Source organism: Brevundimonas sp. NPDC055812, from assembly GCF_053616535.1.
This window is the reverse complement of the sequence record NZ_JBSHDX010000002.1, coordinates 1-106416: the sequence shown is the minus strand read 5'-3', so window position 1 is coordinate 106416 and position 106416 is coordinate 1. Positions and strand designations below refer to the sequence as shown.

Sequence of the window (106416 nt, the reverse complement as noted above, 5' to 3'; positions counted from 1 at the left end):
CGATCAGCCACGGCGCGTTCAAGGGGACGGCTTTCTATCTGGACCCCAATGAGTCGCCGGACAACGACAGCGGCAATCGACTGGCGGGCGTGGATCTCCGCTACGACTCGAACCCCAACGCCCTGATCGGCCTGACAGCGGGCAAGGTGATCGAGTCGGGCTCCCCCTACCCCAAGGCGCCGCCCGGCGGGATCGGCGTCCCCTCCATCATTCCGGGCGCCCGCGACGGGCTGGAATTCATCAACCTCTACGGGAGGGCGCCGCTGGCCGGCCTGCCCAACGCCTTCATGGCGGCCGATCTGGCGTTCGAGCGCAATGACCGGATCAACATGCGCGCCTGGGCCGGACGCGCCCAGGTCGGCTATACCTTCGCCGAGCACCGCTGGAAGCCGACCTTCACGATCGGCTATCAGACCTTCTCCGGAGACGATCCCGACACCGACCGGCTGGAGCGCTTCGACCCGCTCTACTACGAGGGCAACCCCTCCGCCTGGTCGACGGGGACCAAGTCGTCGATGATCTTCATCAATTCCAATGTGAACGCGTGGCAAGTCGCGGCCAGCATCACGCCGACTCCCGTCGACACCTTCACGGTTCGCATCCACCGCATCGACGCCGACCAGTTGCACAGCCCGATACAGTTCGGCCAGGCGACCCGTGTGGAGGGCGACGACGTGGACAACCCCATCACCGTGTCACGCGCCATCATCTGTCGGATGACCTCTATTTCGAATATTTCCGCGTGGTGTCGCCGAACCTGTTCCTGACCACGGGTTTCTCGGTTTCCAATCCTCGGGCAGGCATGAAGTCCATTGTCGCCGACCCGCCCATCTGGACCGGCGCCTATATCAATCTGATCGCCAACTACTGAGCTGAACGAGGCGTCCATGACTCTGCTCATCCCCCCGACCAGCCGCCGCACCCTTCTGGCCGGAGCCGGCGCCCTGGCCGGCGCCTCCCTCATCGGAGGCCGCAGCATGGCCCAGACCGCGCGTGACGCATCGGCCGCCGTCTTCACCGGCGGCCCCATCCTGACCATCGACGACGCCATGCCGACCGCCGAAGCGGTGGCCGTGCGCAACGGCGTCATCGTCGCCGTCGGCTCGCTGGACGCCGCCCGCGCAGCAGCGGGTCGAGGCGCGCGCACAGTGAACCTGGACGGCCGCACCCTGCTGCCGGGCTTCTTTGATCCGCACGGCCACGTCGCCATGGTCGGGCTACAGGCGCGCTACGCCAACCTGCTGCCCGCGCCGGACGGTCAGGGCGACGACATCCCCGCCCTGCAGCGCATCACCCGCGACTGGATGAACGCGCACGAAGCCCTGGTCCGCGACACCCAACTGGTCATCGGCTTCGGCTACGACGACTCCCAGCTGAAGGAACATCGCCACCCCACCGGCGAGGAGCTGGACGCCATATCCGACGCCGTGCCGATCCTGTTCCTGCATCAGTCCGGACATCTGGGCGCAGCCAACGACGCAGCCCTCGCCGCAGCGGGCGTGACCGCCTCGACGCCCGATCCCGACGGCGGCGCCTTCCGCCGCAAGGACGGTTCACAGCAACCCAACGGGGTCATGGAGGAAACCGCCCTGTTCGCCGTCATGGGCGCCCTGTTCGCTCGCCTGGACCTTCAGGCCAACCTGGAGATGATCCGCGAGGGCGCGCGCTTCTATTCCAGCTTCGGCTATACGACCGCCCAGGATGGGCGCTCCTCGACCGACACCTGCCGCATGATCGCCATGCTGGCCGAGCGGGGCGAACTGCCCATCGACATCCTGTCCTTTCCCGACATCCTGACCTCCACCGACGTCATGGCCACGCCGCTGTATCGCAGGAACTATGTCGGCAAGTATCGCATCGGCGGGGTCAAGCTGACGCTGGACGGCTCTCCCCAGGGCAAGACCGCCTGGCTGTCACAACCCTACTATGTTCCGCCCGAAGGCAAGCCCGCCTCCTATCGCGGCTATCCCGCCGTGACCGAGCAACAGGCGCTGGACGCCGTCGAACTGGCCTTCAGAAACGACTGGCAGATCGAGGTCCACGCCAACGGCGACGCCGCCATCGACCTGCTGATCGGGGCGGTCCGCGAGGCGACGGTCAAGCACGGCGCCAAGGACCGCCGCCCGGTCCTGATCCACGGCCAGACCACGCGCATGGATCAACTGGACGACCTGAAGACGCTGGGCGTCGTGCCGTCGCTCTTCCCCATGCACACCTTCTACTGGGGCGACTATCACCGGGATTCAGTTCTGGGGCCGCGCCGGGCCGAGATCATCTCGCCCTGCCATTCCGTGCTGCGTCGCGGCATGCGCTTCACCACTCACCACGACGCGCCCGTGGCCAACCCCGATTCCATGCGCGTCCTGTCCGCCACCGTCACGCGCCGCACCCGCTCGGGCGACATCCTGGGCGCGGACGAATGCGTGCCGGTCGACATCGCCCTGAAGGCCATGACCTTGTGGGCCGCCTGGCAGCACTATGAGGACGACAGGAAGGGATCGTTGACCGTCGGCAAACTGGCCGACCTGGCCCTGCTGGACGCCAACCCCCTGACCATCGATCCCGACAGGCTGGCGGGGATCAAGGTCCAGGCTGCCTACAAGGAAGGAGAAGAGGTATGGCGTCGATAGCGGGACGCCAGGACCAGATCAGGGCCGGCATCGGAACTGAAGCCCGGTGAACCCGCCGCCACACCAGCCTCATCAGATCAAGCTGAAGCTGATGCTCTGCACTAATGGATCAGTTTTTCATACACTACGGCGTGATCCAGCACCTTGCCCGCCTCATCCATGACCCGCATGGCGTCGGCGGAGATTTCGTCGATGACCACGACCTCACCGTCGACCAGACCGATTTCGATCTTCATGTCGATCAGGGTGAGGCCCTTTTCACGTAGATCGGCTTCGACGATGCGGCACACATGGCGGGTCATCTGCTTGGCCTGCTCAAGGTGGGCCGGGCTCAAGAGGTCGAGGGCGATAATGGCGTCATCGTTGATGAGCGGGTCGCCGCGTTCATCGTCCTTGATCGTGATCTCGACGAGATAGTCGAGCGGTCGCCCCGTGTCCCGAATGTATTGCTGGTAACGGCGGATGAAGCTGCCCCAGGGCCGGGTTCGACAGACAAACTCAAAGCCGCCCGCCCCGCTGACATCCTTGCCCAGCGGCTCGGCCCGACGAACTTCCATGGCGCTCTTCTCGAGATCGACATGGACGAGGTGGGTGGCGACACCGGCGGCGTGAAGGCGCTTGAAGAAGTAATCCGTCATGGCGAGAGACTTCCGTCCCTTGCCCTCAACCTGACCGATAACGGTATTGGCGCCTGGGTCGATCACGCCATCCGAACCAGTGACATCATCCTTGAAGGCAAGAAGTATATTGCCGTTCGACAGGGCATACAGATCTTTTGTCTTGCCCGAATAGATCTTTTCACTGGTGGTCATCATTTTACTCGCCGGACATTTCCCAGAGGCAGAGACAGGGCGACGACTGGAGTTCGCCGCCCTTCCCACTCACTCCCACTCGATCGTGCCGGGCGGCTTCGACGTCACGTCATAGACGACGCGGTTGACGCCGCGGACTTCGTTGATGATGCGCGTGGCGGTCTTGGCCAGGACGTCCCAGGGGAACTGGTAGAAGTCGGCCGTCATGCCGTCGGTCGAGGTGACGGCGCGCAGGGCCAGCACCTTCTCATAGGTGCGGGCGTCGCCCTGGACGCCGACCGTCTTGACCGGCAGCAGCACGGCGAAGGCCTGCCAGATGTCGTCGTACAGGCCTGCCTTGCGGATCTCGTCCAGATAGATGGCGTCCGCGTCCTGAAGCGTGGCGACGGCGTCGGGCGTGATCTCGCCGGGGATGCGGATGGCCAGGCCCGGTCCGGGGAAGGGGTGGCGGCCGACGAAGGCGTCGGTCAGGCCCAGTTCGCGACCCAGGGCGCGGACTTCATCCTTGAACAGTTCACGCAGGGGCTCGACCAGCTTCAGCTTCATGAAGTCCGGCAGGCCGCCGACGTTGTGGTGGCTCTTGATGACGTGCGAGGGGCCGCCGGTCGGGGACACGCTCTCGATCACGTCGGGATAGAGGGTGCCCTGAGCCAGGAAGGCGGCGCCTTCGATCTTGTTCGCCTCGCGGTCGAACACCTCAATGAAGACGCGGCCGATGGTCTTGCGCTTGGTCTCCGGATCGGAAATCCCGGCCAGCTCGCCGAGAAATTCCTTAGACGCATCAACGCGCACCAGCGGGATGTTGTAGTGCTCGCGGAACAGGGTCGTGACCTGATCGGCCTCGCCCTTGCGCATCAGGCCGGTGTCGACGAAGACGCAGGTCAGCTGGTCGCCGATGGCTTCGTGGATCAGAACGGCGGCGACCGATGAATCGACCCCGCCCGACAGGCCGCAGATGACCTTGGCGTCGCCGACCTGTTCGCGGATCTTGGCGATCTGCTCGTCGCGATAGGCGGCCATAGTCCAGTCGCCGGTCAGGCCCGCCACGCCGTGGGTGAAGTTCTTCAGCAGCTGGGCGCCGCGCGGCGTGTGCACCACCTCGGGGTGGAACTGCACGCCGTAGATCTTGCGCGTCTCATCGGCGATGGCGGCGAAGGGCGCGCCTTCCGAGGTGGCGATGACGTGGAAGCCTTCCGGCAGGGCCGTCACGCGGTCGCCGTGGCTCATCCACACCGGCTCGCGATGGTCGATGGCGCCGATGCCCGCGAACAGAGGGCTGTCCCTGGTGATGACGATCTCGGCGCGGCCGAACTCGGCGTGGTGGCCGCTCTCGACCTTGCCGCCCAGCTCGGCGCAGATCAGTTGCTCGCCGTAGCAGATGCCTAGGATCGGCGCGCCATAGTCGAAGACGGCGCGGTCGACGCGCGGGCTGTCCGCCTCGGTCGTCGAGTTGGGGCCGCCCGACAGGATGATGGCCTGCGGCTGCATCGCCTTCAGGGCTTCACCCGCCTTGTTGAACGGGTGGATTTCGCAATAGACGCCGGCTTCCCGCAGGCGGCGCGCGATCAGCTGCGTCACCTGACTGCCGAAATCGACGATGAGCACCTTCTGGTGTTGGGTCGGCTGGGTCATGAGGTCGAATCCGGGGCGAGCGATTGGGCGAGGGTTTGGCCCTGAAGGGCCGGAATTTCAAGGGCGGAGAGGCCGTGATCCGTCAGCACCGCGATCAAGCCGTCGACGGCGCGAGCCAGGTTCTCGTCCACCAGATGCAGGGTCGAGGTCCAGTCGTGCAGGCCCGTCAGTTCGGCCTTGCCGTCCGACACGCCGCGCAGTGCGACCAGCGGCAAGCCGAAGGTCTGGGCCGCGCGCACCAGGGCCCAGGTCTCCATGTCCACCATCTCGGCGTCGATGGCGTCATAGGCGGCGCCCGACACGACGTTTCCGCCGGTCGACAGGCGCGCGCACGACACGCCGGGGATGGGGCACGGCAGCGGCAGAACGGCGGGCATGTCCAGCAGCGGCGTCACCCCCTTCTCGAACCCCAGGGCGCTGGCGTCCATGTCGCGATAGGCCACGGACGACGCCTGATAGACCGCCGCATGATCCAGCACGCGCGACCCGCACGAGCCCAGCGACAGGATCAGATCCGGCGCCTCTCCCCTCGCCTCCAGCCGCGCCAGAGCCGCCGTCAGCGCCACCGCTCCCTCGACCGGCCCGATGCCGGTCATCAACGGGTCGATGCGAGCGCGCAGGCATTCGCCATACTCGGCCGGCGCCGCCATCACCGGCAGGACCGTGACGGCGCCGTAGCGCTCCAGCCTCATGAGACGCGCTCATAAAGGGCGATGAAGAATCCGTCCGTGCCGGTCGCAGCGGGCGACAGGCGCAGGCGGTTTCCTTGCGCCAGCGCGGTCAGGCGTTCGCGCCCCGCCTCGGTCAGATCCGCGCTGTGCGCCGCATCGGCGACCGCGACAGGCTTGAAGTCCGGGTGCGCGGCCTCGAAGGCGGCGGCGGAGGCTTCGTTCTCGGCGCCCAGCACCGAGCAGGTGACATAGGCCAGACGCCCGCCCGGCCGCACCAGCTTGGTCGCCTGCCCCAGAATGCGCAGTTGCAGCGCGTGCAGGCGCGCGACTTCCTCGGCCGTCAGGCGCCAGATGTCCTCCGGCCGACGCCGCCAGGCGCCCGAGCCCGAGCACGGCGCATCGACCAGCACCACATCGGCCTGGCCGTTCAAATCCTCGACGCCGCCGCCGTTCGTGCCCAGCAGGCGAAGGTCAGCTTCCACGCCCGCGCGCGCCAGTCGCGGCTTCACATTATCCAGACGCTTGGCCGAGACGTCGCAGGCGATCAGCGCCCCCTGCCCCTGCATGGCCTGCACCAGACCCAGCGTCTTGCCGCCGCCGCCCGCGCAGTAGTCCACCACCGTCGCGCCGGGGAAGGCGCCCGACAGCCAGCCGACGACCTGACTGGCCTCGTCCTGAATCTCGAAATGACCGTTCTGGAAGCCGTCCATCGGCTGCACGTTCGGCGCAGGCTCGGCGTCCAGACGCAGGCCCCAGGCGGACAGCGCGGTGCGCTGGGGCGACAGGCCGGCGTCGCGCAGTTCGGCCTCGACCTCTTCCATCGTGGTCCGCAAGCCATTGACCCGCAGGTCGACCAGCGCGCGACCGCTCAGTGCCTCGACCTCTTCGCGCCAACGGTCACCGTGAACCGTCTTCAGGTCCGCCGTCACGAAGTCCGGCAGGGCGACCTCGGCCAGATCAGCCGCGTCCTCGTTCGCCGCGATGCGCCCGCGCTCGTGCTTGGACAGGGGGCGCGGGCCATAGCCTTCGCCATTATAGAGGCCTTCGATCTCCTCCAGCGTCGCGCGGTCCAGCAGCGACAGGGCGCCGATCACCAGGGCGCGCCCGTCCTGACGTCCTCCCATGAAGGCCGACAGACGGCCGCGCGCGCGCAGCACCTGATAGACGCGCTCGGCGATGGCGCGGCGGTCGCGCGAACCGGCGTAGCGGTTCTGCTGGCTCCAGGCCTTGAGCACGGCGTCGGCGGGCTGGCGGCCTTGGGCGATGCTGTCGAGGATGGCGGCGGCGGCGGCCAGGCGGGCGGCTGGGGTCAAATCAGACTCGGATGAAAAGGGCCAGAAGGCACAGCGCCAGTCCCGCGAGCGAGACCAGCCAAACCAGCGACCGGATATAGGGAACGCCCAAGGCGTAGAGCGGGATATAGGCGACGCGCGCCCAGAAGTAGAGGCCTGCGCCCCACGCCGTCAGCGCGCTGGTCCGATCGGCGACCTGGGCGATCAGCACGGCGCCGATGAACAGCGGCAACGTCTCGTACAGATTGGCCTGCGCCCGCTCCAGACGGCCGACGACAGGGCTGTGCGCCTCGGGCGTCGTGTCCCGCGCCCCGGCGTTCCACGACAGGCCGAACTCGCGCGTTCGGGCGAAGGCGGGCAGGAAGACCTGCACCAGAGCCAGCACCAGCGTCGCCGCCAGATAGGTCAGTTCAGTCGTCACGCCCGTCTCCTGTTCCATTCGCCCAAAACAAAACCGCTCCCGGCCGGGGCCGGGAGCGGATCAGGTCAGCCCTGACGATAGTTGGGCGCCTCGCGCGTGATCATCACGTCGTGGACGTGGCTTTCACGAAGGCCCGCATTGGTGATGCGGACGAAGCGCGCGCGCTGCTGGAAGTCGGTGATATTGGCGCCGCCGACATAGCCCATGGAGGCGCGCAGGCCCCCGACCAGCTGATGCACCACCGGGGCGATCGGCCCCTTATAGGCGGTCTGACCCTCGATGCCTTCGGGGACCAGCTTCTCGGACGAGACCTCCTTCTGGAAGTAGCGGTCGGCCGAGCCGCGCGCCATAGCGCCCACCGAGCCCATGCCGCGATACGACTTGTAGGACCGGCCTTGATACAGGAAGACCTCGCCGGGGCTTTCGTCCGTGCCCGCGAACATCGAGCCCATCATGGCGACGTTGGCGCCCGCCGCGATGGCCTTGGCCAGATCGCCCGAGAACTTGATGCCGCCGTCGGCGATGACCGAGGCGCCCGTGCCTTCCGCCGCGCGGGCGGCGTCGACGATGGCCGTCAGTTGCGGCACGCCCACGCCCGCGACGATGCGGGTGGTGCAGATGGAGCCCGGTCCGATGCCGACCTTCACCGCATCGGCGCCCGCATCGATCAGGGCGCGGGTGGCGTCATAGGTGGCGACGTTGCCGGCGATGATCTGGACGCGGTTGTTCTCGCGCTTGATGCGCTCGACCACCTGGGCGACCGAGGCCGAGTGGCCGTGGGCGGTGTCGATCACCACCACGTCCGCCCCCGCATCGGCCAGCGCCATCGCCCGCTCGAACCCGGCGTCGCCGACGGTCGAGGCGGCGCCGACGCGCAGGCGGCCCTGCTCGTCCTTGCAGGCGTTGGGGAAGGCCTGGGCCTTCTGGATGTCCTTCATGGTGATCAGGCCGACAGCGCGATAGGCGTCATCCACCACGATGACCCGTTCGATCTTGCGGGTGCGCAGCAGCTCGCGCGCCGCCTCGCGCCCGGCCGAACCTTCGCGAAGGGTGATCAGCTCGCCGGTCGTCATCAGATCGGCGGCCTTGAGGTTCAGGTCCGTCTCGAAGCGCATGTCGCGGTTGGTCAACATGCCGACCAGCTTGCCGCTCTTGGGATCGACCACGGGGAAGCCGGTGATCTTCTTGCGCTCGACGATCTGAAGGACTTCGCCCAGCGTCGTGTCGGGGGCGACCGTGACCGGGTTAACCACCATGCCGCTTTCATAGCGTTTGACGGCGCGGACCTCTTCGGCCTGCTCGTCGATGGTCATGTTCCGGTGCAGCACGCCCATGCCGCCCGCCTGCGCCATGGCGATGGCCAGGCGACTTTCCGTCACCGTATCCATGGCGGACGACAGCAGCGGGATGTTCAGTTTGATTTCGCGTGTCAGCTGGGTCGAGACATCAACATCAGCCGGCATGACCTCGGACGGACCGGGTTCGAGCAAAACGTCATCGAAGGTTAGGCCTTCGCGTATCTCCATTTGGAGCCTCCATTTTGCGGGCCGCGTATAGCCCCCGTTGGCGGGGAACCGCAACCCCAAGCCCGCGCTATCGTGCATATAAGAGAAATTGCCTTGAAACGGACGGCGAGAGGCCGCATTTCCCGATAATGGTTCGCATCTTGATCAACACGGCGAGACGGCTGGCGCTCAAGATCGCGAGCTACGGCGCCATGCACCTGATCGTGGCGATCCTGGTGGCCTTCGCCCTGACCCGCGACTGGCGGCTGGCCCTGGCGGTCGGGGTGGTCGAGCCGATCTTCCAGACCATCGCCTATTCCGTCCACGATCGCGTCTGGCACCGGGTCGAGCGCCGCAAGATGCTGTCCGGCGTCGAGGAGACGGCCGAGGCCTTCACCGCCCGTCTGGAGGTCATGGACGCGCATGAGCAGAACCGCGCCCACAACCACCATGGCCACAGCCACGCCCTGCCCCGCAACCTGAAGCAGATCGCGCTGAAGACCGTCACCTACGGCGTCATGCATTTCACCGTGGCGGTTCTGGTGGCCTTCGCCCTGACGCGCGACATCCGCATCGCCCTGGCCATCGGCACCATCGAGCCCTTGGTGCAGACGATCTTCTTCACCCTGCACGACCGCATCTGGACGCGGATCGAGGCCAGGAAAGCCGCCCGCCGCCGCGCGGCCGCCGAGGCGGCGTCCGCCTAACGCTTGTTCAGCGCCACCAGGAAGACCTCGGCGCTGCCCTTGCGGCTCGATTCGGGCTTCACGTACTTCACCGTCTCGAACTCCTCGCGCAGGCGTTTCAGCACGCCGCCGGCGTCGCCGCCCTGGAAGTTCTTCGACACGAAATTCCCCCCTGGCCTCAGCGTGCGGATGGCGAAGTCGGCCGCGATCTCGATCAGGGCGATGATCTTCAGGTGGTCGGTCTGGCGATGACCGATGGTGTTGTGCGCCATGTCCGACAGCACTAGGTCCGGCGGCCCGCCGATCGCGTCCAGCATCTGCTGATCCACGCCCGGATCGGTGAAGTCCGCCTGAATCAGCGTCGCGCCCGGAATCGGCTCGATCATCAGCAGGTCCACGCCCGCCACCGCCGCCGCGCCGCGATCCAGCGCCACCTGCACCCAACCGCCCGGCGCCGCGCCCAGGTCGATGACCCGCGAGCCGCGCTTGATCAGGCGGAACTTATCGTCGATCTCCATCAGCTTGAAGGCCGCGCGGCTGCGCCAGCCCTCGGCGCGCGCTCGGTCGGACCATTCGTCCGATAGCTGACGCTTGATCCAGGCCTGGCTGGACAGGGTCTTCTTGTCGGCCGTCTTGATCTTCTGGCCGACCTTGCGCCCGGCCGCCGTGCCGCCCGAGGGCAGACGCACCATGCGGCGGCGTTCCTGAGGCTTGTCGGCGGGCTTTTCGTCTTCACTCATGCTTCCCACATAGCCCTGACGGCGTTGAGCCGCTATGACCCGCGCACAATTCCGGCTCGCATAACCTCAAGGAGCGCACGATGGCCGACCAAACCCTGACCTTCACCCTGGACACCGGCGACGGCGCCGAACGCAACGTCGTGATCAAGCTGCGCGACGACCTGGCGCCCAACCACGTCAAGCAGATCACCGACCTGGCCAAGGAAGGCTTCTACGACGGCGTGGTCTTCCACCGCGTGATTCCGGGCTTCATGGCCCAGGGCGGAGACCCGACGGGCACCGGCACCTCGGGTTCGTCCAAGCCGAACCTGAAGCAGGAATTCTCGAAGGAACCGCACGTCCGCGGCGTCTGCTCCATGGCCCGCACCGCCAACCCGGACAGCGCCAACTCGCAGTTCTTCATCTGCTTCGACGACGCCCGTTTCCTGGACGGTCAGTACACCGTCTGGGGCGAAGTGATCGAAGGCATGGATCACGTCGACGCCCTGCCCAAGGGCGAGCCGCCCCGCGCTCCGGGCAAGATCGTCAAGGCGACCGTCGCCTAAAGACGAAGGTTCAGCGGCGGGGGATCAGTCCCCCGCCCACCACCGCATCGACACCCCGTCGAAGGTCCGGCCCCCGACCTTCAGCCTCCCTTTCAGGACCACGCCCTGATCTCCCAGATTGCGCCGCGCCTTCGCCAGCGCATCCTGGTCGAGCCTTCCCTCGAACGACACCGCCCCCAGCTCCCGCGACGTCGCCTGGAAGCGCACACGCGTCTCGGTGACGTCATAGGCCGTCGGAATCAGCCGCGTGCGCCGCGTCTTATCGCCCGCCTCGAACTCCATCATGATCGGCGCAAAGCCCGCCGTCCGCTGCCCGTCGCGCCAGGCCATGAAGTCGGGCACCTGGCCCATGAACAGGTGATGCAGCCGCCAATCGCCGACCTGTAGCGCCGTCGTGGGGATGTAGTAGCCGGACACGTCCTCGGGCAGGTCGTGCTTGAAGACGGCGGCCTGCGCGGCCCTGTCGGGCGCCGCGCCGCGTTCGCAGGCGGCGACGGTCAGGACCAGCGCCGTCGCCAGCAGAAGCGGCAAGGTCCTCAAGGCAGGCGCACCAGTGCCGACAGCCAGCCCAGATCCTGCAACCGCTCGACCGACTCGAACAGCGGCACGGCCAGCAGGAAGACCAGGCCGTCGCGCAGCGTCGTCAGGAAGAACTGCGGACGCACCTCCAGACTGTCGGCGTCGCGCCATTTGGAGAAGTCCGGCCCGAAACGCGGCGTCCGCGCGCAATAGTCCGCATAGGTCTGGCCGAAGGCGCCCGCCAGCCAGGCCTCCTCGCGCTTCACCGTGGCGTAGAAGACCGCCACCGTCAGCAGCAGGAAGACGGTCGCCAGCGTCACGCTGCCCGTCTGCGCCCCCACGCCGAACGCCCCCATGAAGCTGAAGACATACAGCGGGTTGCGGCTGATCGAATAGGGTCCGCGATCCACGATCTCGGCCTTCTTGCGCCCGCCGATATAGAGGGAGCACCAGGCCCGCCCGACGATGCAGACGACGATCAGGCCCAGGCCGAACGCCTCCAGTCCTTCGTGCAGCACCGTTTCGCCGCCGATCGATCGGCTGACGAAGGCCAGCCCGACCACGCCGATCAATCCGACCAGCAGCGCCGCCTTGCGCAGCTTCTGCACCCGCTGAAGATCAAACCGTTCCGTCGCCGACATCTCTGTATTTCCTCGACTGATGAGGGGTGCGACAGAACGCCGCTCTGACGGCGGTTTCAAGGCCTATCTTTGCAAGCGTTTTGCGACAGCCGTCACTGATCCAGCCACCGGTCCAGCGCCCGGAAGCCGCCGATCGCCAGCTCGGTCGAGTCCTGGAACACCGCCGGATTGACCTTCTCGAAGTCGTCGCTGGGGCGGTGATAGTCCGGGTGATAGTTCACCCCGAAGTAGAGGAACGGCAGGCCTGCGCGGTGGAAGGCGGCGTGGTCCGACGCCTCGACCCAGTTGTCGGCGCCCTTGTCCTCGGGCGTGTCCTTGCCGAAGGCGAAGGCGACGTTCCGGCGCGCCGGAACCTGATCCAGCACCGGGCGGAAATAGGGATGCTGATACGTCCCCGTCACCCACAGCTTGCCGTCGCTATCGGCCCGCGCCGTCATGTCGAAGTTCAGGTTCATCGCGATGGCGTGCAGCGGCACCGGCGGCGCCTCGACGAAATGCTTGGCGCCCAGCAGGCCGCGCTCCTCGCCGTCCAGCGCCACGATCAGCACGCTGTGCTCGGGCGGGTTGGCCTTCAGCCGTCTGGCCAGCTCCAGCATGGTCGCCACGCCCGAGGCGTTGTCGTCTGCGCCGTTGAAAATCTGGCCGTCGTTGACGCCGACGTGGTCATAGTGGGCCGTCACCACGATGTATTTGTCGGCCACCCGCGTGCCGGGGATGACGCCGATAATGTTGGTCCCGTTATAGGTCTTGGTCCCCTCGCGCGTGCGGCCCAGCGCCTCCCACGGCTGCAGACGCCCCATCGGCGAAGGCTGCACGCCCAGCGCCTCCAGCCGCCCGACGATGTAGTCGCGCGCCTTGGCTCCGCCCTCCGAGCCGGTGTCGCGCCCCTGCATGTCGTCCGCCGACAGGATGCGCAGGTCGTCCATCAACTGGGCGTAATCGCCCGAGGACGCCGCCTCGACAGGAGGCGCCTCGACCACAGGCGCGGTCGTCGTCTCACAGGCGGCCAGCGTCAGGGCGGCGGCGATCACGGACAGGCTGACGAGGACAGGACGCATGGAGGGCTCCGGCAGGAATCTTTGAGGCGCGACGCTAGCGGCCCCCGGCCGCCGCGTCAGATTACGTTTCTGTCATGGCGCGTCTGCCATCAAGGTCGGGGGATGATAAGGAACCGTTCCGCCTTTGCCGACTTCCTGCGATTCTCATGTCCGATCTCTTCACGCCTGTCGAAACCCTGACCGAAGCCCAGGCGCGCGAAGAGCTGGAGCGCCTGTCGGCCGAACTGACGCGTCACGACGCCCTCTACTACGCCGACGCCGCGCCCGAGATTTCCGACGCCGACTACGACGAGCTGAAACGCCGCGCCCTGGCCATCGAAGCCGCCTTTCCGGCGCTCTCCAGCCCCGTCTCCCCGTCCCAGCGCGTCGGCGCCCCTGTCTCGACCCAGTTCGCCGAGGTCCGCCACGGCGTGCCGATGCTGTCGCTGGACAACGCCTTCGACGACGGCGAGGTGCGCGACTTCGTCGCCCGCATCGCCCGCTTCCTGAAGCTGCCGGGCGATGAGCCGATCGCCTTCGTCGCCGAGCCCAAGATCGACGGCCTCTCGGCCAGCCTGCGCTACGAGAAGGGCGTCCTGGTTCAGGGCGCCACGCGCGGCGACGGCAAGACGGGCGAGGACGTGACCGCCAACCTGCGCACCCTGGACAGCATCCCCCAGACGCTGGCGGGCTCCGGCTGGCCCGACGTCATCGAGATCAGGGGCGAGGTCTACGCCCCCAACGCCGCCTTCGACGCCTTCAACGCGGCGGCCGAGGCCGAAGGCAGGCGCACCTACGCCAACCCGCGCAACTTCGCCGCCGGTTCGCTGCGCCAGAAAGACCCGAAGATCACGGCCCTGCGCCCCCTGACCTTCTTCGCCTACGCCTGGGGCGAAACCTCCGCCCCCTTCGCCGAGACGCAGGCAGGCGCGCTCGAAGCCTTCCGCAGCTGGGGCTTTCAGGTCAACGACCGCTCGGCCCGCGTCGAGGGCGCCGACGGCCTGATCGGCGTCTATCAGACGCTGGAGGCCGATCGCAGCCGCCTCGGCTACGACATCGACGGCGTGGTCTATAAGGTCGACCGCCTGGACTGGCAGCAGCGCCTCGGCTTCATCGCCAGAAGCCCCAGATGGGCCATCGCCCACAAATTCCCGGCGCAACAGGCGACGACCGTTCTGGAAGGCATCGACATTCAGGTCGGCCGCACCGGCTCCCTGACCCCCGTCGCGCGCCTTTGCCCCGTCACCGTCGGCGGTGTCGTGGTCCGCAACGCCACCCTGCACAACGAGGACGAGATCGCCCGCAAGGACGTCCGCATCGGCGACACCGTCGTCCTGCAACGCGCCGGCGACGTCATCCCCCAGATCGTCGGCGTGGTCGAAACCCTGCGCCCGGCGGAGGCCCAGCCCTACATCTTCCCCACCGTCTGCCCCGTCTGCGGCTCCGAAGCCGTGCGCGAGGGGGACGAGGTCAAGCGCCGCTGCACCGGCGGCCTGATCTGCGACGCCCAGATCGTCGAACGCCTCAAGCACTTCGTCAGCCGCCGCGCCTTCGACATTGAAGGGCTTGGCGAGAAGCAGTTGATCGCCTTCCACACGCGCGGCTGGATCAAGGAGCCCGCCGACATCTTTCGCCTGGCCCGTGACGAGGAGAAGCTGGCCCTGCTGCGCGCCGAGGACGGCTATGGCGAGACCAGCGTCCGCAACCTGATCGCCGGGATCGACGCGCGGCGCGTCATCTCCCTCGACCGCCTGATCTTCGGCCTCGGCGTGCGCGAGATCGGCGAGCAGACCTCGCTGGTCCTGTCGCGCGCCTTCGGCAGTTGGACCGCCTTCCGTGAAACCTGCATGGCCGCCGCAAACGGCCTCGCCAGCGACGACTGGAAGCTGCTGGCCGCGACCCACGCCATCTCCACCCGCGTTCTGGGCCTGATGGCCGAGGCGCAGCCGCCCGCCGACGATCCGTGGCCCGAGGCGCCCATGGATCAGAAGATCGCCCTCGCCTTCCCCGGCATGGCCGCCCCCGCCCGCCGCTCGCTGGCGGAGATCTCGGACGGCTGGACCGACCTGACCCGCTGGGCCGCCGTCGCGCGCAACGAAGGCCCCTCCGACATGCTGAACCAGATCGCGGGCGTCTCCGGCGTCGGCCCGGTCGCCGCCGAGGCTCTGGCCCACTTCTTCCACGAACCGCACAACCTTCAGGTCGTCGACGCCCTGCTGGCCGAGCTCGAGCGCGTCGAGGACGTCGCCGCCCCCACGACCGACAGCCCGGTGGCGGGCAAGACCGTCGTCTTCACCGGCTCGCTGGAACGCTTCACCCGCGACGAAGCCAAGGCCCGCGCCGAAAGTCTCGGCGCCAAGGTCTCGGGTTCCGTGTCGAAAAAGACCGACTACGTCGTCGCCGGTCCCGGCGCCGGGTCCAAGCTGAAGGACGCCGAAAAGCACGGCGTCGCCGTCCTGACCGAGGACGAATGGCTGGCGCTCATTTCCTGATGCACGCCGTCGCCATCGACTTCGAAACCGCCAATGAACAGCGGGCCAGCCCCTGCTCCATCGGCCTGGCCTGGATCAACGACGGCGTCATCGAATCCGTCGAGCACCACTACATCCGCCCGCCGGGGATGCGGTTCGCCAGCTTCAACATCGCCTTCCACGGCATCGGCCCCGAACAGGTCGAGGACGCCGAGGAATTCCCCGCCGTCCTGGCCGCCATCGCCCCGCGTCTCGAAGGCCGCACCGTGCTGGCCCACAACGCCGCCTTCGACGTCAGCGTCATCCGCAACACCTGCGACCACTACGGCCTGACCTATCCCGAGTTCGACTACCTCTGTACGGTCAAGCTGGCCCAGATCAGCTGGCCGGACTTCGCCTCGCACAAGCTGAACAACGTCTGCGCCGAACTGGGCGTCGCCTTCCGCCACCACGATGCGGCCGAGGACGCCTTCGCCTGCGCCTCCGTGGCCCTGGCGGCGGCTCAGATGCATCAGGCCGCCGACTGCCGCGCCCTGGCCGACGCCAGCCGCCTGACCATGGGCCGCGTCTGGCGCGACGGCTATTCGGCCTGCTCCAACGCCGCAACCCGTCCACGCCGCCCGCGCGGCGGCTGACCGGCCCTCGGCAAAAGCCGCCCGAATCCATCGCCTTAGGCGTTCGCAGCGCGCTCAACTTGACCTAAGGTCATGTAATCATTGAGTGAAGTTCACAATTTCGGCCTTGTTTCAGACCGAAACCCGGCCCACCCTTCGACCAAGGGATCGCCTCGACGATCCGTCAGAAGGAAAACGCCGATGAAGACCTCCGTCCTGACGGCGCTCGCCGTCGCAGCCGCCGCCCTCGCTTCTCCGGCCCTCGCCAGCGACCCGACCGGCCTGTGGCAGACGCCGACCAACGGCGGCCAGGTCCGCATCGAACGCTGCGGCCAGGCCCTGTGCGGCGTCCTCGTCACCTCCAGCCACATCCGCGCCAACCCCGATGTCAAGGATCAGCGCAACAAGGACGAGTCCCTGCGCGACCGCCCCCTGCGCGGCCTGCGGATGCTGTCGGGCTTCACCGGCGGCCCGACCGAATGGCGCGGCGGCTCGGTCTACAACCCCGAGGACGGCGGCACCTATCGCGGCACCATCACCCTGACCAACGACAACACCCTGCGCCTGCGCGGCTGCATCGTCGCCCCCCTGTGCAAGACCCAGACCTGGACCCGCGTCCAGTAATCGAGGCGCACAGCCCGAACGAAAAACGCCTCCCCCGCGATCGCGAGGGAGACGTTTTCATATCAACGGTTCAGCGAGCTCATGCCGCCGGGCGCATAGCGCTCGCCCGCCGCCGCCCCGCGCGGGAAGACGGCCTCGATCCGCGCCAGATCATCCGGCGTCAGCACGATGTCCGCCGCCGCTGCGTTCTGCTCCAGCGTCGAGATCCGGCGCGTGCCGGGGATGGGGACCAGATCCTCTCCCTGCGCCAGCACCCAGGCCAGGGCCAGTTGCGCCGCCGTCACGCCCTTGTCCGCCGCGATGGCGCCGACCGCGTCGACCAGATCGAGGTTCTTCTGGAAGTTGTCGCCCGCAAAGCGCGGGTTCGTCCGGCGGAAGTCGTCGGGCGCCAGGTCGTCGATCGACTTGATCTCCCCGGACAGGAAGCCCCGGCCGAGCGGGCTGTAGGGCACGAAGCCGATGCCCAGTTCGCGCACCACGCCCAGAAGCTCGTCCTCCGGGTCGCGGCTCCACAGCGAATATTCGGTCTGAAGCGCCGTGATCGGATGCTCGGCGTGGGCGCGGCGCAGGGTGGCCGGCGCCGCCTCCGACAGACCCAGGAAGCGGACCTTCCCCTCCTTCACCAGCTCGGCCATGGCCCCGACCGTCTCCTCGATCGGCGTATTGGGGTCGATACGGTGCTGGTAATAGAGGTCGATGTGATCGACGCCCAGACGGCTGAGGCTGCCCTCGACCGCGCGGCGCACGTTTGCGGGCGAGCCGTCGGTAATGGCCGAACCGTCCGGCTGGCGATTGATGCCGAACTTGGTGGCGATGAAGGCTTCGTCCCGGCGGTCCTTCAGCGCCTTGCCCAGCAGGACTTCATTGGTGTGGGGGCCGTACATCTCGGCCGTGTCGAACAGGGTGACGCCCAGGTCGAGCGCGCGGTGGATCACCGCGATGGATTGGGCCTCGTCGGCGCCGCCGTAAAAGGCGCTCATGCCCATGCAGCCCAGACCGACGGCCGAGACCTCAGGACCGCTACGGCCCAGCTTGCGCATCTTCATCCGCGCATTCCTTCTGATGTGAGGGGGTCGGCGGCGCATCCGCCGACCCTCTTCAGATGGGCGCCGTATGGCCTTATTTCAAGGGGGTGGTCTGCGCCTTCAGCCAGTCCAGCGCCGCCTCGTCCTTCTGAACGCCGTCGGCCAGCAGAGGCCCGACCTTGGCCAGAACCTCGGCGTGATAGGCGTCCACGTAGGCCCGCTCGTCCGCCGTCAACAGCGCCGTGTCGATCAGGCGGCGGTCCAGCGGCGCCAGCGTCAGTTGCTCAAATCCATGCATCGGCCGCTCGCCGCCCGGCACCTGAGCCGGGGCCGTGACGACCTGCAGCGTCTCGATGCGGATGCCCCACTCGCCTTCGCGGTAATAGCCCGGCTCGTTCGACAGGATCATGCCGGTCAGCAGCGGCTGGTCCGTGCCCCAGCCGGCGATGCGTTGCGGCCCCTCGTGCACGCCCAGATAGGACCCCACGCCGTGACCCGTGCCGTGGTCGAAGTCGAAGCCTGCGTTCCACAGCGGCTGGCGCGCAATGGCGTCCAACTGGCGCCCGCTGGTCCCGGCCGGGAAGCGGATCACCGCCATGGCGATATGACCCTTCAGGACCAGGGTGAACATCCGGCGCTGATCGGCCGTGCCCTCGCCGATGGCCATGGTGCGGGTCACGTCCGTGGTTCCGTCCAGATACTGACCGCCGCCGTCCACCAGCAGCAGCGAACCCGCCTCCATCGGCCGGATCCTGGCCCCGACCGGCTTGTAGTGCGGCAGGGCGCCGTTCGGCCCGACTCCGGCGATCGTGTCGAAGGACAGGTCCTTCAACATGCCGGTCGCCTCGCGGAAACCCTCCAGCGCCTCGACCACCGCCCGCTCGTCCGGCAGTTCCTTCTGCGCGACCGTATCGACCCAGTGCAGGAAGCGTGTCAGGGCCGCGCCATCGCGGATATGGGCCTGACGGCTGCCCTCGATCTCGACGTCGTTCTTCTGCGCGCGCGGCAGGGCGCAGGGGTCCATGCCGCGCACGATGGTCGCGCCCGCCGCTTCCAGCCGGTCGAAATACCAGGCCGACGACACGGCCGGATCGATCATCACCTTCTGGCCCGACAGGGCGTCCAGCGCGGCGGGCAGCGCGGCGGGCGCCTCCAGCGTCACGGCGTCGCCCAGCCAGCCGGGCAGTTCGTTCGTCACCTTGGCCGGGTCAAGGAAGACCTTGGCCGTCCCGTCCGCCTTCACCACCGCCTGTCCCAGCGGCAGGGGCGTGCGGATCACGTCGCCGCCGCGAATGTTGAACAGCCAGGCCAGCGACGACGGCGCCGTCAGCACCGCGGCCTCGGCCCCGACCTCAGCGACGGCGTTGCCGATGCGAGCGCGCTTGGACGCAGCGCCTTCGCCGGAATAGCGGTCCTCGTGCGGGACCACCGACGCCTGCGGCTGAGCCGGGCGAGCGTCGCCCCAGGCCAGGTCGATCGGATTGGCCTCGACCGCCTTCAGCGTCGCCCCGGCCTTCTCGACCGCCGCGCGCAGGGTCGCCAGCGCATCCGGGCTGTGCAGGCGCGGATCATAGCCGATCACCGAGCCCGACGGCACGGCCGCCAGCCAGTCGGCCAGGGCGTTCAGCGGCTGGCGCTCGAACAGGGTCTCGTCCGTCTGGGCCTTGGCCTGCACCGTATAGCGGCCGTCGACGAAGACCGCCGCCCTGTCCTTCAGCACCACGCCCGCCCCGGCCGAGCCGGTGAAGCCGCTGATCCAGGCCAGCCGCTCATTGGCGTCGGGCAGGTATTCGTTCTGATGCTCGTCCTCGTGCGGGACCAGCAGTCCGTCGAGGCCCTGCTTGGCCATCTCGGCGCGGAGCAGAGGCAGGTGCTTGGCCCCGAAGGACGGATCGGTGGTTTCGTCAAATGTCTGGCGCATGAGGGGTCCTTACACCCTTCTCCCCTTGTGGGAGAAGGTGGCTCGCGAAGCGAGACGGATGAGGGGTTTCTCGCCGTTTGCCCAGCCCACTCATCCGCAGTCGCGAGACCCCTCATCCGGCCCTGACGGACCATCTTCTCCCACAAGGGGAGAAGGAAATTAGCGCCCTATTTCTTGCGCAGCTGCAGCGCGCTCCACGCATCATGATGGATCGTCTGCTCCACCACGAAGCCCAGCGGCAGGTAAGCCTCCAGCACCCGCTCCTCCTGCGTCCGCAGCAGGCCCGACAGGATGGCGACCCCGCCCGTCTTCAACGCCGCGCCGATCTCGGGCGCCAGGAACACCAGCGGCGCCGCCAGGATGTTGGCGAACACCAGATCATAGGGCGCGTGCTGCGCGATACGCGCATCGCTCAGGCCATCGGCGAAATAGAAGTCGCACTTCGCGTCATTGATCACCGCATTCTCATTGGCGATGCGGGCCGACGGCTCGTCGATGTCGGTGCCGACGGCGATGGGCGAACCCGTCTTCGCCGCCGCAATGGCCAGAACGCCCGTGCCGCAGCCGACGTCCAGAACCTTCTCGAACGTCTCGGTCTTCAGCAGATTGTCGAACGCCTCCAGGCAGCCGACCGTCGTGCCGTGGTGGCCGGTGCCGAAGGCGGCGCCCGCGTCGATCTTCAGATTGACCCGGCCTTCGGGGATCTTGCCCTGATCGTGCGCGCCATAGACGAAGAAGCGCCCGGCATCGACCGGCGGCAGGCCCGACAGGCTCATGGCCAGCCAGTCGGCGTCGGCCAGCTTCTCGACGATCACCTCCAGCCCCGGCGTGGCGCGCAGGATTTCGGCGATCCCCTCGGCCTCTTCATCGGTCGTGGGGAAGGCGTCGATACGCCAGATATTGCGGTCCTCGTCCTCTTCCAGAATGGAGTAGGTGGCGCCTTCCAGCAGGGGATTGGCGTCGATGGCGGCGGCGGCGGCCTCGGCGGGGGCGCGATCGCCGCGCGCGATCACCTGAACTGCGGATTCGGACATTTCTTAAACACCGTTATAATAACGAATCGCCAGTGCGGGCTTGGTTCTCACGCCCGTGTCCAACGAGGGGTCGGGGAGTTTATGGCCAAAGCACCGTCTGAAACGAAACCTGCCGCGAAAGCGGCCTCCGCCGCTTCCAAGCCGAAACCGGCGGCAAAGTCGAGCGCGACAGCGACAAAAGCTGACGCCAAGCCCAAGACCGTAAAGGCCGCCGCTGCGGCGAAGGCTCCCGCCAAGGCGGCTGCGCCCAAGGCCGCCAAGCCCGCTACGGCCAAGGCGACGACCGCCAAGACCGCCGCGACGAAGGCTCCGGCGAAGGCGACCGCCGCCAAGAAGCCTGCAGCCGCAAAGGCTCCTGCCGCCGCAAAGGCCGCCCCGGCCAAGAAGCCGGCCGCCGCCAAGACGACGACAGCCAAGGCGGCCACGGCCAAGGCCGCTGCGCCCAAGAAGGCTGCGGCGCCCAAGAAACCCGCCGCTTCCAAGGCGGCCGCTCCGGCCCCGGTCGAGACGCCGGTCGCCGCCTCCCTGGCTCCGGCGCCCGTCGCGCCCGCCGAGACCAAGCCCGCGCCGAAGCCCGAGCCGGTCGAGCCGCCCGTTCAGGCCACGGCGCCCGCCGCCGCCGCTGCGGCGGTCGAGCCGGTGAAGCCCGTCGACACGCCCGCCCCCGAAAAGAAGAAGGGCTTCTTCGCCCGTCTGTTCGGCTGGTGATCGAAGACTGATCGCAAATGCAAGGAAGGCCGGAGAGGACGCCCTCTCCGGCCTTCTTCATTTCTCGACTGTCGTAGGGCCTATTCCGGCAGGTCTTCCGCCAGGATGGCCATTTCGAACATGAAGGAGCCGGCTTCGTCCTCGTCTTCGAACACCACGCCGATGAACTCGTCATCGACATAGACTTCGGCGGAGTCGGCGACCTTGCGGGCCTTCACCTTGACGCCGCCGTGGTTGAAGGTGCGCTTCAGGTGCGTCTCGACGCGCTTCAGATCGGATTCTTTCACGGGGGTAGCCTCGCTTTGGCGCCGGGGGCGCATGTCGTTGGCCGCGGACCCTAGAGAAGCCGCCTCGCCTTGGGAAGCCCGCGCGTCAGGCGTCCACAGACGCGCCCTCTCAGATCACGAAGTCATAGACGATGTCGGACAGCGTATGGTCCATGGTCCGCGCGGGCGTGGCGTCGGTCGGACAGTTGACCAGCCTTGCAGGCACCCCCGCCACGGTGCAGCCCGCCGGCACCGGCTTCAGCACCACCGAGCCGGACGCCACCTTGGCGTAGTCGCCGACCGTGATGTTGCCCAGCACCTTGGCCCCGGCGCCCAGCAGGACGCCGCGCCCGATCTTCGGGTGACGGTCGCCGCGCTCGGCCCCGGTCCCGCCCAGAGTCACGGCGTGCAGCATGGACACCTCGTCGCCCACCACAGCCGTCTCGCCGATGACGATGCCCGTGCCGTGATCCAGAAAGACGCCCGAGCCGATCCGCGCCGCCGGGTGGATGTCCAGCTGGAACAACTCCGAAATCCGGCTCTGAAAATGGAACGCCAGGGTGTCGCGGTCCTGCTCCCACAGCCAGTGCGCCACGCGCCAGGCCTGCAGCGCCTGGAACCCCTTGAAATACATGAAGGGCTGCAACAGCGACCGGATCGCCGGATCACGCTCCTGCACCGCCTTCAGGTCCGCCTCGGCGGCGGCGACGATGCCCGGATCGGCGGCGAAGGCCGACAGGGCCACCTCGCGCACCGTCATGGCGCCCAGCTCCGCATCGCCCAGCTTGCGCGCGATCTGGAAGCTCAACGCCCCGGCGAAGTCGTCGTGCGCCAGCACCACGGCGTTCAATTGCGACGCCAGACGCGGCTCCTCGCGCGCAGCGTCCTCGGCGGCGGCGCGCAACTGCGTCCACAGATCCGGCTGCTTCGGCACGACTTCCAGCTTGGCCATCAGGCTTCCTTCGACTTCAGGCGGCGATCCTACGCGCCCAGCATGGCGCGCGCCAGCGCGGCCGGCAGTTCGCCCTCCCGCGCCATATGGTAGGCGCGATAGGCCGTCGCCACCGTCAGCCCGTCGCGCACCGCGCCGCGCGCGATCTCGGCCATCAGCTCGCCAAAGGGGACGCGTGCGGACAGAAAGACCTCCGTCTCGTCCGGCGCCGTCCCGGTCGCCTCCAGCCCCCAGGCCACCCAGGTCATCGCCCGCTCGTCGGTGATGGAGTTGGACAGGTCCAGGTCCAGCGCCGCGCGCCAGTGCTGCGCCGTCAGCCCCGCCTCCTCGGCCAGTTCGCGCTTCACGGCCTCGAACGGGTCTTCCCCCTCCGGCGCCCCGCCCTCGGGCATCTCCCAGGAATAGCGCATCAGGGCGAAGCGGTGCTGCCCGACCAGGCTGACCGTCCCGTCGTCATGCAGCGGCAGCACGCCCGTGCCCACGTTCCGGGGCCGCACGACCACATAGTCGGCCTCAGCCCCCGTCGGCGCGACGGCCGGATGGCGCGTCACCCGCATCCAGAGCGTGTCGACCAGAACGCTGTCGCCCAGGCTGCGCCACGGCGGCGTGTCGGGCAGGCCCTCGGCCCAGCGAGGCTTGATGTCGCGGATCTGACTCATGCCCCTGCTATGGCGCAGCCCGTCCCGAAAGCCTAGCTATCCGCCATGAGCCAGACAGACCTCGCTTCCCCCCTGCCCCTGCCCGTCCGTTCGGAAGAACTGCTGTCGCGCCTGGCCGTGCGCCGCTCGGCTCCGGCCCAGTCGCTGACCCTGCCCGGCCCCTCGGACGCCGAGATCGAGCAGATGCTGCTGCTGGGCGCCCGCACGCCGGACCACGGCAAGCTGTTTCCCTGGCGCTTCGTCGTGCTGGGCCCGCAAAGCCGCGCCGACCTGTCCGAGGCCCTCGCCGCCCTGGGCGAAACCCAGAACCGCACCGGCAAGGAGATCGCCTCCCTGGCCAAGCTGGCCAACCCGCCGCTGACCATCCTGGTCGTCTCGACCCCCATTCAAGGCCACAAGGTTCCGGTGTGGGAGCAGCAGTTGTCCGCCGGCGCCGTCTGCATGAACCTGGAGCACGCGGCGAACGCCCTGGGCTATTCGGCCAGCTGGATCACCGACTGGTACGCCTACGACCCCGCCGCCGTCGCCCTGTTCGGCGTCGAGGACGGCGAGAGCATCGCCGGCTTCATCCACGTCGGCTCCCTGTCCGAGCCCCCGCTGGAACGCCCCCGCCCGAACCTGGAGCACAAGGTGACGGCCCGGCCGTAAAGCCTTTCCCTTCTCCCCCTGTGGGAGAAGGTGGCCGAGCGCAGCGAGGTCGGATGAGGGGTCTCTCCGCCGTTGCAAAACCCCTCATCCGTCAGCCCCCGGGGCAAGCCCGAGGACTGCCACCTTCTCCCACAAGGGGAGAAGGCCGCCCTACCCCTCTTCCTCCTCCGGCCGGTGCACGATCGACACCAGCACCACCGAGATGATCATCAGCAGGAACCACGCCCCCAGCTTGTTCAGGCTGACCATCTCCCATCCGCCCTCCTGCCCCGGATAGACCCAGGCCCGCGCGAACGTCCCCAGGTTCTCCGCGAACCAGATGAACAGCGCCACCAGCCCATAGCCCAGCAGCAGCGGCATCGACCGCCGCGTCCGGTCGGCGGTGAAGTAGAACCATCCCCGCATAAACAGCAGCCCCGTCGCCGCGAACAGCGCCAGCCGCACGTCCGGCAGCCAGTGATGGGCGAAGAAGTTGACGTAGATCGCCGCCGCCAGCACCCACGTCGTCCAAAGCGGCGGATAGTTCCGCACCCGGATATGGAAGATGCGCTGCACCCGCGCGATGTAGCTGCCCACCGCCGCATACATGAAGCCCGAGAACAGCGGCACGGCGCCGATCCTCAGCACCGACTCTTCCGGATAGATCCACGACCCGTGATAGGTCTTGAACAGTTCCATGACCGTCCCGGCGACATGGAACAGGAAGATGACCCGCGCCTCCTCCCAGCTCTCCAGCTTCAGGGCCAGCATCAGCGCCTGTATCCCCAGCGCCCCCAGCACCAGAAAGTCATAGCGCGCCAGCGGAGCCTGATCCGGCCAGAACAGAAACGTCCCCAGAATCAGCGCCAGCATCGCCCCGCCGAACAGACACGCCCACCCCTGCTTCAGCCCGAACCACAGGAACTCATAGGTGTAACGGCGCAGGCGCGAGCGGTCCGCCCACCCCTCCGCGCGGGTCATCAGGCGGCGGCCCCAGGCTTCGAGCGGCAGGCGGGAGGATGGGATCATGAAAATTTATAGAAGTGCAAGTTACCACTTTGATACTTGAGAAATAATTTCCTCAACGTCTAGACCTTGCGCTTTTGCAATTGTGAGACCCTGCATCTTCACCGCAAAGCTTACAGATTCCGAAGCCAACCGAGCTAAATCCGCGTTGAGATCATCGAAATCAGCTGCCTCCCAAAGCTCATACTCGGACCGAATATCTCCGATCAGTTCCGTAGCACTTCCGGTCGTCATTGCAGCCATAAGGCCTAACGAAATGCGATTTGGGGCGTCGGGCGGAAGCCACAACAAGCCTGCTGGCTCAGCGTCCGAAATCCCCCACAAGCCATGAATGACCTTGTTGCGCCTCGGAGCTAACCTATCGAATGATTTTAAGAGCACTTCCAATTCGGGTTGAAGGCGCGCATCCAATGCTGCCTTACCTACCGCGCGGATCATCTGTGATTTTGCTGTCGCCGTTTGGACCTTAGTCAGAATAGCCAATGCTACTCGGTGGTCCGCTCCTATCATCGCACCCAATGCGTAGGCCATATGTCCTTCGATTGAGGTCCAAGTATTGGCAACAACTGCAATTTTGATAGCAAGTTCAGGTCGCTCTGCGACACTGTCCCCACCTGCGCCCCAACTTCCGTCTCGCGGCTTCCTAGGCATTATTTCTCCATAAAATAACGGCTAGGTTCCTCACCCCCGCCCGCGATATCCCGCCACGCCCTGATCCGGCAGCCACACGCCCTCCAGCGGCGCGCCCGTCTGCCAGAAGACATCGATGGGGATGCCGCCGCGCGGGTACCAGTAGCCGCCGATGCGCAGCCATTTCGGTTGCAGCAGTTCGGCCAGGCGCTTGCCGATGGCGACGGTGCAGTCCTCGTGGAAGGCGCCGTGGTTGCGGAAGCTGGTCAGGTACAGCTTCAGGCTCTTGCTCTCGACCAGCCAGTCGCCGGGCACATAGTCGATGACGATGTGGGCGAAGTCGGGCTGGCCCGTCACCGGGCACAGGCTGGTGAACTCCGGCGCGGTGAAGCGCGCCACATAGAGCGTGTCGGCGTGCGGATTGGGCACGCGCTCCAGCACCGCCTCTTCCGGGTTCGTCGGGGCGGCGGTCTGGACGCCGAGCTGGCTGAGGCTGTCGGTATAGTGGGTCATGCCCGCCATTTAGGCGTTCGCCCCGCCAAAGAAAACGCCGCCCCCTCCGCAATCGGCCACCCCCCTGCTTCACCCGTGCTAGACTGCGCGCCGGCCGAGGGGAGAACGGCCGTGCGGCGTCGGGGATTTCAGACGATTCAGACGAATTGGACTCTGTTTTTTCCGAGCGTTCTTCAGTCGCCTGTTTCAGGAGCATCCATGATCCTATCTGCCAGGTTTAGCTTTGCCCTGAGCGCCCTCATGATCGTTTCAGGGGGTGTCGCCCTGCCCTCAGCGACTCTAGCCCAAGACGCCGATCAAGCCCTCCCGCCCCCGCGCTGGAGCGTGCCGCCGCAGGCCTCTGTCGATGACTTCCCTGAAGCGGCCCTGCAGGCGGACGCCAGCGGAGCCGCCGTGATCGCCTGCGACGCCACGCCGGACGGCAGCCCCGTCAACTGCGAAGTCCGTTCTGAAACGCCTCCGGGCATGGGTTTCGGTCAGGCCGCCCTCGGCATCGTGCAACGCGGACGCGTGATCGCCAGCGATGACGGCGCTGACGCGGCCCCTCGCCGCTTCGCCGTTCGCGTGCCGTTCAATCTCAGCCCCGAGCCGCCTCCGACGGAAACGGCGGCGACGTTCGCCAATGTGGAAGCCCGGTGGCTGACGCCGCCTCGCCCCACAGCGTCTGATTATCCGCAAAGGGCGGTCGATCGCGGCCTCTCGGGCGGCGCCGCCGTTCGTTGTGAAGTGGCGCTGTCAGGCAAGCCGACCAACTGCGCCGTTGTCGCCGAAGTTCCTCCCGGCAGCGGGTTCGGAGAAGCGGCCGTCAAAATCGTCCGTCGAGGGCGGCTGAACCCCGCGACGATCCGGCCGGAAGAAGTCGGGTCCGCCTTCGTCGTCACCGTGCCCTTCAGCATCCACTGATGCGATTTCAGACGATTCAGACGAATTGGACTCTGTTTTTTCCTTCTCCCCCTGTGGGAGAAGGTGGGCGCCGGTGGCGCTCGGATGAGGGGTGTCGGCGCAAGTTTCGCTGTTCTGCGCCTCAACCGTGCGATCATCGGATGCGGAGGCGCTCACACCCCTCATCCGTCAGGCTTCGCCTGCCACCTTCTCCCACAAGGGGAGAAGGGAGCCGAATGCATTGCCTTCCCTGACGACAGCCGGTTAGCGTAGCCAAAAGCAACTCAGGAGAGACGACCCGTGGCCATTCCCGCTTCCCTGCAGTCCGGCCTCAAGCTGCCGGTGATCGCCTCGCCCATGTTCCTGGTGTCCGGGCCGGATCTGGTGGTCGAGGCCTGCAATGCGGGCGTGATCGGGACCTTCCCCTCGCTGAACCAGCGCACGACCGAGGGCTATCGGGAGTGGGTTCAGGAGATCAAGTCGCGGCTGGCGCCCGACGCCGCCCCCTTCGGCGTCAACCACATCGTCCACCCGACCAACCCTCGCCTGATGGCCGACATGATGGTCTCGGTCGAGGAGAAGGTGCCGCTGATCATCACCTCCCTAGGCGCCGTGCGCGACGTGGTGGACGCGGTGCACGGCTATGGCGGCGTGGTCTTCCACGACATCGCCAATGTGCGTCATGCCCGTAAGGCGGCCGAGGCGGGCGTCGACGGCCTGATCTTGGTCGCCAACGGCGCGGGCGGGCACGCGGGCGTGGTGAACCCCTTCGCCCTGATCAACGAGGTGCGCGGCTTCTATGACGGGACCATCATCCTGGCGGGCGCCCTGTCCACCGGCCAGGACGTGGCGGCGGCGCTGATGATGGGGGCCGACTTCGCCTATATGGGCACCCGCTTCATCGCCACGACCGAGAGCGCGGCCCAGCCGCACTACAAGGAGCTGATCGTCCAGTCGGGGTCGGCGGACATCACCTACACCCCGGCGGTGTCTGGCATTCCGGCCAACTTCCTGACGCCGTCGCTGGTCGAGAACAGGATCGATCCCAAGTCCCTGCCCGAGCACAAGCTGGACATGGGCGAGGAGGCCAAGGCGTGGAAGACCGTCTGGTCGGCGGGCCAGGGTTCAGGCGCCATCCACGACGTGCCGACGACGGCCCAGCTTGTCGCTCGGCTGACGGACGAGTTTTCGCAAGCCTGTGATAAATTCGACAAGAAGCGTCTCTAGGAAGCGGCCTCGACACTCCCCTATCGAGGCCGATTCATGCGCATCCTGACGACCGCCCTTCTGGCGACCGCCCCGCTCCTGATCCTGGCCTCGACGGCCCAGGCGCAGGACATGCCCGGCCGCTGGAGCTTCAGCGCCGGCGCCGGCAGCGACAACCGCTCCAAGGACGCCTCCAAGTCGGACGGCGATCCCTTCGTCTGGGGCGCGGCGGAATGGGAAAGCGAAAGCGGCCTCTTCTACGTCAGCCCCGCCGCCGAAACGATCAAGAGCGGCGGTTCGGACCTGGAGCTGGAGCTGACCGGCGGCGTGCGTCCGCAGTGGGGCGGCTTCGATTTCGACCTGAACGTCGCGCACAAGTGGCGGGTGGACGCCGACCCCGGCTATGACGCCAACGCCTGGGAGTTCACGGCCGACATGAAGCGCTCGATCGGCCCGGCCAGCGCCCGCCTGCGGCTGCAGCACTCGCCCGACGGCGCCGGTTCGGTGGAATCTTGGACCTGGGTCGCCCTGCGCGGCGGCTGGGACTTCACCGACAAGCTGAACGTCTCGGCCGAGGTCGGCCGCCGCGAGCAGGACAATAGCGTCGACTACACCGGCTACAACATCGGGGCGACCTACGCCCTCACCTCCAACCTGGAGGCCGAACTGCGCTGGCACGGCACCAACGCCAAGGTTCCGGGCGAGCAGTACGCCGACGCCCTGGTCGCCGGGATCAGCGTCTACTTCTGATCGAGGCGGACAGAGGCTTTGGCCTTTTCCGACCAATGGGCCTAAGCTTGGCGCATGACATTCCGCCCGACGACCCTCGAACGTGCGTACCAGCTGGCTGAAAGCGGCGCCTGCCGCACGGTGGGAGAGGTCAAGCAGGCCCTGAAGAGCGAGGGCTACGACCGCATTCAGGACGCCCTGTACGGCTCCACCATCACCAACGCCCTGCGCAAACTGTGCCAGGAAAACTGGTCCGCGCCGACGCAGGCCGTTGAAAGCTGACGATCTTTTCGTACGCCTTGCTTTAGCCGCCGGGACCGTTCACCCTGTGACGGTCGATCTCTCTGCGTAACGCTCTGCCTTCTGCCCCGCGCACCGAGGTCTAAGCCGATCCATACAGACCCGACAGGTCTTCAGGGACGTTCTCTGAGGCCAACTTCTAGCGGAGGTCCTGAAAATGGCTACCGGCACTGTGAAATGGTTCAACTCCACCAAGGGCTACGGCTTCATCCAGCCGGATGACGGCGGCAAGGACGTCTTCGTCCACATCTCGGCCGTGGAAGCGGCTGGCCTGCGCGGCCTGGATGAAAACCAAAAGGTTTCCTACGAAATCGAGCGCGACCGTCGCTCGGGCAAGGAATCGGCCGGTCAACTGAAGACCGAAGGCTGATTCAGCCCCCTCGCCGCCCCTGTCAGCGATGACGGGCGGCCAGGAAAAGGACAGAGCGCGCAGGGGCGACCCTGCGCGCTTTTTCTATGCCCGCTCCATGACCGGCGGCGAACGCAACTGGCCGAAGTCCGCTCCGCTGGGCGACTGGAACAGGCGCAGGCCGAACTCGGGCAGGATCGCCAGCAGGTGGTCGAAGATATCGCCCTGGATCGCCTCATACTCCGCCCAGGCCACCGTGGCGGTGAAGGCGTAGATCTCCAGCGGCAGTCCCGTCTCCGTCGGCTGCAACTGACGCACCAGCAGGGTCATGTCCTGACGGATGCGCGGATGGTTCTCGAGATAGTTCTGCACATAGGCGCGGAAGGCGCCGATGTTGGTCGAGCGCCGCATATTGACCGGATCGCGCCCGGCCTCGACCAGCTTGGCGTTCCAGTCGGCCATCTCGGCGGCCTTGTCGGCCAGATAGTCGTCGATCAGGAGGAAGCGCCGCATCCGGTCGCGCTCGGCCTCGGTCAGGAAGCGCGCGCTGGTCTGGTCGATCAGCAGCGACCGCTTGATGCGGCGCCCGCCGCTTTCCTGCATCCCGCGCCAGTTGCGATAGGACTCGCTGATCAGCCGCCAGGTCGGGATGGTGGTGATGGTCTTGTCCCAGTTCTGGACCTTCACCGTGTGCAGGGCGATGTCGATGACGTCGCCGTCGGCGTTGACCTGGGGCATCTCGATCCAGTCGCCGACGCGCAGCATGTCGTTTGAGTTCAGCTGAACCGACGCCACCAGCGACAGGATGGTGTCCTTGAACACCAGCATCAGCACCGCCGCCAGCGCCCCGAGACCCGACAGCAACAGCAGCGGCGAACGGTCGATCAGGGCCGCGATCACCAGAATGGTGGCGATGGCGTAGATGACGATCTTCAGGACCTGCAGATAGCCCTTGATGCTGCGCCGATGGGCGCGCGGCGAGCGGGCGTAGATGGCGTTGGACATGTCCAGACCGGCGCCAATGCCGATGGCCACAGCCACGATCATGAAGGCCCCGGCCACGTTCTGGATCAGGGTGACGAAGCCGGGCGCCAGATGCGGCACCCCGCTGATGCCCTGATGGATGATGATGGCGGGCACGACGCGGGTGAAACTGCGCACCACCGGCCTGAGCAAAACGTCGAGATCATGCACCGCCCGGCCGACCACTCTCAGGATCAGTCGGGTCAGGATGCGGCGGACGACAAAGTCCGCGATAAAGGCGACAAGGGCGAGAAGACAGAGCCCGATCAGCATCTCCGCGATCGGAAACTCCGCCAGGCGAATACGCATGGCGTCGAAATCAAACATGACCCCAGCCTAGGCAGGCTGACCGGGGATTTGAACCCCCGGCGCCGCAATCAGCCTCAGCCGATGGCCTGATCCAGATCGGCGATCAGGTCGTCGATGTCCTCGACCCCGACCGACAGGCGGATCAGGTTATCGGTGACGCCGCCGGCCTCGCGCACCTCTTTGGGCACGCTGGCGTGGGTCATGATGGCCGGGTGGTTCACCAGACTTTCGACGCCGCCCAGCGACTCCGCCAGGGTGAAGACCTGCACCCGCTCCAGCACCCGTTTCGTGCGCTCCAGATCGCCGTCGATCAGCAGGGTGACCATGCCGCCGAAGCGGCCGTTCATCTGACGCGCGGCCAGTTCGTGCTGCGGGTGGCTGACCAGACCCGGATAGAGCACCTTGGCGACGCCCTTTCGATCTTCCAGCCAGCGCGCCACGGCCAGGGCGTTCTCATTGTGCGCCTTCATGCGCAGGCCCAGCGTCTTCAGCCCCCGATTGGCCAGGAAGGCGTCGAACGGCCCCATGACGCCGCCGATGGAGTTCTGCAGGAACTTCAGCTGGGCCGCCATCTCGGCGTCCCTGGCGACCAGCACCCCGCCGACGATGTCGGAGTGGCCGTTCAGATATTTGGTCGCCGAATGCATGACCACGTCGGCGCCCAGGGCCAGCGGCTGCTGGCTCCACGGCGTGGCGAAGGTGTTGTCGACCACCAGGATCAGCTTGTGCGCCTTGGCGATCTTCGACAGGGCCTCGATGTCGGCCAGCTTCATCAGCGGATTGGTCGGGGTCTCGACCCAAAGCATCCGCGTCTTTTCGGTGATGGCCGCCTCGACAGCCGCCAGATCGGTCAGGTCGATGTAGCTGAAGTCCAGCCCCATCGAGCGACGGCGCACCCGCTCGAACAGCCGCCACGACCCGCCATAGAGGTCATCGCCGGTGATGATGTGCGACCCGGCGTCCAGCAGCTCCAGCGCCGTAGAGGTCGCCGCCATGCCCGAGCCGAAGCCGAAGGCCTGAACCCCGCCCTCCAGATCGGCGATGCAGGCCTCGAACGCCTCGCGCGTCGGGTTCTTGCCTCGTGCGTATTCATAGCCCTTGTTCACGCCAGGACTTTCCTGAGCGTAGGTCGAGGTGGCGTAGATCGGCGTCATCACCGCGCCCGTCGTCGGGTCCGGCTGCTGGCCCGCATGGATGGCGCGGGTCGAGAAGCCCTGGCTGTTCTTCAGGTCTGCCATGCTCTTACCGGTTCAGGCTGAGGTGGTTGATCAGGTCCGTGCGGGTGATCAGGCCGACGAAGGTCTCGCCGTCCAGCACGATGGCCACGCGGTCGCGGTCGAAGACCGGGATCAGGGCGTCCAGCGACTCCGTCACCTGAAGCGTGTCCAGATCGCGCGTCATGGCCGAGGCGACCGGCTTGGCGAAGCGCTCCTGACGGGTGATGTCGTCGGTGTTCATGATGTGGACGATGTCGCTCTCGTCCAGGATGCCGACCAGACGGCCGTCCTGAATGACCGGCAGTTGCGACAGGCCGTCGCCGCGCATCCGCTTGAAGGCGGTGTCCAGGGTGTCTTCCGGTCCGATCACCACCACGTCGCCGGCAGCGTATTTGCGGTTGATCAGGTCCGACAGGTCGCCGTGCAGTTCACGCTCGGCCAGGCCCTGATCGGCCAGCCAGGCGTCGTTGTAGACCTTGGACAGGTATTTGGCGCCGGTGTCGCAGACGAAGGTCACGACCCGCTTCGGCTCGGTCTGCTCGCGGCACCAGCGCAGGGCCGTGGCGATCAGGGTGCCCGACGACGAGCCCGCCAGAATGCCTTCCTTCAGCAACAGCTCGCGCACCGTGGCGATCGCCTCGGCGTCGGGGATGGAATAGGCGACGTCGATCAGGTCGGGATCGGTCGTCTCGGGCATGAAGTTCTGGCCGATGCCTTCGACCGTATAGCTGCCGTCCGGTCCCGGCACGCCCTCGTTGATCAGGCCCGCCAGCGCCGAGCCGACCGGGTCGGCCAGGATGATCCTGGCCTTGGAGCCCTGTGATTTGAAATAGCGGGCGTTGCCCGTGATCGTCCCGCCCGAGCCGATCCCGGCGACGAAGGCGTCGATGTCGCCGTCCATCTGCTCGAAGATTTCCGGGCCGGTCGTCCTGAAGTGGGCCTCGGAGTTGGCGTCGTTGGCGAACTGGTTGACGAAATAGCCGCCCGGAATCTGCTGGGCCAGGCGCTCGGCCATGTCGGTGTAGTATTCCGGGTGGCCGTGCGGCACGTCCGAGCGGGTCAGGCGCACGTCGGCGCCCATGGCCCGCAGGTGCTGGATCTTCTCCTTCGACATCTTGTCGGGGATGACCAGCAGGACGTTGTAGCCCTTCTGCTTGCCGACCAGAGTCAGGGCCAGACCGGTGTTGCCCGCCGTCGCCTCGACGATAGTGCCGCCCGGCTTCAGCCAGCCCGCCTTCTCAGCCGCCTCGATCATCGACAGGGCGATGCGGTCCTTGATGGAGCCGCCCGGATTCTGGCTCTCCAGTTTCAGGAACAGGCGGCAGGGGCCGGTGTCGATCCGCGTCACCTCGACCATCGGCGTCTTGCCGATCAGGTCCAGCAGGCTCTTCGCCGGACGGCTGAGAACAGGGGCGTCGGTCATCGACATGAAGGCAGGCTCCGTTGCACGGTTTCGAATGAAGCTGGGCGTCCGCACCGTCGCGGTCAACTCATGCAAGTTTTCACCCTTTCGCCGCGAAGCGCGTTAGAAAGGGCGCAATGGTCAAGACACCGAAACGCCCCGCTGCGGGCCTGCCCGACAAAGAATCCCTGATGGCCTTCCTGCGCGAGGCCGGAGAAGCCGAAAAGGCCGACATCGCCCGCGCCTTCGGCCTGAAGGGCGCCGAGCGCCGGCACTTGCGCGACATGCTGAAGGAGCTGGAGGCCGAGGGCCGCCTGGGCAAGCGCGGCCGCAAGGGCTTTTCCGAAGCCGGCGCCCTGCCCCCGGTCGGGGTGGTCGATGTCGTGGATCGCGACGCCGACGGCGAGCTCTACGTCGAATTGGTCAAGAGCAGCGAGGATGCGCCGCGCGCGGTCCTGATGCCCGATCGCGAGGGTCGCGGCCCGGCGCCCGGCATCGGCGACCGCCTGCTGGTCAAGTTCAGCCGGGGCGTCAACGGCTGGGAGGCTCGTCTGGTCAAGCGGCTGGACGCCGGGACCAACCGCGTGCTGGGCGTCATCCGCAAGGGCGGGCGCGAGACGCGGGTCGAGCCGGTCGACAAGCGCTCCAAGGACGTGCTGCTGGTGCCCGCCGCCCAGGCGACGGACCTGCGCGACGGCGACCTGGTGCTGGCCGCCGTCGAGAAGGGCGAGCATCGCTACGGGCCCAAGCGCGGCAAGATTCTCGAGAACATCGGGCGCGAGGACGACCCGCGCGCCGCCTCCATCATCGCCATCCACGCCCACGGCGTGCCGACCGGCTTCTCTGATGCCGTCGAACGGGAGGCCGAGGATCAGGCTGTCCCGACGCTGAAGGGGCGCGAAGACCTGCGCCACGTCCCCTTCATCACCATCGACCCGGCCGACGCACGCGACCATGACGACGCCGTCTATGCCGAGCGCGACGAAGACCCGGCCAATGCGGGCGGCTGGATCGTCTGGGTCGCCATCGCCGACGTCGCCGCCTATGTGCGCCCGAACACGGCGCTGGACCGCGAGGCGCGGGCCAAGGGCAACTCGACCTACTTCCCCGACCGGGTCGAGCCGATGCTGCCGGAAGTGCTGTCCAACGGCCTGTGCAGCCTGAAGCAGGGCGAGAACCGCGCCTGCATGGCCGTGCGCATGGTCTTTGACAAGGACGGCCGCAAGACCGGGCACAAGTTCACGCGCGGCCTGATGCGCAGCCACGCCAAGCTGTCTTACGAACAGGCGCAGTCCGCCATCGACGGCCTGCTGGACGACGCCACCGGGCCGATCATGGAGGCTATCCTCTATCCGCTGTGGAACGCCTACCGCACCATGCTGAAGGGCCGCGAGCGCCGCAGCCCGCTGGCCATCGAAAGCCCCGAGCGCCGCATCATCATGTCGCCCGACGGCGGCATCGCCGGCATCGAGCCTCGCAAGTCGCTGGAGGCCCATCGCCTGATCGAAGAGATGATGATCCAGGCCAACGTCTGCGCCGCCGAGACGCTGGAGAAGACGCACACGCCGCTGATCTACCGCGTCCACGACACGCCCAGCCAGGAGAAGATCTTCAACCTGGCCGACTTCCTGCACACCATCGGCAAGCCCTGGAACAAGGGCGAGGCGCCCAACACCAAGCGCTTCAACAAGCTGCTGGAAGAGACCCGCGACACCCCGCACGCCGAGGTGGTCAACGAAGTCGTCCTACGCACCCAGATGCAGGCCTTCTACTCCCCAGAGAACGTCGGCCACTTCGGTCTGCACCTGGACCGCTACGCCCACTTTACCTCGCCGATCCGGCGCTATTCCGACCTGATCGTCCATCGTGGGCTGATCCGGGGGCTGAAGCTGGGATCGGACGGCCTGACCGACCGCGAGATCGTCGAACTGGGCGGCATCGCCGAGCACGTCACCGAGACCGAACGCCGCTCCATGGCCGCCGAGCGCGACGCGATGGACCGCTACATCGCCGCCTTCCTTGAAGAGCACGTCGGCGCGAGCTTCAGCGGCCGGATCACCGGCGTCACCCGCTTCGGCCTGTTCATCCGGCTGGACGAGACGGGCGCCGACGGCCTGGTCCCCGTCTCGACGCTGGGCGACGAATACTTCACCCACGACGACCGCGCTCACGCCCTGGTCGGCGAGCGCAGCGGCAAGCGCTTCCCGCTGGGCCGCCGGGTCGAGGTCCGCCTGATGGAGGCCACGCCCGTCACCGGCGGTCTGGTGCTGGAAATGCTGTCCGAGCCGGACCCGCGCGATCCGAACGCCCCGGCCCCGCGCTATGGGATGCGCGGACGCGGGGGAGACGGCCCTCCCAAGCGCGGCAAGGGCCGTCCAGGCGGTTCCAAGCCCCGCAACGGCGGCAAACCCTCCGGCGGCCTGAAGGGCGTCAGAAAGGGCAAGCGACGGTGAAAAATATCACGTCCCTTCTCCCCTCGAGGGAGAAGGTGGGCGCCGGAGGCGCTCGGATGAGGGGGCTGTATCCGCAGGCGGGACGACAGACGTTGAGGACGCAGCAAGCGTCCCCCTCATCCGTCTCGCTCCGCGAGCCACCTTCTCCCCCGATGGGGAGAAGGCAGGAGTTTTTGCGATGAACCCCCGCCCCTTTGACGCGGCCCAAGATCTGGCCGATGCGCCGCGTGTAGGCGGGGCCCAGCGCCCCAAAGACGCCGCCACCCTGATCCTGACCCGCGGCGAAAAACGTCCCGAGGTGTTGATGGGCCGCCGCGCGCCCGGCCATGTCTTCATGGCCTCGAAATGGGTGTTCCCCGGCGGCCGTATCGAACGCAGCGACTTCACCGCCGCCTCGAACGGCGCCCTGTCGCCTGACGTCGCGCGGCGGCTGGAGGCGGAGATGCCCGCCCGCCGCGCCCGCGCCCTGGCCCTGGCCGCCGTACGCGAGACCTTTGAGGAGACCGGGCTGATCCTGGGCCGCGCCGCGCCGACCGCCTCGGTCGCCGGACCGTGGCGGGAATACCGTCAGGCGGGCGCCCTGCCCGATCTGTCGGTCCTGTCCTATGTGGCGCGCGCCATCACGCCCCCGGGCCGCACGCGCCGTTTCGACGCCCGCTTCTTCATGGCCCCGGTCGAGGCCCTGCGCGATCCCGACTGCATAGAAGGCTCAGGCGAACTGGACGAGATCGCCTGGATTCCGCTGGAAGAGGCCCAAGGGCTGGATCTGCCCGCCATCACCCGCTTCGTGCTGGGTGAGGTCGCCGAGCGGCTGGAAACGCCGCAGCGCCCCCTGCCCTTCGTGCACATGGTGCGCGGCCGCCACGTCATCGACCATCAGGACTGACGCGGCGGCCTCGCCGTCTTATTCGGCGACCGGCTTGGTCAGATCGAAATCGACCTGGAAATGGCGGTTCGGCCGACGCAGCTCATAGCTGAAGGTCTTTTGGGGATGGATCTCCATGGCCCAGACGTTGGTCGTCGAGACCGAGGCGTCATTGGCGTTGAACAGGTCGATGGACTCCTGATCGACCGGGAACTCCTGACGTTCGGCCGTGCCTTCGTTCGCCGTGTCGCCGCCATACCAATGCAGCGTATCGGTCGTGCCGTCCGGGTGGCGGTGGTCGTGCTTCAGGCGCAGGCCCGACTCGGTGCGCGTCACGACCCAGGTGCGCGAACGGTCCTCGCCGACCCAGAAGGGAATGCGAATCTCATCCGCCGAGCAGTCGCGGACATGCATCAGCAGGCGCTTGCCGGCGAAATCCGAGTCGGCGGCCTCGGTCGTGACGACCTTGCCCTCGAATCGCTGGCCGCACAGTTCGGTCAAATTGGCGAAGAAGGCGTCCTGGGCCGTGGCGGGAGCTTCGGCCGGCGCCGCAGCCGGCGCGGCGGGCTCGGAGGAGCAGGCGGAAAGCGCCAGTCCGGCGGCGATGACAGCGGCGGACAGGGCGTGGGCGGGCTTAAAGTGGGGCGTTTTCATGGCGAAATACTACCGCTCTCGCGGCCTCGCTCAACGCGACATCGAAACCGTTGACTTTGAGCCTGTCCTGAGTATGTTCCGCGCCTCTTATTTCAAGCGGCTTTCGCCGTCGCAGAGGTAATTCCGATGGCCAAACCGGCTTCCATCAAGATCCGCCTGAACTCCACCGCCGACACCGGCTTCTTCTACGTGACCAAGAAGAACGCCCGTACGATGACCGAAAAGATGGTCGTCAAGAAGTACGACCCGGTCGTCCGCAAGCACGTCGAGTTCAAGGAAGGCAAGATCAAGTAAGGGCTCAGCCCCCCGCTTGAATCTGCAAGACTCGAAACGCCCGGTCGCAAGACCGGGCGTTTTTCGTTGTCCGCCATATAAGGCCGAGGCCATCAGGCCGCGCGCGCCACCACCCGATTGCGGCCGGCCTTCTTGGCCTCATACACGCCCTCGTCGGCGCGCTTCAGCAGGGAGGCCGGCGTGTCGTCCGCGCCCCTGGTCGCCGCCACGCCGACCGAAACGGTGATGCTCAACGGCTCGCCGCCCAGGATGCGGAAGGGCGAGGCGCCGACGTCGCGACGGATTCGCTCGGCGATGCGATGGGCGTCTTCCAGCGTCGTGCCCGGCATGACCACGACGAACTCCTCGCCGCCGAACCGGCACGGCAGGTCCACCGCCCGCACATTGGTCGCCAGCCGCACCGAGAATTCGCGCAGCACCTCGTCGCCCGCATCGTGGCCCAGGCTGTCGTTGACCGCCTTGAAGTGATCGATGTCCAGCACCAGCACCGCCACCGGATCGCCGCCGCGATTGGCGCGCGCCACCAGGGCGTCCAGTTGCCCGTTCATGTAGCGTCGGTTGTGCAGGCCCGTCAGCGGGTCGGTGACCGCCATCTCCAGGCTGTGGTCCAGCTTCTGGCGCAAAAAGTCGCCATAGCGTTTGCGCCGCACCTGGGTGCGCACTCTCGCGGCCAATTCCTCAGGATCGACGGGGCGGGTCAGGATGTCATGCGCGCCCAGCTCCAGCGCCTTGAGCAGACGCGCCCGGTCCTGAGTGTCCACCAGAGCCAGGATGGGCAGTCGACGCGTCGGCTCCTTGGACCGAAGCTGCGCGATCAGCCGCAGGCCGTCGAACCGTTCGGACGTCACATTGACGATCACCAGGTCGACCGGGCCCCGCGCCGTCTCCAGCGCCGCCTCGAGCGACGGCTCGATCATGGGGCGATGCTCCAGCGACAGCTCCTGCGCCATCACCTGAGCCTGAAGCGTATTGTCATCGACAATCAGAACACGCCCGCCCGACCCCTTGAGCCGCGCCACGCCGCCGGTGTCGACGCCGACCCGGCGACCGCTTTCCTCGCGCTCGCGCAGTTCGTCCATGACCATCTTGAGGCGAGTCAGGCTGCGGACCCGCGCCATCAGGATCACATCGTCCAGCGGCTTGGACAGGAAGTCGTCGGCGCCGGCGTCCAGCCCCTTGATGCGATCATGCCGGCCGTCCAGCGCCGTCACCAGCACCACCGGAATGTGGCGCGTCTCCGCCTCGGCCTTGATCCGACGACAGGCCTCGAAGCCGTCCATGCCCGGCATCATCACGTCCAGCAGGATCAGGTCCGGCTGTTCGGCGCCCGCCAGGGTGATGGCCGTCGCGCCGTCATGGCAGGTCAGGACGTCGTAGTATTCGAGAGTCAGCTTGGCTTCGAGCAGCCGGACGTTCGCCTCGACGTCGTCGACCACCAGGATCCGCGCACTCATGCCGCCCCCTGACCAAGGTGCCTGCGCACCGTCTCCAGGAAGGAGATGACCGAGATCGGCTTGGAGATGTAGGCTTCGCAGCCCCCCTGGCGAATCCGCTCCTCATCACCCTTCATGGCGAAGGCTGTAACGGCGATGACGGGGATATGGTTCAGCTCTTCGTCGTCCTTGAGCCATTTGGTGACTTCAAGGCCCGAGATCTCCGGCAACTGGATATCCATCAGGATCAGGTCGGGGCGGTGTTCGCGCGCAATCGCCAGCGCCTGCAGCCCTTCGCGGGTCTGCAGCACTTCATACCCCTGGGAATCGAGCAGATCATGAAAAAGCTTCATGTTCAGCTCGTTATCCTCGACGATGAGGACCTTCTTGGACATCCGCCACCCGGCCGTTGCGCCTCTTGTTCATCCGCTTTCGCGTCGGGCTGTTACGCCTTCTTGGGCGCACTGTGGCCGCGTCAGTCTTAAGTTGACGTGAAGCTGAGGAAACGGAGTTCCTGCGTGGCCCTTACGGCCCTCTGTCGCGACTGCCTGTGGACCGGCGACCGCAAGGTCGCGCGGTGCCCATCCTGCGCCTCGCGCCGGGTGATCGTCCATGACGAACTGAGCGACCTGCACATCGCCCACCTGGACTGCGACGCCTTCTACGCCTCGGTCGAGAAGCGCGACCGACCCGAACTGCGCGACAAGCCCGTGATCGTCGGCGGCGGCAAGCGGGGCGTCGTCTCCACCGCCTGCTATGTGGCGCGGCTGTACGGCGTCGGCTCGGCCATGCCGATGTTCAAGGCGCTGAAGGCCTGCCCCGACGCGGTCGTCATCAAGCCGGACTTCAGCAAATACAGAGCCGAGAGCCGTCGTATCTTCGGCGCGCTGGAACAGCTGACGCCGCTGGTTCAGACCCTGTCGCTGGACGAGGCCTGGATCGACCTGAAGGGCACCGAGCGGCTGAACGGCGGACCGCCCGCCTTCCAACTGGCGCGTCTGCAGAAATGGATCGAGGACGAGACCGGGCTGACCGTCTCCATCGGCCTGGCGCCCAATCGCTTCCTGGCCAAGATCGCCTCCGAACTGGACAAGCCGCGCGGCTTTTCGGTCATCGGCGCGACAGAAGCGCAAGGGCTGCTGGCGCCGCGCCCCGTAACCGCCCTGCCCGGCGTCGGGCCGGTGTTCGGCCGCACCCTGCGCTCGGACGGCTTCGCCACCATCGGCGATCTGGCTGCGGCAGAGGTCAAGGACCTGATCCGGCGCTATGGCGAGACGGGCCTGCGCCTGCATGACCTCAGCCACGCCCGCGACAGCCGCCCGGTGAACCCGGACCACGACCGGCGCGGCATGAGCGCCGAGACCACCTTCAACGACGACCTGACCACGGCCGAAGCGCTGGAGGCCGAGCTGTGGCCCCTGTGCGAAAAGCTGGCGTCCAAGGCGCGCCGCGACGGCGTCGCCAGCCGCGTCGTGGTGCTGAAGCTGCGCAAGACGGACTTCAAGATCGTCACCCGCCGCGTCACCCTGGCCGAGCCGGTGCAGACGGCGCGCGCCCTGTTCGCCGCCGGTCGCGACCTGCTGAAACCCGAAATCGGCGTACCTTACAGGCTGATCGGCATCGGCATGGCCGATATCGCCGACGCCCAGGACGCCCCGGCCGGCCTGTTCGCCACGAGCGAAACCCGCGCCCTGAAGACCGAGACGGCCATCGACGCCCTGCGCGACAAGTTCGGGGCCGCCGCCGTCGTCGCCGGGCGCGCTCTGAAACGTCCCAACGAACGCCCCGGATGACGCGGCCGCCGCGCCGCGCTAAACCCCCTCAACCCTTTCACACGGAGTCGCCCCATGAGCATCCACGCCCGCATCGCTGAACTCGGCATCACCCTGCCCGAGCCCGCCAAGCCGGTCGCCAGCTATGTCTCCTACGTCCGCTCGGGCGAGCAGATCTTCATCTCGGGTCAGCTGTCGAACGACGCCAGCGGCGGCATCAAGGGCACCGTCGGCGTGGACGTGACGCCGGAGCAGGCCGCCGAGGCCGCCCGCCTGTGCGGCATCAACCTGCTGGCCCAGATCAACGCCGCCGTCGACGGCGACCTGGATCGCGTGGTCCGCATCGTAAAGCTGGGCGGCTTCGTCCAGGCCGGCCCTGACTTCGAGGCCATTCCCGCTGTCATCAACGGCTGCTCGGACCTGATGGTCCAGGTCTTCGGCGACGCGGGCAAGCACTCGCGCTCGGCCGTCGGCGTCTACAAGCTGCCGCTCGGCTTCGCCGTCGAGATCGACGCTGTCATTGAGGTGAAGTGACAACCATGCGTCACACCCTTCTCCCCTTGGGGGAGAAGGTGGCTCGCGGAGCGAGACGGATGAGGGGGCGGTTTGTTGCGCCCTCATCCTTGCCTCTTTCGCGCGCGGACACAGCCCCCTCATCCGAGCGCTTTCAGCGCCCACCTTCTCCCCCGAGGGGAGAAGGATAGAGGTGTCGGGTTTCACGCTTCAGGTGCACGACAGCATCGCCGCTATCGGCCGGGCCGCATGGGACGCCTGTGCGGCCCCAAGCGGCGATCCTTTCGTCTCCTACGACTTCCTCGACGCCTGCGAGGCATCCGGCAGCGCCGTCCCGTCCGAGGGCTGGGCGGCGCGCCATCTGTCCCTGCACAATGAAGACGGCGTCGTGATCGGCGTCATGCCTCTCTATCTGAAGGGCCACAGCCAGGGCGAATACGTCTTCGACCACAGCTGGGCCGACGCCTATCAGCGCGCGGGCGGGCGCTATTACCCCAAGCTGCTGGGGGCTGTGCCCTTCACCCCCGCGACCGGCCCGCGTTTCCTCAACGCGCCGGGAACGGACGCCGCCACGGTGCGCGAGGCCCTGCTGCAAGGCGCGTTGACGCTGACCGAGCGGCTGGGCGTGTCGTCCCTTCACGTCAACTTCCCGCTTGAGGACGAGTGGCGCGCCATGGCCGAGGCGGGCCTGCTGCCGCGTCGGGACATCCAGTTCATCTGGCGCAACGACGGCTATCAGAGCTTCGACGACTTCCTGGGCGCCCTGTCATCCAATCGGCGCAAGACCATCCGGCGCGAGCGACGCGAGGCGCAGGCGGGCCTCGACATTCGCGTCCTCACCGGCGCCGAGATCACGCAGGCGCACTGGGACGCCTTCTTCGCCTTCTACATGGACACCGGCGACCGCAAATGGGGACGGCCCTATCTGACGCGCGACTTCTTCGCCCGCGTCGGCGCTACCATGGCCGACCGTATCGCCCTTGTCATGGCGTTCGAGGGTGATACGCCGGTAGCCGGCGCGCTCAACTTCATAGGCCGCGAGGCGCTGTATGGCCGCCAGTGGGGGACGCTGGTCGACCGGCCCTTCCTGCATTTCGAGCTGTGCTACTATCAGGCCATCGAGTTCGCCATCGCGCGCGGCCTGTCGCGGGTCGAGGCGGGGGCACAGGGGGATCACAAGATCGCGCGCGGCTACCTGCCCTCCCCCGTCTATTCGGCCCATTTCATCGCCGATCCCGCCCTGCGCGATCCGGTCGCCCGCTACCTCGAGCAGGAGCGCCCGGCGGTGGAGGCCGAGATGCACGCCATGACGGCGGAGCTGTCGCCCTACCGAAACAACTAGCTTCGCAATTTAATCAAGTTAGAGTACCCTTGTTACTTAAACACGGGAGATTTGCGATGTCAGCCTTAGCCCTACTCGTCTTTTCCGCCGCCTTATCCGCGCACGCCATCGCCCCCCTTCAAGTTTCAGCCGATTCATCCGCATCCCAAGAGACCGAGGAGAGGGTTGAAACTAAATCCACGTCTCGCCTCGACCGCACGGTTTGTCGCTCTCAGCCTAATGTCGGTTCCCGCTTACAGAACCGCCAACGAAGAGTTTGCATGTCTCAACGGGATTGGGACGCGCTCGACGCCGAACATGCCAGAGAGGCGCGCGACCTGACGCAACGCAATGGAACCAGCGTGCAAATCCCGCCTCCGGACGCCCCCAAATAGATCACGCAACCTCTTCGCCAGCCGCGCGCTTGTTGAGGAGACTATTCTCCTGACCCTGGTGAAGTATGACTGACCAACGCATTGAAGGCGCCGTGACCGAAGCGGGTGGCAAGGTGCAGAACGGCTTCGGCCGGCTGACCGGCGACAGCAAGCTTCAGATCGACGGCAAGCTGAACGAAGTGAAGGGCAAGGCGATGGACGCCTATGGCCGCGTCATCGACGGCTTGGACGGCATGGTGGACAAAGCCCCTGCCGACCTGCTGCTCGGCGCCCTGAGCCGCAAGCGCTGACGAAGCCCTTATCCCCTCGAGGGAGAAAACGGCCCGGACGGCGACGTCCGGGCCTTTCTCTTTGAACCTGATGAATGATCAGGCCGTCTCTTCTTCCTCTTCCTTCACCGCCGCGCCCTTGGCCGGGGTGATGTCGAAGGCGATCTTGCCGTCCTTCAGCTCGACCTTGACGTGTCCGCCGCGGGTCAAGCGGCCGAACAGGATGTCGTCGGCCAGCGGCTTCTTGATGTGCTCCTGAATGACGCGGGCCAGAGGCCGGGCGCCATACAGTTCATCAAAGCCGTTCTTGGCCAGCCAGTCGGTCGCTTCATCCGTCAGTTCGATGGTGATGTTGCGGTCCGCCAGCTGGGCTTCCAGCTGCAGCACGAACTTGGTCACCACCGAGCGGATCGTCTCGGCGCCCAGCGGCTTGAAGGCCACGATGGCGTCCAGACGGTTGCGGAACTCGGGCGCGAACAGGCGCTGGATGGCCTTTTCGTCCTCGCCCTCGACCTTGCCCCGACCGAAGCCGATGGCCGCGCGCGCGTTGTCGGCGGCGCCCGCGTTGGTGGTCATGATCAGGATGACGTTCCTGAAGTCGACCTTCTTGCCCACGGCGTCTGTCAGCGTCCCGTTGTCCATCACCTGCAGCAGGATGTTGTAGACGTCGGGGTGCGCCTTCTCGATCTCGTCCAACAGCACGACGGAGTGCGGGTGCTGGTCGACGGCGTCGGTCAGCAGGCCGCCCTGATCATGGCCGACATAGCCCGGAGGCGCGCCGATCAGGCGACTGACCGTATGGCGCTCCATGTATTCGGACATGTCGAAGCGCTGCATCTCGATGCCGAGGGTGGCGGCCAGTTGCTTGGCCACCTCGGTCTTGCCGACGCCGGTCGGACCGCTGAACAGGAAGGCGCCGATCGGCTTGTTCGGGTCGCGCAGACCCGCCCGCGCCAGCTTCATCGCCGCCGACACCTGGTCGATCGCCTGTTCCTGGCCGAAGACGACGCGCTTGAGATCGGTCTCCAGCTCGCGCAGGGATTCCGTGTCCGACTTCGACACGGACTTGGGCGGGATGCGGGCCATCTTGGCGATGACGGCCTCGACCTCCTTCTGGCCGATGACCTTCTTGCGCTTCGATTCCGGCAGCAGCATCTGCGACGCCCCCGCCTCGTCGATCACGTCGATGGCCTTGTCCGGCAGCTTGCGGTCGGTGATGTAGCGCGCCGACAGGTCGACCGCCGTACGGATGGCCGAGTCGGTGAAACGCAGCTTGTGGTGCGTCTCATAGGTCGTCTTCAGGCCCTTGAGAATCTTCACCGTGTCCTCGATCGTCGGCTCATTGACGTCGATCTTCTGGAAGCGGCGGACCAGGGCGCGGTCCTTCTCGAAGTGCTGGCGGTATTCCTTGTAGGTGGTCGAGCCCATGCAGCGCAGGCTGCCCGACGCCAGGGCCGGCTTCAGCAGGTTGGAGGCGTCCATCGCTCCGCCCGAGGTCGCGCCCGCGCCGATCACCGTGTGGATCTCGTCGATGAACAGGACCGCATTGTCGTGGCTTTCCAGTTCCTTGACGACCTGTTTTAGCCGCTCCTCGAAGTCGCCGCGATAGCGGGTGCCCGCCAGAAGCGCGCCCATGTCGAGCGAATAGATGGTCGCGTCCTTCAGGACCTCCGGCACCTCACCGTTGACGATCTTGCGCGCCAGACCCTCGGCGATGGCGGTCTTGCCGACGCCGGGGTCGCCGACCAGCAGCGGGTTGTTCTTGGTGCGGCGGCACAGAATCTGGATCGAGCGCTCCACCTCGGCCTGACGCCCGATCAGGGGGTCGATCTTGCCGTTGCGGGCCTTCTCGTTCAGGTCGATGCAATAGGCCTCCAGCGCCTCGCCGCCCTGTTTGACGACCGAGCCGTCCTCGGCCTCTTCGGGGCTGGCGCCGCGCACCGAGCGGGCTTCGTTGGCCCCGGCCTTCTTGGCGATGCCGTGGGCGATGAAGTTGACCGCGTCGTAGCGCGTCATGTCCTGCTCCTGCAGGAAATAGGCGGCGTGGCTTTCGCGCTCGGAGAAGATGGCGACCAGGACATTGGCGCCGGTCACTTCTTCGCGGCCGGACGACTGGACATGGATGACCGCACGCTGGATTACCCGCTGGAAGCCCGCCGTCGGCTTGGCGTCATCGCCGTCGGCCGTGGCCAGGGCGGCCAGGTCGGTGTCGACATAAGAGCCGAGCGCCGCCTTCAGCGCGCCCAGATCGACGTTGCAGGCCGTCATCACGGCCGAGGCGTCCGGATCGTCGATCAGGGCCAGCAGCAGGTGTTCGAGCGTGGCGTATTCGTGCCGACGCTCGTTGGCGTAGTGGACCGCGCGGTGCAGGGTCTCTTCGAGAGGACGGGAAAACGAAGGCATGGCAGGTTCCTCTCAGTCCTTTTCCATCGTGCATTGCAGGGGGTGCTGGTGGCGCCGCGCCGTCTCGACCACCTGGGCGACCTTGGTTTCGGCCACTTCGTAGGTGAAGACGCCGCAGACCCCGACGCCATGCTGGTGCACGTGCAGCATGATGCGGGTCGCGTCCTCGCGGCTCTTCTGGAAGAACCGCTCCAGCACGTAGATGACGAACTCCATGGGGGTGTAGTCGTCATTCAGGATCAGCACCCGATAGAGCGAGGGCCGCTGAAGTTTCGGCTTTGTCTCGGTGACGACGGCGGCGCCTGCGCCTCCGCCCTGTTCACCTGGCCGTCTGTTAGGCATTCGTGGTCCGTAGTCGGGGAGTGTCAAAAGATCAGATAGGGAATGATGGCCTGATTTGTAGATGCGTCCAGTCCAACCTACCGTCGCGCACGCCCAGTTGATGCCTGAACGTGAAAAGGCCCCGGCGTTTCCACCGGGGCCTTTCCGAAGGCTTGAGAAGCTGGAGGACGCGCTTAGCGGGCGGCCTGGAACTGCTCGACAGCGGCCGAGACGCGCTCGTTGATCGGCTTGAAGCTGTCCTTGACCGAGGCGGTCATGGTCTCGGTCGCCTTGCCGAACTCGGCCAGATAGGCCTCGGCGGCCGACTTGGCCCAATTGGTCTGCAGTTCGAACAGTTCCTGCACCGAGCGGGCCTGCGAGAAGGACTGGGCGGCGGCGACGCCGTCTTCCCAGGACTTCTTGCCGTAGGCCACGGCCTGTTGCGACAGGGCCTCGGCGCCCTTCTGGGCGGCGGCGGCGGATTCGACCACGGCTTCCAGGTTCTTCTTGCCGTGGGCGTTCAGTTCGCTCAGCGAGGCGACGGACTTGTCGACGCCTTCGCGGAACGCCTTGGCGCCGGCGGCCTGGATCGATTCAGCCTGGGCCTTGGCCTTGGCGGTGGTCTGTTCGACGGTCTTCTTCACGGTCTCAGCGGCGTCAGCCATGGGGAGTCTCCTGAAGCGAAAGGGTTCTTGCGACGGGCGAACCCACCGCGACAACGGCGATATGGTGCACCTGCGAAGAGACTTCAAGTGAAATTTGTGCGACGCACAATATGATCGCTGATAACCAAGCGACCGTCTGGGGCGATCACAACTCCGTTGACGGCCCGTTAACCCTCTCGAAACCGGCAGGGCCGATGTTAGCCTTTGTAACGTGCGTGATCGCAGCCGTCTTCGCGCCACAGTGACGAGGCTAGTAGCTTGCCCATGAACGCCCTGTTTCGCCGTCGTTTCCTGGCCGCCCTGGTCCTGGGAGGCATCGTCCTGACGCCGACGATCGGCGTCGCGCCGCCGGAAGCCCAGTCGTCAGACAACGCTCGCTACGCCGCCATCGTGGTCGACGCCGCCTCGGGCGAGGTGCTGTTCTCGCGCTTCGCCGACGCCCGGCGCTATCCGGCCTCCATCACCAAGGTCATGACCCTGTACCTGACGTTCGAGGCGCTGGAGTCCGGCAAGGTCAAGCTGGACGACAACCTGACCGTCTCCCCGCGCGCCGCGTCGCAGCCGCCGTCCAAGCTGGGTCTGGCGGCCGGTCAGACGATCAGCCTGGACGACGCCATGCGCGCCACGGCCGTCCGCAGCGCCAACGACATGGCCGTGGTCATCGCCGAACACATCGGCGGCTCCGAAGGCCGCTTCACCCAGATGATGACGGAAAAGGCGCGCGAGCTGGGGATGGAGCATACCCGCTTCACCACCGCCAACGGCCTGCCCGACACGCGACAGGCGACCACGGCGCGCGACCTGTCGATCTTGAGCCGCGCGGTCATGCGCGACTATCCGCAATACTATCGCTACCTTGGCCTGCACGACTGGTTCTACAAGGGCCGCGACTACCGCAACACCAACGGCCTGCTGGCCACCGGACGCGGCTATGACGGCATCAAGACCGGCTTCACCAACGCCTCGGGCTACAACCTCGCGGCCTCCTCGGTACGCGACGGCAAGCGGATCATCACCATCGTCATGGGCGGCCGCTCGACCAAGAGCCGCAACGACCACGTCGCCGAACTGATGGACACCGGCTTCGAGGTCCAGCGACGCCGCGGCCAGGGCGAGCGGATCCAGGTGGCCCAGGCCTTTTTCGAGCAGCGCGGCTACGGGATCAGCGCCGATCCCTCGCCGCCCGTCGCCTACGCCTCCCTGTCCGACGAGGACGGCGAAGGCGTCGGCTCCTCGACCGAGGTGGCCTATGTCGCCGGCCCGCCGCCGCGCAACCTGCCGACCGAGGTGACGCCGCCGCCGTCGGCCCGCCGCGCAGAGAACCGCCCGCCCGAAAACCTGACCGCCGCCCTGAACAGCGGTTCGGCCGCCGCGCCGGCGGCGCCGGCCCGCGCGACCCGCAACCCGCCTGCGCGCGCCGCCGCCCCTGCCCCGGCCGGTCGCTGGACGGTCCAGGTCGGCGCCTTCCGCGAAGAGGCCGTGGCCCGCGACTGGCTGAACGACGTCAGCCGCCGCTTCCGCACCCAGTTCTCCAGCGCCCAGCGCGACGTGCAGACGGCGAACGGCTGGTATCGCTCGCGCTTCACCGGCATGACCCAGCAGTCCGCCGAGGCGGCATGCGAGGCCCTGTCCGAGCGTCGCGTCACCTGCATGGTGATCCGCCCCAGCTGATCTCAGCGTCCCTGATTTCTCAGCGTCCCTGGCCGTTACGCCATCCCGGCTCGGCCAGGCGACGGGCGTAATCACGCACGTCCGCCGGCCAGGCCTCCGTGCGGGCGTCAAACGCCGTCCAGTCGCCCGCGAACAGCATCCGCACGGCCTCTTCATAGTCCGGCAGGTCGCCCGCCACGGCCGTCATGAAGCGATAGGCCGCCTCGCGGCTGCGACGCATCCGGTCCGGCCCCTCCGCCTCGCGCAGGGCGGCTTCGACCAGTTTACGCAGAGCCACCGAGGCCCCGCCCGGCTGTGACGCCAGCCAGTCCCAGTGGCGCGGCAGCAGGGTCACCTCCCGCGCGGTCACGCCCAACTTCGGCCGCCCCGGCCCGCGCTTCTCCGGCTCAGGCTGCGGCTTGTCCTGCGGCAGACGCGCCAGCACCGCCTCCAGATCGCCGCGCAGATCCAGATCGATCGGTCGCGCATCCTCGTCGCGAAAGACCAGGACCGCTCGTCCGGCGTCGTGCGCGGCTTTCGTCGCTGCGGCGACCTGAACCAGCGGTCCGGCCGCGATCATCGTGTCGCCGTCGAAGGCCGTGCATAGGGTCATCATCCGTCCTCGCTTGTTGAAGACGGAATTACCCGGATGATATTATCGCGTCAATATTACCCGGGCAATTTATTAGCCCCGCTCGTCCACGCCCCCGAACAGGGCGCCGGCGATCCAGCTGACGACGCCGGTGACGATGGCCGCGCCGATCCCGGCCCACAGGCCGTCGACGACGAAGCCGCCCAGGAACATGGCCGTCAGTCCGATCATGGCGGCGTTCACCACCAGCAGGAACAGGCCGAAGGTGACGATGGTCAGCGGCAGCGTCAGGATCACCATCAGCGGCCGCACGAAGGCGTTGACCACGCCCAGGATGACCGCCGCCGCGATCAGCGAGCCGGTCGAGGTGAACTCCACCCCCGGCACCAGTTTGGCCGAGGCCCAAAGGCCGATCGCCGTGACCACGGCCTGAACGATGAAACCCAGCATGACGCCTCCGTGCATAGAACCTTGACCATATAAGCGCATGGGGCGGCGTTCCGCTCCGTGCGCCGGGCGAGATCGCCTGCTAGGCTGGCCGCCCTACCCCGAAGGAGACCCCCATGAGCCTTCACGGCGCCTACGACCCGGACAACATCTTCGCCAAGATTCTGCGTGGCGACATGCCCAGCGTGAAGGTGTGGGAGGACGACGACGTCCTGGCCTTCATGGACGTGTTTCCCCAGTCCGAGGGTCACGTCCTGGTCGTGTCCAAGACCTCGACCGCCCGCAACATCCTGGAGATCGAGCCCGAGGCCCTGGCCAGGCTGACCGCCGCCGTCCAGCGCACCGCCCGCGCGGTCGAGAAGGCGCTGAAGCCCGAGGGCCTCAGCCTGATGCAGTTCAACGGCGATGCAGGCGGCCAGACGGTCTTCCACCTGCATTTCCACATCGTGCCGCGCTGGGCCGACCGCCCGATGAAGGGCCACGGCCACGCCCCCATGGCCGACGCCGAACAACTGAAAGTCCTGGCGCAGCGCATCGCAGCCGAGCTGGACTGACAGCCTACAGCGGCCCCCTGAAGATGAAGAAGGCGCCGCCGGCGATCAGGGCGAAGCCGATCAGGTGGTTCACCGTCAGCTTCTCGCCCAGCCAGGCGACCGAGAACACGGCGAAGACCAGCAGGGTGATCACCTCCTGCATGGTCTTCAACTCGGCCGCCGAATAGACCTGATGGCCGATGCGGTTTGCGGGCACGGCCAGCCAGTATTCGAAGAAGGCGACGCCCCAGCTGATCAGGACCACGATCCACAGCGGCTTGGCCCCGAATTTCAGGTGGCCGTACCAGGCGAAGGTCATGAAGACGTTGGACAGCGCCAGCATGACGATGGGCGCGAGATAAGGCAGCGACGGCATTCGATCAGTGTGCTTGCGTCAAACAGATTCCGCCAGCATAAGGCGGGCCACGCCGGTTTAGCTCAGCTGGTAGAGCAGCGGTTTTGTAAACCGAAGGTCGCGGGTTCGATCCCTGCAACCGGCACCACTTTCGCGGCCGCCTCCTTCATGTCCGAGACGACCAACAAGCTGGGTCACAGGATCCGAACGCGGGGCGCCCGCACCCGCCGCGCCCTGTTGGACGCCCTGCGCGCCCTGCTGAACACCAAGCATCTGGGCGAAATCCGCCCGGCGGACGTGGCGATGACGGCCGGGGTTTCGGCGCCGACCTTCTACACCTACTTCGCCTCGGTCGAGGAAGGCCTGCTGCTGCTGTGCGAGGAGGCCGGGGAGGACTTCCAGCGACTGGGCGCCCACATCCACGCCGACTGGTCGGGCGAACGCGCCTTCGAATCGGCGCGCGCCTATGTGCTGGAGGTGCTGGGTTTATGGAGCGACCACGGGCCGGTGCTTCGGATCGAGCACATGCTGGCGGACATGGGCGAACCCGCCTTCGCAGAGAGCCGCATCCGCCGCCTGCGCCGCCTGCACCTGGCGCTGGAACGCCGCATCGCCCAGGCCCACGCCAGCGGCCTGCACCCCGAGGGCCTCAATCCCCGCCTGGCGTCCTATGAAACGGCGAACCTGGTGGAATCCGTGGCCGCCGGCTTCGAACTGATGCGACGCGCCGACACGCCCGAGGCCATCATCGACACCACCGCCCATATCGTGGTGAAGCTCACCACCGGCCGCTGAGGCCGCCCGCCTGCGCTTGGACAAGCTGTCCATTGCGGCGACGCCCCCATGGGCTAAAGCATGCCCCTCGGCCAAGGAGTGCGTCATGTCCCGTCTTTCGTCCTTCCCCTCGATCCGCCGCGCCGCCGGCCCGGCTATCGTGATGGCCGGCGCCCTTGGCCTGGCCGCCTGCGGTCAGAGCGCCAGTCCCGCAGCCGACAGCGCGCCCGAAGCGCCCAAGGCCCCGGCGCCCACCGAGGCCGAGAAGCTCGCCATGCTGGCCGCCCTGCCCGCCCCCTATAATGAAGGCGACCTTGAGAACGGCCGCCGCGCTTTCGCTCGCTGCCGCTCATGCCACACGATCACGCCCGGCGGGCCGAACATGACGGGGCCGAACCTCTATGGCGTCTTCGGCAGCAAGGCCGGAGCGCGGGAGAAATACAGCTATTCCCACGCCATGCGGACGGCGGACTTCACCTGGGACGCCGAAACCCTGGATCACTGGCTGCAGAACCCGCGCACCTTCCTGCCCGGCAACAAGATGAGCTTCGCCGGCCTGCCCGACGCCACGGACCGCCGCGACGTCATCGCCTTCCTGAAGGTCGAGACGGGGTTCAAGCCGACGGGCGAGTGAGCAACGCCTAGCCTTCTCCCCTTGCGGGAGAAGGTGGCCGAGCGGAGCGAGGTCGGATGAGGGGTTGCGGGACGTCTGACGCGCGCCCCTTCATCTGAGGTCGCAAGACCCCTCATCCGTCTGCCTTCAGCAGCCACCTTCTCCCACAAGGGGAGAAGGAAGCCATTTCACTACTCCGCCGGGCTCATATCCGGCTCCAGGCCGTCGCGTCTCTCCTGGGCCTCCCACTCTTCGATCTTGCGGGCGGTGTATTCGGGAGACTTGGTGAAGCGCGCCAGCACGCCGTAGATCACCGGCACCACGAACAGGGTCAGCACCGTCGCGAACATGGCGCCGGTGAAGATCACCACGCCGATGGTCTGACGGCTGCCCGCGCCCGCGCCTTGCCACAGCACCAGCGGCAGGGCGCCGAAGGCGGTGGCGATCGAGGTCATGATGATCGGGCGTAGACGCAGCGACGAGGACTCGATGATGGCCTCGCGGATGGTCCGCCCCTGGTCGCGCAGTTGGTTGGCGAACTCCACGATCAGGATGCCGTTCTTGGCCGCGACCCCGATCAGGATGATCAGGCCGATCTGGCTGTAGATGTTCAGGCTGGAGCCCGCCATTAGCAGGCCGAACAGCCCCCCCGCCGCCGCCAGAGGCACGGTCAGCATGATGACCGCAGGCGTGATCCAGCTCTCGAACTGGGCCGCCAGAACCAGGAAGACCAGCAGCAGGGCCAGGGCGAAGGCCCAGCCCACGGCGCTGCCCGCCTCCTGCTGGTCGCGGGCGGCGCCGCCCCAGCGGATGTTGGTCACGCCCTGGGGCTGTTTGGCGACCTCGGCCATCAGAAACTGAACGGCGTCGTCGATGGTGGTGCCGGGATTCAGGTCGGCCTGAAGGGTGATGGCCCGCTGGCGATCCAGACGGCGACGGTCGGGCGTGTCGCCCGAGGTCTTGGTCGTGACCACCGCCGACAGCGGCACCAGTTGGGCCGTGCCGGTCGAGACGTAGAGCGCCTCCAGGTCGGTGACCTCGCGCCGGTTGTCGCGGTCGGTCTGCAGGATGACGTCATACTCCTGGCCGCCCTTGATGTAGGTCGTGGCGCGGCGCGAGCCGAACATGGTCTCCAGCGTACGACCGATCTGTTGGGTCGAGACGCCCAGGGCCGCCGCCTTCTGCGGATCGACGTCGACCAGCAGGCGCGGGGCGTTCGGTTCATAGTTCAGGCGCGGACGCGAGAAGCCTGGATTCTCCTGCGCCGCCGCCAGGATCGGCTGCAGCCAGTTGTAGATGGCGGCGTACTCCGACCCCGTGACGATCATGTCGATCGAGTTGGAGTTGCCGCCGCCGCGCTGGAAGGCGCCGGGCGTCGAGGCGTTGACCTGAGCGCCGGTCTGATTGCGCAGCTTGACGTTGATCTCCTGGGCGATCTGATCGGCCGAGCGTTCGCGCTTGGACCAGTCGACCAGGGTCAGGCTGGCGTTGCCCGAGTTGAAGCTGCCGCCGCCGAAACCCGGCGCCGAGATCAGGAAGGAATCGACCTCGCCGTTTTCGCGGTACTCCGCCAGGATCGGCTCCAGGCCCAACATGATCTGACGCGTGTAGTCGAAGCCCGTGCCCTCAGGCCCGCTGACCCGGATGCCGACACGGCCCCGGTCCTCGCTCGGCACCAGTTCATTGGGCAGGTGCAGGAAGATCCCCCCGGCCCCGGCCGCCACCAGCACGATCAGGGCGCCGACGCCGACAATGGCGATGCGCCGTCCCAGCAGGGCGTCCAGCGATGCGGCGTAGGACCGCTTCAGCGTCTCCATGGCCGCATCGACGCGACGGGCCAGCCAGCCGCCGGTCTGGGCCGGCTTCAGGATCTTGGACGCCAGCATGGGCGACAGGCTCAGCGCCAGGAAGGCGGAGAAGGCCACGGCCGCCGCAATGGCCGCCGCCAGCTCGACGAACAGGCGGCCGACGTAGCCCGGCAGGAACAGCAGGGGCGCGAACACCGACAGCAGGACGATGGTCGTGGCCACGACGGCGAAGAAGACCTGGCGCGCCCCACGCTCGGCCGCCACCAGCGGCGGCTCGCCGTGGTCCAGACGGCGCTGGATGTTCTCGACGACGACGATGGCGTCATCGACGACGAGGCCGATGGCCAGAACCAGGGCCAACAGGGTCAGCAAGTTCAGCGAGAAACCCAGCGGAGCCAGAACGATGAAGGTCGCCAGCAGGCAGATGGGCGCCACCACCGAGGGGATGATCGCCGCCCGCAGGCTGCCCAGGAAGATGAAGTTGACCAGGGCCACCAGCGCCATCGAGATGCCGATGGTGATCCACACCTCATCGATGGCGTGAGAGGTGAAGACAGAGTTGTCCGAGCCGACTTCCAGCGTCGTGCCGGGCGGCAGGCTGTGGCGGACCTCTTCGATCAGGGCGCGCGCGCCTTCGGATATCTGAAGGTCGTTCGACTGGGCCTGGCGGGTGATGGCCAGGCCGATCTGGTCGATGCCGTTGCCGCGGAACAGGCGACGCGCCTCGGCGGGCGCCTCCTCGATCCGGGCGATGTCGCCCAGCCGGGTGACATAGGCGGCGTTGCCGATCAGGGCGCCGGTGACCCCGTTGGTCATGGCCGCCGACGCCGCGCCCAGTGTGCCCGACGCCTGGGCTCCCGTGGCCGTCGAGGCCGAACCGCGCGTGCCGATCGGCAGTTGGGCGAAGTCCGCCGGATCGGCGTAGTTTCGGGCGACCCGGACCGTATAGTCCTTCTGGGCCGACTCCAGCGAGCCGGCGGGCAGTTCGACGTTCTGGTTGTTGAGGGCGCTCTCGACGTCCGTCACGGTCAGGCCCCGCGCCGCCATGGCGCCGGCGTCCAGCCAGATCCGCATGGCGTAGCGTTGCTCGCCGAAGATGTTGACCTGGGCCACGCCCGGCACGGTGGCGAAGCGGTCGACCAGATACCGACGGGCGTAATCGGTCAGCTCCAGCCGGTCCATGGTGGTGGAGCGCAGGAACATGATGAGGATGGGCTGGCTGTCGGAATCAGCCTTGGCCACTTCCGGCGGATCGGCCTGATCCGGCAGGCGGCCCAGCACGCGCGAGATGCGGTCGCGCACGTCGTTGGCCGCATCGTCGATGTTGCGGTCCAGCGAGAACTCGATGTTGACGTTGGACCGGCCGTCGCGGCTGGTCGAGTTGATGCGCTGGACGCCCTGAATGCCGGCGATCTGCTGCTCGATCGGCTCGGTGATCCGGCTCTCGATCACCTCGGCGGAGGCGCCCGCGTAGCTGGTGCTGACCGAGACGATCGGCGGGTCCACGTCCGGCAATTCGCGCACCGGCAGGAAGAAGAAGGCCGCCAGGCCGATGACGCACAGAACGATCGCCGCCACCGCCGCGAAGACGGGGCGCCGGACCGAAACATCAGACAGCATCATGGGCGGGCCGCCTGCGTCGCGCGTGCGCCGCCCTTCGTTTGAGCACGGCCTTGGGCGTTTTCACCCTCGACGCTGATGGGCGCGCCGGGCTGGATGCGGTTCAGACCCGAAGCGACGATCCGATCGTTGTTGGCCAGGCCCGAGACGATCTCGACATAGCCGCTTTCGACGGCGCCCGTCTGAACCTCGACCCGCTGGGCGGTCGCGCCCGTCTCGCCGCGCGCGATGCGATAGACGAAGGCGCCCTGGCCTTCATACTGAACGGCCGCTTCGGGCACGGCCAGGCTCTGGCGACGGCCCTGGTGCACGGCGACGCGCATCATCATGCCGGGGCGGATGCGATTGCCGGGGTTGGGGAACTCGGCGCGGGCGATGACGGCGCGGGTCTGTTCATTGACCCGCGTATCCAACAGGGAGATGCGGCCGTTGACCTCTTCACCGGGGAAGGCGTCCGTGGTCGCCGTGAGCGGCGCGCCGACCGGCAGGACCCCGAGATAACGCTCCGGCAGCGGGAAATCGACGCGCACGCCGCTCATGTCGTCCAGGGTGGTGATGACCGAACCCGGCGAGATCAGCGTCCCCGGCGTGACCGAGGTCAGGCCCAGAACGCCGGCGAAGGGCGCGCGCAGGATGCGGTCGCCGCGACGGGCCTCCGACGCCGCCAGGGCGGCTTGGGCGGTCTTCAGCGCCGTCTCGGCCGTCTCGGCCATGACGCGCGGCGCCACCCCGCGCTCGGCCAGGATGCGATAACGGTCGTACTCGCGCTGAGCGTTCTCCAGCTGGGCGCGCGCCCGGATCAGGTCGGCGTCTTCCTCGCGCGCCTGCAGTTCGACCAGGGGCGCCCCCGCCGCCACCGACTGACCGTCGGTGAACATGACCTGGGTCACCAGTTCGGTCGTGTTGGAGGTGATGTTGACCGAACGACGGCTGCGGGCAACGCCCAGCACGCGAATCTGATCAGCGAACTCGCGCCGCTGCGCCACGACCTCGGCCACCAACTGGCCGCGCCCGGCGCCGGGTCCCCCCGGACCGCGCTGATGGGCTGCGTCGCCGCCGCTGAAAGCGATCCTGACGACCGCCGCCACGACCATCAGCCCCAATAAGCAGGCCGCGCCGATAATGAAAAAATGGCGTTTGAACACGCGACGCAGTCTCCCCGACAACAAGCGCCCCCGCTTAACGGCTCACCGCCATTACGCAAATAACGTATCTGTAACGTGAGGAACCTCGGATTCCGTCGCGGAATTCCGGATTAAAATCGACGCCAGATTCCGACGACGGGCCCTCTGCCCGCAGGAATTTCACGCCCGGCCGCCGCGTGGCGCCACCCCGCCTGCAGCCGCCAGTCCCCGAATTGGCGCACCACCGAACCTTCCAGCGACAGCCAGCGCGCCCCGCCGTCGCCATCCGCCGCCCCGCCGAAGGCCTGGACCATCACCATCCAGTCGCGATTGATGTGCACCCCGGCCGTCGCGTCCGCGCGAACCTCGTCCGGCAAGCCGTCGCGCCAGCGGCGCGCCGCCTGGAGGTCGACGAAGGCGCGCTCGAAGGACCGCCCCGCCAGCAACCGGACCTCCCAGTCGCTGTCGCCCGCGCCGGGCGGGGCGTAGCCGGCGTTGCGTCCCGCTCCGCCCTCCGCATAGCCCACATAGACGGCGGCGACGTTGCGATCATCACGGTAGGCCTGCCAGCGTACGCCCAGTTCGATCGGGCCCAGCCCTTGATAATCGAGAAACTCATCGCGGCCGTCCTGCCATTCGCCCTTGGCCTGCAGGGTGAGACGATCCGTCAGTCCATATTCGACAAACACGCTGGCCACGATATCCCGGCGACCGCCGGGCAGGTCGACCCGGTCCCCGTCGGCGGCGTAGAACTCTTCCGCACGGATGTTCTCATATTTGACGATGACCTCGCCCTGCCCCTTCGGCGGGCTCCAGGTGCCGGCCTGCGCCGCGTGGGTCGAGGCCAGCGCCGCCAGGCCGGCCAGAAGGCCGATGCTTCCTCTCCCCCCCACAGCCCGTCCTTCCTAGACGTCGTAGCCGGGCGATCTTCGCTGCAACTGGCGAAGGGCGCCGGGCCAGGCCAGGGACGAGACGAAGCCGATGCCCCGGCCCTGCTCCCTGGTCTCGGCCTGCGCCGCGTCGGGCGCGATCAGGACATTGTCGCGCCCCGCAGACAGGGCCGCGACCTGCTGGGCGCAGGCGCGCTCCAGGAAGAAGATGCCGATCCAGGCCTCGGCCGCCGTGCTTCCGACCGCCAGCGTTCCGTGATTGCGCAGCAGCATCAACGGCTTGTCGCCCAGGTCCGCCACCAGACGCTCGCGCTCGTCATGATTCAGCGCCAGCCCCTCATAGCCGTGATAGGCGACCTGGTGCTGCAACAGGCAGGCGTTCTGGCTGATCGGCAGAAGGCCCTCCTTCTGGGCCGCGACGCCGACGCCGTTCACCGTGTGCAGATGAATGACGAAATGCGCCTCTTCGCGGGCCGCATGGACCGCCGAATGGATGGTGAAACCCGCCGGATTGATGAAGCTGGTCGTGTCCTGAACGACATTGCCGTCCAGATCGACCTTTACCAGGGAAGATGCTGTAATTTCATCGAAATACCAGCCATAGGGATTGATCAGAAAGTGATGTTCCGGTCCCGGCACGCGGGCCGAGACATGGGTGAAGATCATGTCGTCCCACCCGTGGAGCGCCACCAGACGATAGAGAGCCGCCAATTCGACCCGCGCCTTCCACTCCGCCTCGGACACCTGGGACTTCAGCGAGGTTGCGTCCGTCATCGGCCTTCTCCCCTTATCAGCGTTCAGGTGAAACCTCTCTCCGCCTCCGCCCTGCGTCAAGTCGCCGAACGCCGTCAGGGGACCGAAAACGGAAGACTTGGTTAACCCTGTTTTCATCGACGCGAGCGAACACTGCCTGCTGCGCGGCGCGGCCGCATCATCGGGGGATGTTCCGTGGACTCAATCGTGGCGTTCGCATCGTCCCGATCCGGCGATCCCCTGCCGCTGGCCAGCCTTCATCAACTGATCGACCTGGCCGCCGGACGCCCACCACAGGAGCGACAGCGCCTGCTGCTGGGCGTGGCTGATCTCTATCATTCGGTCGGCGGCCAGGCGGACGCGCCGCCAGCCCTGACCGAGGTGTTCATCACCATGGTCCGCGCGGCCGAGCAGGACATCCGGCGCGTCTTGGCCGAGAGGCTAGCCGACGCCGCCTGGGCGCCGGCGGATCTGATGCGCCTGCTCGCCGCCGACGCAATCGAAATCGCCCGCCCGGTGATCGCCGCCAGCCCCCTGCTGCTGGACGCGGATCTTCTGGCCTTGCTGCAGGACGCCTCGCTGGAGCATCAGGTTCAGGTGGCTTTGCGGCCGGACCTGGGGCCCGGACCGGCGCGCGTCATCCTGGATCGCGGCGAACCCGCCGTCATGACCGCTCTTGCCGTCAACCGGACCGCGCGGCTGGAGGCGCGGGACATGACCCGCCTGGTGGACAAGGCGCGCACCATCGCCGCCCTGCGCGCGCCGCTGACGCGCCATCCTCAGCTGAGCGAAGATCAGGCCCTGCGGCTCTACGCCTGGGTCGGCGACGCCTTGAGGCAGGCCATATCCCAACGCTTCAGCCTGGACGCCTCGGCTCTCGCGACGGCGGTCGCCGCCGCCGCCCAGGAAGCGGCCGGAATCACCCCGGACGAGGCGGCCGCCCGTTTGGCCGCCAAGCTGCATGCGGCGGGACAGTTGCGCCCCTCCACCCTGATGCGGGCGCTGAGGGAGGAGAAGCTGGACCTGTTCATCCACGCCCTGGCCCGACTGGGCCGCCTGGAAACAGAGGCCCTGCGGCGCGCACTCCGCGGCGACAGCGCCCGGCCCCTGTTCCTGGCCTGCGCCGCGGCGGGCCTGGACCGCGCCGCCTTCCCCGCCCTGCTGCGCGAGGTTCGCCAGCTGAACCATGGGCTGCCGCATGACCCCGATGGCGAAGCCTGGCGCCCAGCCGAACGCTCGGCGACCCAGGCCGCCTATGAATTTCGCCTGCTGACCGCGCCCGAAGACGGGCCGTCGGTTTGACAGCGGGCCTCCGCTCCGCTCACGTAGCGCCGTGACTCAGTCCTTCCAGCCCACCGCAATCACCTTTGTCGCCAGCGACCGGCCCGAGGCCGAGGCCGCCCGCAAACGGTTGAGCGAACGCTACGGTTCGGTTCCAGCCGCCGAGGCGGAGGTGATCGTCGCCCTAGGCGGCGACGGCTTCATGCTGGAGACGCTGCACAACAACCTGCAGCTGCGGACCCCCGTCTATGGGATGAATCGCGGCTCGGTCGGTTTCCTGATGAACGACTATGAGGAAGACGACCTGCTGGACCGATTGGCCCAGGCCGACCGCACCGTGCTGCACCCCCTGCAGATGGACGCCTGGGTCGAGAGCGGCCAGGTCCACAGCGGCCTGGCGATCAATGAGGTCTCCCTGCTGCGCCAGACGCGCCAGAGCGCAAAGCTGCGCATCAGCATCAATGACAAGGTGCGGCTGGAGGAACTGACCTGCGACGGCTGCCTGGTGGCGACGCCGGCGGGTTCGACCGCCTACAACCTGTCGGCGCACGGGCCGATCATTCCCCTGGACGCGCCCAGCCTGGCGCTGACGCCGATCAGCGCCTTCCGGCCCAGGCGCTGGCGCGGCGCCCTGCTGTCGCACACGGCGCGGGTGCGGTTCGACGTGCTGGAGCCGGACAAGCGGCCGGTCAGCGCCACCGCCGACAATTTCGAGGTGCGCCGCGTCTCGCGCGTGGAGGTGCGCGAGCGACGCGACATCACCCTGACCATGCTGTTCGACGCCGGCCGCTCCTATGAGGAACGGGTCATGGCCGAACAGTTCGCGGCCTGAGCCGCGCCGATGAGCGTTGTCACCGGATTTTAAGCCTCTGTGCGACAGACTGGCGTTTGCTGTTGAGGAGTCATCTCGTGACCAACCAAGTCATCCGCCCGCCCAACCCCCTGCGCGCCAAGGTCGGCGGCGGATTCGGCGGCATTGACGCCAGCGCGATCGCCAGGGCCGAAGAGGCCCTGAAGGCCATGTCGGCCCAGTTCGGCCAGTGGCTGAACGATGAGGTGGCCAAGCTCGACAAGGCCCAGGCCGACATCCGCAACCAGGGCTACAGCCCCGAAATGGCCGAGGCCCTGTATTTCCGCGCTCATGATCTCAAGGGACTGGGAACCACCTACGAATATCCGCTGGTCACGCGCATCGCCGCCTCCCTGTGCCGGATGCTCGACGACGCCGACAAGCGGATGCAGGCCCCGCTGGCCGTGGTCGACGCCCATATCGACGCCATCAAGGCCGTGGTGCGCGACAAGATCCAGACTGACGACCATCCGGTCGGCCGCGACCTGGCCGAGACCCTGGAAGCTCGCGCGGCGGAACACCTGGGCTAAGGGGGCGCGGCTCAGGCCGCGCTGACGGCCCCACGCCAATCGTCGCCGGCCGGGCGGTCCAGCCGTTCCAGCAGATAGGCCAGGTCTTCGCGCGCCGCGTCCGGACGCTGGCTGAGGAAGCGCTCCAGCATCCGCTGGCGGAAGGCGGCGCTGCCGGTGTCGCCGCCCTCGGCCTGCAGCGTCCGCCAGGTGTCGACTCCGGCGCGAAACGCCTGGAACAGGCGCGGCGGCATTCCCGCGCGGTCATAGATGGCCTTCAGCCCCAGAGGCCCGGCGTCGTGCACCATCAGCCAGGCGCGATGGTGCGGCGTGCCCGCCAGTTCGGCCAGGGCGTGTTCGAACAGACCAATCTGGCCGCGCGCCAGCGCCCGCAGCAGCAGCGACGGCGTCAACACCCGACGACTGTTCAGCCCGGCCACGAAGGCGGGCAGATCGTCGGTCGTCCGCGCCTGATCCACCAGGTCGATCGTCGCCCGCTCCCGCGCGAAATCGGCGAACTGTATGGCGGTCTCGGGCGCCAGGGCGTGGCGGGTGATCAGATGCTCGCGCACCGCTTCGCTGGCCAGGACCACCAGCCGCTCGGTCACCGACAGCGGCAGGACCTGACGATAGGCCAGGGCCGATATCACCTCGGGGGCGTCGCTGAATCGATCCAGGGCGACGCCCAGAGCGGCTTCGGACAGGTCGGCGTTGTCATTGGCGGCCAGGGCGGCGACCGCCTCCTGCTTGCCTTCCGCAGCCAGGACCGTCGCCACGTCACGCGGCACGCGCGGGCGGGACGCCACCGCCACCTGGCGCAGCGCCGTTCCGGCGCGCACGATCTCGATCAGGTCGTCGTCCGTGAAGGCCGGGCAGCTGTTGATGATGGGCAGGGCCACGCTGTCCACGTCGCCCGCCAGCCGGCGCGCCGCCTCGCGCGGCATGATGTCCGAAGCCTTGAGCGTCACCGCCACGGCCCGACGCACCAGTTCCGCCGCATCCGCCGTCAGCACGCCCAGAATCTTCTGCGCCGCCTCGCGCCCCGCATCGTCCAACGGCATCCGGTCGATGCTGCGGCACAGCTTGTGAGCGGCGGCCGCGCGCTCGTCCTCCAGATCAGACTTGATCAGGCGCCGGATGTCGCTTTCCGTCAGTCTGGCGCGGTAGGCGGTCATGGCTCGGAGGCTCAGGGTCAGCGAGGAATCAATCGTCACCCCTAGCGTTACATAGTTAACGCTCTCTTAGGAATAAGGCGGAAGCGTGGTTACGCCACCTTGTCCTCAGGCGGAGCGAAGGCCCCGCCGAATCCGCCGCCCGACCCCCGCCCGTCCTGGCCCAGCAGAAGCGCCAGAAGACTCTGATCCTGCTTCAGCCGGTCCAGACGCGCGGCCAGCATCCGATCCTTCTCGCTGAGTTCCGGAACCGCCTTGCCCGCGCCGACCCCGGACGCCGGGAAGGCCTCGCCCGCCGTGCGCTGCAGGTTGGCGTGAACCTCGGCCGCCGTCGCCGGTCGACCGTTGCGGTAGAAGATGGAGCGGTTGGCCGAGGCCGCTTCGGGGAATAGAGCCGCCGCGCTGGACTGGGGTCGCGACTGCACCGCCTCCAGCAGCTTGGCCGCGCCCGCCGGGCCCAGGAAGTGGGCGGCGTAAAGGTCGCCCGCCCCCGGCTCGCGCCCCGTGCGGCCACGCAGATAGGCGGCGTTGGAGGCCGTCAACTCGGCCGCCATGGTCGAGGCCGCATGGGGGTCGAAACGCAGATCCAGCACCACATTACGCGCCGAGCCCCGCACCTGCCAGCGTCCGTCCCCGCCCTGGTAGATCAGGTCCGCATACTGGCCGTAGCCGTGCTTGGCGCCATGCCGCTTCACCGTGCCCAGCCAGGTCTGTTCGATGAACTGGAACAGGCCCGAGGCCGAGGAGGTCGGCGCGCGCGCATTGGGGTTCATCGCGCTTTCTCGGCGCGCGGTCTTCATCAGAAAGTCGAAATCCACGCCGGTCGAGGCCGAGGCGCGCCGAATGGCCGCCTCCACGCCGCCGGATGATGGAATCGCTTTCACGCTCATGTGTGAACGGTCGCTAACCTAGGTAAACCAAACCTTAACATCGCAGCTTCGCCGTTAACAATTCAAAGCGCCACAATAAGGCCGCAAGCAAAGCGCGAACTCTGTTCCGTGGGTGCTGGGGAGGGCCTGCGACAGGAGGCGCGTAAGTCATGATGATGCGTATCGCCGGCGGCCACGGCGTGGTCAGCCCCCTCGACTTCCAACAACGCAAGAAGCCCCTGCCCCGGTGGGTGTGGGCGATGATCACAGCTTCGGCCCTGGTTCACGTCGGCGCCGGCGTCTGGCTGTATCAGCAGCGGTTCGAACTGGCGGACGTGCCGCCCGCGCCGACGGAGCCGCAGCCCACGATCGTCGATCTGATCCGGCCGCCCTCGCCGCCCAAGCCGGAGACGCCGCCCATGGCCTCGCCCGCGCCGACGCCGCCGATCCACCGACCGACGCAGGTCACGCCCAGCGACGTCGCTCCGCTGGAGGTCCCTGTCGCTCCCGTCGTCAGCCACGACGCCGGACCGGTCATCAACCTGACTGAGCCTGCCGCCGAACCGGCCGCCGGAACCACGGTCACGCCTGAGCCGCCGAAGCCCGCCCCGGTCATCACCCAGCCCGACTGGGTGCGCAGGCCGACGGCGGATCAGCTGATGCGCGCCTACCCTTCTTCGGCCGAGGCGCGCGGCATCGGCGGGGTTGCGGAACTGTCCTGCCTGGTGCGGGTGGACGGCAGCCTCACGGGCTGTTCGGTCACATCAGAAACGCCTGGCAATCAGGGGTTCGGCCGGGCGGCGGTGAGCCTGAGCCGCTACTTCCGCCTCAGCCCGCGCACGGTGGACGGTCAGGCGGTCGACGGCGCCCACGTCACCATGGCGATCCGATTCACCCCGCCGACGGACTAAAGGAATCGCGAGGGATGGAGGGTCGGCTCAGCGACGGGCCGGCCCTCTGTCGCATCGGCGACGACGGCGCCGATCAGCGGACCCAGCAGCCAGCCGTTGCGGCGCGGCCCCAGCGCGACATGCAGGCCCGGCGCGACCCGCCCCGCCATCGGCAGGCCGTCAGGCGTCGTCCCCCGCACCCCTGCGCGCCAGTCGATACCCAGCGGACGCGGCGCTTCATCCAGCACGGCCCAGGCGGCGGCGAGCATAGCCTCGCAACGCGCGGCATCGGGGATCACGGAGCGTTCGCCTGGCTCCATCGTCGCCCCGATCACGGCGCCCTCGCCCATCGGCGCGACATAGGAGCCGGGACCGCGCACGACATGATCGACCAGTTTCTCCTTCACCAGACCGATCTGACCGCGAATGGGAGTGATGCAGGCGACAGCCGCTTGCGCTTCGGGCGGCAGGCCCTCCAGCGCCGGATCAGCGCCGGTGGCCAGAATCAGATGCTCCGCACGCACGGCGCCAGTCGCCGTCTCGACCCGCCAGCCCGGCCTGTCCGAAGCTATGCGCAGCGCCCGCGCCTCCATCACCGTCAGTCCCTGCGCCAGAGCCGCCAGCGCCTGAGGCGGATCGACCTTGGCGTCCTCGTGCGTCGTCAGACGGGCCGAGGCGGCGTCGTACTGATGCTGAAAGCCCAGCGCCGTCATCCGCGCCGCCAGTTCGGCGACGTTTCCGCCGCGCCATTCAGCCACATCGCCATACAGGCGCACGCCCGTCGCTTCGGCGAAGGCCGGCCACAGATCGCGCGCACGACGCAGCAACCCAGCCGCCTCTGGCGACAGATCGTCGATGGCGCATTCCATGGCCGGCGCGATCATGCCCGCCGCCACGGCCGAGGCGTTGAAGCCGCCCGGATCGATCACCGCCACGCGGCGTCCGCGTCGTCTCAGCTCGGCCGCCGCGCACAAGCCCAGAGCGCCCGCGCCGATGATCAGGGCGTCGAAGGAAGGTTCGGGAGAATTGAAATGGGGCACGGGATGTCCTTCGACCTCCCGCGCCCCGATTTCAACCGTTCAGGACGGTCTTTTACTCAGCCGCCAGCTTGGCCGCGCGCGCCTCTTCCAGGCGCTTGGTCAGGGCGGCGTGCTGGCCCCACAGGGCCTTGGGCAGGCGATCGCCGAACTTCTCGTAGAAGGCGGGGATCAAGGCGGCTTCCTCGGTCCAGACGTCGGCGTCGACGTCCAGCAGGATCTGCAGATCGGCGTCGGTCAGCGTCAGGCCCGACAGGTCCAGCGCGGCCTTGGACGGCACGCGGCCGACCGGTGTGTCCACCGCCTCGGCCTGGCCTTCCAGACGCTCGACGATCCATTTCAGCACGCGGGCGTTGTCGCCGAAGCCCGGCCAGACGAACTTGCCTTCGTCGTTCTTGCGGAACCAGTTGACGAAGAACAGGCGCGGCAGCTTGGACGCATCGGCCTTCTCGCCCATCTTCAGCCAGTGACCGAAATAGTCGCCCATGTTGTAGCCGCAGAAGGGCAGCATGGCGAAGGGATCGCGGCGCAGCTCTCCGACCTTGTTCTCGGCGGCGGCGGTGCCTTCCGACGCCACGGTCGAGCCCATGAAGACGCCGTGCTCCCAGTCGAAGGCTTCCGTCACCAGCGGCACGGCCGAGGCGCGGCGGCCGCCGAACAGGATGGCGTCGATCGGCACGCCCGCCGGGTCTTCCCACTCAGGCGCGATGGACGGGCACTGACCGGCCCACACGGCGAAGCGCGAGTTCGGGTGCGCCGCAGGCTCGCCCGAAGCCGGATCGTGCGGCTGCCCCTTCCAGTTGGTCAGGCCTTCCGGCGCGTCCTTGGTCAGGCCTTCCCACCAGACGTCGCCGTCGGCGGTCAGGGCGACGTTGGTGAAGATGGTGTCGCGCGTCAGGGTCTCGAGCGCGTTCTTGTTGGTGTTGCGGCTGGTGCCCGGCGCCACGCCGAAGAAGCCCGCTTCCGGGTTCACGGCGTACAGGCGGCCGTCTTCGCCGAAACGCATCCAGGCGATGTCGTCGCCGACCGTCTCGGCCTTCCAGCCGTCCAGCGCCGGTTGCAGCATGGCCAGGTTGGTCTTGCCGCAGGCGCTCGGGAAGGCGGCGGCGACATATTTCACCACGCCCTCAGGGCTGGTCAGCTTGAGGATCAGCATGTGCTCGGCCAGCCATCCTTCGTCGCGGGCCATGACCGAGGCGATGCGCAGAGCGTAGCACTTCTTGCCCAGCAGGGCGTTGCCGCCATAGCCCGAGCCATAGGACCAGATTTCGCGCGTTTCCGGGAACTGGACGATCCACTTGTCGTCATTGCAGGGCCACGGAACGTCGGCCTGGCCTTCCGCCAGCGGGGCGCCCACGGTGTGGACCGCTGGCACGAACTCGCCGTCAGCGCCCATCAGGTCCAGCGCCGCCTTGCCCATGCGGGTCATGACGCCCATCGACACGGCGACATAGCCGCTGTCGGTGATCTCGACGCCCAGTGCGGAGATCTTGGAGCCGAGCGGCCCCATGCAGAACGGCACCACATACATAGTGCGGCCCTTCATGCAGCCGTCGAACAGGCCGTTCAGGCGGGCGCGCATCTCGACCGGATCGGACCAGTTGTTGGTCGGGCCGGCGTCAGCCTGGTCCTGCGAGCAGATGAAGGTGCGGCTCTCGACGCGGGCCACGTCCTTGGGGTCCGAGGCGGCGTAGTAGCAGCCGGGGCGCTTGGCCTGATCCAGTTCCTTCAGCGTGCCCTTGGCGATCAGATCGGCGACGATGGCCGACTTCTCGGCGTCCGATCCGTCGCACCAGTGAACACGGTCCGGCTTGGTCAGGGCGGCGATCTGCTCCACCCAGGCGACAAGGCCCTTGTGTTCGGTCGGCGCCGGATAGAGTCCGGGAATCGATTGAGTCACGTCTTGCTCTCCTGAACCTGCGCGCGGCGATCTGTCGTCGCCGTCACGCAATAAGCTGATCACGCTGTGTTACGGGGGCAATGAACCCGACGGGACGTAAGGTCAACCGCTGCACGTTTCATTCTCCCGTTATCCGGGGAAGGCCGCCGACGAGCACATTTAAATCGCCAGAAGGGTCGCAGACAGTTATCTCCTTCGGCGTGAAGACCATGGATTCTGTAAAGTCGACGCCGGGCGGTTCTTCCAGCGCCCTGACCTCGCCCGCGGCCGAGCGCAACAGCGCGGCCATACTGGAGGTGCTGCGCGCCCATCTGCCCGATCAGGGGCGGGTGCTGGAGATCGCCGCCGGATCGGGACAGCACGCAGCCGCCTTCGCCGCCGCCCTGCCCGGCCTGCAGTGGACGCCCAGCGACCCCAGTCCGGAAGCCCGCGCCAGCATCGAAGCCTGGCGGTCGACGGCAGACGCAGGGAACCTGCGGCCCGCGCAGACGATCGACATGCTGGATGAGGCGAGTTGGTCGGGCGAGGCGTTGAACGCCCCCTTGGACGCCATCGTCTGCATCAACATGATCCACATCAGCCCGTGGGCCGCGACGGAGGGCCTGATGCGGCTGGCGGAACGGTCGCTGACGCGCCCCGGCGGCGTTTTGTATCTGTACGGCCCATATCGCGAGGCCGAGGCCCCGCTGGCCCCATCCAACGCCGCCTTCGACGACAGTCTGAAGGCGCGTGATCCGGCCTGGGGCCTGCGCGACCGGGGCGAGGTTGAAACACTCGCCCGGTCGCATGGTCTGGCCTTGACGCTGCGGCGGGCCATGCCCGCCAACAACCTGAGCCTGATCTTCCGCCGCGTTTAGATGGCGGCGACCACCGCCGTCAGTTCAGCGCGGTCGTTCAGCAGGGCGACCTTGCCGTCGCGGAACACGGCGCCCGGCGCGTCGGCGGCCTGACCAAAGGCGTCGGCCGCCAGGGCCACCCCGTCGGCGAACGCGAGAACCGGCAAGCCTTGCGTCTTGGCGAGGTTCACCAGCGCCTTGACCTGGGCCAGACCGGCCTCGTCCGCCATGCCGCCGGGAATCACCACGCCTTGAACCCGACCGCCGCTGATGTCGTCAGCCGTCGCCGTGGCCAGAACCGTCAGTCCGCCCGAAACCAGACTGCCCTCGCCGGTCGAGATCGGAGCCAGAGACACGCCTTCAAAGCGAAGGGCGGTCTCGATGTCGCCGAGTTCGCCGAAATCCATGCCCTTGCGCATGATCAGGCCGAAGCGCAGGCGAGCGGGCGCGGGGCGGTTGCCGTATTGGCGGGAACGAGGGGCGGTCGCGGTCTTGCGTTGAGCGTACAAAATGTCTCCTTCGAAGGTTATCGATCAATATTCGCAGACGATTTTGAGAAAACGTCGCGCCCCGCACGCCGCAACCGGATCAAACACGGCAAACGTCGCAATCCGAAACGGGCGGAAGCGAACGCGGCAAAGTCATCAGGGTGACTGCTGATATAGGCTTATGATGCTCAAGGTCAACTTGGCGACGAAAACGTGAACTCATCGCCTAGACGGAAAATCTGAATCCCGTCGTCACGACCGCAGCCTTGCCTCCGCCCGCAACGCCGCCCTACACAGCCCCTCGCATCGGAGAGTCAGTCAGGCCATGGCCTTCACCCGCACCTATGAGGGCGCAGAGCCCGTCCGCATCAACAAGTGGCTGGGCCAGACCGGCGTCTGCTCGCGCCGCGAAGCCGAGGGGCTGATCGCCGATGGCCTGGTCAGCATCGACGGGGAGGTCGTGCGCGACGCGGGCCGCAAGATCGAACCCGGCCAGACGCTGTCCCTGAACGACAAGGGCGAGGCGGCGCTAGCGGCGGGGGTCGCCATCCTGCTGCACAAGCCGGTCGGCTATGTCTCGGGCCAGCCCGAGCCGGGGAAGGTCCCGGCGGTGCGCCTGCTGACCGCCGCGAACAAGGTCGGCGCAGGCGAAGTCCCGGCGCGCGACGCCTCCCTGCCCCCGGTCGGGCGGCTGGACGAGGATTCACGGGGCCTGCTGCTGCTATCGTCGGACGGCGTGGTGGCGAAGGCCGTGATCGGCCCCCAGTCGGACTTAGACAAGGAGTATCTGGTTCGCGTCGCCGGCGCCGTGACCGAGGCCAAGCTGACGAAACTTCGTCACGGGCTGGAGTTGGACGGCCGCCAGTTGAAGCCCGCCCGCGTCACCCAGATGGAGCCGCAACGCCTGCGCTTCATCCTGCGCGAGGGCCGCAACCGCCAGATCCGCCGCATGTGCGAACTGGTCGGACTGGAGGTGGTCGACCTCTACCGCATCCGCATCGGTCCGGTGAAACTGTGCGACCTGCCGGAAGGCAAATGGCGGGTGCTGACGGCGGACGAGCGCGCGGCGCTGCTAAAGGGCTGAGCCGCCCCACATTCCGCACATCCCCACGGAGGCGGGGCCCCAGTAAGAGCCTCGCGCACCCAAGCCAGCTTTAGAGGCGCTTACTAAAGCAAGCCATCACGCTCGAAGCCAAAGTACTGGGTCCCCGCCTCCGCGGGGATGTGCAGTAGAAGCTTATTTGAGCGCCTCGAACCACCGTTGCAGCAGGGTCGCTTCGGCGCGATGGGCGGCGGTGCGGGCGGCGGCTTCCTCGTCCACGCCCCAGCGCTCCTCGGTGAAGGCTTCGTCCAGACGCGACAGGTCCAGCGCCGCCTCGCCCGCCAGCGCCCCGCGTTGCACCGCCAGCCCCAGCACCGCCGAGCCGAATAGCGGCACGGCCGTCGCCAGCCCGGTCAGGGCGAAGTCGTCCATCTCCAGCGCCAGCGCCTCGACCCGCGCCAGAGCCTCAGGCGCCTGGGGCCGATGGATGATCCCCTCGACCGGATGCAACTCAACGCCCAGTTCGCGCGCGGCCCAGTCGCGCCACGGCCCCCATTCCGCCTGCTGGCGCTCGATCAGGCCCGACGGCGTCTCGGCCAGGTAGCAGAGCACGTCCGACCCGGCGTAGCGGGCGATCTCCTCGGCCACAGGTCCGCGCGTCTGGCTGACCCGGTCGATGGCGGTCGAGGCCAAACGGGTGGCGGGCATGGTCGCGGGCGTCAGATGCTCGCCCTGGGCGCTCCACTCCTCCGCCACCAGGCGGGCCGCCGCCTCGGTCGGCAGGACGATGGCGTTGCCGGCGGGCGTCTTGGGCGCGCGGCCGTCCAGCAGGACGATCCAGCCGCCGTCGCGGGCCTCGACCCCGGCGCTCTTCCAAAAGCGCTTGATGCGCTCCTCGGATTCACGAAAGCCCTTCTGGGCGGCGACGTTGGGGTCCAGCGGGGGAATATGGGTCATGACGGACTTCTAGGCGAACAGCTTGGTCGAGGCGAACCGATCCAGCGCCGCCTCCAGATCGGGAAAATCGGCGGCGATGTGAAGCGCGCCCGCAGCCGCCTGCTCCTCCACCGTATGAAAGCCCCAGCCGACGCCGAGCGGATGCACGCCCGCCGCCACAGCCATGGCGATGTCGTGGCTGGTGTCGCCGATCATGGCGGTCGAGGCGGCGTCGGCTCCGCAGGTCCTCATGGCGGCGCGCAGCATGGCCGGGTCCGGCTTGCCCGGCCCGTCCTCGGCGCAATGGCTGGACAGGAAGAGATCGCTCCACTCGGGCCGCGCCAGATTGCGGGCCACGCCCCGCCGGTTCTGGCCGGTCGCCAGCGACAGCCGCCAGCCGTCGCGCTTCAGGCGCCGCAGGGTGTCCATCACGCCGGGATAGAGCGGCTCCTCATGCCCGGCTTCATACATGGCGCGGAAGCTGGCCTGGAAGGCGGCGACGAAATCCGCCAGTTCGGCGTCGGTCAAGGACGGCTCCAGCACGTGCAGAGCGTGATGCAGGCTCAACCCCACGATCTGGCGCACCCGATCGTATTCCGGTTCCGGCAGGCCCAGAACCTGCGCCGCCTCGCAGGCCGCGCGATGGATCGAGGTGCGGCTGTCGACCAGGGTGCCGTCGATGTCGAAGACGGCGAGCGGAGCGTCGGAAGCGGTCATATTCAGACGGGCACGATGTCGAAGGCCACGGTCAGGCGCTCCTGCTCGCCGCCAAAAGGAACCGTTCCGTGCCACATGTAGGAGGGGAACAGCACCACTTTTCCCGGTTCGGGTTGGACAAAATGCTCCGCAGTCAGGCCCGACGAGGCGACAAAGGGCGGCTGACCGAACCGCAGCCAACCCTGGCGATCGTCGGCGCGCGCGATGTCAGGAACCTCAATATAGCAGGCCGAAGAAATCCAGCCCTGCGGATGGACGTGATCGGCGTGATAGCCTTCCGGCCGCAAGCGCACTGACCAGCAACCGGCGATGTCATATCCCCCCGAACGTCGCGCCGCCGCCGGTCCGTCGCCTTCCAGTCCATCGATATAACGTCGGATCGGACGGTCGATCGCCTGAAAGAACGCCCGGATCACAGGATCCTGGTTCAGGATCAGCGGCGCAGAGGTTTGAGATCCTCCTCGAAGAGATTGTCCGATGGGGTGCGTCTTCAAAGCATGATTGCGCCGCAACGCCCCAGCAAGATCCCGTAGATAACTGTCGAGATCCGACCAGCCCTCCGGGCAGTCGATCCATTGGGGACACACAAGCCGATCGTAATCATACAGCCGTCGATAGGCATCATCCCCCATCAGACGCAGCGCAACGGCCTCCAGAGCGATGGCGTACTGATTCTCCGGCCCCTCCTGACGCAGACGACCGATATCCTGCATGGCGTCCTGGGGACGGCCGAGAGCCAGCAGGGCCTCGGCGGAGACGGACCGGAGAGGGGCGGCGTCCACGCCCTGCGCTCTGGCCGCCCCGATATGCCGGAGCGCCAAGGCGGGGTCATCACTCAGCGCGATCTGAGCTGCGGCGAAATGGCCGCGCGGCGACAAGGGGATAGACGCCAGGACGCGATAGGCCTCCGCGTGTCGATCCGCATACTGAAGCAACTGAGCCAAGGCCATACGCAAGGGCTCGCTTTGTCCCTGGCGCGTCAGGGCGTCCAGAAGCGGCGCGGCCGCAACTTCGACGTCGCCGGTCCGCATCCAGGCCAGATAGGCGAGATCCCGCACCGCGTCGGGATAATCCCGACGGCGGGAGATGGCGCCTCGATAGGCTTGCTCAGCTTCATCAAGACGATTTTGACCTTGCAGGGCGCGGGCCAGGACCAGCCATGTTTCCGGTGCGTCGCCGCCTGCAACGAAAGCTTGTCGAGCCGCCGTCTCGGCCTCGTCGGCCATTCCCAGATCCCCTAGGAGCGCCGCAAGATTATGATGCGCCGAAACGCTTTTCGGCGCCATCGCCGCCGCCTGTCGCGCGTCGGGCAGAGCCTCCTTCGGGCGGCCAAGCGCCTGCAGGGCCTGCGCCCGATAAGAATGGACCGCAAAGACGCCGCGCCCTGCTTCGATCTCCCGCGTCGCCAGGGCAAGTGCGTCCTGTGCCCGCCCTGCGCTCAACAGACGATCCAGTTCCTGGTCTGGCGCCGTGCTATTCATCGCATCCGCCGCACGCCCGCGAAGGGGTCTTCATCGGCCTCGTCCTCGGAGAAGCCGAAGTGGTTGAAGCCGGCCTTCATCTCGGGACTGAGGGGAGCCTCGACGATCAGCTTGCCGCCGCTGGGGTGGTCCAGTTCGATGCGGCGGGCGTGAAGCTGCAGCTTCAGCGGGCCGGACAGTTCGTTCGACTGGTCGTTGCCGTACTTCGGGTCGCCCAGGATGGGGTGGCCGATGGCGCTCATGTGAGCGCGCAGTTGGTGCGTTCGTCCGGTGAAGGGGCGCAGGGCCATCCAGGCGGCGCGGTGGGCGGCGCGGCTGACGGTGGCGTAGGCCGTCTCGGCCGGTTCGGCGCCGTGCTCCTTGGGATCGGCGGGGCGCATAATCTCGAAGTCGTTGATGCCCGACTTCTTCAGCGCCAGGTCGATCTGGCCCGCCGAGGGTTTGGGATTGCCGATGACGATGGCCCAGTAGGTCTTCTTGGCCTGACGGCGGGCGAAGGCCCCGGCCAGTCGCTTGGCCGCCTCCGGCCCCTTGCCCAGCAGCAACACGCCCGAGGTGTCGCGGTCCAGACGGTGGACCAGGCGCGGACGCTCCATCCCCTCGCCCCAGGCCGACAGCAGGCGGTCGACGTGCTTGGTCGTCTTGGTGCCGCCCTGCACCGCCAGTCCGTGCGGCTTGTTCAGGGCGATGACCATGTCGTCTTCATACAGGACCAGCGACTTGGCGTAGGCGGCGTCGCGGTCGCTGATCTTGGGCTTCTCGCCGGGGACGCGCTCGACCGGATCGGGAATCGGCGGCACGCGCACGGCGGCGCCGGCGGTCAGGCGGTCCTCGGGCTTCACCCGCGAGCCGTCGACGCGGATCTGGCCGCTGCGGGCCATCTTCTGCACCTGAATGTGCGACAGGTGCGGCCAGCGACGCTTGAACCAGCGGTCCAGACGGATGCCGTCCTCGGCCTCGGCGACAAAGAGAGTCTTGACCTCGCGGGTCATGCAAAAGCCTTTCGGGCGATAAGAAGTCCCAGGAACAGGGCGGCGACGGCCAGGACGACCGAGGCGGCGACATAGAGGGCGGCCGTGGCCATCTCGCGGCGTTCGATCATCAGCGCCGTCTCCAGCGAGAAGGCCGAGAAGGTGGTGAACCCGCCCAGGACGCCGACCGCAGCGAAGAGGCGGATGCTCTCCTGATGCGCGCCCGCCTTCAGCGCCAGCCATCCGGCCAGCAGGCCCATCAGCAGCCCCCCGATCAGATTGGCGCCGAACGTGCCCCATGGCCAGGCCGCGCCCGGCGCCAGACGGCCGACCGCCAGACCCAGGGCGTAGCGCGCCATCGCCCCCAGAGCGCCGCCGCTCGCAACCAGCAGAAAACGTGTCATGCTGGCGGCATATACTGTTCCGACGTCATTTGCGAAGGCCGCCATGCACGACCTTGTCCTCGCCATCCTGCACCACCTGCTGTTCCTGGGCCTGATCGTCATGCTGGCGTCGGAGCTGGCGCTGCTGCGGACGCCGGAACCGCCGGTGAAACGTCTGGCCGGGCTGGATGCGGGCTATGGCGTCACGGCCCTGCTGATCGTGCTGGTCGGGGTCGGACGGGTGATGGGCGGCAAGGGCTGGGCCTTCTATGAAGCCAATCCCTTCTTCTGGGCCAAGATCGCAACCTTCGCCCTAATCGGCCTGATCTCGATCCGGCCGACGCTGGCGATCCTGAGATGGCGCAAGGCGGCGCGGACGGCGCCCGACTACGTCCCGCCACAGGCCGAACTGACCGCCGCGAGACGCGCGATCGGGCTGGAGATTCTGCTGTTGATCCCGTTGCTGGCCTTCGCCGCCGCCATGGCGCGCTGGCCGTTCTAGACCTTAAAGGCGCGGACGGATGGCGTCCTGCACGCCGCGCGCGTCATAGGCTTCCGGGCGATCCGGGCGCTGGCCGCGGCCCATGACGATCTCCAGCGTGGTCGAGGTCGGCTGCGGCCCGCTGAGATCAAAGCCCAGGCCGACGCCGACGCCCGAAGTGGACCAGCCGCCGTAACGGCCCGTGCCGGCGCCGACCGACACGCTGGGCCGTACGCCGCCCGCGCTGTCGGGACGGCCGTCGATCCAGCGTTGCGTCACCTCGAACCAGTCGTAGCCCTGTTCGGTCGTCAGCTGGGCCGCGCGGAACAGCGCCATATCCGCCACCGGACCGGGCGCGCCGACGCCCTTGTAGGTCACGCGGAAACGGTCGCGTTCGATCTGCTGTTCGGAATAGCCCTGCCCGTTCGGCCCCATCTGTTGGCCATAGGGCGCAAGGCTGGCGCAGGCCGTCAGAGCCAGGGCCGAGGCTGCGATCGTGACGATGGCGAGGCGTTTCATGCGCGTGTCTCCCACGCCCGAACAGCGTACGGGCGAGCCGGATTGTTCCGCTGTGAAGCTGAACAGGGGATGAAGCGCCTAAAGCCCCGCCGCCTCACGCAGCGCCTGGAAATCCGTTGGCTCTGGCGCCTCGATCGTCAGGCGGCCGCCGTCCGGGTGGGGAAAGCTCAGCTTCGCCGCGTGCAGCATCAGGCGCGACGCCGGGCGCCCGGCGAAGGTCAGGGCGCCGCCGTAGCGCACATCGCCGACCAGGGGCCGACCGATGTGGGCCATGTGGACGCGCAGCTGGTGCATCCGCCCGGTCAAGGGCTCCAGCTCGACCACCGCCCCCTCTTCGTTGGCGGCCAGGGTGCGATAGCGGCTCTGCGAGGCCTGAGCCCCCTCGGCTCCGACCTCGACCACGCGCATGTAGGATTCCCGGCCGATCTCCTGACGGCGCAGGGGGGCGTCGATCTGACCCGCCCGCGGCTCGGGCGCGGCGGCGATCAGGGCGCGATAGGTCTTGTGGAATTTGCGGGCTTGCAGCGCCTTGCCGAAGAAGCCGGCGGCAGGCTTGGTCTTGGCGGCCAGAATGACGCCGGAGGTGTCGCGATCCAGTCGATGCACCAGTTCCGGCCGCTTGCCGTTCGAGCGGGCGAAGGCCCACAGCAGGTCGTCCAGCGTATGCGCCTGAATGCGGCCGCCCTGGCTGGACAGGCCCGACGGCTTGTTGAAGGCGATCAGATGCGCGTCTTCATGCACCACCCACGAACGGACGGCGGCGATCTCTTCTTCGGTCAGGGAAACAGGCTGGCGGGTTTTCACCCGCCGAGCCTTTAGCGGAGCACGCCCTTCTTCGCCATGGCCCAGGCGTACCAGGCCAGGAAGGCGGCGATGACGACGATGACGTAGGGCATCCACTCCATCATCGCCAATTCCGGCGACAGCGCGGGCGGCGGGTTGATGAATTTGGAGTAGATCAGACTGACCACCGCCCCAAGCAGCGACAGGGCGTAGGCATGAACGGCCCAGCGGCTGCGCGTCAGCAGCAGCAGCGACCCGATCACCGCGCCCCAGACGCCCAGCGCCCATGGAACATACATCCAGGCGGGCATGGCGTTGTAATAGGCGATCATCTCCTCGCCGAAGCCGGACTCGCGCATATAGGCTTCGCCGCGCGTGGTGGTCTGCACGAAGTCATAGCCGCCGAAGCCGTTCCACAGCAGCGACAGAACGCCGATCAGCCACAGATGCCACGGCGTCGAAGCACGCCTTGAAATATCGACCATTGTTCCCTCCCCAGGTTGTCGATGGAGAGGAGATTACGCCTGAAATCGAGGCGTTAACAATATTCGCTACGACCCTGCCTGAAGCGCCCGCCTAGCGGATCAGGCCCCTGCGTCGCGCCCAGTGCGAATAGGCGATCTGCACCGCGAAGATCAGGGCGACGACCAGGGTGAAGGCCGTCCCGCCCGCGCCCAACACCTCGCGGCCGTTGCTCAGCGCCAGCACATAGGCGGCGTGCGCCAGCATGGCGATCAGGCCCGCGACGAAGGCGTTGAACGCCAGCTTCCGTCGCAGCAACAGCATCAACGCCCCCAGCAGGCCGCACCACACCGCCACGCCGTAGGCCACGTCGGTCCACAACGGCGCCGAGCGCAGGTAGAAGACCTGCTCCATCGTCAGCGCGCTCCAATAGGCCTGCGCGCCCGTCACCTTCTGATACCACTGCCAGACGCCGACGCCGTTCCAGAGCACTGACGCCGCACCGATGGCCCACAGATGCCACGGCGTCGCCGGGCGCTTCGAAATATCGACCATCATTCTTCCCCCAGAACCTTGAGCGTCGAAAACTACGCCGAAATAGGCCGCCGCAACAAGGGCTTCGGCCTTGCTTCAGACGATCACGCCGCGTCGGTCCATCCAGGCGCAATAGGCAGTCTGGGCGACCAGAACGGCGATGATGACCAGGCCGAACGCCACGCCGACGGGCCCCATGATCTCGCGCCCATTGCTCATGAAGTGGATGTAGGTCGTGTCCGCCAGCATGGCGATCAGGGCGATGGCGAACAGCATCGTCGCCTGGCGTCGCCGGAACAGCAGCAGCACCGCCGCCAGCAGCCCGCCCCAGAAGGCGACCCCGACCGCAACATCGGTCCATAACGGCACGGCGCGAAGGTAGGCGGCTTCGGCCGGGGTCATCCCGGCCCAGTATGCTGGATCTCCCGTCACCTGCAGCATCCACTGCCAGACGAAAAGCGCATTCCACAGGAAAGACAGCACGCCGACCAGCCACACATGCCAGGGCGTCGATATACGCCGCAGAACATCGACCATAGCCGCCTCCGCAGTTGGAAGATTCAGCCTACCCTTCTAGGACGCGCGCCACAATGAACGTCGTTCACCGACCATTTCTTTCCTCCGTCATCCTCGGGCTTGACCCGAGGATCGAGTTCAGGCCGCGCTAGTCCCATTAACGTCGCGCAGGCGGACGGCTGGATCCTCGGGTCAAGCCCGAGGATGACGGCCAGAAGGCAGTGCGGTAGGCCCTACGCCTTATCCGCCTGCATCCGCGCCCGCATCGCCGCCCAGCGTTCCAGGCGCGCCTTGACCTTCTCCTCATGGCCCTCGCCCTTGGGCTTGTAGAAGGTGCGGCGCTCCATTTCGTCGGGGAAGAAGTCGGCGCCGGAGAAACCCTCGGGCGTGTCGGGATCGTATTGATAGCCCTTGCCGTAGCCCAACGACTTCATCAGCTTGGTGGAGGCGTTGCGGATATGGGCGGGCGGCATCAGGGAGCCGGTCTCGTGCGCCGCCTTCTTCGCCGCCTTGAAGGCTTCGTAGACCCCGACCGATTTGGGCGCTGTGGCCAGATGGACCACGGCCTGCGCCAGCGCCAGCTCCCCCTCAGGCGAGCCGAGGAAGTCGTAGGTATCCTTGGCTGCATTGGCGACCAGGATGGACAGGGGGTCGGCCTGACCGATGTCCTCGACCGCCATGCGCACGATGCGTCGCGCCAGATAGAGGGGGTCTTCGCCCCCGTTCAGCATCCGCGCCAGCCAGTAAAGCGCCGCGTCCGGATCCGACCCACGCACCGACTTATGCAGGGCCGAGATGAGGTTGTAGTGCTCCTCGCGCGACTTGTCGTAGGCGGGTGCGCGCTTCTGCAGCACGCCTGCCAGGGCCTGCACGTCCAGCGGTTCGACATCCTGCAGGTCGAACAGCACCTCGGACATGGTCAGCAAATAGCGACCGTCGCCGTCCGCCAGGGCCAACATGGCCTGGCGCGCCTCAGGCGTCAGCGGCAGGCGCATGTCCATCAGCGCCTCGGCCCGGTCCAGCAGCAGATCCAGCGAGGCGTCGTCCAGCCGTTTCAGCACATAGACCTGCGATCGCGACAGCAGGGCGCCGTTCAGCTCGAAACTGGGGTTCTCCGTGGTCGCGCCGACCAGGGTGACGATCCCCTCCTCCACGAAGGGCAGGAAACCGTCCTGCTGGGCGCGGTTGAAGCGGTGAATCTCGTCGACGAACAGCAGGGTCTGCTGACCCGCCGCCCGGCGCATCCGCGCGGCCTCGAACGCCTTTTTCAGGTCCGCAACGCCCGAGAAGACGGCGCTGATCGACTGGTATTCATAGCCCGCCGCCTTCGCCAACAGGCGGGCTATCGTCGTCTTGCCCGTGCCCGGCGGCCCCCACAGGATCATGGAGCCGAGGCGCCCGGCCTCGATCATGCGGCGGATCGGCCCGCCTTCGCCGAGCAGGTGGTCCTGGCCCACCACCTGGTCCAGCGCCTGCGGGCGCAGACGGTCGGCGAGCGGAGCGTCGGGAGGATGAATGCCGGAGGCTTCGAACAAATCAGTCATGGAACGCTCTAGATAGGCGTTCGTTCGGGCGACTGCACCCGCTACAACGCCTCCAAGGAGGAATCGCATGACTAAACCCAAGCCTGAACAGGGACCGAGCGGCGGGGTGACGCCCCATCTGACCATTCCCTCGCGCGGCGCGGCCGCGGCGATCGAATTCTACGCCCGCGCCTTCGGGGCCGAGGAAGTCATGCGGATGCCCGCCGAGGACGGCGAGCGCCTGATGCACGCCCATCTGCGCATCAACGGCGGCAGCATCATGCTGGCCGATGAATTCCCCGAATGGACCGGCGAAGTCGACATCAAGCCGGTCGGGGTCAGCCTGCATCTTCAGGTCGACGACGCCGACGAATGGTGGGGCCGCGCCCTGGTCAACGGCGCGATTCCGGTCATGCCGTTGGAGGACCAGTTCTGGGGCGACCGCTACGGCCAGGTGCGCGATCCGTTCGGCCACCTGTGGAGCATCGGCGGACCGCAGAAGGGCTGACCGCCCCTCTCCGCCTTAAGGCAAGCGGCCGGTTAGACGACGGCCGTTGCGGACGATGGTCAACTCCGAGCCGCGTTGCGCACGCCCCAGGGCGGCGACCGTCGTGACGGCGCGGCCGTCGATCTGCACCACCAGGTCGTTGGGGCGCAGTCCGATGCGGGCCGGGACGCTGTTGCGCTGCAGTCCCGTGACCACCACGCCGCTGGTGAAGGGGTCGCCGCCCAGACGGTCCGCCAGCGCCGGGTTCAGCGCCACACCCTGAAGCCCGGCCAGGGCGCCCTGCCCCACGACCGTGCCCTGCCCCGGATCGGCGTCGCCCGGCAGGGTCGAGACGCGAGCGTTCAAGGTCTGGGTCCGGCCGTCGCGCAGGACGCTGACGGCGACCGTGTCGTTCGGCGAACGGGTGCCGACGCGGAAGTTCAGCCCTCCCTGGTCATTGACCTCGGCGCCGTCGATGGCCGTGATGACGTCGCCCTGTTCGATGCCCGCGCGCGCGGCCGGGCCGCCGGCGTAGACATCGGTCACCATCAGGCCTTGCGGCCGCTCAAGCCCCAGACTGCGGGCCATGTCGGAGCTGACCGAGTCGCCCTTGACGCCCAGCCAGGCGCGCTCGACCGACTTGGCGCCGCCGACAGCGGAATCCACGACCCGCTTGACCATGGTGGCCGGCACGGCGAAGCCCACGCCCGTCGAGGATCCTGTGCGCGAGAAGATGGCCGTGTTGATGCCGATCAGATCGCCGTCCATGTCGACCAGGGCGCCGCCGGAGTTGCCGGGATTGATCGGCGCGTCGGTCTGAATGAAGGAGCCGGAATCGCTGATGCCCGTCTCGGTCCGGTTCAGGGCCGAGATGATGCCGTTGGTCACGGTCTGGCCGACGCCGAACGGGTTGCCGATGGCCAGGACCAGATCACCGACCTGCTGCTGCTCCTGATCGTCGATGCGCAGGACCGGCAGGTCGCCGTCCAGGTTTTCGAGTTGCAGCACGGCGATGTCGGACCGTTCGTCGGCCAGCAGCACCTTGGCCGGATATTCGCGCCGGTCGTTCAGGGTGACGCGGATCTCCTGCATGTTCTGGATGACGTGGTTGTTGGTCACCACGATCCCGTCCGGCCGCACGATGACGCCCGAACCGATGGAGCCTGTCACACGCGATTGCGGCCCGCCGCCAAACAGTTCGAAGAAGGGGTCGCGCACGCGCTGGACGCCCCGCGCCGAAATGTTCACCACGGCGGGCGCGGCTTCGCGCACCACAGGGGCGAAGCTGGTCTTCAGCGAACCGGCGTCGCGCGGGGCGACGCGGGGCTGTTCGGCGAAGACGCCTTCCTGCGCCTTGGAGGGCTGCGGCTGGCCGCAGGCGGACAGGATCAGGGCGGCGGCGATGGCCAGTCTGGAAGTCTTCATCTCGTCCCGGTTCTACAAGCTTGGGCGCTGCATCCATTCCGCCTCGGCTTTTCGACAGGATCAAGGCCGTCGTTCGATCCGGGGCGCGGCGGCGATCAAACGGATGTGACCTCGTCCCGTTCCGCCCGGCGCGCGGTCAGGAATCCGATCAGAGCGCCCAGAGCCAGCACGGCGGAGGCCAGATAGAAGGCCAGTCCCGGCTCGGACAGCATGGCGTCGGCCGCAGCGGACACTGCGGGTAACCCTCGCTCCGACAACCAGACCGCCGCCCGCCCGCCGCCCTCACCCACCGAAACCGAGTAGATCCAGCCGAAGAACAGGGGCGAGGCCACCCCGGCGATGGAGGCGACGCTCATGTTCGCGCCCTGAAGCTGGCCCTGCTCGCTCTCGCCGACGCGGCGGGTCATCAGGGACTGAAGCGTCGGCATGGCGAGGCCCCACAGGGCGTTGGGCAACATGGCGACGATGAAGGCGACGCCCGTCGGCGCCCAGCCCATCAGTGCGATGCCCACAGCCCCGCCGCACAGGCCGAAGATCATGGTCGCTCGGTCCCCGAACCGCTTGGACGCCGGGCCGACCAGCACGCCCTGAACGATCATGTCCAGCACCCCGACCATGGCCAGCAAGGCCCCGACCTGCCACGGCCCCCAGCCGTAACGGAGCCCGGCGTAAAGGACGAAGACCGCCGAAAAGACGTGGTGGGCGAAATAGAGCAGGAATTTCACCACCGCGAGGCCCGCCAGTTCGGCGTGACGTTTCAGCAGGATCATGGCGCCGACCGGGTTGGCGCGCCGCCAGCTGAAGGGCATCCGCTTCTCCAGAGGCAGGCTCTCCGGCAGGATGAACAGGCCGTACAGGAAGGCCACGCCGGACAGGGCGCCCGCCACCCAGAACGGCACGCGCGGTCCGAACTCGCCCAGGAAACCGCCCAGAACCGGCCCCAGCACGAATCCTCCCGAGAAGGCCGCGCCGATCAGACCATAGGCGCGAGCGCGTTTCTCAGGCTCGGTGATGTCGGCCATATAGGCGTAAATAGTGGTGAAGCTGGACGAGGTGACGCCCGCCACAAGCCGCCCAATCGCCAGCCACCACAGGTTCGGCGCCAACGCCATCAGCACATAGTCCGCTGCCAGCCCGGCGCAGCTCAGCAGGATGACGGGGCGGCGCCCGTACTGGTCCGACAGCGAGCCGATGACCGGCGAGGCCAGGAACTGCATCCCCGCCCACAGGGCCACGAACACCCCGTTCAGCAGGCCCGCGCGCGCGTTCGACCCGACGAACTCCTCGATCAGATGGGGCAGAACCGGAATGACGATCCCCATGGCCACGATGTCCAACACCGCAGTCACGAGGATGAAGGCGATCGCCGCGCGGCGGACCTTGGGCTGGTGCAGGGACATGAGGGCTCGCGGAGGTGGAGCGACGTTCTAGACGCCGCCGGCCGCCCACGCGATAATTTTCCTTAACTCGTCACCCTCGGGCTTGTCCCGAGGGCCCATCTTTCCACAAGCTCTGCCTTAATGTCGAACGAGCGACCCTTCATCGCCGCCTACATGATGGCCAACCGGCCGCAGGGGACATTGTATGTCGGCGTAACCAGCAATCTGGTTCAACGTGTGCAGCAACATCGAGACGGGAGCTTCCCTGGCTTCACCAGAGAACACGGACTGAAGCGACTCGTCTGGTATGAACCCTTCGAAGCGATCACAGATGCGATCCGCCGGGAGAAGGCGTTGAAACGCTATTTGCGCGACTGGAAGATCAATCTGATCGAGCGGGAGAACCCGCACTGGGAAGACCTGGCGAAGGCGTGGTTCGCGCCGTCAACCTGGCGGCATGACCCTTAAGCGGCGCGTACGAAGCCCCGATGGGCCCTCGAGACAAGCCCGAGGGTGACGAAATTAGGGTTGCTCAGCGCTGCGTCACCGGAAGCGTGTCGTTCGGGTCACCGTCGCCGTGCGGTGCGGAGACGCCCAGAAGGCGAGCCAGGAAAGGCTGGACGTCGACGCTGTCCAGGTTCTCCAGCCGCCGTCCGGCGATGACGCCGGGTCCGTGGGCGATGAAGATCGCCTGCATCTCGGGCGCGGCGTTGTCATAGCCGTGGGCCCCGCCGGGTTTGGTCACCGGGCGCGCCCTGGTCGCCAACAGCCAGCCGGGCTCCGAAGCGCAGACGATGGCCGGCACGCGCGGATTTGAGCCCAGGATGAAGCGCGCCGGGATCTCGCTCTTGCGCCAGCAGTCCAGGTGCGGTCGCGAGCCCAACATGGCCTGCTCCACCTCGGCTTCGCGTCCCGCAACGGGGTTCAGGAAGGTGACGGCGCCGCCATAGACGATCTGGACCGCCTCGGGGTCCACGATGTCGTCCAGCACCGTCACGCGGTCGGGCGAGGTCGCCGCCATGCCGTGATCGGACACCACGACCAGGATGGTGTTCTCATAGAGGCCCCGCGCCTTCAGCCCCTCGACTAGGCGGCCGATGGAGGCGTCGACCGATCGCGTGGCCTCCAGCGTCTGGGGGGCGTCTGGCCCGTGGTGGTGGCCCATGGTGTCGACGATATCGAAATAGAGGGTGGTCAGGGCCGGGCGCTGGGCGGCGGGCAGATCCAGCCAGGTCAGCACCTGATCCACGCGGGCGTCGCCCGGCATCGACTGATCGAAGGGCGCCCAGTAGCTGGGCCGCACGCCGCGGATGTCGGCCTCGGACCCCGGCCAGAACATGGTGGCGGTCTTCACGCCCTGTCGCTCGGCCGAGACCCAGATCGGCTCGCCCTGGTCCCACCAGCGGCGATCGGTGACGGCCTGTTTGTTGCCGAGCGAGAAGCGACCCAGTTCGGCGTCGACCATGTTGTTGCCGACGATGCCGTGGTGATCGGGATGCAGCCCCGTGACCAGGGTGTAATGGTTGGGGAAGGTCACGCTGGGGAAGGACGGTTTCATCGGGCCCGACGCCCCCTCGGCCGCCAGTTGCGCCAGCACCGGCGTCGCCCCGCGTTGCAGATAGTCCGCGCGGAAGCCGTCGATGGAGATCAGGATGACGTTCGGCGCCTGGGCCGTCTCGACCGGCGGCGCGGGCGGCGTGGTGGCGCAGGCGGCGACGGCCAGGGTCAGGACGGCGGCGCGCGCCAGCCCGAACAGACGATCAAACATGAGGTGCTCCCGAAAGCGGCATTCGGGGACGTTGCCTAAGCCCAATCCGCGACAGACAGAAGACGGCTTGCCGGTTTTCCACTGTCGGGTCACGCTGCGACTCATGACCAGCGTTATCGAGACGAGCGGCCTGACCAAGACCTATGGCGCGGTGCGCGCCCTGGACGGCCTCAGCCTCAGCATCCCGCGCGGCGGGGTCTATGGGGTGCTGGGGCCGAACGGCGCGGGCAAGTCGACGCTGTTCCGCATCCTTCTGGGCCTGATCCGACCCACGGCGGGCGAGGTGCGGGTCATGGGCCAGCCTGCCGGCGATCCAGCCGTCACCCGGCGCATGGGCTCGATGATCGAGACGCCGCGCTACCCGCCCTATCTGACCGCGCGTCAGGCGCTGCACTGGCTGGCGCTGGCGCACGGCATGGGCGCAGAGGCCGAAACCGACCGCTGGCTGGCGCGGGTGGGCCTGACCGAGGCGGCGGACCGCAAGGTGCGCGGCTTTTCGGTCGGCATGATGCAGCGGCTGGGCGTCGCCGCCGCCCTGATGACCCGGCCCGACCTCGTCATCCTTGATGAACCGACCAGCGGCATGGACCCGCCCGGCATCCAGGAGATGCGCAGCCTCATCCGCAGCCTGGCCGACGACGACGGCGTGACCGTCGTTCTGGCCAGCCACCAGCTTCTGGAGGTCCAGCGCGTCTGCGACCGCGTCGCCATCCTGAACCGAGGCAAGCTGGCGGCCGAGGGCAAGGTCAGCGACCTGACCGCCTCGGGCGAACGTCTGCGCCTGTCGGCCACGCCTCTGGCCAAGGTCATGGCCGTGCTGGGCGAACGCGGCAGCGTTCAGGACGACGCCGTCATGGCCGCCATACCGCGCGCCGAGGCCCCCGCCCTGCTGCGCGCCCTGATCGAACAGGGCGTGGACATCGACGAGGCCCGCTGGGTCGGCGCCGATCTGGAAAGCGTCTTCATGACCGAAACCTCTTCCGTCGAGGGAGACCGCCCATGATGCTGGCCGACGCCGTCCGCGCCGAAACCTGGCGCCTGCTGCAGAATCGCACGGCCCTGTTGTGGAGCATCGTCTTCGTGCCTGTGGTCGGGCTGGCGGCGAGCATCGCGGGCAATCTGTTCATCGACGACAAGATCTCCGCCGTCCGCGATCGCCTGCCGTCCCAGTTGCGCCTGGAGCGAGGAACCCTCGATCTTGGCCAGGCCCTGCTCGAGGCGGCCGGCAATCTGGCCAACCCGGCGCTCCTGGCCTTCCTGCTGATCGGCGCGGCGAGCGTCTTCGCAGGCGACTATCGCTGGGAGACCTGGCGATTGATCACGGCGCGCAACAGCCGCCCGAACCTCATCATGGGCAAGGCCGGCGCGGTGAAGCTGATGGTTCTGGCCGGGCTGCTGCTGATGCTGGCCGCCGCCGTGATCGGCGCCGTCGCCAAGGGCCTGATCTTCGGCAACAGCTTCGTCTTCCACTTCGGCGCCGAGACCGCGCAGAGCTTCGGCCTGATGTTCCTGCTGGCCTTTGTCCGCGTCGTACAGTTCCTGCTGCTGGCCCTGCTGGCGGCGACGGTCACGCGGTCCATGCTGGCCGCCCTCTTCGTTCCGCTGGTCATCGGCGTGGCGCAGGCCTTCCTCGCCAAGGGCGCCCCCCTCCTCGGCTGGCGGATGGGCGACTGGCCCACCATGCTGCTGTTCCCCGGCGACGCCTATGAGGTGCTCAAGGCCTTGATCCAGGGCGGGATGATGGCCGCTGTCCTGCCCGACGGCGCCGGCTGGCGCGCCGTGGCGGGACTGGCGCTGTGGAGCTTCGCGCCCTTCTTCCTGGCCCTGTGGTGGTTTCGACGGCAGGACCTGTCCAAGGAATAGGCCGGATCAGACCAGCGCCTTCTCCATGAAGACGTCGGCCCGGACATAGGGCGTCTCGCGCGGCGGCAGGCGGACGAAGCCGAAGCTGTCATAAAGCGCCAGCGCCGGCCCCAGCGTCGAACTGGTCTCCAGATAGAGACGCGGCGCGCCCGCCTCGCGCGCGGCGTCCTCACAGACCTCCAGCAGCCGCCGCGACAGCCCTTGGCCACGCGCAGCCGGCGCAATCGTCATCTTGGCGACCTCGAAGCCCCCGTCGTCCATGGCCATCAGGGCGCAGCAGCCCACGACATCGTCCCCACGCTGAATGAAGAAGATGCGGCCGCCCTGCGCCAGGATCTGCCCCTGCGGGTCATCCAGCACCTTGCGGTCCTTGGCCTCGATGGCGAAACCGCCCTCGGCCAGCCAGGCTTCGTTCAGCGACCGCCAGGCTGCACTGTCCGCCGCCGCCGACGGGTCGAAAGCCCGTATCCCGTGGATCGTCATGCCTCGTTCCGTCCCGTTTCGAGCTTCAACTTCAGGGCCGTCAGATCGGGCAGAAACCATACGGATCGGCCTCGATTGCACTCCCTCACATAGTCCGTCAGCGCCTCGGATCCGGCCGCCTCGGCGCTGATATCGCCGATAATCGCCAGGCCGACCCGGTAGTTGACGAACTTCTGCGTGGTCTCGCCCGCCAACCGGCTGCGAAGACGCAGGAAGTCCTCGCCTAGGCGCGTTACCGGCATAGCCAGCCAATCGGCGTTCGCTTCGAAAGCCAGCGACAGGAAGTCATTGATGTCGGCCACGCCCGCCAGCAGGGCGCCGTCCGGCTCGCACACGGCCACGACGAGCCCGTTCCAGGTCTCCACGCGGGTCATCGAGCCCTCCCTTCAGCGGCTTGCGAAGAAAAAGGGCGGCGGGATTGCTCCAGCCGCCCTCTCAATACAGTCGGTGAAGCCGAAATCAGGCTTCGTCGTCGCCCTCGATGGCGAAGACCGGACCGGAGTCCTGGCCCTTGGCGGCCACGTCACGATCGACGAACTCGATGACGGCCATCGCGGCGTTGTCGCCGTGACGGAAGCCCGCCTTCATGATGCGGATGTAGCCGCCGTTACGCTCGGCGTAACGCGGAGCCAGCGTGTCGAACAGCTTGCCGACTTGCGGCACGTCGCGAACGGCGCTGATGGCCTGACGACGAGCGTGCAGGTCGCCCTTCTTGGCGAGGGTGACCAGCTTCTCGACGAAGGGACGCAGTTCCTTCGCCTTCGGCAGGGTGGTCGTGATCTGCTCGTGCTTGATCAGCGAGGCGGCCATGTTGGCGAACATGGCCTGGCGGTGGCTGACCGTACGGCCGAGCTTACGATAGGCGGCGCCGTGGCGCATCGGGGTCTCTCCTACTCGACCCTGGTTTCTCGTCCCTACTTGGCGGACGAGACCTGGGGCCTCTCATTCTTACCGCCCCAACCGATCCACGCGGGACCTGGGCGGAGGGGTTGATGATCAGATCTGGTCGTCGAACTTCTTGGCCAGATCTTCGATGTTCTCCGGCGGCCAGTTCGGCACATCCATGCCGAGGCTCAGTCCCATGGACGCCAGAACTTCCTTGATTTCGTTCAGCGACTTGCGGCCGAAGTTCGGGGTGCGAAGCATTTCGCCCTCGGTCTTCTGGATCAGGTCGCCGATGTAGACGATGTTGTCGTTCTTCAGGCAGTTGGCCGAACGGACCGACAGCTCCAGCTCGTCCACCTTCTTCAGCAGGGCCGGGTTGAAGGGCAGTTCGGGCTTGCCGTCCGACTGCTCGACAGCCTTGGTCGGCTCATCGAAGGTGATGAAGATCTGCAGCTGGTCTTGCAGGATGCGCGCGGCGTAGGCCACGGCGTCAACCGGCGAGACCGCGCCGTTGGTTTCGACTTCCAGGATCAGCTTGTCGTAGTCCAGCGACTGGCCCTGACGGGTCGGCTCGACGCGATAGGCGACGCGCTTCACCGGCGAATACAGGGCGTCGACGGCGATCAGGCCGATCGGGGCGTCTTCCGGGCGGTTCAGTTCGGCGGCGACATAGCCCTTGCCGTTCTGCACCGTCAGCTCCATGCGAACCGAAGCGCCGTCATCCAGGGTGCAGATCACGTGATCCGGATTCAGCACCTCGATGTCGGCCGGCAGGTCGATCTGGGCTGCGGTCACCGGGCCGGGGCCCGTGGCGCGCAGGGTCATCCGCTTCGGACCTTCCGCGTGCATGCGCAGGGCCAGTTGCTTGATGTTCAGAACGATGTCGACGACGTCCTCGCGAACGCCTTCCAGCGACGAGAACTCGTGCACCACGCCGTCGATCTGAATGGCCGTGACCGCCGCGCCTTGAAGCGAAGACAGCAGAACGCGACGAAGCGCGTTGCCGAGCGTCACACCGAAACCGCGCTCGAGAGGCTCGGCGATCAGACGCGCCTTGTGCTGCGGGTCAGACCCGCCCTCGACTTGCGGTTTCTCGGGACGGATCAGCTCTTGCCAGTTTCTTTCGATCATAAAGTCCCTCGAACGGGTTTCGACGACTCCGTGTTCTCACGTTCAGAACAACAGGAGCCGTCGGGAGAAGGGGTAGGCGGCGTGAACCTTAGACGCGACGGCGCTTGGGCGGACGGCAGCCGTTGTGCGGCATCGGCGTCACGTCGCGGATGGTCGTGATCGTCATGCCGACGGCCTGCAGGGCGCGCAGGGCCGACTCACGGCCCGAACCCGGACCCGAGACGTTCACTTCCAGCGTCTTGACGCCGTGCTCGGCGGCCTTCTTGCCGGCGTCTTCCGCAGCCATCTGAGCGGCGTACGGCGTCGACTTGCGCGAGCCTTTGAAGCCCATGTGGCCGGCCGACGACCAGGAAATCGCGTTCCCTTGAGCGTCGGTGATGGTCACCATGGTGTTGTTGAACGAAGCATTCACGTGGGCCACGCCCGAGGTGATGTTCTTGCGTTCGCGGCGCTTAACGCGACCCGGTTCCTTAGCCATCGGTCAGGCCTCTCTCTTACTTCTTCTTGCCGGCGATCGGCTTGGCCGGACCCTTGCGGGTGCGAGCGTTGGTGTGCGTGCGCTGACCGCGGACCGGCAGGCCCTTACGGTGACGCAGGCCGCGGTAGCAGGCCAGGTCCATCAGACGCTTGATGTTCATCGACGTCTCGCGGCGCAGGTCGCCTTCGACGGTGTAGTCGCGGTCGATGGTTTCGCGGATCTGCAGGATCTCCGCGTCGGTCAGCTGGTTCACGCGGCGGGCCGGCTCGATGCCGATCTTGGCCGTGATCTCCTTGGCGTTGTGCGCGCCAATGCCGTGGATGTACTGAAGCGCGATTTCAACGCGCTTGTTGGTCGGAATGTTGACGCCTGCGATACGGGCCACGAAATTCTCCAAGTACGCGTTAATCAGACGCAGAAATCGCTCCGGTCAACAGACCAGGAGCGTGTACGCCCTTCGCGGAAGGCCGCCCTTATACAGGGGATTCCCGATGCGTCAACGGGCAAGCGCCGTGAGCAGGCTGGCTCAGGGCCATTCGACCCCCACCCGGACCTCTCGACCATCAATCGGCGCTCCGTTCTGCGTCGGAGGACGAAAGCGGAAATATCGAGCGGCCGCAAGAGCCGCCTCGCCGAATCCCATCCCCGGCGGCGTTTCGTCCACCAGGCGGCAATCGGACAGAGTGGTGTCCAGCCGCACGCGGCAGGCCAGGGTCGCCCGCCCGCCCATGCGCCGACGGAAGGCCTCGCGCGGGTGCAGGGTCCGCAGTTCGCCGACCGTAGGCCCCCGGATGATGCGCGGAGGACCGTCGCCGACGCCAGGACCGACGCCGGAACCGCTGCCCCCGCCGCTGCCCGTCCCCTGCCCGCCCTGACCGGGGCCTGGCGTCGGACTGGGTTCCGGCGCGACGCCGATGATCGGGGGCTGTTCAGGCGCGGGGCGTGCAGGCGCGACGATTTCCGGCCTCCGCGGCGCCGGACGCAGGGGTGGCGGCCGGACGACGGACGGCGCGGCGGGCGCGCCCCCGCCCTGCGACGCCGCCGGCGCGCTGTGCGGCGAGGGCGGCGGCGGGATCGGCGGCGGGGGAACCAGGTCGACCAGTATCGGCGGCAGGGCCGTGACCAGGGGCGGCTCCGGACGACCCACGCCCAAAAGCACAAAGGCGCCGAGGTGCAGAAGGACCACCAGCCCTCCCGCGCCCCAGCGCCATTGCTTCATACGTGTCGGCCGCAACCGTCTCTCCCGCACAGACTCCCGAACGCTAACGCTTCAGAAGTCGAGGGGATCAGACCGCGCGACGGATCAGGCGTCCAGCGCCGTGTCGATCGCGGCGGCAACGGCGGCGATGTCGCCCATGCCGTCGACCTCGGTCAGCTTGCCCTGCCCTTCATAATAGGGAAGCAGCGGCGCGGTCTGGCGATTGTAGACGGCCAGCCGGTCCTTGAAGGTCTCGGGGTTGTCGTCAGGCCGCCCCTGCTCGGCGAAGCGCTTGCCGATCCGATCGGTCAAGGCCGCGTCGTCCACCTTCAGGCGGATGACGCTGTCGATCTTGGCGCCGCGCTTGGCCAGCATGGCGTCCAGGGCCTCGGCCTGGGCCACCGTGCGGGGGAAGCCGTCGAAGATGGCCCCGCCGGCGGCCTCGGCCTCCGGCAGACGAGCTTCGATCAGGGCGATGACGATCTCGTCGGTGACGAGGTCGCCGCGCGCCAGCACGTCCTTGACCTTCAACCCCAGCTCGGAGCCGGAAGCGATCGCCGCGCGCAGCATGTCGCCGGTCGAGAGCTGGACCATGCCCCGCTCCTCGACCAGCCGCTTGGCCTGGGTGCCCTTGCCGGCCGCAGGCGGCCCGAACAGGATCAGGTTCATTATGTCTTCGGGCCCCCTACCCGATCAGCGACGGACAGGAGCGGAACCGCCCCGGCCACGACCGCGCAACTTGGCCTTCTTGATCAGCCCCTCGTACTGGTGCGCCAGCAGGTGCGACTGGATCTGGGCGACAGTGTCCATCGTCACCGAGACCACGATCAAGATAGACGTTCCGCCAAAGTACAGGCTGTTGCCCAGGCTGCTGACCAGGAACTCCGGCAGCAGGCAGACGGCGGTGATGTAGGCGGCGCCGATCACCGTCAGGCGCGTCAGGACATAGTCCAGATACTCGGCCGTCCGCTTGCCCGGGCGGATGCCCGGCAGGAAGCCGCCGTACTTGCGCAGGTTCTCGGCCGTGTCCTCGGGGTTGAAGGTGATCGAGGTGTAGAAGAAGCAGAAGAAGACGATCAGGACGGCGTACAAGATCATGAACACCGGCTGGCCGTGGGTCAGCTGAGCCGTCACCAGGGGCAGCCAGCTCATCCAGTCCGGCAGGTTCGCATTGGCGGTGAACTGGGCCACCGTCGTCGGCAGCATCAGCAGCGACGAGGCGAAGATGGCCGGGATCACGCCCGCGGTGTTGACCTTCAGCGGCAGGAAGCTGCGCTCGCCGCCGGTCATGCGGTTGCCTTCCTGGCGCTTCGGATACTGGATCAGAAGGCGGCGCTGGGCGCGCTCCATGAAGACGATGAAGACGATGACCGCGACCGCCATGATGGCGATGCCGAACAGGGTGAAGGCCGACATCTGACCCTGCTGGGCCAGGCCCAGCATCCGCGCCACCGTCGACGGCAGGACCGCCACGATGCCCGCGAAGATGATCAGGGAGATGCCGTTGCCGACGCCGCGCGCCGTCACCTGCTCGCCCAGCCACATCAGGAACATGGTGCCGCCGGTCAGGACGGTGACCGTCGAAATGATGAAGAACAGGCCGGGCTGGTCGATCAGACCCGGCTGGGCGTTCAGGCCCACCGCGATGCCGAAGGACTGCGCCAGGGCCAGGAACACCGTCAGATAGCGGGTGTACTGGTTCAGCTGCTTGCGGCCCGACTCGCCGCCTTCCTTCTTCAGCTTCTCCCACGGCGGATACACCGCGCCCATCAGCTGGACGATGATCGAGGCCGAGATGTAGGGCATGACGTTCAGCGCGAACACGGCCATACGCTCGACGGCGCCGCCCGAGAACATGTTGAACATATCCAGGATGCCGCGTTGGCCGTCCGGATTCTGGAAGAAGGCCAGGAAGGCCTCGCCGTTGATCCCGGGGATCGGAACATAGGTGCCGATCCGGTAGACCAGCAGCGCGCCGAGCGTGAACAGCAGGCGTTTGTGCAGCTCGGTCGCCTTGGCGAACGAGCCTATGTTCATATTAGCAGCAAGTTGTTCAGCGGCCGAAGCCATCAGGCGGTCCCCCAGACGGTCACCATTTTCATGCCCGTCGTCAGATAGGCGGAAAGCGGCGCTCTTGCGAGGGCCGCTTTCGGAAAATCGTCATCCCGGTCCGGACGATCCCGGCGGAGACGTGAAACCACGCCCCCGACGGGATGACGATATCGGATTTTAGGCCTTGGCGGCGGTGCGCTTGGCGCGAGCCGAGATCTTGTTGGCGTCGCCCAGCGGAGCCTTCGGAGCCGGCGCCTTGCCGCGAGCGGCGTTGCGCTTCTCGAGGCGAGCCGCAGCCTTGGCTTCGGCTTCGATGCGCTGTTGCGTCACCGAACCGCCGGCGGCTTCGACCGCCTTGATGGCGCCCGACGAGGCCGACCACACGACCAGGTTCAGCTTGGCCTTCAGTTCGCCTTCGCCCAGGACGCGCACGCCGTCCTTGACGCGACGGATCACGCCGGCGGCGACCAGAGCCGCGCCGTTGATCTCGGCCTTGGCGTCCAGCTTGCCGGCGTCGATGGCCTCTTGCAGGCGCCACAGGTTGACTTCAGCCAGCTTCGGCGCGTTCGGCACGTTGAAGCCGCGCTTCGGCATACGCATGTACAGCGGCATCTGGCCGCCTTCGAAGCCGCCGATGGCGACGCCCGAACGCGACTTCTGACCCTTGACGCCGCGACCGGCGGTCTTGCCCTTGCCCGAGCCCGGGCCGCGGCCGACGCGCATACGCTTCTTGGAGGCGCCTTCGTTGTCACGGATTTCGTTCAGCTTCATTGCCTGATCCTTTCGGGTTCTAGCGCCAGGTTCGACAGGCGGACCTGACTCGGCGTTGGAAAAATTGAAGGGCCGCTGATTAAGCGACCCGCGTCAGCATCGCAAGATGCTTCTTCATAAAGCGAAACGCCCTCCCCCGCGAACGGGAGAGGGCGAACCGTCTTACTTCTCGACCACTTCCACCATGTGGGCGACCTTGGCGATCATCCCACGGACGGAGGGGGTGTCTTCCAGGGTCGACTCACGGCCGATCTGGTTGAGACCCAGGCCCACCAGGGTGGCGCGCTGATCCGACTTGCGGCGAATCGGGCTCGCCGTCTGACGGACGGTCACGGTCTTCTTTTCGGTCTTGGCCATCTATCAGCCCTCCACGGCTTCCGGCGCCGAAGCGCCGTCATTGCGGCGGCCCATCAGGTCGGACACCTTCTTGCCCCGCTTGGAGGCGATCTGGCGCGGCGACGACTGGACCTTCAGAGCTTCGAAGGTGGCGCGGATCATGTTGTAGGGGTTCGACGAGCCGGTCGACTTGCCCACGACGTCCTGGACGCCGAGGGTTTCGAGGACCGCACGCATCGGACCGCCCGCGATGACGCCGGTGCCCGGAGGCGCCGCACGCATCATGATCTTGCCGGCGCCCCAACGGCCATTGCCGTCGTGGTGCAGGGTGCGGTTCTCGCGCAGCGGAACCTTGATCATGGTCTTCTTGGCTTCTTCGGTCGCCTTACGGATGGCTTCCGGCACTTCGCGCGCCTTGCCATGACCGAAGCCGACGCGGCCCTTGCCGTCGCCGACGACCATCAGGGCCGCGAACGAGAACCGGCGGCCGCCTTTGACGGTGGCGGCGACGCGGTTGATGTGCACCAGCTTCTCGATGATGTCCGAATCCGGACCTTCAACGGGAGCGTTGCGGTTGTCGCGACGGTTACGGTCGCCGCCGCCGCGTTGGGGTTCACGAGCCATGCTTGCCGTTCCCTTAGAAGTTCAGGCCGGCTTCGCGCGCGGCTTCCGCCAGCGCCTTGACCCGGCCGTGATAGATGTAGCCGCCACGGTCGAAGACGACGTCGGTGACGCCCTTCTCGATGGCGCGCTCGGCGATCAGCTTGCCGATCTTGGCGGCGGCTGCGACGTCCGAACCCTTGGAACCCTTGCCGCCTTCCAGCGACGAGGCGGCGGCCACCGTGATGCCCTGGGCATCGTCGATGATCTGAGCCGAGATGTTCTTGTCCGAACGGAAGACCGACAGACGCAGACGACCGTTGGCGACAGCCTTCAGGCGACGGCGAGTGCGCTCGGCGCGGCGCTTGGCTTGTTGTTGAAGAGAGAGAGCCATGACTTACTTCTTCTTGCCTTCCTTGCGCCGGACGAATTCGCCCTGATAGCGCACGCCCTTGCCCTTATAGGGTTCCGGCGGACGCATCTTGCGGATGACGGCGGCGATTTCGCCCACAACCTGCTTGTCGTTGCCCGAGATCTTGATCTCGGTCTGCTTCGGCACGGCGAAGGTGATGCCTTCGGGCGGAACGATGTCCACGTCGTGCGAGAAGCCGAGCTGCAGCGAGAGATCCTTGCCCTTCAGGGCGGCGCGGTAGCCGACGCCGACCAGTTCCAGGGTCTTCTCGAAGCCTTCGGTCACGCCGGTCACCATGTTGGCGACCAGGGTGCGCGACAGGCCCCACATGGCCTTGGCGCGCTGCGAGTCCGAACGCGGGGTCAGCGACAGTTCGTCGCCTTCCTGCGTGACTTCGATCTCGTCGGCGACGGTCCAGGAGCGTTCGCCCTTCGGACCCTTCACGGTGATGGCCTGGCCGTTGAGCGTGACAGTCACGCCCTTCGGCACGGCGATGGTTTTCTTGCCGATACGAGACATATCAGTAGACCCTGCAGAGGACTTCGCCGCCGACGTTAGCGTCGCGGGCGGCGGCGTCGGACATGACGCCCTTCGAAGTCGAAAGGATCGAGATGCCGAGGCCGTTCTTGACCGGCTTCAGATCGCCGATGGCCGAATAGACGCGGCGGCCGGGCTTCGACACGCGGGCGATCTCGGCGATCACCGGCTGACCGTCGAAGTACTTCAGCTCGATCTCGAACTGCGGGAACTCACCGGGGTTTTGAACCAGCGAGTAGCCGCGGATGTAGCCCTCGTCCTGCAGCACGTCCAGGACGCGCTGACGCAGGCGGGAAGCCGGGGTGAGCACCGAAGAACGCTTGCGGGTGGCCGCGTTCTTGATGCGAGCGATCATGTCGCTCAGGGGATCGTTGATCATCATGTCTGTTCGCTCCCCTTACCAGCTCGACTTCGTCAGGCCGGGGATCTGACCCATGTTGCCCAGCTCGCGCAGGGCGACACGGCTCATCTTGAGCTTGCGGTAATAAGCCCGCGGACGACCCGTCACTTCGCAACGGTTGCGAATACGGCTCGGAGCCGAGTTGCGCGGCAGGGCCGCCAGCTTCAGGCGCGCATCGAAGCGCTCCTCAAGCGGCAGGCTCTCGTCGTTGGCGATAGCCTTCAGGGCGTCCCGCTTCGCGGCATACTTCGCAACCAGGGCCTTGACGGCTTCGTTGCGGTTTACGGCGCTTTTCTTAGCCATTGTTCTCTTCCCTTCCCGCTCAGTTCACGAACGGGAACTTGAACTCGGTGAGGAGAGCCTTGGCTTCCTCATCGGTCTTGGCCGTGGTGCAGACAACGATGTCCATGCCCCACATCTGGTCGATCTGGTCGTAGTTGATCTCCGGGAACACGATGTGCTCCTTCAGACCCGTGGCGTAGTTGCCGCGACCGTCGAACGAAGTGCCCTTCAGGCCCCGGAAGTCCTTCACGCGCGGCAGGGCGATCGTGATGAAACGGTCCAGGAACTCGTACATCTGGGCGCCGCGCAGCGTGACCTTGCCGCCGATGACCATGCCTTCGCGCAGCTTGAAGCCGGCGATGGAGTTACGAGCCTTGGTCGGCACGGCCTTCTGGCCGGCGATGGCCGTCAGGTCCTTGAGGGCCGCATTGGCCTTCTTGGAGTCCGCCACAGCTTCGCCGATGCCCATGTTCAGGACGATCTTGTCCAGCTTGGGGATCTGCATCTCGTTCGTGTAGCCGAACTTTTCCTTCAGGACGCCGCGGATGCGATCCTGATAGTCGGTCTTGAGACGCGGCGTATACTTGGTGTCGGCCATCAGATGACGTCTCCCGTCGACTTGGCGAAGCGGACCTTCTTGTCCCCCTCGACCTTGAAGCCCACGCGGGTCGCCTTGCCGTTGGCGTCGACGATGGCGACGTTCGACAGGTGAAGCGAGGCTTCCTTGTGCTTGATGCCGCCTTGCGGGTCAGCCTGGGTCGGGCGCGTGTGGCGCTGGACCATGTTGACGCCTTGCACGACGACGCGGTTCTCGGTCGGCAGGACCTGCAGCACCTGGCCGGTGCGGCCCTTGTCCTTGCCGGTCAGGACGACGACGTTGTCGCCCTTCTTGATCTTGGCGGCCATGGTTACAGAACCTCCGGAGCCAGCGAGATGATCTTCATGTGGTTCTTGGCGCGCAGCTCGCGCGGAACCGGGCCGAAGATACGAGTGCCGACAGGCTCGTTCTGCTTGTTGACGATGACGGCGGCCGACTTGTCGAAACGGATGACAGAGCCGTCCTTGCGCTGGATGTCCTTGGCGGTGCGCACGACGATGGCGCGAACGACGTCGCCCTTCTTCACGCGGCCGCGCGGAATCGCTTCCTTCACCGAGGCGACGATGGTGTCGCCGATCGAGGCGTAGCGGCGCTTGGAGCCGCCCAACACCTTGATGCACATGACCCGGCGAGCGCCCGAGTTATCGGCGACCTCCAGGTTAGTTTGCATCTGGATCATGGGATCCGATCCTTCTTCTTACGAAGCCGAAGACGGGGAAATGATTTCCCAGCGCTTCAACTTGGACTTGGGGGCGCATTCGATGATGCGCGCGATGTCGCCGACTTTGAGGGCGTTGGCCTCATCGTGAGCGTGGTAGTTCTTGGACTTACGAACCGTCTTGCGGAGCAGCGGGTGCAGCAGGGTGCGCTCGACCTTCACGACGACGGTCTTGTCGCCCTTGTCGGAGACGACCACGCCTTCAAGAATGCGTTTGGGCATCGGTGTTTCCTTACGAGGCCGCACGCTTCTCGCGCAGAAGCGTCGAGATGCGGGCGATGTCCTTGCGCACTTCCGAGACCCGGTGGGTCTTTTCCATCTGGCCGGTGGCGGCCTGGAAGCGCAGGTTGAACTGTTCCTTCTTGAGCTTCAGCAGCTCGTCGGACAGCTGGTCGACGGTTTGCGACCGGAGATCGGCGATCTTGGTCATTAGGCGGCTTGCTCCGTAACGATGCCGGCGTCCAGGCGGGTGACCACCTTGGTGCGGATCGGCAGCTTGGCGGCGCCGAGGCGCAGCGCTTCACGAGCCACGTCGTCCGGCACGCCGTCGATTTCGAACATGATGCGGCCCGGGGCCACGCGAGCGGCCCAGTGGTCCACCGCGCCCTTGCCCTTACCCATCCGCACTTCGGCCGGCTTGCCGGAAACCGGCACGTCGGGGAAGATACGGATCCAGACGCGGCCCTGACGCTTCATCTGACGGGTGATCGCGCGGCGAGCCGCCTCGATCTGACGCGCCGTGATGCGCTCCGGCTCGACGGCCTTCAGACCGTAGGAGCCGAAGTTCAGCGAGAAACCACCCTTGGACGAGCCGTGGATGCGGCCCTTGAAGGCCTTACGGTACTTGGTCTTTTTCGGTTGCAACATGGCCTATCAGCCCTCACGACCACGGCGCGGACCGCGATCACCGCGGGGGCCGCGCTCACGGCCTTCGTTGGACGACGGACCCGAGGCTTCCTGGGCCCAGCGCTTGTCCTGGGCCATCGGGTCGTGCTCGAGCACTTCACCCTTAAACACCCAGACCTTCACGCCAATGATGCCGTAGGTCGTCTTGGCTTCGTAGAAGCCGTAGTCGATGTCGGCGCGCAGGGTGTGCAGCGGCACGCGACCTTCGCGGTACCACTCCATACGAGCGATTTCGGCGCCGCCCAGACGGCCCGAGACGTTGATGCGGACGCCCTTGGCGCCCAGGCGCATGGCCGACTGCATCGAACGCTTCATGGCGCGACGGAACGCGATACGGCGCTCCAGTTGCTGAGCGATGTTCTCAGCGATCAGCTGAGCGTCGGTCTCCGGCTTGCGGACCTCGACGATGTTCAGGTGAACTTCGCCTTCGGTGCGGGCCGAGATGTCCTTGCGCAGCTTCTCGATGTCAGCGCCCTTCTTGCCGATCACGACGCCCGGACGGGCGGCGTAGATCGTCACGCGGCACTTCTTGTGCGGACGCTCGATGATGATGCGCGACACGCCGGCGGCCGACAGGCGTTCCTTCAGCCACGAACGCAGCTTCAGGTCCTGGTGGAGCAGCTTGGCGTAGTCGGCGCCGCCGGCGAACCAGCGGCTGTCCCACGTACGGTTCACGCCAAGGCGCAGACCGATCGGATTGATTTTCTGACCCATCAGGCGGCCTCACCTGCTTCGCGAACCACGATGGTGATTTCGCTGAACGGTTTCAGGATGCGCGACGAACGACCGCGAGCACGGCTCGCGAAACGCTTCATCACCAGGTTCTTGCCCACGAAGGCCTCGGCGACGACCAGGTTGTCGATGTCGAGGTTGTGGTTGTTCTCGGCGTTCGAGACGGCCGAGTACAGGACCTTGCGGACGTCGCCGGCGATGCGCTTGCGGCTGAATTCCAGCTCGTTGAGAGCCTTCTGGACCGGCAGGCCGCGGATCGAGGCGGCCACCAGGTTCAGCTTCTGCGGGCTGATGCGGACGTTGACCAGCTTGGCGCGGGCCTCGGTCGCCGCAACGCGACGGGGGTTCTTGGTCTGGGCCATGGATTACTTCCTCTTGGCCTTCTTGTCCGCCGCGTGGCCCGGGAAGTTCCGGGTCGGGGCGAACTCGCCGAACTTCATGCCGACCATTTCTTCGGAGACCGACACCGGCACATGCTTCTGGCCGTTGTGGACGCCGAACGTCAGACCGACGAACTGCGGCAGGATGGTGGAGCGGCGCGACCAGGTCTTGATCACGTCCTTGCGGCCCGACGATTGAGCGGCGTCGGCCTTCTTGAGCAGATACCCGTCGACAAACGGGCCTTTCCAGGAGGAGCGGGCCATTCTTAGCGAGCCTTCTTCACGTGACGGCTACGGATGATGAACTTGTCCGTGGCCTTGTTCTTGCGGGTACGAGAACCCTTGGTGTCCTTACCCCACGGCGTAACCGGGGTACGACCGCCCGAGGTCCGGCCTTCACCACCACCGTGCGGGTGGTCGATCGGGTTCATGGCGACGCCGCGGACGTGCGGACGCCAGCCCATGTGACGCTTGCGGCCGGCCTTGCCCAGGTTCTGGTTCATGTGCTCGGGGTTCGACACGGCGCCGACAACGGCCATGCAGCCGTCCAGAACCATGCGAAGCTCGCCCGAGCCCAGACGGATCTGAGCATAGCCCTGGTCGCGACCGACCAGTTGCGCATAGGCGCCGGCCGAACGGGCCAGCTGGGCGCCCTTGCCCGGCTTCATCTCCACGTTGTGGATGATGGTGCCGACCGGCATGGAGCGCAGCGGCATGGCGTTGCCCGGCTTCACGTCGACCTTTTCACCCGCGACGATGGTGTCGCCGGCGTGCAGGCGCTGAGGCGCGATGATGTAGGTCTTCTCGCCGTCGGCGTAGGTCACCAGGGCGATGAAGGCGGTGCGGTTCGGGTCGTACTCCAGACGCTCGACCGTGCCGACCACGTCGAACTTGCGACGCTTGAAGTCGATCTTGCGGTACAGGGTCTTGGCGCCGCCGCCGCGGAAGCGGACAGCGATGCGACCGCCCTGACCACGACCGCCCGACTTGGTCAGGCCTTGGGTCAGCGACTTCTCCGGGCGGCCCTTGTGCAGCTCGGAGCGGTCGACCAGCACCAGGGCGCGGCGGCCCGGCGACGTCGGATTGTAATGCTTCAGAGCCATGGTCTTAGAGCCCCGTCGTGACGTCGATCGACTGGCCGTCGGCCAGCGTCACGATCGCTTTCTTGATGTCCACGCGGCGACCGAGGATGCCCCGGAATCGCTTGGTCTTGCCCTTTTGAACCAGGGTGTTGACCTTGAGGACGTTGACTTTGAACAGGCTTTCGACCGCCGCGGCGATCTCGTCCTTGGTCGCCGTGCCGGCGACGCGGAAGACGACCTTGTTCTGCTCCGACAGGATCGTGGCCTTCTCGGTGATCACCGGAGCCAGGATGGTGTCGTAGTGCTTGGCGGTGGGTTGAGCGGCGGCCATTATGCGGCTTCCTTCTCAGCGAAGCGCGCCTCGATCGCCTCGACGGCGGCCTTGGTCAGCACCAGTTTGTCCGCCCGCAGGATGTCATAGACGTTCAGGCCGGCGTTCGGCAGCACGTCGATGTGCGGGATGTTGCGCGCGGCCAGGCCGAAGTTGGCTTCGACTTCCGGACCCGCGATGATCAGAGCCTTGGTCCAGCCCAGCTTGCCGAAGGTCTCGCGCAGCGAGGCCGTCTTGGCTTCCTTGACCGAGACGCTGTCGACGACGACCAGGTCGCCGGCCTTAACCTTGGACGACAGGGCGTGCTTCAGCGCCAGGGCGCGGACCTTTTTCGGCAGCGAGAAGCCGTGGTCGCGAACGACCGGGCCGAACGCCGGCGAACCGCCGACGAACTGGGGCGCACGACGCGAGCCGTGACGAGCGCCGCCGGTGCCCTTCTGCTTGTACATCTTCTTGCCCGTACGAGAGTTCTCGTTGCGGGTTTGAACCTTGTGGGTGCCGGCGCGGCGCTTGGCCAGCTGCCAGTTGACGTAACGGGCCAGCAGGTCGCCGCGGATGTCGGAGATGCCGAAAACGGCGTCCGACAGCTCAACGTCGCCAGCAGCCTTGCCGTCGAGTTTGATGACCGAGAGTTTCATTACGCTTCACCGCCTTCGGTCGCTTCAACGGCCGGAGCTTCAGCCGGCGTCGACGCGGGTTGAGCAGCAGCCGACTTCACGGCGCCCGGGAACGGGGCGTCGGAAGGGCGAGCCTTCTTGATGGCGTCGCTGACCTTGACGTAAGCGCCGTCATGACCCGGGACAGCGCCCTTGATCAGGATCAGGCCACGCTCAGCATCGACGCGGACGACGGTCAGGTTCTGGGTCGTGACGACTTCCTGGCCGAGATGGCCAGCCATCTTCTTGCCCTTGAAGACCTTGCCCGGATCTTGACGCTGGCCGGTCGAACCATGCGAACGGTGCGAAATCGACACGCCGTGCGAGGCGCGCAGACCACCGAAGTTCCAGCGCTTCATGGCGCCCGCAAAGCCCTTACCGATGGTATGGCCCTGGATGTCGACCTTCTGGCCCGCGAGGAAGTGGTCGGCCGACAGTTCGGCGCCCACGTCCAGCAGGGCGTCTTCACCCACGCGGAACTCGGTTACATAGGCCTTAGGTTCAACCTCGGCCTTCGCGAAAACTTCGCGTTGAGCCTTGGCCGTGTTCTTGGCCTTCTTAACGCCAGCGCCCAGCTGAAGGGCGACGTAACCGTCGCGCTCCTTGGTACGTTGGCCGACGACTTGGCAGCCGTCGAGCTGGAGTACAGTGACCGGAACGTGTGCGCCGTCATCGGCGAACACGCGGGTCATCCCCAGCTTCTTGGCGATCACGCCCGTGCGCATGTCGGATCCCGCCTCTTTCTTTCTTAGATCTTGATCTCGACGTCCACGCCGGCGGACAGGTCGAGCTTCATGAGCGCGTCCACGGTCTGCGGAGTGGGGTCGACAATGTCGAGCACGCGCTTGTGCGTGCGGATTTCAAACTGCTCGCGCGACTTCTTGTCGACGTGCGGCGAGCGGTTCACGGTGAACTTTTCGATCAGGGTCGGCAGCGGGATCGGACCGCGAACGGTCGCGCCCGTGCGCTTGGCGGTGTTGACGATTTCGCGCGTCGAAAAGTCGAGGACGCGATGATCGAAGGCCTTGAGCCTGATGCGGATGCTTTGATCCATATCGGTTGTTATTCCCATGCGGCCGGAGCCGCGTCCCTGTGAACCATTTCAAAGACCGAAGCCTCGGGACGAAAACTCATCCCCAGGAAACGCAAATCCGCAAAAACGAGCGGCCCACGCAGTCCCCCGCGAAGGCCGTAAGTTCCCAAGAAGCTGCAAAGAACAGTAACTTAGGTCGTTCCTGCGGACCGCGTCTGCACCCGAAAGTGCACAGCCGGTCCAACAAGAGGGGCGCTTATGCCCTCCGATTCCGTTTCCGTCAAGCGCGGAAATCCCCGCCCCGTCGGGGTTTGCGACTCACCGCCCTCTCGCCGCCTCTCGGACGCTGCGCCGCAGCATAACACGGGCTGATCTTTAGGAACTGAGGCGGGAAAGCGGCCAGATGAACGCCGCGGAAAGGCGCCGCCGCAATACCCGCCCCATACTGACGCAGTTATGCCGCAATGCGTCTCTTTTGGGCAACATCGCCCCGGATGTGACCGCGACATGACATGTTTGTTACGGCAAAGCGCCAAACAGCGACCTATGTCTCGCCCATCGCCGGACCGGCTGAGCTTGTTCGGCGGCAGTACATAAGGACAAGAAAATGAAAACCGTCTTTCTCGCTTCGGTCGCCGCCGCGACCCTGATCGCCGCTCCCGCCTTCGCTCAAGACGCCATCGGTTCGGTCGGCGTCGCCTACAACTACGCTGACGTCGAAGGCATCGACGTGAACCGCGGCGTCATCGACGGCACCGTCGCTTCGCCGGTGTTCGGCGACTGGACCGTCACCTTCAACGCTGAAGGCGCCTATACGGACGTTCAGCACGGTGGCGACGAAACCACCCTGGCCGGCGCCGTGCACCTGTCGAAGAAGATCGAAGACATGCGCTTCGGCGGCTTCTACGGCGCTTCGGAACTGGGCAACACCACGCTGAACACCTTCGGCCTGGAAGGTCAGAAGTACCTGGACCGCGCCACCCTGACGGGCGTCGTTTCGTACGGCACCGCGGCTGACGCTGACATCTGGACCGTGGCCGGCGACGCCGCCTTCTACGCCACGCCGCAACTGCGCCTGAGCGGCGGCGCCGCGTACACCAACGTCGACGCCGACAACATGTTCATCGGCAACGGCGACGTCGACGCCTGGTCGGCCGGCGTGGCTGCTGAGTACCAGTTCGCCAACTCGCCGTACTCGGTCTTCGGCGGCTACGACTACGTCAAGTCCTCGGACCTGGACGTCGACGCCAACGTCTTCAAGATCGGCATGCGCTACAGCTTCGGCGGCGGTCTGCAAGCCCGCGATCAAGCCGGCGCCAACCTGGGCCGCACGCACAACGGCGTGTCCGCCCTGCTCGGCCTCTAAGCGATCTTCGCGGTCTTCGGACCGCACGGATCAACGAAACCCCGGCGGAGCGATCCGCCGGGGTTTTTGTTTGTGCGCACCGTTCAGGCTCCAGGCATGAAAAAGGCCCGAGGGGTTCCACGCTCCCGGGCCTTCTCCTTCAGGGTCTTGCAGCGTCAGCGACCGATGCGCAGATCCCCTGATCCCACGATCGAGCGGGACACTCGGCCGGTCGCCTCTGCGACCCTCACATCGCCCGAGCCGGCGATAGCCACCGAGACGTCGCCCGCCGTTCCGCCGAAATTCACGTCGCCCGAGCCGCCGATGGACACCTCCAGCGTCGTGGCACGACCGTTCCTCACGCGCACCCCGCCCGAGCCGCCGATGGCCGCCTTGGTCTCACCGTCGACTGAAGCGACATCGATACTGCCCGAACCGCCCACGCTGGCCTCCAGCTTGCTGGTCGCGCCCGCATAGATGGAGCCCGATCCGCCGACGGCCGCTTCCAGATCGCGCGACGTGCCGGCCCGGATCGAGCCCGATCCGCCGACCGACAGGCTCATGTCGCCATCGACGTTCGCTACCGTCCAGGAGCCGCAGCCGCCGTTGCCCAGCTCGACCGAGCGCGCGCCGCGTCCAATGGAGCCGAACACGGCGCCGCCGCCGTTCACGTCCACGTCGCGCGGCGTGCGCAGAACGATCAGCGGCGCATCTTCCAGACGAATACGCCCCTTGCCGCGCACCTCGACCGATGCGCCTTCGCCAGGCTGGCGGGCGTCCGCCGGACCGCTGTTGCAGGAACCGATCTGGCCGCCGCCGAAGCTCATGCCCCGACCGCGTCCCAGACCGCCGTCGATGCGGACCTGGCCGCCCCGACGCTCGAGGCGCAGCTCCGGCAGGCCGGCCGAGCCCGGCGTGATCTCGACGCCGACGTCTGCACGGTCTTCCGGAATGACGATGACGCGCGCCACGGCGTTGCGGATGGTCACTTCGTCGGCCAGGGCCGGCGCCGCCAGAACGGCGGACGCGGCCAATGCGGATCCCATGGCGGCGGCGATTGCAGCGGGTTTCATCAGCGAGCTCTCCCTGTCTCTGTGTCCAGGGAAGACTGAGGGCCGCCCGCCGCAAAGTCAGTTTAAATCGAGGTCATGAACCCCTTTTAACCTAAGGCTCGGTTCAGCCTGCAGGGGTGTCGACGCGGTCCGGCAGGGCCGCCGCCCCGTCCGTCGCCCCGACGGCGGGCTCGAAATCTCGCTCAAAGGCGGCGATGCGGCTCTTCATCAGCCCGGCCCGCTTCAGCGCCACCGAAGCCGCCCAGCGCGCGGCCAATTCGGGCCGGCTCATGCGGTCCGTCGTGCGCGGCTCCCCTCCCCGGCTGCGCAGGAAGGCGTTGGTGTAGAGGGCCCCGTTACGGATGCGCGAGGGCCAGCTCTGGAACTCGATCGACAGGGAGACGCAGAAACGGTCCAGGTTCTCCACCCGGTGCGGGGCGTAGAAGGGCCAGGTCAGCGCCTGCCCCGGCTCCAGATCGACGATGCGGGCGTCGTCCTCGAAGGCGCGTCGATAGGGAATCTCTTCAGTCGTCTGGCGGGTGACGACCTGCTCCATGCTGCGCTCGGGCAGGTGGACCTCGTCACCCGGATAGACGAACAGACGCTTGCGCCCGCGCATGTGCAACAGCACCACGCCGCCAGCGTCGAAGTGATAGGGCACCCGCGCCTTGGGCGAGGACAGGATGAGCTGACCGCTGGCGCTGGCCGCCTTCAAGCCATAGCCGCCCAAGATGCGGTCGAAGTCGACCATGGCCGCGCGCCACAGTTCGGGCCAGCCCTGCTCGACCTTGCGCATGTTGACCCACAGGCGGCCCTGCTGGATCGCCTCCAGCAGTTCGGCCCCGTTCAACCGGCCCCGCGCGCCGGTGCGCAGGCTGACCTGGCCCTCGTCGTCGTAGTCATACAGGTTGATGTCGAACAGATCGGCCGGATAGCGGTCCAGCACCTCGGCCAGAGCCTGATCCTCGGCGAAACCGTCGGCGACCAGGGCGTGAGGATGCACCTCCGCCTGGGTGATCGGGCCCGCATATCGCGTCATGGAAGCCGTCATTCGCTTTCCTCCTCAATCGGCCCCGCCGGCCGCCTTCTGTTTCCGCACCATGTCGGCGGCGGCGCGCAGCGCCCCCGAGGCCCGACCGGCCAAGCTCGTCTCACAGGCCTCGACCACGGACCAGCGACGCCGCGTACTGGTGCGCAAACGCTCCGCCCGCGCGTGGCCCAGCACGCCCAGGGCGGCGCTCGCCGTCGCGCACAGCGCCTTGCCTGGCCCCGGCCGAGCCACAACGCCCTCGACGGTCGCCAGGCCGCCGTCATCATAGTATTTCTTGTAGTTGCCGCCCACGCCCACGCCGTAGTCGAAGACTCGGTAGCCGCGCTCGGCGCCCAGCCGGATCGTCTCCTGGGTCAGCACAATGCCCGGCGACCAGCGCGCGACCTCCTGGTTGTAGACCGGGAACCACAGGTGGAAATGACGCCCCGCGTGCATGGAATACTCCATCGCCACGACCCGTCCATCGACACGCAGCACCGCCATCGAGGCGCCGAAGCCGTCTTCGCCCTCGCTGTCCATCAGGGCGTGCAGCACCTGGCCCGTCCAGCCGCAGGCGAAGATGTCGTGGTGGCCGGTGCGGCGATACTGTTCGCTCTTTTCGATGATCAGGCGTTCCAGCAGGGCGTGATCATGCAGGCCGATTTCGATCTCAACCGTCTTGAAGGCGCCGTCCAACCCTCGCCGCGACCGCTCCTTGTCCTTGAAGTATTTCGGAAAGGCCTTCCGTCGCCGAGCGTACCAGGCGTCGAAGCCGCCTTCGTCAGGCACGATGGAGACCACGCTGTGGTTGCGCGGCATCGCTTGCGGAGCCTCGCCGATCCACGCGGCGGCGGCGAAACGCGGCGCGCCGATCAGGGCGGCCGCTTCCTGCATCGAAGGCTTGTCGTCGCGCGGGCCGATGACCCCGTGATAGTCGTTCATCGGCGCGGCCAGGGGCTGGACCGTCCCGCCCCGGCGCTGATGCGGATAATAGCCGACCACCCGACCGTCCCGTTTGAAGACAGCCAGCGCGGTGCCGGGACAGATCGCCCCGGCCGTGCGCGAGAACTCCCAGCGGAAATAGGGGCTGCTCAGATCAGCATCCGCCCTCGCCCAATCGTTCCATTGCGCGCCCTCCTCAGCCGACAGGTCGGCCAGGCTGCGGATCTCAACTGATAATGGTCCCGACATGACGCTCCCTTCAGAACGATCACAGCAAGTCCCGTTCCAGTCGGGCCTGATAGAGCCAAGCCCTTGAGGCCGGGTTAGCGTCCGGCCTCTTTGCGAAAGATCGGAGCCTCACGGCGCCCGCCGCATTGTCTTCCCCAGGAGGTCCCCATGACGACGCCACGCCCCAAGACCCGCGAAACCGAGAACGAGAACCAGCGCCTCGACAAGCCCGGCAGTCCGCCGCGCCCCGCCACCGAGCCCAAGGACGCCAAGGGCAGCAGCAACTCAGGCCGCACCGACACCGATCCCGCGACCGGCGCGCCGAACGACTGAATGCAAAACGGCCCCCGGATCGCTCCGGGGGCCGCTCTGTTACGCTTTACTTTGGCCTACCTCCCTTGCGGGCTGCTTGAGGCCGGTACGCTTACGCTTACTCATACTGTCGAACCGGCGAGGACCGAGATCCCCGCCCGTTCAGACGTCGATATTACTCGACGATCTTGGCCACGACGCCGGCGCCGACGGTGCGGCCGCCTTCGCGGATGGCGAAGCGCAGCTTCTCTTCCATCGCGATCGGCGTG

General features: G+C 67.1%; 127 protein-coding genes and 1 tRNA gene (1 of these 128 only partly in view). 40 read left to right on the top strand and 88 right to left on the bottom strand.

Translation table 11 applies throughout. From position 1 onward, the window contains the following. The 3 genes in view from ACWGL1_RS03465 to ACWGL1_RS03455 are tightly spaced (at most 16 nt apart) and all read left to right on the top strand, a layout consistent with a single transcriptional unit that may run on beyond the window. On the top strand, window positions 1–767 hold the 3' portion of the coding sequence (locus tag ACWGL1_RS03465; RefSeq protein WP_452111180.1) for an alginate export family protein. Its footprint begins 553 nt before the window's first position; the window shows 767 of its 1320 coding nt (coding positions 554–1320); its start codon lies off the left edge, out of view; its stop codon occupies window positions 765–767. Continuing rightward, window positions 743–871, top strand: coding sequence for a hypothetical protein (locus tag ACWGL1_RS03460; protein ID WP_452111179.1), 129 nt, complete (start codon window positions 743–745; stop codon window positions 869–871). The genes ACWGL1_RS03465 and ACWGL1_RS03460 overlap by 25 nt, the downstream gene beginning before the upstream one ends. A gap of 16 nt (window positions 872–887) precedes the next feature. Next, window positions 888–2630: an amidohydrolase gene (locus ACWGL1_RS03455; protein WP_452111178.1), complete on the top strand. Its 1743-nt coding sequence runs from the start codon at window positions 888–890 to the stop codon at window positions 2628–2630. A gap of 101 nt (window positions 2631–2731) precedes the next feature. Here ACWGL1_RS03455 and ACWGL1_RS03450 read toward each other — a convergent pair whose 3' ends face one another. From ACWGL1_RS03450 to guaB, 6 genes are all read right to left on the bottom strand, one after another. Further along, on the bottom strand, window positions 2732–3445 hold the full coding sequence (locus tag ACWGL1_RS03450) for a phosphoribosylaminoimidazolesuccinocarboxamide synthase (RefSeq protein ID WP_452111177.1): 714 nt from the start codon (window positions 3443–3445) through the stop codon (window positions 2732–2734). A 66-nt stretch (window positions 3446–3511) separates the two neighbouring features. Beyond that, window positions 3512–5074 (bottom strand): glutamine-hydrolyzing GMP synthase, encoded by a 1563-nt coding sequence (guaA, locus tag ACWGL1_RS03445; RefSeq protein ID WP_452111176.1) that lies wholly within the window; start codon window positions 5072–5074, stop codon window positions 3512–3514. Further along, the gene (locus ACWGL1_RS03440) at window positions 5071–5766 is read right to left on the bottom strand and encodes a 5'-methylthioadenosine/S-adenosylhomocysteine nucleosidase (RefSeq protein WP_452111175.1); all 696 of its coding nucleotides are present in this window, start codon (window positions 5764–5766) and stop codon (window positions 5071–5073) included. Before ACWGL1_RS03440 ends, guaA begins: the two co-directional genes overlap by 4 nt. Further along, window positions 5763–7058: an RsmB/NOP family class I SAM-dependent RNA methyltransferase gene (locus ACWGL1_RS03435; protein WP_452111174.1), complete on the bottom strand. Its 1296-nt coding sequence runs from the start codon at window positions 7056–7058 to the stop codon at window positions 5763–5765. The genes ACWGL1_RS03440 and ACWGL1_RS03435 overlap by 4 nt, the downstream gene beginning before the upstream one ends. Before the next feature lies 1 nt (window position 7059). Continuing rightward, entirely contained in the window at window positions 7060–7458 is a 399-nt protein-coding gene (locus tag ACWGL1_RS03430; RefSeq protein WP_452111173.1) for an MAPEG family protein, read from the bottom strand. A gap of 65 nt (window positions 7459–7523) precedes the next feature. After that, window positions 7524–8984, bottom strand: coding sequence for an IMP dehydrogenase (gene guaB / locus ACWGL1_RS03425; protein WP_312163258.1), 1461 nt, complete (start codon window positions 8982–8984; stop codon window positions 7524–7526). 128 nt (window positions 8985–9112) lie between these two features. Between guaB and ACWGL1_RS03420 the strand changes: the two genes are divergently transcribed. Then, a complete protein-coding gene (locus ACWGL1_RS03420) occupies window positions 9113–9670 on the top strand; it encodes a DUF2061 domain-containing protein (protein ID WP_452111172.1) in 558 nt (185 codons plus the stop codon). On the opposite strand, the gene ACWGL1_RS03415 is transcribed toward ACWGL1_RS03420, so the two are convergent. After that, entirely contained in the window at window positions 9667–10389 is a 723-nt protein-coding gene (locus ACWGL1_RS03415; RefSeq protein ID WP_291781570.1) for an RlmE family RNA methyltransferase, read from the bottom strand. The two genes, ACWGL1_RS03420 and ACWGL1_RS03415, sit on opposite strands and share 4 nt — an antisense overlap. Window positions 10390–10469: 80 nt before the next feature. Here ACWGL1_RS03415 and ACWGL1_RS03410 point away from each other — a divergent pair, with 80 nt between their 5' ends. Beyond that, on the top strand, window positions 10470–10934 hold the full coding sequence (locus tag ACWGL1_RS03410) for a peptidylprolyl isomerase (protein WP_291781567.1): 465 nt from the start codon (window positions 10470–10472) through the stop codon (window positions 10932–10934). Between the two features lie 24 nt (window positions 10935–10958). On the opposite strand, the gene ACWGL1_RS03405 is transcribed toward ACWGL1_RS03410, so the two are convergent. The 3 genes from ACWGL1_RS03405 to ACWGL1_RS03395 form a co-directional block, all read right to left on the bottom strand. After that, on the bottom strand, window positions 10959–11474 hold the full coding sequence (locus tag ACWGL1_RS03405) for a hypothetical protein (protein WP_452111171.1): 516 nt from the start codon (window positions 11472–11474) through the stop codon (window positions 10959–10961). Next, entirely contained in the window at window positions 11471–12094 is a 624-nt protein-coding gene (locus ACWGL1_RS03400; RefSeq protein WP_291781560.1) for a methyltransferase family protein, read from the bottom strand. The genes ACWGL1_RS03405 and ACWGL1_RS03400 overlap by 4 nt, the downstream gene beginning before the upstream one ends. Window positions 12095–12186: 92 nt before the next feature. Continuing rightward, a complete protein-coding gene (locus ACWGL1_RS03395; protein ID WP_452111170.1) occupies window positions 12187–13152 on the bottom strand; it encodes a M20/M25/M40 family metallo-hydrolase in 966 nt (321 codons plus the stop codon). Window positions 13153–13298: 146 nt separating this feature from the next. On the opposite strand from ACWGL1_RS03395, the gene ligA reads away from it, so the two are divergent. From ligA to ACWGL1_RS03380, 3 genes are all read left to right on the top strand, one after another. Further along, window positions 13299–15623, top strand: coding sequence for an NAD-dependent DNA ligase LigA (ligA, locus tag ACWGL1_RS03390; protein WP_452111169.1), 2325 nt, complete (start codon window positions 13299–13301; stop codon window positions 15621–15623). After that, window positions 15602–16237 carry a 3'-5' exonuclease gene (locus tag ACWGL1_RS03385; RefSeq protein ID WP_452111168.1) on the top strand — a complete coding sequence of 212 codons (636 nt, stop codon included), beginning with the start codon at window positions 15602–15604 and terminating at the stop codon, window positions 16235–16237. Before ligA ends, ACWGL1_RS03385 begins: the two co-directional genes overlap by 22 nt. 180 nt (window positions 16238–16417) lie before the next feature. Continuing rightward, window positions 16418–16840: a DUF2147 domain-containing protein gene (locus ACWGL1_RS03380; RefSeq protein ID WP_338575965.1), complete on the top strand. Its 423-nt coding sequence runs from the start codon at window positions 16418–16420 to the stop codon at window positions 16838–16840. A gap of 62 nt (window positions 16841–16902) precedes the next feature. On the opposite strand, the gene ACWGL1_RS03375 is transcribed toward ACWGL1_RS03380, so the two are convergent. From ACWGL1_RS03375 to ACWGL1_RS03365, 3 genes are all read right to left on the bottom strand, one after another. Continuing rightward, window positions 16903–17886 carry an aldo/keto reductase gene (locus ACWGL1_RS03375; RefSeq protein ID WP_452111167.1) on the bottom strand — a complete coding sequence of 328 codons (984 nt, stop codon included), beginning with the start codon at window positions 17884–17886 and terminating at the stop codon, window positions 16903–16905. A 73-nt stretch (window positions 17887–17959) separates the two neighbouring features. Then, window positions 17960–19786 carry an aminopeptidase P family protein gene (locus ACWGL1_RS03370; RefSeq protein WP_452111166.1) on the bottom strand — a complete coding sequence of 609 codons (1827 nt, stop codon included), beginning with the start codon at window positions 19784–19786 and terminating at the stop codon, window positions 17960–17962. Between the two features lie 167 nt (window positions 19787–19953). Next, window positions 19954–20820, bottom strand: a complete 867-nt coding sequence (locus ACWGL1_RS03365) for a 50S ribosomal protein L11 methyltransferase (protein WP_452111165.1) — start codon at window positions 20818–20820, stop codon at window positions 19954–19956. 81 nt (window positions 20821–20901) lie between these two features. Between ACWGL1_RS03365 and ACWGL1_RS03360 the strand changes: the two genes are divergently transcribed. Continuing rightward, on the top strand, window positions 20902–21528 hold the full coding sequence (locus ACWGL1_RS03360) for a hypothetical protein (RefSeq protein ID WP_338575973.1): 627 nt from the start codon (window positions 20902–20904) through the stop codon (window positions 21526–21528). A gap of 80 nt (window positions 21529–21608) precedes the next feature. Here the strand turns inward: ACWGL1_RS03360 and ACWGL1_RS03355 are convergent, their stop codons facing one another. The 3 genes from ACWGL1_RS03355 to ACWGL1_RS03345 form a co-directional block, all read right to left on the bottom strand. Beyond that, window positions 21609–21815 (bottom strand): DUF3126 family protein, encoded by a 207-nt coding sequence (locus tag ACWGL1_RS03355; protein WP_291781529.1) that lies wholly within the window; start codon window positions 21813–21815, stop codon window positions 21609–21611. Window positions 21816–21924: 109 nt separating this feature from the next. Then, window positions 21925–22746: a serine O-acetyltransferase gene (gene cysE, locus ACWGL1_RS03350; RefSeq protein ID WP_452111164.1), complete on the bottom strand. Its 822-nt coding sequence runs from the start codon at window positions 22744–22746 to the stop codon at window positions 21925–21927. Between the two features lie 29 nt (window positions 22747–22775). Beyond that, window positions 22776–23405, bottom strand: coding sequence for an NUDIX domain-containing protein (locus tag ACWGL1_RS03345; RefSeq protein ID WP_452111163.1), 630 nt, complete (start codon window positions 23403–23405; stop codon window positions 22776–22778). Window positions 23406–23450: 45 nt separating this feature from the next. Here ACWGL1_RS03345 and ACWGL1_RS03340 point away from each other — a divergent pair, with 45 nt between their 5' ends. Then, on the top strand, window positions 23451–24053 hold the full coding sequence (locus ACWGL1_RS03340) for a nitroreductase family protein (RefSeq protein ID WP_452111162.1): 603 nt from the start codon (window positions 23451–23453) through the stop codon (window positions 24051–24053). 150 nt (window positions 24054–24203) lie between these two features. On the opposite strand, the gene ACWGL1_RS03335 is transcribed toward ACWGL1_RS03340, so the two are convergent. The 3 genes from ACWGL1_RS03335 to queF form a co-directional block, all read right to left on the bottom strand. Beyond that, entirely contained in the window at window positions 24204–25061 is an 858-nt protein-coding gene (locus ACWGL1_RS03335; RefSeq protein ID WP_452111161.1) for a DUF817 domain-containing protein, read from the bottom strand. Window positions 25062–25082: 21 nt separating this feature from the next. Beyond that, window positions 25083–25589, bottom strand: coding sequence for a hypothetical protein (locus ACWGL1_RS03330; RefSeq protein WP_452111160.1), 507 nt, complete (start codon window positions 25587–25589; stop codon window positions 25083–25085). A 150-nt stretch (window positions 25590–25739) separates the two neighbouring features. Beyond that, window positions 25740–26201, bottom strand: coding sequence for a preQ(1) synthase (queF, locus tag ACWGL1_RS03325; RefSeq protein ID WP_024353990.1), 462 nt, complete (start codon window positions 26199–26201; stop codon window positions 25740–25742). A 240-nt stretch (window positions 26202–26441) separates the two neighbouring features. Here queF and ACWGL1_RS03320 point away from each other — a divergent pair, with 240 nt between their 5' ends. The 5 genes from ACWGL1_RS03320 (at window position 26442) to ACWGL1_RS03300 (ending at window position 29688) form a co-directional block, all read left to right on the top strand. Further along, the gene (locus ACWGL1_RS03320) at window positions 26442–27104 is read left to right on the top strand and encodes a TonB family protein (RefSeq protein WP_338575983.1); all 663 of its coding nucleotides are present in this window, start codon (window positions 26442–26444) and stop codon (window positions 27102–27104) included. A 279-nt stretch (window positions 27105–27383) separates the two neighbouring features. Further along, window positions 27384–28310, top strand: coding sequence for an NAD(P)H-dependent flavin oxidoreductase (locus ACWGL1_RS03315; protein ID WP_452111159.1), 927 nt, complete (start codon window positions 27384–27386; stop codon window positions 28308–28310). 36 nt (window positions 28311–28346) lie between these two features. Continuing rightward, window positions 28347–29039: a TorF family putative porin gene (locus ACWGL1_RS03310; RefSeq protein WP_312218727.1), complete on the top strand. Its 693-nt coding sequence runs from the start codon at window positions 28347–28349 to the stop codon at window positions 29037–29039. Window positions 29040–29093: 54 nt separating this feature from the next. Further along, on the top strand, window positions 29094–29300 hold the full coding sequence (locus tag ACWGL1_RS03305) for a hypothetical protein (protein WP_291781507.1): 207 nt from the start codon (window positions 29094–29096) through the stop codon (window positions 29298–29300). A gap of 175 nt (window positions 29301–29475) precedes the next feature. After that, entirely contained in the window at window positions 29476–29688 is a 213-nt protein-coding gene (locus tag ACWGL1_RS03300) for a cold-shock protein (RefSeq protein ID WP_003167329.1), read from the top strand. Window positions 29689–29772: 84 nt separating this feature from the next. On the opposite strand, the gene ACWGL1_RS03295 is transcribed toward ACWGL1_RS03300, so the two are convergent. The 3 genes from ACWGL1_RS03295 to ACWGL1_RS03285 are packed head-to-tail and all read right to left on the bottom strand — an operon-like array spanning window position 29773 to window position 33645. Continuing rightward, complete coding sequence (locus ACWGL1_RS03295; RefSeq protein ID WP_452111158.1) at window positions 29773–31017, bottom strand: mechanosensitive ion channel family protein; 1245 nt, start codon at window positions 31015–31017, stop codon at window positions 29773–29775. A 56-nt stretch (window positions 31018–31073) separates the two neighbouring features. Further along, window positions 31074–32237: a cystathionine gamma-synthase gene (locus ACWGL1_RS03290; RefSeq protein WP_452111157.1), complete on the bottom strand. Its 1164-nt coding sequence runs from the start codon at window positions 32235–32237 to the stop codon at window positions 31074–31076. A 4-nt stretch (window positions 32238–32241) separates the two neighbouring features. Beyond that, window positions 32242–33645: a pyridoxal-phosphate dependent enzyme gene (locus tag ACWGL1_RS03285; protein ID WP_338575994.1), complete on the bottom strand. Its 1404-nt coding sequence runs from the start codon at window positions 33643–33645 to the stop codon at window positions 32242–32244. Between the two features lie 110 nt (window positions 33646–33755). On the opposite strand from ACWGL1_RS03285, the gene rnr reads away from it, so the two are divergent. Together rnr and ACWGL1_RS03275 are read left to right on the top strand one after the other, a co-directional pair. Next, window positions 33756–36071, top strand: coding sequence for a ribonuclease R (gene rnr, locus ACWGL1_RS03280; RefSeq protein ID WP_452111156.1), 2316 nt, complete (start codon window positions 33756–33758; stop codon window positions 36069–36071). A gap of 178 nt (window positions 36072–36249) precedes the next feature. Beyond that, window positions 36250–36957, top strand: a complete 708-nt coding sequence (locus ACWGL1_RS03275; RefSeq protein WP_452111155.1) for an NUDIX hydrolase — start codon at window positions 36250–36252, stop codon at window positions 36955–36957. Window positions 36958–36975: 18 nt separating this feature from the next. Here ACWGL1_RS03275 and ACWGL1_RS03270 read toward each other — a convergent pair whose 3' ends face one another. Beyond that, window positions 36976–37590 (bottom strand): hypothetical protein, encoded by a 615-nt coding sequence (locus ACWGL1_RS03270; protein ID WP_452111154.1) that lies wholly within the window; start codon window positions 37588–37590, stop codon window positions 36976–36978. 126 nt (window positions 37591–37716) lie between these two features. On the opposite strand from ACWGL1_RS03270, the gene rpmG reads away from it, so the two are divergent. Continuing rightward, the gene (gene rpmG, locus ACWGL1_RS03265; protein ID WP_003164451.1) at window positions 37717–37884 is read left to right on the top strand and encodes a 50S ribosomal protein L33; all 168 of its coding nucleotides are present in this window, start codon (window positions 37717–37719) and stop codon (window positions 37882–37884) included. 92 nt (window positions 37885–37976) lie between these two features. Here the strand turns inward: rpmG and ACWGL1_RS03260 are convergent, their stop codons facing one another. Next, window positions 37977–39338 carry a PleD family two-component system response regulator gene (locus ACWGL1_RS03260; protein ID WP_346487499.1) on the bottom strand — a complete coding sequence of 454 codons (1362 nt, stop codon included), beginning with the start codon at window positions 39336–39338 and terminating at the stop codon, window positions 37977–37979. Then, window positions 39335–39712 carry a response regulator gene (locus ACWGL1_RS03255; protein ID WP_003164449.1) on the bottom strand — a complete coding sequence of 126 codons (378 nt, stop codon included), beginning with the start codon at window positions 39710–39712 and terminating at the stop codon, window positions 39335–39337. The genes ACWGL1_RS03260 and ACWGL1_RS03255 overlap by 4 nt, the downstream gene beginning before the upstream one ends. 123 nt (window positions 39713–39835) lie before the next feature. On the opposite strand from ACWGL1_RS03255, the gene ACWGL1_RS03250 reads away from it, so the two are divergent. The 4 genes from ACWGL1_RS03250 (at window position 39836) to ACWGL1_RS03235 (ending at window position 43608) form a co-directional block, all read left to right on the top strand. Beyond that, the gene (locus ACWGL1_RS03250) at window positions 39836–41110 is read left to right on the top strand and encodes a DNA polymerase IV (RefSeq protein WP_452111153.1); all 1275 of its coding nucleotides are present in this window, start codon (window positions 39836–39838) and stop codon (window positions 41108–41110) included. Between the two features lie 54 nt (window positions 41111–41164). Then, a complete protein-coding gene (locus ACWGL1_RS03245) occupies window positions 41165–41623 on the top strand; it encodes a RidA family protein (protein ID WP_291781475.1) in 459 nt (152 codons plus the stop codon). Window positions 41624–41795: 172 nt separating this feature from the next. Then, entirely contained in the window at window positions 41796–42944 is a 1149-nt protein-coding gene (locus ACWGL1_RS03240) for a GNAT family N-acetyltransferase (RefSeq protein WP_338576020.1), read from the top strand. 439 nt (window positions 42945–43383) lie between these two features. Continuing rightward, window positions 43384–43608 (top strand): CsbD family protein, encoded by a 225-nt coding sequence (locus ACWGL1_RS03235; protein WP_452111152.1) that lies wholly within the window; start codon window positions 43384–43386, stop codon window positions 43606–43608. Window positions 43609–43686: 78 nt separating this feature from the next. Here ACWGL1_RS03235 and clpA read toward each other — a convergent pair whose 3' ends face one another. The 3 genes from clpA to ACWGL1_RS03220 form a co-directional block, all read right to left on the bottom strand. Further along, window positions 43687–45990, bottom strand: coding sequence for an ATP-dependent Clp protease ATP-binding subunit ClpA (gene clpA, locus ACWGL1_RS03230; protein ID WP_343828992.1), 2304 nt, complete (start codon window positions 45988–45990; stop codon window positions 43687–43689). Between the two features lie 12 nt (window positions 45991–46002). Then, window positions 46003–46332, bottom strand: a complete 330-nt coding sequence (gene clpS / locus ACWGL1_RS03225) for an ATP-dependent Clp protease adapter ClpS (RefSeq protein ID WP_003164443.1) — start codon at window positions 46330–46332, stop codon at window positions 46003–46005. Window positions 46333–46505: 173 nt separating this feature from the next. Further along, entirely contained in the window at window positions 46506–46976 is a 471-nt protein-coding gene (locus ACWGL1_RS03220) for a phasin family protein (RefSeq protein ID WP_291781458.1), read from the bottom strand. A 264-nt stretch (window positions 46977–47240) separates the two neighbouring features. Between ACWGL1_RS03220 and ACWGL1_RS03215 the strand changes: the two genes are divergently transcribed. Beyond that, the gene (locus ACWGL1_RS03215; protein WP_452111151.1) at window positions 47241–48647 is read left to right on the top strand and encodes a D-alanyl-D-alanine carboxypeptidase; all 1407 of its coding nucleotides are present in this window, start codon (window positions 47241–47243) and stop codon (window positions 48645–48647) included. A gap of 19 nt (window positions 48648–48666) precedes the next feature. Here ACWGL1_RS03215 and ACWGL1_RS03210 read toward each other — a convergent pair whose 3' ends face one another. After that, a complete protein-coding gene (locus tag ACWGL1_RS03210) occupies window positions 48667–49239 on the bottom strand; it encodes a DUF2239 family protein (RefSeq protein ID WP_452111401.1) in 573 nt (190 codons plus the stop codon). Between the two features lie 72 nt (window positions 49240–49311). Next, the gene (locus tag ACWGL1_RS03205) at window positions 49312–49668 is read right to left on the bottom strand and encodes a phage holin family protein (protein ID WP_338576031.1); all 357 of its coding nucleotides are present in this window, start codon (window positions 49666–49668) and stop codon (window positions 49312–49314) included. 113 nt (window positions 49669–49781) lie between these two features. Here ACWGL1_RS03205 and ACWGL1_RS03200 point away from each other — a divergent pair, with 113 nt between their 5' ends. Beyond that, window positions 49782–50219, top strand: a complete 438-nt coding sequence (locus ACWGL1_RS03200; protein WP_291781445.1) for an HIT family protein — start codon at window positions 49782–49784, stop codon at window positions 50217–50219. 4 nt (window positions 50220–50223) lie between these two features. On the opposite strand, the gene ACWGL1_RS03195 is transcribed toward ACWGL1_RS03200, so the two are convergent. After that, the gene (locus ACWGL1_RS03195; RefSeq protein WP_343828985.1) at window positions 50224–50574 is read right to left on the bottom strand and encodes a DMT family protein; all 351 of its coding nucleotides are present in this window, start codon (window positions 50572–50574) and stop codon (window positions 50224–50226) included. Between the two features lie 51 nt (window positions 50575–50625). On the opposite strand from ACWGL1_RS03195, the gene ACWGL1_RS03190 reads away from it, so the two are divergent. The 3 genes from ACWGL1_RS03190 to ACWGL1_RS03180 all read left to right on the top strand — a co-directional run bounded on the left by ACWGL1_RS03190 (window position 50626) and on the right by ACWGL1_RS03180 (window position 51961). After that, a tRNA-Thr gene (locus ACWGL1_RS03190) sits at window positions 50626–50701 on the top strand. A gap of 20 nt (window positions 50702–50721) precedes the next feature. Next, window positions 50722–51348 carry a TetR/AcrR family transcriptional regulator gene (locus ACWGL1_RS03185; RefSeq protein ID WP_312220255.1) on the top strand — a complete coding sequence of 209 codons (627 nt, stop codon included), beginning with the start codon at window positions 50722–50724 and terminating at the stop codon, window positions 51346–51348. 85 nt (window positions 51349–51433) lie between these two features. Then, the gene (locus tag ACWGL1_RS03180; RefSeq protein ID WP_291781435.1) at window positions 51434–51961 is read left to right on the top strand and encodes a c-type cytochrome; all 528 of its coding nucleotides are present in this window, start codon (window positions 51434–51436) and stop codon (window positions 51959–51961) included. Between the two features lie 170 nt (window positions 51962–52131). Here the strand turns inward: ACWGL1_RS03180 and ACWGL1_RS03175 are convergent, their stop codons facing one another. The 4 genes from ACWGL1_RS03175 to ACWGL1_RS03160 all read right to left on the bottom strand — a co-directional run bounded on the left by ACWGL1_RS03175 (window position 52132) and on the right by ACWGL1_RS03160 (window position 58156). Next, window positions 52132–55368: an efflux RND transporter permease subunit gene (locus ACWGL1_RS03175; protein ID WP_452111400.1), complete on the bottom strand. Its 3237-nt coding sequence runs from the start codon at window positions 55366–55368 to the stop codon at window positions 52132–52134. After that, a complete protein-coding gene (locus tag ACWGL1_RS03170; RefSeq protein ID WP_291781432.1) occupies window positions 55368–56513 on the bottom strand; it encodes an efflux RND transporter periplasmic adaptor subunit in 1146 nt (381 codons plus the stop codon). Before ACWGL1_RS03170 ends, ACWGL1_RS03175 begins: the two co-directional genes overlap by 1 nt. 110 nt (window positions 56514–56623) lie before the next feature. Then, a complete protein-coding gene (locus ACWGL1_RS03165; protein ID WP_452111150.1) occupies window positions 56624–57385 on the bottom strand; it encodes a hypothetical protein in 762 nt (253 codons plus the stop codon). A 12-nt stretch (window positions 57386–57397) separates the two neighbouring features. Next, window positions 57398–58156 (bottom strand): class II aldolase/adducin family protein, encoded by a 759-nt coding sequence (locus ACWGL1_RS03160; protein ID WP_343828979.1) that lies wholly within the window; start codon window positions 58154–58156, stop codon window positions 57398–57400. Window positions 58157–58342: 186 nt separating this feature from the next. Here ACWGL1_RS03160 and ACWGL1_RS03155 point away from each other — a divergent pair, with 186 nt between their 5' ends. The 3 genes from ACWGL1_RS03155 to ACWGL1_RS03145 all read left to right on the top strand — a co-directional run bounded on the left by ACWGL1_RS03155 (window position 58343) and on the right by ACWGL1_RS03145 (window position 60796). Then, window positions 58343–59437 (top strand): DUF2336 domain-containing protein, encoded by a 1095-nt coding sequence (locus ACWGL1_RS03155; RefSeq protein WP_452111149.1) that lies wholly within the window; start codon window positions 58343–58345, stop codon window positions 59435–59437. 31 nt (window positions 59438–59468) lie between these two features. Then, a complete protein-coding gene (locus ACWGL1_RS03150) occupies window positions 59469–60248 on the top strand; it encodes an NAD kinase (RefSeq protein ID WP_291781419.1) in 780 nt (259 codons plus the stop codon). 77 nt (window positions 60249–60325) lie between these two features. Then, the gene (locus tag ACWGL1_RS03145; RefSeq protein ID WP_291781416.1) at window positions 60326–60796 is read left to right on the top strand and encodes an Hpt domain-containing protein; all 471 of its coding nucleotides are present in this window, start codon (window positions 60326–60328) and stop codon (window positions 60794–60796) included. Between the two features lie 11 nt (window positions 60797–60807). Here ACWGL1_RS03145 and ACWGL1_RS03140 read toward each other — a convergent pair whose 3' ends face one another. Together ACWGL1_RS03140 and ACWGL1_RS03135 are read right to left on the bottom strand one after the other, a co-directional pair. After that, window positions 60808–61950, bottom strand: a complete 1143-nt coding sequence (locus ACWGL1_RS03140; RefSeq protein ID WP_291781413.1) for a DUF2336 domain-containing protein — start codon at window positions 61948–61950, stop codon at window positions 60808–60810. A gap of 89 nt (window positions 61951–62039) precedes the next feature. Next, complete coding sequence (locus ACWGL1_RS03135; RefSeq protein WP_291781410.1) at window positions 62040–62837, bottom strand: transglycosylase SLT domain-containing protein; 798 nt, start codon at window positions 62835–62837, stop codon at window positions 62040–62042. Window positions 62838–62986: 149 nt separating this feature from the next. On the opposite strand from ACWGL1_RS03135, the gene ACWGL1_RS03130 reads away from it, so the two are divergent. Next, entirely contained in the window at window positions 62987–63727 is a 741-nt protein-coding gene (locus ACWGL1_RS03130) for an energy transducer TonB family protein (protein WP_452111148.1), read from the top strand. Here ACWGL1_RS03130 and ACWGL1_RS03125 read toward each other — a convergent pair. Together ACWGL1_RS03125 and ACWGL1_RS03120 are read right to left on the bottom strand one after the other, a co-directional pair. Beyond that, window positions 63724–64746, bottom strand: a complete 1023-nt coding sequence (locus tag ACWGL1_RS03125) for an NAD(P)/FAD-dependent oxidoreductase (protein ID WP_452111147.1) — start codon at window positions 64744–64746, stop codon at window positions 63724–63726. The genes ACWGL1_RS03130 and ACWGL1_RS03125 overlap by 4 nt on opposite strands. Window positions 64747–64798: 52 nt before the next feature. Further along, window positions 64799–66643 (bottom strand): phosphoenolpyruvate carboxykinase (GTP), encoded by a 1845-nt coding sequence (locus ACWGL1_RS03120; protein WP_452111146.1) that lies wholly within the window; start codon window positions 66641–66643, stop codon window positions 64799–64801. Between the two features lie 209 nt (window positions 66644–66852). Between ACWGL1_RS03120 and ACWGL1_RS03115 the strand changes: the two genes are divergently transcribed. Beyond that, window positions 66853–67500, top strand: coding sequence for a DUF938 domain-containing protein (locus tag ACWGL1_RS03115; protein WP_338576051.1), 648 nt, complete (start codon window positions 66853–66855; stop codon window positions 67498–67500). Here ACWGL1_RS03115 and ACWGL1_RS03110 read toward each other — a convergent pair. Beyond that, a complete protein-coding gene (locus ACWGL1_RS03110) occupies window positions 67497–67988 on the bottom strand; it encodes a hypothetical protein (protein WP_312218855.1) in 492 nt (163 codons plus the stop codon). The two genes, ACWGL1_RS03115 and ACWGL1_RS03110, sit on opposite strands and share 4 nt — an antisense overlap. 304 nt (window positions 67989–68292) lie before the next feature. Between ACWGL1_RS03110 and ACWGL1_RS03105 the strand changes: the two genes are divergently transcribed. Beyond that, window positions 68293–69051, top strand: a complete 759-nt coding sequence (locus tag ACWGL1_RS03105; protein ID WP_452111145.1) for a pseudouridine synthase — start codon at window positions 68293–68295, stop codon at window positions 69049–69051. A 153-nt stretch (window positions 69052–69204) separates the two neighbouring features. Here ACWGL1_RS03105 and ACWGL1_RS03100 read toward each other — a convergent pair whose 3' ends face one another. From ACWGL1_RS03100 to crcB, 5 genes are read right to left on the bottom strand one after another with little or no spacing between them, the layout of a single operon-like run. Continuing rightward, a complete protein-coding gene (locus ACWGL1_RS03100; protein WP_452111144.1) occupies window positions 69205–69966 on the bottom strand; it encodes an ATP12 family chaperone protein in 762 nt (253 codons plus the stop codon). A gap of 9 nt (window positions 69967–69975) precedes the next feature. After that, window positions 69976–70662: an HAD-IA family hydrolase gene (locus ACWGL1_RS03095; protein ID WP_452111143.1), complete on the bottom strand. Its 687-nt coding sequence runs from the start codon at window positions 70660–70662 to the stop codon at window positions 69976–69978. A gap of 2 nt (window positions 70663–70664) precedes the next feature. After that, window positions 70665–72143 carry a putative 2OG-Fe(II) oxygenase gene (locus ACWGL1_RS03090; RefSeq protein WP_338576061.1) on the bottom strand — a complete coding sequence of 493 codons (1479 nt, stop codon included), beginning with the start codon at window positions 72141–72143 and terminating at the stop codon, window positions 70665–70667. Continuing rightward, window positions 72140–73135: an RluA family pseudouridine synthase gene (locus ACWGL1_RS03085; protein WP_452111142.1), complete on the bottom strand. Its 996-nt coding sequence runs from the start codon at window positions 73133–73135 to the stop codon at window positions 72140–72142. The genes ACWGL1_RS03090 and ACWGL1_RS03085 overlap by 4 nt, the downstream gene beginning before the upstream one ends. Further along, window positions 73132–73518, bottom strand: coding sequence for a fluoride efflux transporter CrcB (crcB, locus tag ACWGL1_RS03080; protein WP_452111141.1), 387 nt, complete (start codon window positions 73516–73518; stop codon window positions 73132–73134). Before crcB ends, ACWGL1_RS03085 begins: the two co-directional genes overlap by 4 nt. 43 nt (window positions 73519–73561) lie before the next feature. On the opposite strand from crcB, the gene ACWGL1_RS03075 reads away from it, so the two are divergent. Then, the gene (locus ACWGL1_RS03075; RefSeq protein WP_291781370.1) at window positions 73562–73999 is read left to right on the top strand and encodes a DUF2214 family protein; all 438 of its coding nucleotides are present in this window, start codon (window positions 73562–73564) and stop codon (window positions 73997–73999) included. A gap of 3 nt (window positions 74000–74002) precedes the next feature. Here ACWGL1_RS03075 and ACWGL1_RS03070 read toward each other — a convergent pair whose 3' ends face one another. The 6 genes from ACWGL1_RS03070 to ACWGL1_RS03045 all read right to left on the bottom strand — a co-directional run bounded on the left by ACWGL1_RS03070 (window position 74003) and on the right by ACWGL1_RS03045 (window position 78336). Then, window positions 74003–74497, bottom strand: coding sequence for a CC0125/CC1285 family lipoprotein (locus ACWGL1_RS03070; protein WP_312218862.1), 495 nt, complete (start codon window positions 74495–74497; stop codon window positions 74003–74005). 78 nt (window positions 74498–74575) lie between these two features. Then, the gene (locus ACWGL1_RS03065) at window positions 74576–75301 is read right to left on the bottom strand and encodes an RluA family pseudouridine synthase (RefSeq protein ID WP_338576068.1); all 726 of its coding nucleotides are present in this window, start codon (window positions 75299–75301) and stop codon (window positions 74576–74578) included. A gap of 11 nt (window positions 75302–75312) precedes the next feature. Further along, window positions 75313–75765: a hypothetical protein gene (locus ACWGL1_RS03060; protein ID WP_338576070.1), complete on the bottom strand. Its 453-nt coding sequence runs from the start codon at window positions 75763–75765 to the stop codon at window positions 75313–75315. Window positions 75766–75856: 91 nt separating this feature from the next. Next, window positions 75857–76297: a hypothetical protein gene (locus ACWGL1_RS03055; protein WP_452111140.1), complete on the bottom strand. Its 441-nt coding sequence runs from the start codon at window positions 76295–76297 to the stop codon at window positions 75857–75859. A gap of 75 nt (window positions 76298–76372) precedes the next feature. Then, a complete protein-coding gene (locus ACWGL1_RS03050; protein ID WP_291781358.1) occupies window positions 76373–76813 on the bottom strand; it encodes a hypothetical protein in 441 nt (146 codons plus the stop codon). Between the two features lie 212 nt (window positions 76814–77025). After that, window positions 77026–78336, bottom strand: a complete 1311-nt coding sequence (locus ACWGL1_RS03045; protein WP_452111139.1) for a replication-associated recombination protein A — start codon at window positions 78334–78336, stop codon at window positions 77026–77028. A 67-nt stretch (window positions 78337–78403) separates the two neighbouring features. Here ACWGL1_RS03045 and ACWGL1_RS03040 point away from each other — a divergent pair, with 67 nt between their 5' ends. Then, window positions 78404–78823: a VOC family protein gene (locus ACWGL1_RS03040; protein WP_452111138.1), complete on the top strand. Its 420-nt coding sequence runs from the start codon at window positions 78404–78406 to the stop codon at window positions 78821–78823. A gap of 15 nt (window positions 78824–78838) precedes the next feature. Here the strand turns inward: ACWGL1_RS03040 and ACWGL1_RS03035 are convergent, their stop codons facing one another. Together ACWGL1_RS03035 and ACWGL1_RS03030 are read right to left on the bottom strand one after the other, a co-directional pair. Then, a complete protein-coding gene (locus ACWGL1_RS03035; protein WP_291781348.1) occupies window positions 78839–80227 on the bottom strand; it encodes a Do family serine endopeptidase in 1389 nt (462 codons plus the stop codon). A gap of 95 nt (window positions 80228–80322) precedes the next feature. Beyond that, entirely contained in the window at window positions 80323–81627 is a 1305-nt protein-coding gene (locus tag ACWGL1_RS03030) for a TCR/Tet family MFS transporter (RefSeq protein WP_452111137.1), read from the bottom strand. A gap of 120 nt (window positions 81628–81747) precedes the next feature. On the opposite strand from ACWGL1_RS03030, the gene ACWGL1_RS03025 reads away from it, so the two are divergent. Further along, window positions 81748–82074: a GIY-YIG nuclease family protein gene (locus ACWGL1_RS03025; protein ID WP_452111136.1), complete on the top strand. Its 327-nt coding sequence runs from the start codon at window positions 81748–81750 to the stop codon at window positions 82072–82074. A 64-nt stretch (window positions 82075–82138) separates the two neighbouring features. On the opposite strand, the gene ACWGL1_RS03020 is transcribed toward ACWGL1_RS03025, so the two are convergent. Then, window positions 82139–83374 (bottom strand): alkaline phosphatase family protein, encoded by a 1236-nt coding sequence (locus ACWGL1_RS03020; protein WP_452111135.1) that lies wholly within the window; start codon window positions 83372–83374, stop codon window positions 82139–82141. Window positions 83375–83477: 103 nt separating this feature from the next. On the opposite strand from ACWGL1_RS03020, the gene ACWGL1_RS03015 reads away from it, so the two are divergent. Further along, window positions 83478–84377 (top strand): ABC transporter ATP-binding protein, encoded by a 900-nt coding sequence (locus ACWGL1_RS03015; protein ID WP_452111134.1) that lies wholly within the window; start codon window positions 83478–83480, stop codon window positions 84375–84377. Beyond that, complete coding sequence (locus ACWGL1_RS03010; RefSeq protein ID WP_452111133.1) at window positions 84374–85237, top strand: hypothetical protein; 864 nt, start codon at window positions 84374–84376, stop codon at window positions 85235–85237. The genes ACWGL1_RS03015 and ACWGL1_RS03010 overlap by 4 nt, the downstream gene beginning before the upstream one ends. A 6-nt stretch (window positions 85238–85243) precedes the next feature. Here ACWGL1_RS03010 and ACWGL1_RS03005 read toward each other — a convergent pair whose 3' ends face one another. From ACWGL1_RS03005 to rpsJ, 30 genes are all read right to left on the bottom strand, one after another. Then, window positions 85244–85720 (bottom strand): GNAT family N-acetyltransferase, encoded by a 477-nt coding sequence (locus ACWGL1_RS03005; RefSeq protein WP_452111132.1) that lies wholly within the window; start codon window positions 85718–85720, stop codon window positions 85244–85246. After that, window positions 85717–86094, bottom strand: coding sequence for a DUF4180 domain-containing protein (locus tag ACWGL1_RS03000; RefSeq protein WP_291781329.1), 378 nt, complete (start codon window positions 86092–86094; stop codon window positions 85717–85719). The genes ACWGL1_RS03005 and ACWGL1_RS03000 overlap by 4 nt, the downstream gene beginning before the upstream one ends. An 85-nt stretch (window positions 86095–86179) precedes the next feature. After that, entirely contained in the window at window positions 86180–86599 is a 420-nt protein-coding gene (gene rplQ / locus ACWGL1_RS02995) for a 50S ribosomal protein L17 (protein WP_003164392.1), read from the bottom strand. A 117-nt stretch (window positions 86600–86716) separates the two neighbouring features. Further along, window positions 86717–87736, bottom strand: coding sequence for a DNA-directed RNA polymerase subunit alpha (locus ACWGL1_RS02990; protein ID WP_291781324.1), 1020 nt, complete (start codon window positions 87734–87736; stop codon window positions 86717–86719). An 88-nt stretch (window positions 87737–87824) separates the two neighbouring features. Next, window positions 87825–88214 (bottom strand): 30S ribosomal protein S11, encoded by a 390-nt coding sequence (gene rpsK / locus ACWGL1_RS02985; protein ID WP_003164390.1) that lies wholly within the window; start codon window positions 88212–88214, stop codon window positions 87825–87827. Window positions 88215–88230: 16 nt separating this feature from the next. Continuing rightward, on the bottom strand, window positions 88231–88599 hold the full coding sequence (gene rpsM / locus ACWGL1_RS02980; protein WP_003164389.1) for a 30S ribosomal protein S13: 369 nt from the start codon (window positions 88597–88599) through the stop codon (window positions 88231–88233). Between the two features lie 141 nt (window positions 88600–88740). Next, entirely contained in the window at window positions 88741–89448 is a 708-nt protein-coding gene (locus tag ACWGL1_RS02975) for an energy transducer TonB (RefSeq protein WP_452111131.1), read from the bottom strand. Window positions 89449–89517: 69 nt separating this feature from the next. Next, entirely contained in the window at window positions 89518–90081 is a 564-nt protein-coding gene (locus ACWGL1_RS02970; RefSeq protein ID WP_312219354.1) for an adenylate kinase, read from the bottom strand. Window positions 90082–90105: 24 nt separating this feature from the next. After that, window positions 90106–91482, bottom strand: a complete 1377-nt coding sequence (secY, locus tag ACWGL1_RS02965; RefSeq protein ID WP_291781310.1) for a preprotein translocase subunit SecY — start codon at window positions 91480–91482, stop codon at window positions 90106–90108. A 159-nt stretch (window positions 91483–91641) separates the two neighbouring features. After that, window positions 91642–92235, bottom strand: coding sequence for a 50S ribosomal protein L15 (gene rplO, locus ACWGL1_RS02960; RefSeq protein ID WP_452111130.1), 594 nt, complete (start codon window positions 92233–92235; stop codon window positions 91642–91644). A 162-nt stretch (window positions 92236–92397) separates the two neighbouring features. Further along, window positions 92398–92592 (bottom strand): 50S ribosomal protein L30, encoded by a 195-nt coding sequence (gene rpmD / locus ACWGL1_RS02955; protein ID WP_291781306.1) that lies wholly within the window; start codon window positions 92590–92592, stop codon window positions 92398–92400. A gap of 3 nt (window positions 92593–92595) precedes the next feature. Further along, a complete protein-coding gene (gene rpsE, locus ACWGL1_RS02950) occupies window positions 92596–93195 on the bottom strand; it encodes a 30S ribosomal protein S5 (RefSeq protein ID WP_291781302.1) in 600 nt (199 codons plus the stop codon). Between the two features lie 13 nt (window positions 93196–93208). Continuing rightward, on the bottom strand, window positions 93209–93565 hold the full coding sequence (gene rplR, locus ACWGL1_RS02945; RefSeq protein ID WP_291781298.1) for a 50S ribosomal protein L18: 357 nt from the start codon (window positions 93563–93565) through the stop codon (window positions 93209–93211). A gap of 3 nt (window positions 93566–93568) precedes the next feature. Continuing rightward, window positions 93569–94102, bottom strand: coding sequence for a 50S ribosomal protein L6 (rplF, locus tag ACWGL1_RS02940; protein ID WP_291781295.1), 534 nt, complete (start codon window positions 94100–94102; stop codon window positions 93569–93571). A 1-nt stretch (window position 94103) separates the two neighbouring features. Further along, window positions 94104–94502, bottom strand: coding sequence for a 30S ribosomal protein S8 (rpsH, locus tag ACWGL1_RS02935; RefSeq protein WP_003170021.1), 399 nt, complete (start codon window positions 94500–94502; stop codon window positions 94104–94106). A gap of 15 nt (window positions 94503–94517) precedes the next feature. After that, on the bottom strand, window positions 94518–94823 hold the full coding sequence (gene rpsN / locus ACWGL1_RS02930) for a 30S ribosomal protein S14 (protein WP_003170022.1): 306 nt from the start codon (window positions 94821–94823) through the stop codon (window positions 94518–94520). A gap of 19 nt (window positions 94824–94842) precedes the next feature. Next, entirely contained in the window at window positions 94843–95400 is a 558-nt protein-coding gene (gene rplE, locus ACWGL1_RS02925; RefSeq protein ID WP_112999349.1) for a 50S ribosomal protein L5, read from the bottom strand. Then, window positions 95400–95708 (bottom strand): 50S ribosomal protein L24, encoded by a 309-nt coding sequence (gene rplX / locus ACWGL1_RS02920; RefSeq protein ID WP_291781289.1) that lies wholly within the window; start codon window positions 95706–95708, stop codon window positions 95400–95402. Before rplX ends, rplE begins: the two co-directional genes overlap by 1 nt. 2 nt (window positions 95709–95710) lie before the next feature. Further along, window positions 95711–96079 carry a 50S ribosomal protein L14 gene (gene rplN / locus ACWGL1_RS02915; protein WP_003164378.1) on the bottom strand — a complete coding sequence of 123 codons (369 nt, stop codon included), beginning with the start codon at window positions 96077–96079 and terminating at the stop codon, window positions 95711–95713. A gap of 18 nt (window positions 96080–96097) precedes the next feature. Further along, the gene (gene rpsQ, locus ACWGL1_RS02910) at window positions 96098–96340 is read right to left on the bottom strand and encodes a 30S ribosomal protein S17 (protein WP_003164377.1); all 243 of its coding nucleotides are present in this window, start codon (window positions 96338–96340) and stop codon (window positions 96098–96100) included. Window positions 96341–96350: 10 nt separating this feature from the next. After that, window positions 96351–96548 carry a 50S ribosomal protein L29 gene (gene rpmC, locus ACWGL1_RS02905; protein ID WP_003164376.1) on the bottom strand — a complete coding sequence of 66 codons (198 nt, stop codon included), beginning with the start codon at window positions 96546–96548 and terminating at the stop codon, window positions 96351–96353. Then, window positions 96548–96985 (bottom strand): 50S ribosomal protein L16, encoded by a 438-nt coding sequence (rplP, locus tag ACWGL1_RS02900; RefSeq protein WP_003164375.1) that lies wholly within the window; start codon window positions 96983–96985, stop codon window positions 96548–96550. The genes rpmC and rplP overlap by 1 nt, the downstream gene beginning before the upstream one ends. A 6-nt stretch (window positions 96986–96991) precedes the next feature. Then, window positions 96992–97738: a 30S ribosomal protein S3 gene (gene rpsC / locus ACWGL1_RS02895; RefSeq protein ID WP_291781283.1), complete on the bottom strand. Its 747-nt coding sequence runs from the start codon at window positions 97736–97738 to the stop codon at window positions 96992–96994. Further along, entirely contained in the window at window positions 97738–98118 is a 381-nt protein-coding gene (rplV, locus tag ACWGL1_RS02890) for a 50S ribosomal protein L22 (RefSeq protein ID WP_291781280.1), read from the bottom strand. The genes rpsC and rplV overlap by 1 nt, the downstream gene beginning before the upstream one ends. Window positions 98119–98121: 3 nt before the next feature. Further along, a complete protein-coding gene (rpsS, locus tag ACWGL1_RS02885) occupies window positions 98122–98400 on the bottom strand; it encodes a 30S ribosomal protein S19 (protein WP_003164372.1) in 279 nt (92 codons plus the stop codon). Window positions 98401–98402: 2 nt separating this feature from the next. Next, window positions 98403–99239, bottom strand: coding sequence for a 50S ribosomal protein L2 (rplB, locus tag ACWGL1_RS02880; protein ID WP_291781273.1), 837 nt, complete (start codon window positions 99237–99239; stop codon window positions 98403–98405). A gap of 4 nt (window positions 99240–99243) precedes the next feature. Then, window positions 99244–99549 carry a 50S ribosomal protein L23 gene (locus ACWGL1_RS02875; protein WP_003170030.1) on the bottom strand — a complete coding sequence of 102 codons (306 nt, stop codon included), beginning with the start codon at window positions 99547–99549 and terminating at the stop codon, window positions 99244–99246. Then, window positions 99549–100187, bottom strand: coding sequence for a 50S ribosomal protein L4 (rplD, locus tag ACWGL1_RS02870; protein ID WP_338576111.1), 639 nt, complete (start codon window positions 100185–100187; stop codon window positions 99549–99551). The genes ACWGL1_RS02875 and rplD overlap by 1 nt, the downstream gene beginning before the upstream one ends. Then, on the bottom strand, window positions 100187–100930 hold the full coding sequence (gene rplC / locus ACWGL1_RS02865; RefSeq protein WP_087139530.1) for a 50S ribosomal protein L3: 744 nt from the start codon (window positions 100928–100930) through the stop codon (window positions 100187–100189). Before rplC ends, rplD begins: the two co-directional genes overlap by 1 nt. A gap of 23 nt (window positions 100931–100953) precedes the next feature. Next, complete coding sequence (gene rpsJ, locus ACWGL1_RS02860; RefSeq protein WP_003164367.1) at window positions 100954–101259, bottom strand: 30S ribosomal protein S10; 306 nt, start codon at window positions 101257–101259, stop codon at window positions 100954–100956. A 586-nt stretch (window positions 101260–101845) separates the two neighbouring features. On the opposite strand from rpsJ, the gene ACWGL1_RS02855 reads away from it, so the two are divergent. Then, window positions 101846–102604, top strand: a complete 759-nt coding sequence (locus ACWGL1_RS02855) for an outer membrane protein (protein WP_452111129.1) — start codon at window positions 101846–101848, stop codon at window positions 102602–102604. 155 nt (window positions 102605–102759) lie between these two features. Here the strand turns inward: ACWGL1_RS02855 and ACWGL1_RS02850 are convergent, their stop codons facing one another. The 3 genes from ACWGL1_RS02850 to ACWGL1_RS02840 form a co-directional block, all read right to left on the bottom strand. Then, window positions 102760–103656, bottom strand: coding sequence for a GIN domain-containing protein (locus ACWGL1_RS02850; protein WP_338576122.1), 897 nt, complete (start codon window positions 103654–103656; stop codon window positions 102760–102762). 103 nt (window positions 103657–103759) lie between these two features. Then, window positions 103760–104686: a transcriptional regulator gene (locus ACWGL1_RS02845; RefSeq protein WP_452111128.1), complete on the bottom strand. Its 927-nt coding sequence runs from the start codon at window positions 104684–104686 to the stop codon at window positions 103760–103762. Between the two features lie 12 nt (window positions 104687–104698). Then, the gene (locus ACWGL1_RS02840; RefSeq protein WP_452111127.1) at window positions 104699–105856 is read right to left on the bottom strand and encodes a GNAT family N-acetyltransferase; all 1158 of its coding nucleotides are present in this window, start codon (window positions 105854–105856) and stop codon (window positions 104699–104701) included. Window positions 105857–106003: 147 nt separating this feature from the next. Here ACWGL1_RS02840 and ACWGL1_RS02835 point away from each other — a divergent pair, with 147 nt between their 5' ends. Next, on the top strand, window positions 106004–106168 hold the full coding sequence (locus ACWGL1_RS02835; RefSeq protein WP_452111126.1) for a hypothetical protein: 165 nt from the start codon (window positions 106004–106006) through the stop codon (window positions 106166–106168). A gap of 154 nt (window positions 106169–106322) precedes the next feature. Here the strand turns inward: ACWGL1_RS02835 and ACWGL1_RS02830 are convergent. Continuing rightward, a partial coding sequence (locus ACWGL1_RS02830; RefSeq protein ID WP_192665346.1) for an EF-Tu C-terminal domain-related protein occupies window positions 106323–106416 on the bottom strand: 94 nt, incomplete at its 5' end.

Bases quoted from the DNA above. Each gene is read 5' to 3' on its own strand.
- rplF (WP_291781295.1), bottom strand. From the start codon at position 94,102: ATGTCTCGTATCGGCAAGAAAACCATCGCCGTGCCGAAGGGCGTGACT.
- ACWGL1_RS03215 (WP_452111151.1), top strand. From the start codon at position 47,241: ATGAACGCCCTGTTTCGCCGTCGTTTCCTGGCCGCCCTGGTCCTGGGA.
- ACWGL1_RS03010 (WP_452111133.1), top strand. From the start codon at position 84,374: ATGATGCTGGCCGACGCCGTCCGCGCCGAAACCTGGCGCCTGCTGCAG.
- ACWGL1_RS03380 (WP_338575965.1), top strand. From the start codon at position 16,418: ATGAAGACCTCCGTCCTGACGGCGCTCGCCGTCGCAGCCGCCGCCCTC.
- ACWGL1_RS03030 (WP_452111137.1), bottom strand. From the start codon at position 81,627: ATGTCCCTGCACCAGCCCAAGGTCCGCCGCGCGGCGATCGCCTTCATC.
- rnr (WP_452111156.1), top strand. From the start codon at position 33,756: ATGGTCAAGACACCGAAACGCCCCGCTGCGGGCCTGCCCGACAAAGAA.
- rpsC (WP_291781283.1), bottom strand. From the start codon at position 97,738: ATGGGTCAGAAAATCAATCCGATCGGTCTGCGCCTTGGCGTGAACCGT.
- ACWGL1_RS03085 (WP_452111142.1), bottom strand. From the start codon at position 73,135: ATGACCCGCGAGGTCAAGACTCTCTTTGTCGCCGAGGCCGAGGACGGC.
- ACWGL1_RS03360 (WP_338575973.1), top strand. From the start codon at position 20,902: ATGGCCAAAGCACCGTCTGAAACGAAACCTGCCGCGAAAGCGGCCTCC.
- guaB (WP_312163258.1), bottom strand. From the start codon at position 8,984: ATGGAGATACGCGAAGGCCTAACCTTCGATGACGTTTTGCTCGAACCC.
- ACWGL1_RS03290 (WP_452111157.1), bottom strand. From the start codon at position 32,237: ATGGCAGACCTGAAGAACAGCCAGGGCTTCTCGACCCGCGCCATCCAT.
- ACWGL1_RS03305 (WP_291781507.1), top strand. From the start codon at position 29,094: ATGACATTCCGCCCGACGACCCTCGAACGTGCGTACCAGCTGGCTGAA.
- ACWGL1_RS03185 (WP_312220255.1), top strand. From the start codon at position 50,722: ATGTCCGAGACGACCAACAAGCTGGGTCACAGGATCCGAACGCGGGGC.
- ACWGL1_RS03000 (WP_291781329.1), bottom strand. From the start codon at position 86,094: ATGACCCGCGTGGAGACCTGGAACGGGCTCGTCGTGGCCGTGTGCGAG.
- ACWGL1_RS03115 (WP_338576051.1), top strand. From the start codon at position 66,853: ATGGATTCTGTAAAGTCGACGCCGGGCGGTTCTTCCAGCGCCCTGACC.
- ACWGL1_RS03020 (WP_452111135.1), bottom strand. From the start codon at position 83,374: ATGTTTGATCGTCTGTTCGGGCTGGCGCGCGCCGCCGTCCTGACCCTG.
- ACWGL1_RS03195 (WP_343828985.1), bottom strand. From the start codon at position 50,574: ATGCCGTCGCTGCCTTATCTCGCGCCCATCGTCATGCTGGCGCTGTCC.
- ACWGL1_RS03385 (WP_452111168.1), top strand. From the start codon at position 15,602: ATGGCTGGCGCTCATTTCCTGATGCACGCCGTCGCCATCGACTTCGAA.
- ACWGL1_RS03245 (WP_291781475.1), top strand. From the start codon at position 41,165: ATGAGCATCCACGCCCGCATCGCTGAACTCGGCATCACCCTGCCCGAG.
- rplR (WP_291781298.1), bottom strand. From the start codon at position 93,565: ATGGCTCTCTCTCTTCAACAACAAGCCAAGCGCCGCGCCGAGCGCACT.
- rplD (WP_338576111.1), bottom strand. From the start codon at position 100,187: ATGAAACTCTCGGTCATCAAACTCGACGGCAAGGCTGCTGGCGACGTT.
- ACWGL1_RS02970 (WP_312219354.1), bottom strand. From the start codon at position 90,081: ATGAACCTGATCCTGTTCGGGCCGCCTGCGGCCGGCAAGGGCACCCAG.
- rpsS (WP_003164372.1), bottom strand. From the start codon at position 98,400: ATGGCCCGCTCCTCCTGGAAAGGCCCGTTTGTCGACGGGTATCTGCTC.
- ACWGL1_RS03420 (WP_452111172.1), top strand. From the start codon at position 9,113: ATGGTTCGCATCTTGATCAACACGGCGAGACGGCTGGCGCTCAAGATC.
- ACWGL1_RS03340 (WP_452111162.1), top strand. From the start codon at position 23,451: ATGAGCCAGACAGACCTCGCTTCCCCCCTGCCCCTGCCCGTCCGTTCG.
- ACWGL1_RS03045 (WP_452111139.1), bottom strand. From the start codon at position 78,336: ATGACTGATTTGTTCGAAGCCTCCGGCATTCATCCTCCCGACGCTCCG.
- ligA (WP_452111169.1), top strand. From the start codon at position 13,299: ATGTCCGATCTCTTCACGCCTGTCGAAACCCTGACCGAAGCCCAGGCG.
- rplQ (WP_003164392.1), bottom strand. From the start codon at position 86,599: ATGCGCCACGGCGCCGCCTATCGTAAGCTCGGCCGTACGGTCAGCCAC.
- rplE (WP_112999349.1), bottom strand. From the start codon at position 95,400: ATGGCCGACACCAAGTATACGCCGCGTCTCAAGACCGACTATCAGGAT.
- ACWGL1_RS03140 (WP_291781413.1), bottom strand. From the start codon at position 61,950: ATGACCGCCTACCGCGCCAGACTGACGGAAAGCGACATCCGGCGCCTG.
- crcB (WP_452111141.1), bottom strand. From the start codon at position 73,518: ATGACACGTTTTCTGCTGGTTGCGAGCGGCGGCGCTCTGGGGGCGATG.
- ACWGL1_RS03410 (WP_291781567.1), top strand. From the start codon at position 10,470: ATGGCCGACCAAACCCTGACCTTCACCCTGGACACCGGCGACGGCGCC.
- ACWGL1_RS02840 (WP_452111127.1), bottom strand. From the start codon at position 105,856: ATGTCGGGACCATTATCAGTTGAGATCCGCAGCCTGGCCGACCTGTCG.
- ACWGL1_RS03260 (WP_346487499.1), bottom strand. From the start codon at position 39,338: ATGAGTGCGCGGATCCTGGTGGTCGACGACGTCGAGGCGAACGTCCGG.
- ACWGL1_RS03100 (WP_452111144.1), bottom strand. From the start codon at position 69,966: ATGACCCATATTCCCCCGCTGGACCCCAACGTCGCCGCCCAGAAGGGC.
- ACWGL1_RS03095 (WP_452111143.1), bottom strand. From the start codon at position 70,662: ATGACCGCTTCCGACGCTCCGCTCGCCGTCTTCGACATCGACGGCACC.
- ACWGL1_RS03060 (WP_338576070.1), bottom strand. From the start codon at position 75,765: ATGGTCGATATTTCAAGGCGTGCTTCGACGCCGTGGCATCTGTGGCTG.
- ACWGL1_RS03335 (WP_452111161.1), bottom strand. From the start codon at position 25,061: ATGATCCCATCCTCCCGCCTGCCGCTCGAAGCCTGGGGCCGCCGCCTG.
- ACWGL1_RS03015 (WP_452111134.1), top strand. From the start codon at position 83,478: ATGACCAGCGTTATCGAGACGAGCGGCCTGACCAAGACCTATGGCGCG.
- ACWGL1_RS03180 (WP_291781435.1), top strand. From the start codon at position 51,434: ATGTCCCGTCTTTCGTCCTTCCCCTCGATCCGCCGCGCCGCCGGCCCG.
- ACWGL1_RS03275 (WP_452111155.1), top strand. From the start codon at position 36,250: ATGAACCCCCGCCCCTTTGACGCGGCCCAAGATCTGGCCGATGCGCCG.
- ACWGL1_RS02990 (WP_291781324.1), bottom strand. From the start codon at position 87,736: ATGATCGAAAGAAACTGGCAAGAGCTGATCCGTCCCGAGAAACCGCAA.
- ACWGL1_RS03025 (WP_452111136.1), top strand. From the start codon at position 81,748: ATGTCGAACGAGCGACCCTTCATCGCCGCCTACATGATGGCCAACCGG.
- ACWGL1_RS03345 (WP_452111163.1), bottom strand. From the start codon at position 23,405: ATGAGTCAGATCCGCGACATCAAGCCTCGCTGGGCCGAGGGCCTGCCC.
- queF (WP_024353990.1), bottom strand. From the start codon at position 26,201: ATGACCCACTATACCGACAGCCTCAGCCAGCTCGGCGTCCAGACCGCC.
- ACWGL1_RS03210 (WP_452111401.1), bottom strand. From the start codon at position 49,239: ATGACCCTATGCACGGCCTTCGACGGCGACACGATGATCGCGGCCGGA.
- ACWGL1_RS03375 (WP_452111167.1), bottom strand. From the start codon at position 17,886: ATGAAGATGCGCAAGCTGGGCCGTAGCGGTCCTGAGGTCTCGGCCGTC.
- ACWGL1_RS03255 (WP_003164449.1), bottom strand. From the start codon at position 39,712: ATGTCCAAGAAGGTCCTCATCGTCGAGGATAACGAGCTGAACATGAAG.
- ACWGL1_RS02855 (WP_452111129.1), top strand. From the start codon at position 101,846: ATGAAAACCGTCTTTCTCGCTTCGGTCGCCGCCGCGACCCTGATCGCC.
- ACWGL1_RS02835 (WP_452111126.1), top strand. From the start codon at position 106,004: ATGACGACGCCACGCCCCAAGACCCGCGAAACCGAGAACGAGAACCAG.
- ACWGL1_RS03285 (WP_338575994.1), bottom strand. From the start codon at position 33,645: ATGTCGATGACCGACGCCCCTGTTCTCAGCCGTCCGGCGAAGAGCCTG.
- ACWGL1_RS03270 (WP_452111154.1), bottom strand. From the start codon at position 37,590: ATGAAAACGCCCCACTTTAAGCCCGCCCACGCCCTGTCCGCCGCTGTC.
- rplB (WP_291781273.1), bottom strand. From the start codon at position 99,239: ATGGCTCTGAAGCATTACAATCCGACGTCGCCGGGCCGCCGCGCCCTG.
- ACWGL1_RS03130 (WP_452111148.1), top strand. From the start codon at position 62,987: ATGATGATGCGTATCGCCGGCGGCCACGGCGTGGTCAGCCCCCTCGAC.
- rpmC (WP_003164376.1), bottom strand. From the start codon at position 96,548: ATGACCAAGATCGCCGATCTCCGGTCGCAAACCGTCGACCAGCTGTCC.
- ACWGL1_RS03035 (WP_291781348.1), bottom strand. From the start codon at position 80,227: ATGAAGACTTCCAGACTGGCCATCGCCGCCGCCCTGATCCTGTCCGCC.
- rplN (WP_003164378.1), bottom strand. From the start codon at position 96,079: ATGATCCAGATGCAAACTAACCTGGAGGTCGCCGATAACTCGGGCGCT.
- ACWGL1_RS03455 (WP_452111178.1), top strand. From the start codon at position 888: ATGACTCTGCTCATCCCCCCGACCAGCCGCCGCACCCTTCTGGCCGGA.
- ACWGL1_RS03395 (WP_452111170.1), bottom strand. From the start codon at position 13,152: ATGCGTCCTGTCCTCGTCAGCCTGTCCGTGATCGCCGCCGCCCTGACG.
- ACWGL1_RS03090 (WP_338576061.1), bottom strand. From the start codon at position 72,143: ATGAATAGCACGGCGCCAGACCAGGAACTGGATCGTCTGTTGAGCGCA.
- rplC (WP_087139530.1), bottom strand. From the start codon at position 100,930: ATGCGCACGGGCGTGATCGCCAAGAAGCTGGGGATGACCCGCGTGTTC.
- ACWGL1_RS03310 (WP_312218727.1), top strand. From the start codon at position 28,347: ATGCGCATCCTGACGACCGCCCTTCTGGCGACCGCCCCGCTCCTGATC.
- ACWGL1_RS03450 (WP_452111177.1), bottom strand. From the start codon at position 3,445: ATGATGACCACCAGTGAAAAGATCTATTCGGGCAAGACAAAAGATCTG.
- ACWGL1_RS03320 (WP_338575983.1), top strand. From the start codon at position 26,442: ATGATCGTTTCAGGGGGTGTCGCCCTGCCCTCAGCGACTCTAGCCCAA.
- ACWGL1_RS02845 (WP_452111128.1), bottom strand. From the start codon at position 104,686: ATGACGGCTTCCATGACGCGATATGCGGGCCCGATCACCCAGGCGGAG.
- ACWGL1_RS03440 (WP_452111175.1), bottom strand. From the start codon at position 5,766: ATGAGGCTGGAGCGCTACGGCGCCGTCACGGTCCTGCCGGTGATGGCG.
- ACWGL1_RS03400 (WP_291781560.1), bottom strand. From the start codon at position 12,094: ATGTCGGCGACGGAACGGTTTGATCTTCAGCGGGTGCAGAAGCTGCGC.
- ACWGL1_RS03075 (WP_291781370.1), top strand. From the start codon at position 73,562: ATGCACGACCTTGTCCTCGCCATCCTGCACCACCTGCTGTTCCTGGGC.
- rpsQ (WP_003164377.1), bottom strand. From the start codon at position 96,340: ATGCCCAAACGCATTCTTGAAGGCGTGGTCGTCTCCGACAAGGGCGAC.
- rplO (WP_452111130.1), bottom strand. From the start codon at position 92,235: ATGAAGCTGAACGAAATCCGTGACAACGAAGGCGCCTCCAAGAAGCGT.
- ACWGL1_RS03415 (WP_291781570.1), bottom strand. From the start codon at position 10,389: ATGAGTGAAGACGAAAAGCCCGCCGACAAGCCTCAGGAACGCCGCCGC.
- guaA (WP_452111176.1), bottom strand. From the start codon at position 5,074: ATGACCCAGCCGACCCAACACCAGAAGGTGCTCATCGTCGATTTCGGC.
- ACWGL1_RS03220 (WP_291781458.1), bottom strand. From the start codon at position 46,976: ATGGCTGACGCCGCTGAGACCGTGAAGAAGACCGTCGAACAGACCACC.
- ACWGL1_RS03040 (WP_452111138.1), top strand. From the start codon at position 78,404: ATGACTAAACCCAAGCCTGAACAGGGACCGAGCGGCGGGGTGACGCCC.
- ACWGL1_RS03235 (WP_452111152.1), top strand. From the start codon at position 43,384: ATGACTGACCAACGCATTGAAGGCGCCGTGACCGAAGCGGGTGGCAAG.
- ACWGL1_RS03205 (WP_338576031.1), bottom strand. From the start codon at position 49,668: ATGCTGGGTTTCATCGTTCAGGCCGTGGTCACGGCGATCGGCCTTTGG.
- rpsE (WP_291781302.1), bottom strand. From the start codon at position 93,195: ATGGCTCGTGAACCCCAACGCGGCGGCGGCGACCGTAACCGTCGCGAC.
- ACWGL1_RS03160 (WP_343828979.1), bottom strand. From the start codon at position 58,156: ATGACGGACGCAACCTCGCTGAAGTCCCAGGTGTCCGAGGCGGAGTGG.
- rplV (WP_291781280.1), bottom strand. From the start codon at position 98,118: ATGGCCCAGACCAAGAACCCCCGTCGCGTTGCGGCGACCGAGGCCCGC.
- ACWGL1_RS03295 (WP_452111158.1), bottom strand. From the start codon at position 31,017: ATGTTTGATTTCGACGCCATGCGTATTCGCCTGGCGGAGTTTCCGATC.
- rpsH (WP_003170021.1), bottom strand. From the start codon at position 94,502: ATGATGATCAACGATCCCCTGAGCGACATGATCGCTCGCATCAAGAAC.
- rpsN (WP_003170022.1), bottom strand. From the start codon at position 94,823: ATGGCTAAGAAAAGCGCCGTAAACCGCAACGAAGCCGTCAAGGCCCTG.
- ACWGL1_RS03330 (WP_452111160.1), bottom strand. From the start codon at position 25,589: ATGGCCTACGCATTGGGTGCGATGATAGGAGCGGACCACCGAGTAGCA.
- ACWGL1_RS03370 (WP_452111166.1), bottom strand. From the start codon at position 19,786: ATGCGCCAGACATTTGACGAAACCACCGATCCGTCCTTCGGGGCCAAG.
- clpS (WP_003164443.1), bottom strand. From the start codon at position 46,332: ATGCCTAACAGACGGCCAGGTGAACAGGGCGGAGGCGCAGGCGCCGCC.
- ACWGL1_RS03300 (WP_003167329.1), top strand. From the start codon at position 29,476: ATGGCTACCGGCACTGTGAAATGGTTCAACTCCACCAAGGGCTACGGC.
- ACWGL1_RS03105 (WP_452111145.1), top strand. From the start codon at position 68,293: ATGGCCTTCACCCGCACCTATGAGGGCGCAGAGCCCGTCCGCATCAAC.
- rpmD (WP_291781306.1), bottom strand. From the start codon at position 92,592: ATGGCCAAGACCGAAAAGAAGACCGTGACCGTCCGTCAGACGGCGAGC.
- ACWGL1_RS03055 (WP_452111140.1), bottom strand. From the start codon at position 76,297: ATGGTCGATATTTCGAAGCGCCCGGCGACGCCGTGGCATCTGTGGGCC.
- ACWGL1_RS03365 (WP_452111165.1), bottom strand. From the start codon at position 20,820: ATGTCCGAATCCGCAGTTCAGGTGATCGCGCGCGGCGATCGCGCCCCC.
- ACWGL1_RS02850 (WP_338576122.1), bottom strand. From the start codon at position 103,656: ATGAAACCCGCTGCAATCGCCGCCGCCATGGGATCCGCATTGGCCGCG.
- cysE (WP_452111164.1), bottom strand. From the start codon at position 22,746: ATGGCCAAGCTGGAAGTCGTGCCGAAGCAGCCGGATCTGTGGACGCAG.
- secY (WP_291781310.1), bottom strand. From the start codon at position 91,482: ATGGCTTCGGCCGCTGAACAACTTGCTGCTAATATGAACATAGGCTCG.
- ACWGL1_RS03070 (WP_312218862.1), bottom strand. From the start codon at position 74,497: ATGAAACGCCTCGCCATCGTCACGATCGCAGCCTCGGCCCTGGCTCTG.
- ACWGL1_RS03005 (WP_452111132.1), bottom strand. From the start codon at position 85,720: ATGACGATCCACGGGATACGGGCTTTCGACCCGTCGGCGGCGGCGGAC.
- ACWGL1_RS03135 (WP_291781410.1), bottom strand. From the start codon at position 62,837: ATGAGCGTGAAAGCGATTCCATCATCCGGCGGCGTGGAGGCGGCCATT.
- rplP (WP_003164375.1), bottom strand. From the start codon at position 96,985: ATGTTGCAACCGAAAAAGACCAAGTACCGTAAGGCCTTCAAGGGCCGC.
- rpsK (WP_003164390.1), bottom strand. From the start codon at position 88,214: ATGGCTAAGGAACCGGGTCGCGTTAAGCGCCGCGAACGCAAGAACATC.
- clpA (WP_343828992.1), bottom strand. From the start codon at position 45,990: ATGCCTTCGTTTTCCCGTCCTCTCGAAGAGACCCTGCACCGCGCGGTC.
- ACWGL1_RS03175 (WP_452111400.1), bottom strand. From the start codon at position 55,368: ATGCTGTCTGATGTTTCGGTCCGGCGCCCCGTCTTCGCGGCGGTGGCG.
- rpmG (WP_003164451.1), top strand. From the start codon at position 37,717: ATGGCCAAACCGGCTTCCATCAAGATCCGCCTGAACTCCACCGCCGAC.
- rpsJ (WP_003164367.1), bottom strand. From the start codon at position 101,259: ATGGATCAAAGCATCCGCATCAGGCTCAAGGCCTTCGATCATCGCGTC.
- ACWGL1_RS02875 (WP_003170030.1), bottom strand. From the start codon at position 99,549: ATGGCCGCCGCTCAACCCACCGCCAAGCACTACGACACCATCCTGGCT.
- ACWGL1_RS03200 (WP_291781445.1), top strand. From the start codon at position 49,782: ATGAGCCTTCACGGCGCCTACGACCCGGACAACATCTTCGCCAAGATT.
- ACWGL1_RS03050 (WP_291781358.1), bottom strand. From the start codon at position 76,813: ATGGTCGATGTTCTGCGGCGTATATCGACGCCCTGGCATGTGTGGCTG.
- rplX (WP_291781289.1), bottom strand. From the start codon at position 95,708: ATGGCCGCCAAGATCAAGAAGGGCGACAACGTCGTCGTCCTGACCGGC.